The sequence below is a fragment of the Actinomycetospora endophytica genome, assembly GCF_021026375.1.
Classification (GTDB): domain Bacteria; phylum Actinomycetota; class Actinomycetes; order Mycobacteriales; family Pseudonocardiaceae; genus Actinomycetospora; species Actinomycetospora endophytica.
The window spans coordinates 170609-283791 of record NZ_JAJNDB010000005.1 but is presented as its reverse complement, the minus strand read 5'-3'; the positions used below and the strand labels follow the sequence as shown (position 1 = coordinate 283791).

Annotated in this window: 105 protein-coding genes and 1 pseudogene (1 of these 106 cut by a window edge); 61 read left to right on the top strand and 45 right to left on the bottom strand. The window is 72.9% G+C overall.

The window, feature by feature from the left end; all coding sequences use genetic code 11:
- The 3 genes from LQ327_RS22325 to LQ327_RS22315 all read right to left on the bottom strand — a co-directional run.
- On the bottom strand, positions 1-198 hold the 5' portion of the coding sequence (locus LQ327_RS22325) for a dipeptidase (protein WP_230737968.1). The gene continues 1158 nt to the left of window position 1, outside the view; the window shows 198 of its 1356 coding nt (coding positions 1-198); the start codon lies at positions 196-198; the stop codon falls past the left edge of the window.
- A 76-nt stretch (positions 199-274) separates the two neighbouring features.
- Positions 275-1990 carry a Na+/H+ antiporter gene (locus LQ327_RS22320; RefSeq protein WP_230738242.1) on the bottom strand — a complete coding sequence of 572 codons (1716 nt, stop codon included), beginning with the start codon at positions 1988-1990 and terminating at the stop codon, positions 275-277.
- 71 nt (positions 1991-2061) lie between these two features.
- The gene (locus LQ327_RS22315; RefSeq protein ID WP_230737967.1) at positions 2062-2523 is read right to left on the bottom strand and encodes a cupin domain-containing protein; all 462 of its coding nucleotides are present in this window, start codon (positions 2521-2523) and stop codon (positions 2062-2064) included.
- A gap of 416 nt (positions 2524-2939) precedes the next feature.
- On the opposite strand from LQ327_RS22315, the gene LQ327_RS22310 reads away from it, so the two are divergent.
- Entirely contained in the window at positions 2940-3599 is a 660-nt protein-coding gene (locus tag LQ327_RS22310; RefSeq protein ID WP_230737966.1) for a class I SAM-dependent methyltransferase, read from the top strand.
- Between the two features lie 69 nt (positions 3600-3668).
- Positions 3669-4235, top strand: coding sequence for a TIGR03086 family metal-binding protein (locus LQ327_RS22305; protein ID WP_230737965.1), 567 nt, complete (start codon positions 3669-3671; stop codon positions 4233-4235).
- A 3-nt stretch (positions 4236-4238) separates the two neighbouring features.
- Here LQ327_RS22305 and LQ327_RS22300 read toward each other — a convergent pair whose 3' ends face one another.
- The 3 genes from LQ327_RS22300 to LQ327_RS22290 all read right to left on the bottom strand — a co-directional run bounded on the left by LQ327_RS22300 (position 4239) and on the right by LQ327_RS22290 (position 6569).
- Positions 4239-5315 (bottom strand): glycosyltransferase family 4 protein, encoded by a 1077-nt coding sequence (locus tag LQ327_RS22300; RefSeq protein ID WP_230738241.1) that lies wholly within the window; start codon positions 5313-5315, stop codon positions 4239-4241.
- 157 nt (positions 5316-5472) lie between these two features.
- The gene (locus LQ327_RS22295; RefSeq protein WP_230737964.1) at positions 5473-5694 is read right to left on the bottom strand and encodes a hypothetical protein; all 222 of its coding nucleotides are present in this window, start codon (positions 5692-5694) and stop codon (positions 5473-5475) included.
- A 209-nt stretch (positions 5695-5903) separates the two neighbouring features.
- The gene (locus LQ327_RS22290) at positions 5904-6569 is read right to left on the bottom strand and encodes a helix-turn-helix transcriptional regulator (RefSeq protein ID WP_230737963.1); all 666 of its coding nucleotides are present in this window, start codon (positions 6567-6569) and stop codon (positions 5904-5906) included.
- Between the two features lie 259 nt (positions 6570-6828).
- Between LQ327_RS22290 and LQ327_RS22285 the strand changes: the two genes are divergently transcribed.
- The 13 genes from LQ327_RS22285 to LQ327_RS22225 all read left to right on the top strand — a co-directional run bounded on the left by LQ327_RS22285 (position 6829) and on the right by LQ327_RS22225 (position 22674).
- The gene (locus LQ327_RS22285) at positions 6829-7548 is read left to right on the top strand and encodes a response regulator transcription factor (RefSeq protein WP_230737962.1); all 720 of its coding nucleotides are present in this window, start codon (positions 6829-6831) and stop codon (positions 7546-7548) included.
- Positions 7549-7748: 200 nt separating this feature from the next.
- On the top strand, positions 7749-9158 hold the full coding sequence (locus LQ327_RS22280) for a sensor histidine kinase (RefSeq protein WP_230737961.1): 1410 nt from the start codon (positions 7749-7751) through the stop codon (positions 9156-9158).
- Positions 9158-9883 carry a response regulator transcription factor gene (locus LQ327_RS22275; RefSeq protein ID WP_230737960.1) on the top strand — a complete coding sequence of 242 codons (726 nt, stop codon included), beginning with the start codon at positions 9158-9160 and terminating at the stop codon, positions 9881-9883. Before LQ327_RS22280 ends, LQ327_RS22275 begins: the two co-directional genes overlap by 1 nt.
- A gap of 175 nt (positions 9884-10058) precedes the next feature.
- Entirely contained in the window at positions 10059-10868 is an 810-nt protein-coding gene (locus tag LQ327_RS22270) for a glycosyltransferase family 2 protein (protein WP_230737959.1), read from the top strand.
- 38 nt (positions 10869-10906) lie between these two features.
- Entirely contained in the window at positions 10907-13204 is a 2298-nt protein-coding gene (locus LQ327_RS22265) for a glycosyltransferase (protein ID WP_230737958.1), read from the top strand.
- 29 nt (positions 13205-13233) lie between these two features.
- A complete protein-coding gene (locus tag LQ327_RS22260; RefSeq protein ID WP_230737957.1) occupies positions 13234-14085 on the top strand; it encodes a polysaccharide deacetylase family protein in 852 nt (283 codons plus the stop codon).
- Complete coding sequence (locus LQ327_RS22255; protein WP_230737956.1) at positions 14082-15953, top strand: putative glycosyltransferase family protein; 1872 nt, start codon at positions 14082-14084, stop codon at positions 15951-15953. The genes LQ327_RS22260 and LQ327_RS22255 overlap by 4 nt, the downstream gene beginning before the upstream one ends.
- Positions 15940-16758, top strand: a complete 819-nt coding sequence (locus LQ327_RS22250) for a DUF8471 domain-containing protein (RefSeq protein ID WP_230737955.1) — start codon at positions 15940-15942, stop codon at positions 16756-16758. Before LQ327_RS22255 ends, LQ327_RS22250 begins: the two co-directional genes overlap by 14 nt.
- Positions 16755-18053, top strand: coding sequence for a lipopolysaccharide biosynthesis protein (locus tag LQ327_RS22245; protein ID WP_230737954.1), 1299 nt, complete (start codon positions 16755-16757; stop codon positions 18051-18053). Before LQ327_RS22250 ends, LQ327_RS22245 begins: the two co-directional genes overlap by 4 nt.
- Positions 18050-19159, top strand: coding sequence for a GNAT family N-acetyltransferase (locus LQ327_RS22240; RefSeq protein ID WP_230737953.1), 1110 nt, complete (start codon positions 18050-18052; stop codon positions 19157-19159). Before LQ327_RS22245 ends, LQ327_RS22240 begins: the two co-directional genes overlap by 4 nt.
- The gene (locus tag LQ327_RS22235) at positions 19156-20193 is read left to right on the top strand and encodes a glycoside hydrolase family 113 (RefSeq protein WP_230737952.1); all 1038 of its coding nucleotides are present in this window, start codon (positions 19156-19158) and stop codon (positions 20191-20193) included. The genes LQ327_RS22240 and LQ327_RS22235 overlap by 4 nt, the downstream gene beginning before the upstream one ends.
- Positions 20194-20228: 35 nt before the next feature.
- Complete coding sequence (locus LQ327_RS22230) at positions 20229-21623, top strand: FAD-dependent oxidoreductase (RefSeq protein WP_230737951.1); 1395 nt, start codon at positions 20229-20231, stop codon at positions 21621-21623.
- Between the two features lie 58 nt (positions 21624-21681).
- Positions 21682-22674 (top strand): endonuclease/exonuclease/phosphatase family protein, encoded by a 993-nt coding sequence (locus LQ327_RS22225; RefSeq protein ID WP_230737950.1) that lies wholly within the window; start codon positions 21682-21684, stop codon positions 22672-22674.
- Between the two features lie 11 nt (positions 22675-22685).
- Here the strand turns inward: LQ327_RS22225 and LQ327_RS22220 are convergent, their stop codons facing one another.
- Positions 22686-23147: a universal stress protein gene (locus tag LQ327_RS22220; protein ID WP_230737949.1), complete on the bottom strand. Its 462-nt coding sequence runs from the start codon at positions 23145-23147 to the stop codon at positions 22686-22688.
- 139 nt (positions 23148-23286) lie between these two features.
- Positions 23287-23598, bottom strand: a complete 312-nt coding sequence (locus LQ327_RS22215) for an SH3 domain-containing protein (RefSeq protein ID WP_230737948.1) — start codon at positions 23596-23598, stop codon at positions 23287-23289.
- 105 nt (positions 23599-23703) lie between these two features.
- Between LQ327_RS22215 and LQ327_RS22210 the strand changes: the two genes are divergently transcribed.
- Entirely contained in the window at positions 23704-23901 is a 198-nt protein-coding gene (locus tag LQ327_RS22210) for a hypothetical protein (RefSeq protein WP_230737947.1), read from the top strand.
- Between the two features lie 68 nt (positions 23902-23969).
- Here LQ327_RS22210 and LQ327_RS22205 read toward each other — a convergent pair whose 3' ends face one another.
- Positions 23970-24158, bottom strand: coding sequence for a hypothetical protein (locus LQ327_RS22205; protein ID WP_230737946.1), 189 nt, complete (start codon positions 24156-24158; stop codon positions 23970-23972).
- Between the two features lie 71 nt (positions 24159-24229).
- On the opposite strand from LQ327_RS22205, the gene LQ327_RS22200 reads away from it, so the two are divergent.
- Entirely contained in the window at positions 24230-25195 is a 966-nt protein-coding gene (locus LQ327_RS22200; protein WP_230737945.1) for a helix-turn-helix domain-containing protein, read from the top strand.
- A gap of 4 nt (positions 25196-25199) precedes the next feature.
- Here the strand turns inward: LQ327_RS22200 and LQ327_RS22195 are convergent, their stop codons facing one another.
- Positions 25200-25703, bottom strand: coding sequence for a nuclear transport factor 2 family protein (locus LQ327_RS22195; protein WP_230737944.1), 504 nt, complete (start codon positions 25701-25703; stop codon positions 25200-25202).
- Between the two features lie 173 nt (positions 25704-25876).
- Here LQ327_RS22195 and LQ327_RS22190 point away from each other — a divergent pair, with 173 nt between their 5' ends.
- Both LQ327_RS22190 and LQ327_RS22185 read left to right on the top strand, forming a co-directional pair.
- Positions 25877-27595: a DICT sensory domain-containing protein gene (locus tag LQ327_RS22190; RefSeq protein WP_230737943.1), complete on the top strand. Its 1719-nt coding sequence runs from the start codon at positions 25877-25879 to the stop codon at positions 27593-27595.
- Between the two features lie 25 nt (positions 27596-27620).
- Complete coding sequence (locus LQ327_RS22185; RefSeq protein ID WP_230737942.1) at positions 27621-28337, top strand: alpha/beta fold hydrolase; 717 nt, start codon at positions 27621-27623, stop codon at positions 28335-28337.
- Here the strand turns inward: LQ327_RS22185 and LQ327_RS22180 are convergent.
- Positions 28318-29058 (bottom strand): Clp protease N-terminal domain-containing protein, encoded by a 741-nt coding sequence (locus tag LQ327_RS22180; protein WP_230737941.1) that lies wholly within the window; start codon positions 29056-29058, stop codon positions 28318-28320. The genes LQ327_RS22185 and LQ327_RS22180 overlap by 20 nt on opposite strands.
- Positions 29059-29291: 233 nt before the next feature.
- On the opposite strand from LQ327_RS22180, the gene LQ327_RS22175 reads away from it, so the two are divergent.
- The gene (locus LQ327_RS22175; RefSeq protein ID WP_230737940.1) at positions 29292-29987 is read left to right on the top strand and encodes a TetR/AcrR family transcriptional regulator; all 696 of its coding nucleotides are present in this window, start codon (positions 29292-29294) and stop codon (positions 29985-29987) included.
- Complete coding sequence (locus LQ327_RS22170) at positions 29984-31132, top strand: FAD-dependent oxidoreductase (RefSeq protein ID WP_230737939.1); 1149 nt, start codon at positions 29984-29986, stop codon at positions 31130-31132. Before LQ327_RS22175 ends, LQ327_RS22170 begins: the two co-directional genes overlap by 4 nt.
- Here the strand turns inward: LQ327_RS22170 and LQ327_RS22165 are convergent, their stop codons facing one another.
- Positions 31133-31285, bottom strand: coding sequence for a hypothetical protein (locus tag LQ327_RS22165; protein ID WP_230737938.1), 153 nt, complete (start codon positions 31283-31285; stop codon positions 31133-31135). It lies immediately after the preceding gene.
- Positions 31286-31506: 221 nt separating this feature from the next.
- On the opposite strand from LQ327_RS22165, the gene LQ327_RS22160 reads away from it, so the two are divergent.
- Positions 31507-32349: a FadR/GntR family transcriptional regulator gene (locus tag LQ327_RS22160; protein ID WP_230737937.1), complete on the top strand. Its 843-nt coding sequence runs from the start codon at positions 31507-31509 to the stop codon at positions 32347-32349.
- An 89-nt stretch (positions 32350-32438) separates the two neighbouring features.
- Positions 32439-33587 (top strand): hypothetical protein, encoded by a 1149-nt coding sequence (locus LQ327_RS22155; RefSeq protein WP_230737936.1) that lies wholly within the window; start codon positions 32439-32441, stop codon positions 33585-33587.
- Positions 33588-33596: 9 nt separating this feature from the next.
- On the opposite strand, the gene LQ327_RS22150 is transcribed toward LQ327_RS22155, so the two are convergent.
- The gene (locus LQ327_RS22150; RefSeq protein ID WP_230737935.1) at positions 33597-33905 is read right to left on the bottom strand and encodes a hypothetical protein; all 309 of its coding nucleotides are present in this window, start codon (positions 33903-33905) and stop codon (positions 33597-33599) included.
- Between the two features lie 511 nt (positions 33906-34416).
- A complete protein-coding gene (locus tag LQ327_RS22145; RefSeq protein ID WP_230737934.1) occupies positions 34417-35196 on the bottom strand; it encodes an acyltransferase in 780 nt (259 codons plus the stop codon).
- A gap of 339 nt (positions 35197-35535) precedes the next feature.
- Here LQ327_RS22145 and LQ327_RS22140 point away from each other — a divergent pair, with 339 nt between their 5' ends.
- Entirely contained in the window at positions 35536-36876 is a 1341-nt protein-coding gene (locus tag LQ327_RS22140; RefSeq protein WP_230737933.1) for a glycosyltransferase, read from the top strand.
- Here LQ327_RS22140 and LQ327_RS22135 read toward each other — a convergent pair.
- The 4 genes from LQ327_RS22135 to LQ327_RS22120 form a co-directional block, all read right to left on the bottom strand.
- Entirely contained in the window at positions 36873-38081 is a 1209-nt protein-coding gene (locus tag LQ327_RS22135; protein ID WP_230737932.1) for a P-loop NTPase family protein, read from the bottom strand. The two genes, LQ327_RS22140 and LQ327_RS22135, sit on opposite strands and share 4 nt — an antisense overlap.
- Positions 38082-38096: 15 nt before the next feature.
- Positions 38097-39008 (bottom strand): sensor histidine kinase, encoded by a 912-nt coding sequence (locus LQ327_RS22130; protein WP_230737931.1) that lies wholly within the window; start codon positions 39006-39008, stop codon positions 38097-38099.
- A complete protein-coding gene (locus LQ327_RS22125; protein WP_230737930.1) occupies positions 39005-39883 on the bottom strand; it encodes an STAS domain-containing protein in 879 nt (292 codons plus the stop codon). Before LQ327_RS22125 ends, LQ327_RS22130 begins: the two co-directional genes overlap by 4 nt.
- A gap of 150 nt (positions 39884-40033) precedes the next feature.
- Positions 40034-40858 carry a FadR/GntR family transcriptional regulator gene (locus LQ327_RS22120; protein WP_230737929.1) on the bottom strand — a complete coding sequence of 275 codons (825 nt, stop codon included), beginning with the start codon at positions 40856-40858 and terminating at the stop codon, positions 40034-40036.
- A gap of 150 nt (positions 40859-41008) precedes the next feature.
- Between LQ327_RS22120 and LQ327_RS22115 the strand changes: the two genes are divergently transcribed.
- From LQ327_RS22115 to LQ327_RS22075, 9 genes are all read left to right on the top strand, one after another.
- Positions 41009-41836, top strand: coding sequence for an HpcH/HpaI aldolase/citrate lyase family protein (locus LQ327_RS22115; protein ID WP_230737928.1), 828 nt, complete (start codon positions 41009-41011; stop codon positions 41834-41836).
- A 369-nt stretch (positions 41837-42205) separates the two neighbouring features.
- A complete protein-coding gene (locus LQ327_RS22110) occupies positions 42206-43651 on the top strand; it encodes an MFS transporter (RefSeq protein ID WP_230737927.1) in 1446 nt (481 codons plus the stop codon).
- Between the two features lie 37 nt (positions 43652-43688).
- Entirely contained in the window at positions 43689-44225 is a 537-nt protein-coding gene (locus LQ327_RS22105) for a MaoC family dehydratase (protein WP_230737926.1), read from the top strand.
- Complete coding sequence (locus tag LQ327_RS22100) at positions 44222-45514, top strand: CaiB/BaiF CoA transferase family protein (protein WP_230737925.1); 1293 nt, start codon at positions 44222-44224, stop codon at positions 45512-45514. The genes LQ327_RS22105 and LQ327_RS22100 overlap by 4 nt, the downstream gene beginning before the upstream one ends.
- A 13-nt stretch (positions 45515-45527) precedes the next feature.
- Positions 45528-46691: an acyl-CoA dehydrogenase family protein gene (locus LQ327_RS22095; protein ID WP_230737924.1), complete on the top strand. Its 1164-nt coding sequence runs from the start codon at positions 45528-45530 to the stop codon at positions 46689-46691.
- A 118-nt stretch (positions 46692-46809) separates the two neighbouring features.
- Positions 46810-47862, top strand: a complete 1053-nt coding sequence (gene rutA / locus LQ327_RS22090; protein ID WP_230737923.1) for a pyrimidine utilization protein A — start codon at positions 46810-46812, stop codon at positions 47860-47862.
- A gap of 66 nt (positions 47863-47928) precedes the next feature.
- Complete coding sequence (locus LQ327_RS22085; protein WP_230737922.1) at positions 47929-49323, top strand: MmgE/PrpD family protein; 1395 nt, start codon at positions 47929-47931, stop codon at positions 49321-49323.
- Positions 49316-50347 carry an LLM class flavin-dependent oxidoreductase gene (locus LQ327_RS22080; protein ID WP_230737921.1) on the top strand — a complete coding sequence of 344 codons (1032 nt, stop codon included), beginning with the start codon at positions 49316-49318 and terminating at the stop codon, positions 50345-50347. The genes LQ327_RS22085 and LQ327_RS22080 overlap by 8 nt, the downstream gene beginning before the upstream one ends.
- A 65-nt stretch (positions 50348-50412) precedes the next feature.
- Positions 50413-51108, top strand: coding sequence for a maleylpyruvate isomerase N-terminal domain-containing protein (locus LQ327_RS22075; protein ID WP_230737920.1), 696 nt, complete (start codon positions 50413-50415; stop codon positions 51106-51108).
- A 13-nt stretch (positions 51109-51121) separates the two neighbouring features.
- Here LQ327_RS22075 and LQ327_RS22070 read toward each other — a convergent pair whose 3' ends face one another.
- The 3 genes from LQ327_RS22070 to LQ327_RS22060 form a co-directional block, all read right to left on the bottom strand.
- Positions 51122-52132 carry a patatin-like phospholipase family protein gene (locus tag LQ327_RS22070; RefSeq protein WP_230737919.1) on the bottom strand — a complete coding sequence of 337 codons (1011 nt, stop codon included), beginning with the start codon at positions 52130-52132 and terminating at the stop codon, positions 51122-51124.
- Positions 52133-52188: 56 nt separating this feature from the next.
- Entirely contained in the window at positions 52189-52443 is a 255-nt protein-coding gene (locus LQ327_RS22065) for a hypothetical protein (RefSeq protein ID WP_230737918.1), read from the bottom strand.
- A 106-nt stretch (positions 52444-52549) separates the two neighbouring features.
- Positions 52550-54163 (bottom strand): zinc ribbon domain-containing protein, encoded by a 1614-nt coding sequence (locus LQ327_RS22060; protein WP_230737917.1) that lies wholly within the window; start codon positions 54161-54163, stop codon positions 52550-52552.
- 396 nt (positions 54164-54559) lie between these two features.
- Here LQ327_RS22060 and LQ327_RS22055 point away from each other — a divergent pair, with 396 nt between their 5' ends.
- The 6 genes and pseudogenes from LQ327_RS22055 to LQ327_RS22030 all read left to right on the top strand — a co-directional run bounded on the left by LQ327_RS22055 (position 54560) and on the right by LQ327_RS22030 (position 62489).
- Positions 54560-55741: a cytochrome P450 gene (locus tag LQ327_RS22055; RefSeq protein WP_269070729.1), complete on the top strand. Its 1182-nt coding sequence runs from the start codon at positions 54560-54562 to the stop codon at positions 55739-55741.
- A 142-nt stretch (positions 55742-55883) separates the two neighbouring features.
- Positions 55884-58145, top strand: coding sequence for a penicillin-binding protein (locus LQ327_RS22050; protein WP_230737915.1), 2262 nt, complete (start codon positions 55884-55886; stop codon positions 58143-58145).
- Between the two features lie 323 nt (positions 58146-58468).
- Positions 58469-59974 carry a sugar transferase gene (locus LQ327_RS22045; RefSeq protein ID WP_230737914.1) on the top strand — a complete coding sequence of 502 codons (1506 nt, stop codon included), beginning with the start codon at positions 58469-58471 and terminating at the stop codon, positions 59972-59974.
- A 28-nt stretch (positions 59975-60002) separates the two neighbouring features.
- Positions 60003-61023: pseudogene (gene gmd / locus LQ327_RS22040) on the top strand (GDP-mannose 4,6-dehydratase).
- 129 nt (positions 61024-61152) lie between these two features.
- Entirely contained in the window at positions 61153-62178 is a 1026-nt protein-coding gene (locus LQ327_RS22035) for a GDP-mannose 4,6-dehydratase (protein ID WP_230737913.1), read from the top strand.
- 5 nt (positions 62179-62183) lie between these two features.
- Positions 62184-62489, top strand: coding sequence for a Dabb family protein (locus LQ327_RS22030; RefSeq protein ID WP_230737912.1), 306 nt, complete (start codon positions 62184-62186; stop codon positions 62487-62489).
- Positions 62490-62556: 67 nt separating this feature from the next.
- On the opposite strand, the gene LQ327_RS22025 is transcribed toward LQ327_RS22030, so the two are convergent.
- The gene (locus LQ327_RS22025) at positions 62557-62886 is read right to left on the bottom strand and encodes a PASTA domain-containing protein (protein WP_230737911.1); all 330 of its coding nucleotides are present in this window, start codon (positions 62884-62886) and stop codon (positions 62557-62559) included.
- 237 nt (positions 62887-63123) lie between these two features.
- Between LQ327_RS22025 and LQ327_RS22020 the strand changes: the two genes are divergently transcribed.
- On the top strand, positions 63124-63600 hold the full coding sequence (locus LQ327_RS22020; RefSeq protein WP_230737910.1) for a DUF6220 domain-containing protein: 477 nt from the start codon (positions 63124-63126) through the stop codon (positions 63598-63600).
- A 25-nt stretch (positions 63601-63625) separates the two neighbouring features.
- On the top strand, positions 63626-65167 hold the full coding sequence (locus tag LQ327_RS22015) for a multicopper oxidase family protein (protein ID WP_230737909.1): 1542 nt from the start codon (positions 63626-63628) through the stop codon (positions 65165-65167).
- 40 nt (positions 65168-65207) lie between these two features.
- Here LQ327_RS22015 and LQ327_RS22010 read toward each other — a convergent pair whose 3' ends face one another.
- A complete protein-coding gene (locus LQ327_RS22010; RefSeq protein ID WP_230737908.1) occupies positions 65208-67019 on the bottom strand; it encodes an MFS transporter in 1812 nt (603 codons plus the stop codon).
- A gap of 189 nt (positions 67020-67208) precedes the next feature.
- On the opposite strand from LQ327_RS22010, the gene LQ327_RS22005 reads away from it, so the two are divergent.
- The 3 genes from LQ327_RS22005 (at position 67209) to LQ327_RS21995 (ending at position 71527) form a co-directional block, all read left to right on the top strand.
- Complete coding sequence (locus LQ327_RS22005) at positions 67209-69032, top strand: NAD(P)/FAD-dependent oxidoreductase (protein ID WP_230737907.1); 1824 nt, start codon at positions 67209-67211, stop codon at positions 69030-69032.
- A gap of 215 nt (positions 69033-69247) precedes the next feature.
- Complete coding sequence (locus LQ327_RS22000; protein ID WP_230737906.1) at positions 69248-70216, top strand: aldo/keto reductase; 969 nt, start codon at positions 69248-69250, stop codon at positions 70214-70216.
- Positions 70217-70306: 90 nt separating this feature from the next.
- Positions 70307-71527 (top strand): NAD(P)/FAD-dependent oxidoreductase, encoded by a 1221-nt coding sequence (locus tag LQ327_RS21995; RefSeq protein WP_230737905.1) that lies wholly within the window; start codon positions 70307-70309, stop codon positions 71525-71527.
- Here the strand turns inward: LQ327_RS21995 and LQ327_RS21990 are convergent, their stop codons facing one another.
- From LQ327_RS21990 to LQ327_RS21945, 10 genes are all read right to left on the bottom strand, one after another.
- On the bottom strand, positions 71528-72550 hold the full coding sequence (locus tag LQ327_RS21990) for a beta-ketoacyl-ACP synthase 3 (RefSeq protein ID WP_230737904.1): 1023 nt from the start codon (positions 72548-72550) through the stop codon (positions 71528-71530). It lies immediately after the preceding gene.
- Positions 72551-72700: 150 nt separating this feature from the next.
- Positions 72701-73588, bottom strand: a complete 888-nt coding sequence (locus LQ327_RS21985) for an LLM class flavin-dependent oxidoreductase (protein WP_230737903.1) — start codon at positions 73586-73588, stop codon at positions 72701-72703.
- Positions 73585-74391, bottom strand: coding sequence for an HpcH/HpaI aldolase/citrate lyase family protein (locus LQ327_RS21980; RefSeq protein WP_230737902.1), 807 nt, complete (start codon positions 74389-74391; stop codon positions 73585-73587). The genes LQ327_RS21985 and LQ327_RS21980 overlap by 4 nt, the downstream gene beginning before the upstream one ends.
- Complete coding sequence (locus tag LQ327_RS21975) at positions 74388-74828, bottom strand: MaoC/PaaZ C-terminal domain-containing protein (RefSeq protein WP_230737901.1); 441 nt, start codon at positions 74826-74828, stop codon at positions 74388-74390. The genes LQ327_RS21980 and LQ327_RS21975 overlap by 4 nt, the downstream gene beginning before the upstream one ends.
- Positions 74825-75316 carry a MaoC family dehydratase gene (locus tag LQ327_RS21970; RefSeq protein WP_230737900.1) on the bottom strand — a complete coding sequence of 164 codons (492 nt, stop codon included), beginning with the start codon at positions 75314-75316 and terminating at the stop codon, positions 74825-74827. Before LQ327_RS21970 ends, LQ327_RS21975 begins: the two co-directional genes overlap by 4 nt.
- Positions 75313-76098: an enoyl-CoA hydratase/isomerase family protein gene (locus LQ327_RS21965; protein ID WP_230737899.1), complete on the bottom strand. Its 786-nt coding sequence runs from the start codon at positions 76096-76098 to the stop codon at positions 75313-75315. The genes LQ327_RS21970 and LQ327_RS21965 overlap by 4 nt, the downstream gene beginning before the upstream one ends.
- Complete coding sequence (locus tag LQ327_RS21960; protein ID WP_230737898.1) at positions 76095-77693, bottom strand: AMP-binding protein; 1599 nt, start codon at positions 77691-77693, stop codon at positions 76095-76097. The genes LQ327_RS21965 and LQ327_RS21960 overlap by 4 nt, the downstream gene beginning before the upstream one ends.
- Before the next feature lie 7 nt (positions 77694-77700).
- Entirely contained in the window at positions 77701-79629 is a 1929-nt protein-coding gene (locus LQ327_RS21955) for an AMP-binding protein (protein WP_230737897.1), read from the bottom strand.
- Positions 79630-79641: 12 nt separating this feature from the next.
- A complete protein-coding gene (locus LQ327_RS21950) occupies positions 79642-81174 on the bottom strand; it encodes an acyl-CoA carboxylase subunit beta (RefSeq protein ID WP_230737896.1) in 1533 nt (510 codons plus the stop codon).
- 35 nt (positions 81175-81209) lie between these two features.
- Complete coding sequence (locus LQ327_RS21945) at positions 81210-82361, bottom strand: acyl-CoA dehydrogenase family protein (protein WP_230737895.1); 1152 nt, start codon at positions 82359-82361, stop codon at positions 81210-81212.
- Between the two features lie 164 nt (positions 82362-82525).
- Here LQ327_RS21945 and LQ327_RS21940 point away from each other — a divergent pair, with 164 nt between their 5' ends.
- Together LQ327_RS21940 and LQ327_RS21935 are read left to right on the top strand one after the other, a co-directional pair.
- Entirely contained in the window at positions 82526-83131 is a 606-nt protein-coding gene (locus LQ327_RS21940) for a TetR/AcrR family transcriptional regulator (protein WP_230737894.1), read from the top strand.
- A 118-nt stretch (positions 83132-83249) separates the two neighbouring features.
- Positions 83250-83822: a DinB family protein gene (locus tag LQ327_RS21935; protein ID WP_230737893.1), complete on the top strand. Its 573-nt coding sequence runs from the start codon at positions 83250-83252 to the stop codon at positions 83820-83822.
- 176 nt (positions 83823-83998) lie between these two features.
- Here the strand turns inward: LQ327_RS21935 and LQ327_RS21930 are convergent, their stop codons facing one another.
- A complete protein-coding gene (locus tag LQ327_RS21930) occupies positions 83999-84460 on the bottom strand; it encodes a GNAT family N-acetyltransferase (RefSeq protein WP_230737892.1) in 462 nt (153 codons plus the stop codon).
- Positions 84461-84557: 97 nt separating this feature from the next.
- Between LQ327_RS21930 and boxC the strand changes: the two genes are divergently transcribed.
- From boxC to LQ327_RS21915, 3 genes are all read left to right on the top strand, one after another.
- Positions 84558-86288, top strand: coding sequence for a 2,3-epoxybenzoyl-CoA dihydrolase (boxC, locus tag LQ327_RS21925; RefSeq protein ID WP_230738240.1), 1731 nt, complete (start codon positions 84558-84560; stop codon positions 86286-86288).
- Positions 86289-86310: 22 nt separating this feature from the next.
- Entirely contained in the window at positions 86311-87738 is a 1428-nt protein-coding gene (boxB, locus tag LQ327_RS21920; protein WP_230737891.1) for a benzoyl-CoA 2,3-epoxidase subunit BoxB, read from the top strand.
- Positions 87739-87830: 92 nt separating this feature from the next.
- Positions 87831-89462, top strand: a complete 1632-nt coding sequence (locus LQ327_RS21915; RefSeq protein WP_230737890.1) for a benzoate-CoA ligase family protein — start codon at positions 87831-87833, stop codon at positions 89460-89462.
- 43 nt (positions 89463-89505) lie between these two features.
- Here LQ327_RS21915 and LQ327_RS21910 read toward each other — a convergent pair whose 3' ends face one another.
- On the bottom strand, positions 89506-89697 hold the full coding sequence (locus LQ327_RS21910) for a hypothetical protein (RefSeq protein WP_230737889.1): 192 nt from the start codon (positions 89695-89697) through the stop codon (positions 89506-89508).
- 282 nt (positions 89698-89979) lie between these two features.
- On the opposite strand from LQ327_RS21910, the gene LQ327_RS21905 reads away from it, so the two are divergent.
- Positions 89980-92124, top strand: coding sequence for a bifunctional lysylphosphatidylglycerol flippase/synthetase MprF (locus LQ327_RS21905; protein WP_230737888.1), 2145 nt, complete (start codon positions 89980-89982; stop codon positions 92122-92124).
- Between the two features lie 32 nt (positions 92125-92156).
- On the opposite strand, the gene LQ327_RS21900 is transcribed toward LQ327_RS21905, so the two are convergent.
- Positions 92157-93188, bottom strand: a complete 1032-nt coding sequence (locus tag LQ327_RS21900) for a phosphotransferase family protein (protein ID WP_230737887.1) — start codon at positions 93186-93188, stop codon at positions 92157-92159.
- A complete protein-coding gene (locus tag LQ327_RS21895; protein WP_230737886.1) occupies positions 93185-94171 on the bottom strand; it encodes a zinc-dependent alcohol dehydrogenase family protein in 987 nt (328 codons plus the stop codon). Before LQ327_RS21895 ends, LQ327_RS21900 begins: the two co-directional genes overlap by 4 nt.
- Before the next feature lie 149 nt (positions 94172-94320).
- On the opposite strand from LQ327_RS21895, the gene LQ327_RS21890 reads away from it, so the two are divergent.
- The 3 genes from LQ327_RS21890 to LQ327_RS34945 are packed head-to-tail and all read left to right on the top strand — an operon-like array spanning position 94321 to position 96971.
- Complete coding sequence (locus tag LQ327_RS21890) at positions 94321-95016, top strand: TetR/AcrR family transcriptional regulator (protein WP_230737885.1); 696 nt, start codon at positions 94321-94323, stop codon at positions 95014-95016.
- Positions 95013-96275: a cytochrome P450 gene (locus LQ327_RS21885; RefSeq protein ID WP_230737884.1), complete on the top strand. Its 1263-nt coding sequence runs from the start codon at positions 95013-95015 to the stop codon at positions 96273-96275. Before LQ327_RS21890 ends, LQ327_RS21885 begins: the two co-directional genes overlap by 4 nt.
- A 42-nt stretch (positions 96276-96317) precedes the next feature.
- A complete protein-coding gene (locus tag LQ327_RS34945) occupies positions 96318-96971 on the top strand; it encodes a thermonuclease family protein (protein WP_230737883.1) in 654 nt (217 codons plus the stop codon).
- Here the strand turns inward: LQ327_RS34945 and LQ327_RS21875 are convergent.
- The gene (locus LQ327_RS21875) at positions 96952-97773 is read right to left on the bottom strand and encodes a L,D-transpeptidase family protein (RefSeq protein WP_230737882.1); all 822 of its coding nucleotides are present in this window, start codon (positions 97771-97773) and stop codon (positions 96952-96954) included. The genes LQ327_RS34945 and LQ327_RS21875 overlap by 20 nt on opposite strands.
- Before the next feature lie 283 nt (positions 97774-98056).
- On the opposite strand from LQ327_RS21875, the gene LQ327_RS21870 reads away from it, so the two are divergent.
- Positions 98057-99511, top strand: coding sequence for an alpha/beta hydrolase (locus tag LQ327_RS21870; RefSeq protein ID WP_230738239.1), 1455 nt, complete (start codon positions 98057-98059; stop codon positions 99509-99511).
- 2 nt (positions 99512-99513) lie between these two features.
- Here LQ327_RS21870 and LQ327_RS21865 read toward each other — a convergent pair whose 3' ends face one another.
- Together LQ327_RS21865 and LQ327_RS21860 are read right to left on the bottom strand one after the other, a co-directional pair.
- Positions 99514-100521: an alpha/beta hydrolase gene (locus LQ327_RS21865; RefSeq protein WP_230737881.1), complete on the bottom strand. Its 1008-nt coding sequence runs from the start codon at positions 100519-100521 to the stop codon at positions 99514-99516.
- An 11-nt stretch (positions 100522-100532) separates the two neighbouring features.
- A complete protein-coding gene (locus LQ327_RS21860) occupies positions 100533-101918 on the bottom strand; it encodes an FAD-binding oxidoreductase (RefSeq protein ID WP_230737880.1) in 1386 nt (461 codons plus the stop codon).
- A gap of 87 nt (positions 101919-102005) precedes the next feature.
- Between LQ327_RS21860 and LQ327_RS21855 the strand changes: the two genes are divergently transcribed.
- Entirely contained in the window at positions 102006-102413 is a 408-nt protein-coding gene (locus tag LQ327_RS21855) for a hypothetical protein (RefSeq protein WP_230737879.1), read from the top strand.
- 25 nt (positions 102414-102438) lie between these two features.
- Entirely contained in the window at positions 102439-103461 is a 1023-nt protein-coding gene (locus LQ327_RS21850) for an NAD(P)-dependent alcohol dehydrogenase (protein ID WP_230737878.1), read from the top strand.
- 51 nt (positions 103462-103512) lie between these two features.
- On the opposite strand, the gene LQ327_RS21845 is transcribed toward LQ327_RS21850, so the two are convergent.
- From LQ327_RS21845 to LQ327_RS21835, 3 genes are all read right to left on the bottom strand, one after another.
- A complete protein-coding gene (locus tag LQ327_RS21845; RefSeq protein WP_230737877.1) occupies positions 103513-104715 on the bottom strand; it encodes an MFS transporter in 1203 nt (400 codons plus the stop codon).
- The gene (locus LQ327_RS21840; protein ID WP_230737876.1) at positions 104712-105362 is read right to left on the bottom strand and encodes a GntR family transcriptional regulator; all 651 of its coding nucleotides are present in this window, start codon (positions 105360-105362) and stop codon (positions 104712-104714) included. The genes LQ327_RS21845 and LQ327_RS21840 overlap by 4 nt, the downstream gene beginning before the upstream one ends.
- 81 nt (positions 105363-105443) lie before the next feature.
- On the bottom strand, positions 105444-105872 hold the full coding sequence (locus LQ327_RS21835) for a GlcG/HbpS family heme-binding protein (protein ID WP_230737875.1): 429 nt from the start codon (positions 105870-105872) through the stop codon (positions 105444-105446).
- Positions 105873-106039: 167 nt separating this feature from the next.
- Here LQ327_RS21835 and LQ327_RS21830 point away from each other — a divergent pair, with 167 nt between their 5' ends.
- The 4 genes from LQ327_RS21830 to LQ327_RS21815 are packed head-to-tail and all read left to right on the top strand — an operon-like array spanning position 106040 to position 109962.
- A complete protein-coding gene (locus LQ327_RS21830) occupies positions 106040-107671 on the top strand; it encodes a PP2C family protein-serine/threonine phosphatase (RefSeq protein ID WP_230737874.1) in 1632 nt (543 codons plus the stop codon).
- Positions 107668-108714 (top strand): cobalamin B12-binding domain-containing protein, encoded by a 1047-nt coding sequence (locus LQ327_RS21825; RefSeq protein WP_230737873.1) that lies wholly within the window; start codon positions 107668-107670, stop codon positions 108712-108714. Before LQ327_RS21830 ends, LQ327_RS21825 begins: the two co-directional genes overlap by 4 nt.
- Positions 108711-109055, top strand: coding sequence for an STAS domain-containing protein (locus tag LQ327_RS21820; protein WP_230737872.1), 345 nt, complete (start codon positions 108711-108713; stop codon positions 109053-109055). The genes LQ327_RS21825 and LQ327_RS21820 overlap by 4 nt, the downstream gene beginning before the upstream one ends.
- A 52-nt stretch (positions 109056-109107) precedes the next feature.
- Positions 109108-109962 (top strand): crotonase/enoyl-CoA hydratase family protein, encoded by an 855-nt coding sequence (locus tag LQ327_RS21815; protein ID WP_230737871.1) that lies wholly within the window; start codon positions 109108-109110, stop codon positions 109960-109962.
- 115 nt (positions 109963-110077) lie between these two features.
- On the opposite strand, the gene LQ327_RS21810 is transcribed toward LQ327_RS21815, so the two are convergent.
- On the bottom strand, positions 110078-111301 hold the full coding sequence (locus LQ327_RS21810; RefSeq protein ID WP_230737870.1) for an oxygenase MpaB family protein: 1224 nt from the start codon (positions 111299-111301) through the stop codon (positions 110078-110080).
- Positions 111302-111372: 71 nt separating this feature from the next.
- Here LQ327_RS21810 and LQ327_RS21805 point away from each other — a divergent pair, with 71 nt between their 5' ends.
- Positions 111373-111984, top strand: coding sequence for a TetR/AcrR family transcriptional regulator (locus LQ327_RS21805; protein WP_230737869.1), 612 nt, complete (start codon positions 111373-111375; stop codon positions 111982-111984).
- Positions 111985-112057: 73 nt separating this feature from the next.
- Here the strand turns inward: LQ327_RS21805 and LQ327_RS21800 are convergent, their stop codons facing one another.
- The gene (locus LQ327_RS21800) at positions 112058-113107 is read right to left on the bottom strand and encodes an alpha/beta fold hydrolase (protein ID WP_230737868.1); all 1050 of its coding nucleotides are present in this window, start codon (positions 113105-113107) and stop codon (positions 112058-112060) included.
- Positions 113108-113183 lie beyond the last annotated feature (76 nt).

Here is a 113183-nt window from a genome sequence, read left to right as displayed (position 1 = left end):
CACGTCGGCCGCGCCGGCCGCGCGGGCGAGGGTCGCGACGGCGTCGGCGCAGCGCCGGGTGTCCTCGGCGTGGGCCGGGTCGGCCCAGATGCTCGGGATGCGGACGAGGGCCTCGAGGTCGGTCCGCGCTCCGGGCAGGACGGCGTCGACGGCGCGGCGCAGGTCCTCGGGTGGTTCGGGCGTCGTCGACGGGGCCATAGTTTCCGAGCCTAGGCCGCCGCCCTTGGCACGACGGCGCGACCGAGTCACCGTGACTCGGTTGCGCGGGAAGAGTTCAGCGCACGGTGAGCGCGGCCTGTTCGAGGTCCAGCTCGCGCTGGATGCGCCCGAACGCGTCCTCGCTGAGCTTGCCCGCGTCGCGGAGGGCCAGGAGCCGCGAGCGCTCGGCGACGAGCATCGCCTGCCCGTACCGGCGGTACGTCTCGCGCGCGGGCTCGTCGGCGGCGGCGTTCGCGACGTCGGGTCGAGGGGGCTCGCAGTGGGCTCCGGCCCCCGACCGAGCTCCGACCCCGTCGGCGGAAGCGTCGTCGGAACCCCCACCGTCGGACTCGGCGGCGCCGAGGATGCCGGGGCTGACCGGGTCCTGCGCGGTGCCGCCGGCCGCGCGCAGGGCCTCGTCGGCGGCGAGCCTGCGGTTGTGGGCCCGTCGTCGGAGCTGGTCGACGACCTCGTGGCGGCCGGGCTCGTCGTGGTCGATGTGCTCGAGGCACTCCAGCGCGGCGTCGGCGGCGGCGCGGCGGGCGCGGGCCTCCTGGCGCGCGTCCTGTTCCTGCTCGCCGATCGCCCCGGGCAGGTGCCGCGCGAGCGTCGGCAGGCTGAGGCCCTGGCCGAGCAGGGTCACCAGGATGACCACGAAGGTCACGAAGACGATGAGGTCGCGCTGCGGGAAGGCGCGCCCGTCGGGGAGCGCGAGCGGCAGGGTGAGCACCGCGGCCAGCGACACCGCGCCGCGCATGCCGGCCCAGGCGGTGAGCGTCGACTCGCTCCAGGAGGCGTGGCGGCGGCGCAGGAGCGTGGCGAACGCCTGCTCGGTCAGCGCGACCCACGCGAACCGCACCACGAGCAGCGTTCCGACCACCGCCGCCGTCGCGCCGATCACCACCCCGGGAGGGTTCGCCCCGATCCCGGTCAGCACCTCGCGCAGTTGCAAGCCCACCAGCAGGAAGACCATGCCCTCGAGCAGGTAGGACACCGCGGTGCGCACCGATCCGGTGACGACCCGAGCGGCCGGTTCCATGATCGTCGTCGAGCGGTGTCCGAGGTAGAGCCCGGTGACGACGACCGCGACGAGGCCGGACGCGCCGACCGCGTCGGCGGGCAGATAGGCCAGGAACGGCGTCACGAGGAAGACGACGACGTCGGTGTAGGGGTGCAGGACCCGCGCGCGCACCCACCCCACGGCGAGCGCCACGACCGCGCCGATCGCCAGTCCACCCAGGCTGACCAGCAGGAAGCGCCCGGCGGCGGCCGGGAACGACAGGGTCCCGGTGTCGACGGCGATCACGGCGACGGAGAGCACGGTCAGGGCGGCGGCGTCGTTGAACAGGCTCTCGCCCTCGAGCAGCGCCACCACCCGGCGGGGCAGTCGGATGTTGCGGGCGATGGCCGTCGCGGCGACGGCGTCGGGGGGTGCGACGACCGCGCCGAGCGCCACCCCGGCGGCCAGCCCCAACCCGGGGACGACGGCGGCCGCGATCGCGCCGGCCGCGAGCGCCGAGACGATCGTCAGCCCGACCGAGAGCAGCAGGATCGGGCGCAGGTGTATCCGGAACGCCGGCAGCGAGGCCGCGAACGCCGCGCAGTAGAGCAGCACCGGCAGCATCACGACGAGGACGAGCTCGGGATCGATGCGGTAGTCCGGCAGGCCCGGGATCCACGACGCGCCGATCCCGACGACGAGCAGCGCGACGGGGTCCGGCACCCCGGTCTTCCGCGCACCCGCCCGCACCGCTGCCGTCACCACCACGAGGCCGACGACCGCGGCGACCATCTCGACCACGCGCCGGATTCTCCGCCAGTGCCGCGGTCCGCGCTGCCGGAGGGCCGGTCAGTGGGGGACGGTCAGTCCGCGTACTCGGTGGAAGGCTCGGTGGCGTAGCGGGCCATGATCGCGTCGATCTCGCCGGCGCGGGGAGGGCCGCCCGCGAAGGTGTCGCGCAGGTCGCGGAAGTACTGGACGTAGAGGTCCGGGGTGAAGGTGCAGAGCATCGTCGCGGGCTCGTCGCCGGGGTTCTCGAAGGAGTGCGGCGCCCCCGGCGGGACCATGACGAGCGTACCGGGGCCGGCGTCGTGGACGTCCTCGCCGACGGTGAACCGCACCGTCCCGGACACGACGTAGAAGCCCTCGTCGTGCTGGGCGTGGCGGTGCTGGGGCGGCCCGGGCGTGTGCGGGCCGAGGGTGCTCACCGCGAATCCGAGCCGGTGGCCGGTGGTGCTGCCGTCCTCGAGGATGCGCATCTGCACCGACGGCGCCAGCTGGAGCGACTCGCCGTCGTCGGGACCCACGATGTTGACCGGTGTCATGCGGTCGATCGTCGTCCCGGCGGTGCCGGGCCGTCCACGTCGTCAGCAAGCCGATCCACATCGCCGCAACCGAGTCACCGTGACGCGGTCGCGTCAGGAGTCTTGGCCCTGACGGTGGACCGTCCCGAGCCTGGGTCGGCCCGTGCACCTCGCTGTCGAGAGGCAGTCGATCTTGCCAAGCGCGGCGTCAAGGTGGGTTCGGCGGCTCGGGCCCCGGCGGCCCGGGCTCTGATCCACTTCCGTGCGGCGGAACACGTCAGATCTGATGCGTTCCGCCGCACTCGTCGTGATCATGGACGGGAGGGGCGCCGGGGAGGGCCGCGTCCGGCCGGATCGGCGGCGCGTCGGACGCATCGGTCGGTGACGGCGGCCCCTGGGAGACTGGGGAGAGGACGAGCGGGACGAGGAGGACACCGTTGAGCGCGATCCCGGACTTCGACGCCGCGTACCGCGGCGAGGCCATCACCGAGGGCCTCGAGATGGTGCCGTGGAACATCGGCGAACCGCAGCCGCCGATCGCGGCGCTGATCGCCGACGGCCAGGTGGCGTCACCGGTGCTCGACGCCGGGTGCGGGGTCGGTGCGACGACGCTCGACCTCACCGCGCGCGGGTACGAGGCGGTCGGTCTGGACTCGTCGTCCGCGGCGATCGCGGCGGCACGGCGGACCGCGGCGGAGCGGGGCCTGGACGCCGAGTTCGCGGTCGCCGACATCACCGCGTTCACCGGCTACGACGGCCGCTTCGCCACGGTGATCGACTCGACGTTGTTCCACTCCATGCCGGTGGAGGCCCGGTCGGACTATCTGCGCGCGGTGGCCCGGGCGTCACGACCCGGGGCCGTCCTGCACGTGCTGGTGTTCGACGTGACCGCCCTGTTCCCGGAAGGGGTCGGACCGAACTGCGTCACCGCCTCCGAACTGCGCGACGAGGTGGAACCGTTCTGGGACGTCGACCGGATCGGGCACTCTGCGATCCACGCGCGAATCCCGCCGGAATGGGCGCCGGATCTGCCGAGCGACGCGGCGGGACGGCGCCTGTACCCCGCTCATCTGCTGACCGCGCACCTCCCGGGATAGCGAGCCTGTCGAGAACGCGGCGGCGGGATCGACAGTCCGTCGGGACCGACGCTCGAGGAGGGCACCGTCATGATCGCGAACCAGTCCGCCGCCGACGAGTACCGGGAGATCGCCGGCCGGTTCACCGGCCTCGTCGAGGCGGTTCCCGACGACGGATGGGCGCGCCGGTCCCCGGTGCCGGACTGGAGCGCGCGCGACGTCGTGCGCCACCTCGTCGACTGGTTCCCCGACTTCCTCGCCGGCGGCACGGGCGTGACCCTGCCGCGGGGACCGGGCGTCGACGACGATCCGGTGGCCGCCTGGCGGACGATGAGCGACGGCGTGCAGGCCGTCCTCGACGACCCGGCGAGCGCGGACAAGCTGCTGGTGAACCCGCACATCGGTGAGGTCCCGCTGCCGGACGCGATCTCGCGATTCTTCACCGCCGACGTCTTCATGCACACCTGGGACCTCGCCCGCGCGACCGGCGGGGACGAGACGCTCGATCCGCAGCGCTGTGCCGTGATGCTCGAGGGGATGCTGCCGCTCGACGAACTGCTGCGCGCCAGTGGTCAGTTCGGGCCGGCCGTCGAGGTGCCGGACGACGCCGACGTCCAGACCCGGTTGATCGCGTTCATCGGCCGCGACCCGCGCTGACGCTCAGGCGGCTTGCTTCACCGCCGCACGCAGCACTTCCCGCAGGTCGGCGGCCATGACCGCGGTGGTGTGGTGCTCGACGACCCACTCCCGCGCGGCCTCGCCCATCGCACGCGCCCGGCCCGGGTCGGCGAGGAGCTCGCCGATCGCGTCGGCCATCGCGTCCGGGTCCCCGGGCTCGACGAGGAGCCCGCGGACGCCGTGCTCGATCAGCGCCTCCATGGGCGGTGTCCGCGTGGCCACGATCGGCCGGGCGCTCGCGGCCGCCTCCAGCACCACCGTGGAACCGCTGCCGCGCATCGTGGGGACCAGCGCGACGGCGACGACCGTGGCGCGGCCGTACATCGCGCGCACGTCGCCCTCCATCCGACGCCGGTGCAGCGTGCCGAGCGAGGCCGGGATCCGGACGTCCCGCTGCGTCGTCCCGAGCTCGAGGCGGACCGGGACGCCGCGCGCCTGCAGCCGGGCGACCGCGTCGACGAGCAGGGGATGGTCGCGGAACCGGTCGTCGCCGACGCTCGCGACCGTCGGGCCCGCGTCCTCCCACGGCTGCGCGGGGAAGAAGTCGGTGTCGATGCCGAGCCGGACGGAGTGGACGCGTTCGGGGTCGAGGTCCCACGCGTCGACGAGGTCCTCACCGATGGAGTCGGCCAGCACGACGACCCCGGACAGCCGGTGCAGGGCGCGCCCCACGGTCACCCGCTTGCTCGCCGAGTACGTCTCCGGCCGGCCCGCCCAGACGATGTTCGACACCACCGGCGGACCACCGGGCGCGAGCGCCGCGGGGAAGCCGGTCAGCTCGCTCATGCAGAGCACGGCGTCCGAGGTGCGCCGTTCCCGCGAGAGCATCTCCGCCGCGGTGGCCACGACCTCGAACCCGTTCAGCCGGTTCCGGACCTTGCGGGCCACCCACGCCGCGCTCGTCGAGTGCAGCGGGTGGCGGAACTCGACCTCGACGTCCGGGTCGTCGGCGAGATGGTGCAGGCCGTAGGGACTGCGGTCCGGGATCTCGTCGCGGGCGTGCGCGTCCTCGTGCTCGTCGACGTCCAGCTGCTCCGGGAGCTCGACCCGCACCTTCATCGCCGTCAACCCCCGCTCCGCCTCCGTGGAGCGGCGACGGTAGCGAGGGGATCATGTTGTCAAAGTGTGTTGCGGAGTTTGGCGACGAATGGACAGAACTGTCCGACAACGGATCACCGCCAGGGAAAATCGATCCCCGGTGGTGATCCGCCGGAGATCAGCCTTCCGTGAGCGAGCGGTGCGCCGCGTGGAGCTGGGTCGAGAAGAGGGCGACCTGCGGGTCGTCGGCCGACCACTTCGCCATGTCCTGTGCCGCGTGATCATCCCCGTGAGCGCTCAGGACGTGCAGATCCACCAGCGCGTCGAACCAGGACGGACGCTGGGGCTGCTCGCTCGCCCACGTCGTACCGGTCTCGATGTCCCAGGGGCTACCGATCATGGTCACCAGTCCTTCGTTCCGGGCTTCGGAGCCCGGAAGTATGACGACCGACCATCGTCCGGCCTGTGGCCCGCGCCACAGTCTCGGCCAGTAATCGGTTCAGTACCGAGCGCGACGTGCGGTGTGGTGACAGGTGGTGCGTCGGCCGGACCTCTTGCGTGGTCAAGGGACTGCACCGACCTCGAAGGCGAGCCTGCGCAACCGGCCTCTCACCCCGCCCGTGAGCCCCCGAACTCATCCGCGAGCAACTCGTGGCGTACTGCGAGCGAGGCGGCCTCGAGGCGGGAGTGTGCACCGAGCTTGCGGAGCACGGAGCGGACATGGCTACGCACGGTCATCACCGAGACGGAGAGGGTGCGCTGGATCTGCTCGGTCGTCTGCCCCTCGACGAGCAGGGCGAGACACTCACGTTCCCGAGGGGTGAGTTCAGCTGCACGGCGCCGGAACCATGCAACGTCCTCAGGTGTGGGCGGCTCGACCGGGATCGGTGCCACGGTGACGACTTCGCCGTCGAGAACCGAACGGAGACCGTCGATCAACGTCTGCAGGCTCGCGCGCTTGTCGAACACTCCGTCCACTCCGGGGCGGTCCGCGGTGCGCGCCGACTGCGTGAGTGCCGGACCGGTACTCATCACGACGATCTTGGTGGAGTCCGAGGCTGCGGCGATCAGGGTGTCGAGGAATCGGTCGTGCTCAGCGCCGGCGAGAGATCGGTGGTCGACGAGGCACATACTCGGTCGGCGCCGACGCACCTCGGTGAGGAGATCGTCCGGGCCCCCGATGGTCACGATGGGTCCGTAACCGTGTTCGGTCAGCAATGACGACAAGAGATCGGCGTACAGAAATCGTCCGTCTCCGATCAGAACGTCGATCATTCCTCCCCCTGCTCGCGATGCCCCGGTCGAATCACGTCACAGATGCTGCCAGTCCGGACCACCTCATGCCGCGAGCCGGGAGTGTAGCGAGATCCGCGGACGTCCGGCCGAGGGCTGATAACGATTTGCGGAATGTCGGCCACCGCGTTCCGTGCCTGATCAGGCGCTCTCAGCGACTTCGAGAGATCCGCGATCGCGCAGTGAATCTCCACGCGTTCGCGGCAGGACAGGACCACCTCGATTGCGTAGTGTCACCACAATGGCGCCCATCCGGGTCCAGCTCGTTTCCGACGATCAGATGCTGGCAGACGCCCTGACCTGGCGGCTCGCGCAGGAACCCGACGGGTTCCAGGTGACGCACAGCCCGGGTGTCGTCGCGCGGGCGCTCGAAGCCCTGAACACCCAGGGCGCCGACGTGCTGGTGATCGACGCCGGGTCGGTCGCCGGGCACTGGACGATGATCGCCGATGCGGTCATCGACACGCCGGACGACCTGCTTGTGGCGATCTTGTCCGACACCACCGAGGCGGAGGACGCGATCCTCGCGGCGATGCGGCATGTGTCGGCGTGGCTGCCACCGACGGCCACCGCCGATCACGTGATCGAGGTGCTCCGTGCCGTCGTCCGGGGGCACGTCTTCTACCCTCCCGACGTACTCGGGGCCGTTCTACGCCGGCTCGTGGACGGCGTCCCGGATCGGCGTCCCGGGAGCGGGCCGCTCACGTTGCTCACCGAGCGCGAACGAGATGTGCTCGTCTGTCTGGTCGAGGGTCGTCATGGGCAGGAGATCGCCGAACGTCTCGACATCGCCGCGAACACCGTCCGTTCACACACGAATCGCATCCTGCGCAAATTGGGTGTGCACAGTCGTCTCGAGGCCGTTCGGGTCGCGCGCGAGAACGGGTTCGAATCCCGCGCGGTGATGGCGGCCGGGGTCGCAACCGTCCGTCGAGTACCTCAATCCGACCAGACGCTCTGATGCACTCGGGCGATGCCTCGCGGCGTGATCGTTCGTACCGTGTGCTCACTCGTTCAGGCGTCATCCGTCCGTGAACGATGACACATTGTTCCCGTTGTGGGGGTGGCGGCGGGTCCACGCGTGTGTGCCGATGTTCTGACAGGGGGAGACATGGTCACAGTGCGCATTAGCTATCCGGTGGGCGACGATCGGTCTGCCACATGATCTTCGTCGTGGCGCTGTTCACCGCCGCGATCGGGAGTGCCTCCGCACTGATGGGGATGCTCGCCGCGCGGCTCACCGCGGACGCTCGACCGGCGTGGCTCGGGGTGGCCGTCGGGTTCGGCATTCTCATCGTGCTCCCGGAGGGCAGCCGGGCAGCCCGCTACTCGTCACCGACTCTGGATGCGATCGAGCTGTCAATTCCGTGCCTCGTCGTCGCGTTCCTGGTGGTCGCACTGACCGACCGCCGGCCCGTCGCGGGGCGTCGGGTCGTGGCCGTCGCCGTCGGCGCCGCCATCCTGACGACCACGCTCGTCGGACTCGGGACCGCGTATCCCGGTCCGCTCGGTGCCGCGTCGACGTTTCCACCGTCCCGCCTCGGGCTGTCCTCGGCGTGGGTCGGGCTTGCGCTCGCGGTCGCTGTCACGGCTCTGTGCCGGCGTGAGCGAGCCCTGGCGGCGGTCGCGACAGGGGTCGCCGCGCTCGGAGCGGCCCATCTCACCGATCTCCTCGGCGCCGGCCCGCTGCAGGAGGGGGCTCCTCCTACGGTTCCGGTTCTCCGGCTGGTGGCTGTGGGCCTCGTGCTCTCAGGTGGTCTGCGTCTGATCTGGCGGGCTCTGACGAGCCTCGACAGCGCCCGCGACAGTCGGGACGAGGAGCTGCGCCTGGTCGCGATGCGACTCGAGCGAGCCGTCGAACGTGATCACGAGCTGCGCACCGGACTGGCAGGGCTGGCGGGTGCGGCCCGTCTCCTCGGGAGCGGGGGCGGAGTAGAGGCCGGCATCGGTGACGCCGCCGGGGGTGGACGCTCCAGAACCGACGCGAAGCCGCTCGACGCCCTGATGACCTCCGAGATCCGGAGACTCGAGGGACTGCTCTGTGTTCCGGTGGGCGGAATCCAGCGGAGGCCCAGGACCGAGTACGACGTGGCGGGAGTCCTCCGGGGTCTCGTATCCCTCCGGCAGGCGTCGGGTGCGGACGTGCGGCTCGAGGTCGACGCCGGCCTGTACGCCATGGGCTCGCCCGCGACGCTCGCTCAGGTCATGGCCAACGTGTTCGCGAACGCCGAGAGGCACGCGCCCGGGAGCCCGGTCCGGGTCACGGCGATGCGGTGGAATGCGCGGGTCGTGGTCCGAGTGCGCGATTTCGGGCCCGGCGTCGATCCGACCATCGCCGGGACGGTGTTCGAGCCCGGCGTCCGGGATGCGCGACGGGGTGGCTCGGGACTCGGCCTGCACGTGTGCCGCCAGATGCTGGCGCGGGAGGACGCGTCCATCGCCGTGCGAACCGGTGACCCGACAAAGCCCGGATGCACCATCGTCATGGACCTCCCGTCACCTGAGCCGGAGCCCTCCCAGTTCGCGGCCTCGGCTGCGGGCCAGGAGGGCGACGCGTGCCTCATGTCGTGATGGGCGATCCGACGGATGGTGAAGGGCCTCCGGGCGCCGACGACCGTTGTCCGGTCCTGATCATCGACGACCACGAGCTGTTCAGCGCCACACTGGGTATCGCGCTGCGCGGTGAGGGCCTCGATGCGTCGATGCTGCTCGTCGCCGACGTGCCGGAGTTCCTGAGCCGACCGACCGTGTGTTCCGGTGGGCTCGTCGTGCTCGATCTCGACCTCGGTCGCGGCAGCGATGGTCGAGCCGTGCACGGTGTCGACCTCGTGGAGCCGCTGCGGAGCCGAGGGTGGGCGGTGCTCGTCGTCACCGGGAGTGCGGACGACGCCGGGATCGCGGCCGCGCTGGCCCACGGCGCCGTCGGCCACGTGCCCAAGTCGAGCACGTTCGCCACGCTGTTGAGCACCGTTGCCGCGGCGGCGCGGGGCTCGACGGTGATGTCGGAGACCGAGCGCCTCGGGTGGCTCGAGAGGCACCGCCGCGGAGAGGCGCAGCACCGTGAGCTCGCGCGTCGCCTCGCGCGGCTGACGCCGCGGGAGCGAGAGGTCCTGGAGCTGCTGGGCGCCGGGATGCGGGCGTCCGCCATCGCCGAGCGCTTCGTGGTGACGCTGCCCACGGTCCGGACACAGATCCGCTCGATCCTGAGCAAGCTCGAGGTGGGTTCCCAGCTGGAGGCGGTGGCCCAGTTCCGTCGATCGCGGATTCCGAGCGGCGTCACGGAGCGCGACTCCTGACTCACGGATCCGTGCATCGTCAATATTGGTGATGAGGGCCCGCTGCGCCGCTCGCGATAGTGGGTGCGCAGCGGGAGACGGTGGCGGAAACGCCGAGCAACGCCGATCCGGCCCGTGGATTCCACGAGGGCTTGTCCACCTGCTGCTGTCATGCGTCTTCAGCGGAGGTGGCGAGATGTCCCAGGAGCCGACGATGGTGCGGCTTTCGGACTCCCCTGCGAGAGTCACGGTCGGGAAACTCGACGCGAACCTCGCCGGTCAGGGGGGCGACGAGAAGGTCTCGGTCAGCCTGGTGATACCGGCGCGGAACGAGGCCGCGAACATCGCCGGAGTGCTGGAGCAGATTCCGTCGAGCGTGAACGAGGTAATTCTCGTCGACGGGCAGTCGACCGACGCGACGCTCATCACGGCACGATGGTGTCGCCCCGATCTGCGGATTGTCTCCCAGGAGCGCACCGGGAAAGGTGACGCGCTCCGCGCGGGATTCATGGCGACGACCGGCGACGTCATCGTGATGATCGACGCCGACGGGAGCATGTCGCCCCGCGAGATCAGTCATTTTCTCTACTTCCTGTCCAACGGTTTCGACCTGGTCAAGGGAAGCCGGTTCATGGGCGGCGGGACCTCCTTGGACATCACGCCCTTGCGCCGCATCGGCAACTGGGTCCTGATGTGCCTGGTCAACCGTCTGTACGACACGCACCTCACCGATCTCTGCTACGGCTTCTGCGCCTTCCACCGTCGCTATCTCGACCACCTCGGCCTCACCAGCACCGGGTTCGAGATCGAGGCGGAGATCACTGTCACGGCGGTGCGGGCCGGACTGCGCATCGCCGAGGTGCCCAGCGTCGAACTGCCCCGGCGATCCGGCCACTCCAATCTCCACGTGATCCGTGACGGCTTCCGGGTGCTCGGCTGCGTGCTGCGCCACCGGCGCGCCGGGTCCGGCCGGGCGGACGCAACGGCTACGGCGACGGCGCAGTGAGCTCCCGCCGCAGCGGGCACGCGGCGGTACCCGGCTCCGTGACCGTCGTGATCGCCTGCTTCGACCTGGACCGCTGGCCGATCACCCGGCGTGCCGTCGAGTCGGCCCTGAGCCAGGACCGGTCGGCTCCGCCCATCGTGGTCGTCGACCACAACGAGGAGCTGTACGCCCTTGCGACCCGGTGGTGCGGATCGGATGTCGTGGTGCTGCGCAACGAGATGGGACGCGGGGCCTCGGGCGCACGCAACACGGGGGTGCGCGCCGCGCGAACCGAGCTGGTCGCGTTCCTGGACGACGACGCCATCGCGTCCCCGACCTGGCTGTCCGAGCTCGTCGAGCCTGTGCGCGACCCCTCGGTCGTCGGGGTCGGCGGCGCCATCGAGCCGGCCTGGAGCGGGGAGACGGGGCAGGGCGGGGGAGTCGCTCCGCGCTGGTTCCCGACCGAGTTCGGCTGGACGGTCGGGGCCACGGCAACGCCGGCGGCAGGCCGCCACGAGGTGGTGCGCAATGTCTGGTCAGGAAACATGCTGGTCAGGAAGGACGTGTTCCTGCGCGCCGGTGGATTCCGCGACGATTTCGGCAAGGTGGCGGGAGCCCGCGAGCCGGAGGACACCGAGCTGTGTCTCCGGATGTCCGCGGTGTCCGACGGGGGCCGCTGGTGTCTGCTCGGAGGCGCTCGGGTCGACCACCACGTGCCGGCGTCCCGCCAGACCCGGACGTCGTTCCTCCGCCGGTGCTGGGCCGAGGGCGTCGGGAAGGCCGCCCTCAGCGCCGTCGCGCAGGGCGGGACTGCGGCGCTCACCGCCGAGCAGGACTACCTGACGCGGACCGTGCCGCGGGCGCTGGTCGCCCGGGGTCGTGAGACGCTCCGCGGGGACCTGGCCGCGCCCGATCAGGCCGGGATGATCGTGGCCGGGGTGGCTGCCGCCGGCGCAGGATTCCTGACGCGACGGTTGCGCGGCCTCCGGGCACCGGCGGATCGCAACGCCGACGCCGGGCGAGCCCCGACCCCGAGCGAGGGGTTGGCCGCCGAGCCGGCACCGGATGCCGCACGCATCGTCGAGGTCGAGGTCGGCGCGCCGCTGCCCCGGCTGGAGCGACGGGAACCGGAGAGCGGTCAGGATTACCCGGGAGCGCATGTCCTCGTGCGTCTGGCGACTGAGCCGATCGGGGTCGTCCAGGCAGCGATACCGCCGAGCGGACTGCCTCCGGAGCAGCTTGCCGACCTCATCTGGCGGCAACTCTCCTCTCAGCTCCTCGAGCGCTGCCCGAGCCTCACGAGCTCCCGGCTGACCTCGGAGGGCGTACTCGCGACAGAGTGCTCCGCCTACCTCGACGAGCGGGCCGCGACTCTCGCCGACGCGCCTCCGATCACCGTCGTGGTTTGCACCAAGGATCCTGACGAGCGGATTCTCGCCTGTCTGTCCGCGCTCGATGCGCAGGAATACCCCGAGTACGAGGTCGTCGTCGTCGACAACGCCCCGCGCTCCGACATGTTGATCGGAATGATGGCGCAGGCCATCCGCTCGGCCCCGGCTCGTCGTGTCGTCGAGCCCGTGCCCGGCGTCGCCCGCGCGCGGAACCTCGGGTGGCGGGCGGCTGACGGCGCGATCGTGGCGTACATCGACGACGACGAGGTCGCCGATCCCCACTGGCTCGCCGAGATCGCCCGTGCACTGCGCCGGCACCCCTCGGCGTCCGCGCTGACCGGCAAGATCCTGCCCGCGGTGCTCGACACCGAAGCGCAGTGTTGGTTCGAGAAGTTCGGCGGACACGGAAAGGGCCGTGGTTTCTCGCCGGTCGTGTTCGACCCCGCGTCGCATCGGATCCAGCACCCGCTCTATCCCCTTCCGTCGTTCGGGGCGTCGGGCAACATGGCGGTCCGTCGGCACGTACTCGCCGAGCTCGGCGGATTCGACAATGCGTTGGGCCCGGGTACGCCCGCACTCGGTTCCGAGGACACCGCCTTCCTCTCCGACCTCATGCTCGCCGGTCACACGCTGGTCTACTGGCCGGGCGCCGTGGTCCGGCACCGCCACTACGAGGACTGGTCCGGAATCTCCCGACAGTTCTACGGGTACGGTCTCGGCCTCGGCGCGTTCTACACCCGTGCCGTGCTGAACGACCCGCGCCGACTGATCGTGCTCAGTCGACTCGCACCGACCGCGCTCCGCGAAATGGCGGGACGACGGCGAGAAGGTGGCCCTCGCGGGGAGTACCCGATGGAACTGGACCGGCTCGAACGCCGCGGCTTGTATCGCGGTCCCGTGCAGTATCTGCGCAGCCGTCACGAGGCCCGGCGCATCACCGTCGAGCGCGTCCTGGTGGAAGCGTGAATCGGCCCGGAACAACGAAGGGGAAGGCGATGGTCGAGCCCGGGGGGGCGGTGCCGATCCTGATGTACCACAGCCTCTCGCGCAGTTCCACGTCGGCGTTCGGTCGATTCGCTCTCGACCCGGCACTGTTCGACGACCATCTCGCATTCCTTGCCGACCGGGGATACCGCACCGCGACGCTGAGCGATCTGGTCGAGTGGCGGCTCGGCGCGACGCCCATCCCGGACCGGACGGTGGTGATCACGTTCGACGACGGGTTCGCGGACTTCCACACCCATGCGCTCCCGGCCCTCGAACGTCACGGGATGACGGCCACGCTCTACGTCGTCACCGGGTATGTCGGGAGCACGAGCGAGTGGCTGCGCTCCGACGGGGAGGGCGACCGCCCGATCCTGAGCTGGGAGCAGCTCGAGGAGATCGCGGCCCAGGGCGTGGAGTGCGCATCGCACACCCATACGCATCCGCAGCTGGACGTGATGCCGCACGCACAGATGCGTGCCGAGCTCACGCGGTCGCGACAGGTCCTGGAGGACAGGCTGCAGCGGGCGGTGCGTTCGTTCGCCTACCCGTACGGCTACCACAGCTCGGGCGTCCGTACCGCGGCCGAGGCGGCGGGATACCGCTCGGCGTGTGCCGTTGCGGATCTGGTCAGCGGTGACGACGACGACCGATACGCCATCCCACGGCTGACGGTGCCCGCGGGCACTGACCCCGACGGTCTGGCCGCGCTCCTCGTCCAGGGCCCGCCGAGTGCCGGCGACCGGCGGGTGGGACGGGCCAAGCAGCTCGTCTGGCGGAATCTGCGCCGGCATGGACCGCGCGCCATCGTCGGGGCCTCGGCCAGCGGTGTCCCGCTCTGGGCGAGTGGCGGTCGCCGATGACGGCGGCCGTCGCCGACCCCGACGCGCAGCCTGCGACACCGTCCGAGGTCGAGCCCGTTCCGACGACCGCCCGGCCGGACGATCCACGACCGTGGGGGCACCTTCCCGAGACGAGCGTGCTCGTCGTCACCGGCCTGCTCGCCGTCTCGCTGGCCTACGCCGGGGGTCGAGCCGGCGCGGGGTGGTGGGTCGACCCGGTCTACTGGCTCGGCCAGCTGCTGCTCTTCGTTCCGCCGTTGCTGCGCATTCTCATCGGGCGCCGGGTCACCGAGCGGGAGTGCGCGGGCACCGCGATGGTGCTCGGATCGGCGTACTTCGTGGCCGCCTGGTGCTACAGCCCGCTCGAGTTCAAGTTCATCGACGAGCTGCAGAACTGGCGGACCACGACCGACATCGTGCAGAACGGGCACCTGTTCTCCTACAACGACAGCCTCCCGATCAGCCCGATGTACCCGGGCCTGGAGAGCGTCACCGCGGCCGTCGTCGTCACGACCGGGTTGTCCGTCTTCGTCGCCGGGGTCGTCGTCATGGGCCTGGTCCGAGTCGTGCTCACAGCAGGCCTCTACCTGTTCTTCCGGAAGGTCACGAGCTCGGCGCGGGCCGCCGCGCTGGCCTCGATCCTGTTCACCGCCGCGCCGTACTACAAGTCGGTCCTCGCCAAGTTCATCTACGGGTCGATGGCGCTGCCGTTCCTCGTCCTGGCGTGCTACGCCGCCATGAGCGCGATCACCGGACCGGCGAGCAGACGCCGGACCATGACAGGGCTCGCGGTCGTGGCCATCGCGGTCACGGTCATCTCGCACCACCTCACCAGCTGGTTCCTGACCGCGACCCTGCTGGTCGCCCTGCTGGTGTTCTCCTACCGGGGCGACCGGGTCGGCATTCGTGTGCTGTCGGGGCTCTCGGTGACGAGCGGGGTGCTCATCGGCACGTGGATCCTCGCGGTCGCCCCCACGACCCCGGCCTACCTCAGCCCCGCGCTGACGGACCTGACCAGGGGGATCGCCGCCGCCCTCGGCGGCCGCTCCCAGCAGTCCGACGGCGGGTTCGTGCGTGCCCCGTTGTCCGAGGCCCTCCCGAGCTACGCGTGCGTGCTGGTACTCGCGGTCGGCGTGGCACTCTCCGCCCTCTGGGTGTGGCGGCGCCACCGTTCGGATCCGTGGATCGTGGTGATGACCCTGGCTGCGCTGGGATACCTCGCAGTGCCCGTCATCCGTGTGCTCTCCGACAGCGGCAGCGAGGACGCCGTCCGCGCGCAGAGCTACCTCTTCATCGCGGTGGCCCCGGTGCTGTCCCTCTGCGGACTGGAGTACCTCCGCCGGGCCGGTCGGCCGCGGTGGCTCGTCAGCACCGGGGCCGTCGTCGCAACAGTCGTCATGATCGGAGGGATCACCAGCGGTTGGCCGCCGGCCTGGGGCCGTATCCCGGCCGATCACATGGTGGTCGACGGCTACGAGAACGCCGTCGACCCGCAGGGCGTCGCAGCCGCGTACTGGGTCCAGGCATCGCTCCCGACCGGTCAGCGCATGGCGGCCGATGACACGAACTACACCCTCATGGGGCCCTACGGCCAGCAGACGATGGTCAGTGGCACCTCGGGGCTGTACCGCACATCCACGCTGACCGAGGCCGACCGCGCGGAGATCGTCGCGGACCGCGTCCAGTACCTCGTCGCCGATCGGCGACTGACCCAGCAGCTGCCCGCCGGCGGCTCGTACTTCCCCGACGACCCGATGGCCTTCCGGTACACGTCGCCGCTGCCTCTCGCCGACCTCACCAAGTTCGATCGCGTGCCGGGCGTCGCGCGCCTCTTCGACAGCGGCGATCTGGTGATCTACGACCTGAGGAGTCTCGATGGGGCTCCGTAGCCGTCCGACCAGGCTCTCGCGTCGGACCACGGTGGCGGCACCCGTCGTCGTCGGGATGCTCGCCGGTGTCCTCCTGCTGTTGCCGCTCGGCCCCGACGGTGTCGGCGGGGTCGTCCGGATCGTCGTCGGTCTGCCGTTCGTCCTGGTCCTGCCCGGGTATGTGCTCAGCCGGGCGGTGCTGCCGGGCACCGGGGCGTCGTGTTCAGTCCTGCAACGGGTCTGCTGGACCCTCGCGCTGGACATGGCCCTGCTGGTCGTGAGCGCGCTGCTCCTCAACGTCCTGCCGAACGGGCTGACGGGGACGAGCTGGGTCGTGTTGCTGCTCCTCGTGCTGCCCGTCGCCGGGGTGGTGGCCCACGTGCGCGAGCGAGGACCGGGCAGGGCACGGACCGTCCTGCTGTCCCGGGCCTGGTGGCCCACCATCCAGTGGCCCGCGCCGCGGCGTCTGTTGATCGCCGGCGCGACCGTGGCGATCGCGGGCGCCGCGATCGGGTTAGCCCTGGTCAGCGCGACGACCCAGCCCAGCCCGGGCTTCAGCCAGTTGTGGCTGCAGCCTCAGGGGCCCACGACGACGGCCGCCCCGGAGACCGCGCAGTTGGGCGTCTACAGCGACGAGGACGCCACTCGCCAGTTCCGGGTCGAGGTCCGTCCCGACGGCGAGCCGACGCAGACGTGGTCGTTCTCGTTGGATCCCGGTGACTCCTGGCAGCAATCGGTGGACGTGCCCGGCGATGCGCGCACCGTGGCACTGCTGTTCCGGGGTAGCGATCCGACGCCCTACCGCCAGGTCTGGACCTCGCCGTGAACGCCCTCGTGGGGACCCGCCACGCGCTGCGTGCCCATCGGGTGATCTGGTCCAACGCCGGTTCGCTGTTCGGGGCGACTGTCGTCGGGGCCCCGTTGGGCTTCGTCTTCTGGTGGGCGGCGGCGCGGCTCTTCCCCCCCGCGGTCGTCGGTTACGGCTCGACCGCGACGTCCGCGATGGTGCTGATGGGGAACCTCGGTTCCCTGGGGTTCGGGACCGTCGTGATCGGCGAGCTCGCGCGGCGGGACCGCGCGTCCGCCCCCGTCGTCTCGGCGGCGCTGGCCGCGACCATCGGGCTGAGCCTCGTCCTCGGGGGTGGTGCTGCGGCGATCGGCACGCGTTTGATCGGCGACTCCGGCCCGGTCGAGGTGATCCTCTTCGTCGTCGGGGTGGTCCTGACCGGTGTCGCGTTCGTCCTGGACGCCGCCGTCGTGGGTCTGCTCGCGGGCTCGGTGCAGCTCAGTCGCAACGTCGTGTTCCACCTGGTGAAGCTGGCGCTGCTGGTGCTCGTCGGCGTGTGGTGGTGGCAGGCCGGGGTGACCGAGCTCCTCATCGCCTGGGTGGTGGGGGTCGGCGCCTCCGTCGCGTGGTCGGTCTCGGCGCTGGCGCGACGCGGGGTACCGCCGTGGTCTCGTCCGGACAGCACGTTCCTGCGGGCCCTTCCCCGCTCCGCGACGGCGCACAACGGCGTCAACCTGGGCCTGGAGACCTCGCAGTCGGCCATCCCGATCGTGGCCACGGCTCTCGTCTCGGCGACGGCGGGAGCAGGTTTCTACGCCGCCTGGATGTTCTTGTCGTTCGCCTACATCCTCCCGTTCCACCTCGGTACCGCGCTCTTCGCCGCCGGGAAGGAACGGTCCGGCACGTTGCAGCACCGGCTGCGCTTCTCCCTCGGGATCTCGGGCCTCGCGGGGGTCGTCGGAATCCCGTTGTTGATCCTGCTCGCGCCGGTGGGCCTCGCGTTCTTCGGCCCGAGCTATGCCGAGCTCGGGACGGCCCCCCTGCGCATCCTCGCCGTCGCCTACTTCCCCATGGTCGTGTGGGCGCACTTCGTCGCGGTCTGCCGCATCCGGGACCGGATCGGCTTCGCCGCCGTGGTGGTGCTGATCGGCACCGCGCTCGAGGTCGCCGGCGCGGTCGTCGGGGCCGTGACGTACGGACTCGTCGGGTTGGCCGTCGGGCTGGCGGCCGCGAAGGTGATCGAGGGGATCGCCGCGGTCCCGACCGTTCTCGTCGCGTTGCGCACCGCCGACGAACTCCCGGAACCGGTCGCCGACGGCGGAGGGGATCCATGAAGGTCACCACGATCCGGCCGGAGGAACTCGGGCCCGCGGAGATCGCCCGGTGGCACGGGTTCCAACGGGCCGTACCCGGGCTGGACAACCCGTTCCTGTCCCCGGAGTTCACGGTCGCGATGGGGGAGGAGTCGCCTGCTGCCCGCGTCGCCGTGCTGACCGAGGGCGACGACGTCGTCGGTTTCTTCCCGTTCGAGCGCCGCCGGTGGGGCGTTGGCGTGCCGATCGGCGCACACGTGAACGACTGCCAGGGGCTGGTGCACGCCCCCGGGATGGGCTGGGATGCCGCGGAGGTCCTACGGGCCTGTGGACTGGCGATCTGGGAGTTCGACCACCTCGTCGACCCGCAGCCCGGGTTCGACCCACACCTCGAGGGCCGGTGGCCCGCTCCGATCATCGACCTGAGCGGGGGGATCGAGGACTACGAGACGCTGCTCCGCAGCCGGTCGTCGCGCTTCACGCGCGACCTTCCGCGCCGCTCCCGCATGCTTGGGCGGGAGATCGGCGACGTGCGGTTCGAGCTGGCATCTCACGACGCCGGGTTGCTCGACACGGTTCTCGCGTGGAAGTCGGCGCAGTACGTGCGTACCGGGGCGCCCGACCTCTTCGCGCGGCCCTGGCTGCCGCGTCTGCTGCACCGTCTCCTCGCCACCGAGAGCGACGGGTTCACCGGGCTGCTCTCCGTCCTGCACGCCGGCGACAGGCTCGTCGCCGGCCACCTCCAGCTGCGTTTCGACGGGGTGCTGGCCGGCTGGTTCCCCGCCTACGACCCGGACCTCGGCAAGTACGCGCCCGGGCTGCAGCACCACCTGGGCACCGCGCGGGCAGCGGCTGCGGCCGGGGTTCGGCACATCGAGCTGGGCAAGGGCGGTGAGGACTACAAGGCCCTGCTCGCCAACGGCACCCTCATGGTCGGCACGGGCCAGGTGACCCGGTCGCGGGTCGTGGCGACGGCGCGTGCCGCGGGTCGGGCGCCGGTACGGCGACTGCGGGACGTCGTGACCTCCTCGCCCGCGCTCTACCGGTGGGCCGACCGGGTCCGCAAGGCACACAGCGCCGCGGATTCCACCCTGAGGCGACGGCTGGACCCGGCGAGCACCCGATGAGCAGGACCACCCGGATCGCGGTCGTCGAGATCGTGCTGCTCCTCGGCCTGTTCACGTGGGCCGGGAGTGCTGGGAGCGGGCTCAGCCGCGCGGTGCCCATCAGCCAACAGCGCGGCTTCGCGATGCCGACCTGGGAGCCGAGCGGCTACGAGCGCGGGGACGCTGCGGGCGCACTGACCCAGATGGTGGGGGTCGGCAGCAACTGGGTGCAGATCGTGCCGACCTGGTACGTGTCGACGCGCTCGGCCACCCGGATCGCGGCGACGTCCCAGGGCCCCACCGACCAGGACGTCCAGTTGGCCATCGGGCTCGCGCACGCCCGCGGCCTGAAGGTGCTGCTCAAGCCGCACGTCGACTCACTGGACGGCACCGACCGGTCGAAGCTCGCCCCTGCGGACGCCGCGGCCTGGTTCGCCTCGTACACCGCGTTCATCACCCACTACGCGCAGCTCGCCCAGGCGACGAGGAGCGAGGAGTTCGCCGTCGGCACCGAGCTCGACAGCATGAGCACCCACCGGCCGGAGTGGGCCGCCGTCATCGGCGGCGTGCGCAAGGTCTACGCCGGCCCGCTGGTCTACGCGGCCAACGACGACGCCTACACGCGGGTCGCGTTCTGGGACCTCGTCGACCTCGTCGGGATCGACGCGTACTGGACGCTCAGCCCGGTCCCCACGGCCGATGTCGCGACGCTCCGGAAGACCCTGGAACCACAGCGGGACCGCTTGGCCGCGTTCGCCGCCCAGGTGCACCGCCAGGTCCTGTTCACCGAAGCCGGCTTCACCAGCCAGCGAGGAGCCACGACGAACCCCAGCTCACAGACCGTGAGCACCGTACCCGCCCCCGACGAGCAGGCCGCCGGGTACGAGGCGCTGCTCGAGACGTTCGGTCAGGAGCCGTGGTGGGCGGGCGTCTTCTGGTGGGTCTGGGTGGACGTGCCGCAGGACGGCGTCCCCGCATCCCTCGACTTCTCGGTACGCGGCAAGCCCGCGGAAGCCGTGATCCGGCGCTGGTGGAGCCCACCAGCCGCGGAATGACCGTTGCCGATCCGTCTCGGACAAGGAGCACTGCCATGAACGACAGCACCGTCATCATCGGAGCCGGCCCGGCGGGCCTCTCCGCCGCCTACGCACTGGCCCGTGAGGACCGGGCGTTCGAGCTCGTCGAGAAGGCGACCGAACCCGGTGGGCTCTGCCGCACGTTCGACTTCCACGGGCGCTACTTCGACCTGGGGCCGCACGTCTTCATCAACCGCAGCCCCGAGATCGGTGAGCTCCTCCACGAGCTGGGGGGCGAGCGGCTCAAGGAGATCACCCACATCGAAGGCATCTACTTCGACGGCAAGCTCTACGACTCCTGGCTAGACGCGGTGGTCAACCTCCGGATGACCAGCCGGGCCCGCGCCCTGCTCGGGCTGATCGCACGACGCATCCGGCCCATCGAGCAGGTCGTGTCCTGCGAGGACGGCCTGGTCAACTCCTACGGTTCGGCCATCTACTCGCAGCTGGTCCGGATTCATCAGCGCAAGTTCTGGGGTGTCGACCCGTCCGAGATCGACGTCAGCTGGGCCCGGGTCTACGAGAAGCCGAACTCGATCTTCAAGTACGTGAAGCAGCGCCTGAGCCACAGCGGGGCTCGCAGCGCCTCCTACGAGCCGGCGCAGACCTATTACCCGACGGCGGGTTCGCAGGTCATCTACGGCGCGATGATGGATCGCATCGAGGCGAGCCCCGGGGCCACGATCCGGCTGGGGGCCGAGGTGGTCGCGGTGCACCACGACGCCGGCAACGTGACCCACATCGACCTGCGTGACCCGGCCACCGGCGAGGTCACCCAGGTCGCCGGGAGCTCGTTCATCTCGACCATCCCGGTGACCGAGCTCGTCAGCGTGCTCGACCCCGCCCCGCCCCAGGAGATCCTCGACATCGCCCGGTCGCTGCGCTACCGCAGCCTGGTCGTCGTCAACCTCCTGACGCGCCTGACGCGCGAGCTGCCCTACGGCTGGGTGGAGCTGCACTCCTCGGACGTCCAGGCCGGGCGGCTCACGAACTTCGCCCGTCTCTCCCCCGAGATGGCCGGCGAAGGCGAGCTCGTGCCGATCTGCCTGGAGTACTACTGCGACGAGGACGACGCCATCTGGCAGTCCACCGACGAGGACATGATCGCTCTCGCGCAGCGCGAACTCGTGACCATGGGGTTCGCCGCCGCCGGGGAGGAGAGCGTCGGGTTCGTCCAGCGGGAGCCGTTCGCCTACCCGATGTACCTCATCGGCTACGGCGATCTGCGTGCGCGCCTCAAGGAGTTCTGCGAGGGGATCACCAACCTGCAGACCATCGGCCGGGGAGGGATCTACCGGTACAACAACATGGGGCACTCCATCGAGTCGGGACTACGGGCCGCGGACAACGTGGTGTCCGGGCAGCGGCACGACATGTGGGACCGCTCGGTGGTCGACGGAAAGATCTGAGCCTCGTCGTCGCCGACGCGGCACGTCGACCCGACGCCGGCCCTGGTTGGCTGGCGTCATGGCGCAGACGGTCTCCGCGGTGGGCGGCCGCGCACCGCGGAGACCGATCGCCCGAGCGATCATCGGCGTGGTGGTCGTCCTGCTCGCCGTCGTCGTGCTGCTGCCCGACCTGCTCGGGCTCGACCGGTTCGTGCTACTCGCAGCGATGGTGGCGCTCCGGCCGCAGCTGACGGTGCTGCTGGCGCTCGCGGCGTTACTGGTGCTCCTGGTGCGGCGGCGTCGGTGGCCGGAGTCGTGCGCCGTCATCGCGGTGTGCCTGGTGGCCGCCACGCTGGTGGTGCCCCGGGCGTTCGCGCAGCCGTCACCGCCGCCCGGGGGCCGAGCGCTCACGGTGCTCTCGTTCAACGTGGACCAGGGGGGCGCGGACGTCGGGGCACTGGCGGCCGAGATCCGGCGGGCCCGCCCGGACGTGGTGGTGCTGCCCGAGGCGGCCGACCGGTTCGCGGTTCGCCTGGGCGGGGCGATCCCGGATCTGGGCTATCGGTCCGTTGTCGCAGCGGCGCCGGGTGCCCCGGACGTGCACGGGATCGCCGTGCTCACCGCCTCGGCGATGGGGCCACTGAGCAGCCGCGTGATCTGGCAGGGACACGCCGACCCGTGGCTCGAGCTCAGTGGCGGAGCGCTGGGTGGCCTCCGGCTCGTGGCGGTCCACGTCGCCGCCCCGGTACCCGGGAAGATCCGGAGCTGGCCGAGGGAGCTCGCCCAGCTCGCGACCTGGTGCGGCGCCGGGCCTGCCGTCCTCGTGGGCGATTTCAACGCGACGCTCGACCACGCCGAGTTCCGCGCCGGATCGGCAGGCTGCCAAGACGCGGCGGCGGTCACCGGCAACGGCCTGACCGCGACGTGGAACGCGGCGTGGCCTCGCTGGTTCGGTGCGCAGATCGACCACGTGCTGGTCGGCGGCGACCTCCGGCCCGAGGACCTGCTCGTCCTCGACCTCCCGGGGAGTGATCATCGGGCGCTGCTCGCGCGCGTCCGGATGCCAGGGTGAGGACGCTTCGCTCAGCGCACGACGATCACCGTGCAGGCCGCGTGCACCACGCAGTTGAGGCCGACCGACCCGATGAGGTGGCTCGCGACGCCGCCGCGTCCTCGATGCCCGACGACGAGCAGGTCGGCGTCCTTGGACAGCCGCTGCAGCACCGCCGACGGTGGGCCCGAGTACACCTCCACCTCGGTGGCGGGGACGGCTGCACCGCGTTCGCGGCGTGCGGCGACCGCATTCTCGACGATCCGGGTCGCCTCCTTCTTGGCCTCGTGCTGCAGGTCGCTGGTGGGAGGCACGATGCCTTCGGCGGTGATCCAGACGTACGGCGGCTCGAACGCCATCACCGCACGCACCGACCCGCCGCGCCGGACGGCCTCGTCGAGCGCGTAGTCGAGCGCGAGGGCGGCGCCCTCGGAGTCGTCGATCCCGACCAGCACCCGCTCGCCGGTCGCCGTGCCCTGCGCGGTCTCGGTCATGGCCTTCCCCTTCGCTCCGGCCGACCCCGGAGGTCCCGGAGCGGCGTGGCTCTTGACCCCGACTTTACGACTGACCGGGGGGAGGGACGATTGCTCGTTGCTCACATCGCGGCCGAGCGTCGGAGCCCTCCGGAAGGACTCAGCAGGTCGGCGTGGCCTGCATCGACCGGTCGGAGTTCGCGACGTAGTAGCTGGTGACGTAACCACCGGCCGGCTGGTTGATCCGGTACCAGACGGTGTGCCCGTGCACGGCCTCGCCGCGGGTCCAGCAGCGCACGTCCACCCCGGTGCCCTGCGGCCCGAGGGTCCCGGTCACCGTGCTCGAGGTCGACGGCGACGCGCGCACGTGCACCCCGGACACGGTGGTCTTCCCGCACCCCGCCAGCAGGAGGCCGAGGGCGCACCCGGACACGGCGAGGACCACGCGGCGTCGCCGCCGGTCGTCACGCATGAGCACCCTCCAGGCCCGGTCGAGTGACATCCGACCGTGTACCCCCGCTCACGCAATGTCATGCCCTCACCGCGCGCACAGAGTGGTCGTGGTGAGGTGGTGATCGTGGGCGTGACGGGACGACGGGTACTGGCGGCCGTGCTCGTGGTGGCGGCGATCGTGTGGCTCCCGCTGAACCAGCGGGTGGAGGGGCCGAAGCTCCTGGTGCTCTCGCGCAACCACGCCGTCACCGCCGCCGACCTGCTCTCGGTCGTGCTGGTGCTCGTCGCGCTCGGGCTGCTCTGGAGTACGCGGCGCCGGTAGGGCCTCGGCGTCACACCCGGGCGACGAGCCCGTAGATGCCGCTCGCCGATCCTCCGTCCGTCACCCCGTCATTCCGGCCGCTGTCCCACCGGGTCGGGCGGCAGCGTCGCGCCGTGCAGTTCCCAGCCGGAGCCGAGCCGGCGCTGCCAGCGCAGGGGTCCCTCCTGCTCCCACGGCGCCTGCATCCGCACGAAGATCTCCCAGGCGCGGCCCTGCTCGTCCCACCACGTCCGGAGCGCCTGCCACATCTGCGTCATGGGAACGATCGTCGGGCGCCGCGTCGCCGCCGACGAGTGGCAGGAACGTCACGGTCGGATACATTGCTGCCATGCATGTCATCGCCGCTCCCGTCACCGACCACGCGCCGATGTTCGAGCTCTCCACCGTCGTCGAGGTCTTCGGCAGCGGGCGCGCCGCGTCGATGGGCATGCCCTGGTACGACCTGCGGATCTGCGCCGGCGAACCGGGCCCGGTGCACCTGGGCGAGTGGGGCCTGCTCGACACGCCCCACGGGCTCGAGGCGCTCGAGGTCGCCGACACCGTCGTCGTGCCGCCGCCCCACGACGAGCGGCGCGAGTTCCCGCCGGAGCTCCTCGACGGCCTTCGTCGCGCCCACGAGCGCGGCGCGCGCATCGCCTCCATCTGCACCGGCGCCTTCATCCTGGCCGCCGCGGGCCTGCTCGACGGCCGCCCGGCGATCACGCACTGGAACTCGCTCGACGACCTCGCCCGCCGTCACCCCGCGGTCCGTGTGCAGCCCGCGGTGCTCTACGTCGACGACGGCGATGTGCTCACGTCAGCCGGGTCGGCCGCCGGGCTGGATCTGTGCCTGCACCTGGTGCGCCTCGACCACGGCAGCCGGGTGGCCGGGACGGCCGCCCGCTGGAGCGTCGTCCCGCCGCACCGCGACGGCGGGCAGGCCCAGTACGTACCCATGCCGGTCGCCGAGTCGTCGTCGTTCGGACCCTGGCTGGACTGGGCCCGGGACCGGCTGGACCGCCCCGTCGAGATCAAGGAGTGGGCGCACGCCGTGGGCGCGAGCCCGCGGACGTTCGCGCGACGATTCCGCGACGCCACCGGCGAGACCCCGCTGCAATGGCTCGCCATGGAGCGGGTGCGCCGGGCCCAGGATCTGCTCGAAGGCACCGACCTGCCGGTGGAGACGGTGGCCGCACGCTGCGGCTTCGTCACCGCCGCGGGGCTGCGCAAGCACTTCGGTCGCCGCGTGGGGACCACGCCGCAGCAGTACCGGCGGACGTTCCGGTCCGAGCACGACGACCGCCTCGCCGGCTGACTCGTCACAGACGCATGCGGTGGCGCTCCTCGACGGCCCAGCCCTCGGCCAGCGGGACCGTGTAGTAGATGTCGAACGTGACCGTCGCGAAGAGCCACACCCCGTCGCACCGGACGTAGGTGTCGGCGAAGCGACCCGAGGCCAGGAAGCTCTGCCCGTGGTAGATCGGCGTCGCGAGCAGCTGGCTCGAGCCGGACGCGGTGTCGCCGTCGACGACCACCTCGTGCCCGTGGATGAACTGCCGGATGAAGGGTCCACCGGAGCCGGCCGGCAGCAGGCGGGGGATCGCGGCGAAGAACTCGGTGATCGCCTGCCGCCCGGAGGCCGAGCCGAGGTAGGAGTAGTCCAGCTCGGCGTCCTCGGCGAACAGGCCGCCGATCTCGTCCCAGCGGTCCGTGTTCACGAAGTCGTGGAACCGGGCGCGGAGGCGGTGCAGGGCCGACTCGGACTCGAGGACGTCGAGGCGGTGGCGGAGGGCGGCGAGCTCGGTGGCGATGTCGTCCGACATGCCGAACATCGTCCCGCGCTGGTCCGTTCGCCGCGCCGCCGTGCCCGTTCGTCGCAGTGTTCCACTTCCCTCGGTCCGCATGCGCCCTATCGAGGGAACCCCTTGCAGGACCGTCCGAGTTAACCAGTTGCTCGCGGCGTGACTCAGTGTCGGCATCTGTACGGGGGTGCGGGATGGCTGGATCGACGACGATCACACCGGGGCCGGACGACGAGGCCCTCCGGTCACCCGATGTGCCGGGGCCGGCCTCGAAACGGTCGTTGGTCGCGATCTCGCACGCCATCGAGTCGGCGGTGCTGCAGGGCCCGCGTGACGAGCCGACCGTGGTCGTCGCGCTGTTCCAGCGGCTGGCCTACTTCAGCCGCGAGCGGGCGGTCTACGAACGGCTCGCCCGGTCCGGGGTCCGCGTCGTCGTGGGCTTCTCCGACGGTGAGGCCCACGAGGTCGGCGACGGCGTCGAGTGCGTCACGCTCGATCCCCAGGAGCCGCTGGCCGACGAGTGGACCGTCATCGCCGTCGGGCCCGACGCGGGAGCCTTCCTCGTCGCCACCGACACCGGCGAGATCGACCCGACCGAGTACACGCTCGAGGCCGGGCGCTGGTTCATGGGCCGGTGGGGCTATTCGCGGGTCCAGGCGGCGAACGAGCTGGCGCGCATGCGGATCGCGCTGGGGGAGCGGCTCCGCCCTGACACCGTGCGTGCGATCGACGACCTCCTCGCCCGGATCATGCCCGCCGGGGGCGCCGCGGCCGCGTCGCGCGGGACCGGAGGAGAGCAGTGGGCGACCGCCTCGCTGCAGCGCATGACGGCGCGCATGCACCACGCCCGGGCCGGGAGCCGGCTGCTGCGCGCGCAGCTCGCCGACGCGCAGGCGGCCGCCGAGGCCCGCGCCGAGGCCAAGGTCGAGCAGGAGTCCGGTCTGCCGACCCCGGAGTTCCTCGCCCGCTGGGCCGGCACGGACGGCCGCGCCAGCGCACTGCCGATCGGGCTGGCCGTGTTCGACATCGCCGGGCTCGACGACGCCGAGCACCGCCACAGCCGGCGGACCGTGTACCACGCGGCGCGCCAGACGGCGGCCGCACTGACCGAGCCGCTCGGTCCGGTCGACGCCGCGGTCCGGCTGTCCACCCGCGAGTTTGCGCTCGTCGTCCCCGGCGCCTCGTCCGCCCACCTGACCCGCCTCGCCGCCGCGGCCGCCGAGCAGCTCGAACTGTTCTCGGAGGGCTACCCGCACGTGGATCTCTCCGCCCGGGTCGCGACGACGGTGACGGTCGCGCGCCCGCTCCCGCTCGACGACCTGCACCTCGCGCTCGGGCACCCGGCGCACTCGGACCGGAAGCCGACGACCCTGTTCGGTGACGAGATCACCCTCGCGGACTCGAGCGCGCTGGCCCGGATCGCGGCCGGCTCCGGGGAGTCGTCGGGGGAGAGGTCGTCGTCGCAGGAATCGTCGTCCGGGCGGTGGTTCCGGTCGGAGGCCTCGACCCGGCTCGACACCGTGCGGCTCCCGCGACTGCGTGTCGACGGGGCACCGCGTTCCGACGGCGGGTCGGCGGCGGCGGCCGAGTCGGGCGTGGCCGAGCCCTGGGCTGCCGAGACCGGTGCTGCCGAGACCGGGGCCGCCGCTTCGGCGGCAACGCCGGGCGAGCGCGACTCCGCCGCCCCGAGCTGGGCCGCCACCCCGACGCCGCCCGAAGGGCTCCCGTCGTCGGACTCCGAGGACGGCTCGGCCGGCGCCACGAGCGCCCCCGATCTGAGCCGGCCGGTGTTCGACCTGCGCGGCCTGCCCGCCCCCGCCGAGTCGCTGCCGCAGCGGGCGCCGCGTCCGGACCCGGCCGACGGCGGACGGCGCAACGGCCACGCCCACTCCGACGGGACCGCCGCGTCCTGAGTCGCTCCGGGGCAGGATGAGTCGCATGGCGGTGCGGGTCCTCGTCGGTCTCCCCGGGACGATCTGTTCGCCTGCGGTGTTCGCGCCGACGGCCGAGGCGCTCCGCGGCACCGTCGAGGTCCACGCGGTCTCGTGGATGACCGAGCCCGGGCCGTGGAAGGTGCCCGACGTCGCGGACGCGGTCGCCCGACGGATCGAGACGCGGCACGGCGGCCCGGTCGTGCTCGTCGGGCACTCGACCGGCGGGGCGATCGCCGCCCATCTCGCGGGTCGACGTCCGGATCTCGTCGCGGCGCTCGTGCTCGTCGACACCGGTGCGCACACGCGCCGCCACGGCGACGTCGACTCGATCATCGCGCGGTTCCGGGACGAGTGGGGCGAGCCGATCCGGCGGGCGGTCGTCGACCGGTCGTTCGCCGGCGAACTGCCGCCCGAGGTGCACGCGGAGCTGCTGCGCTACGCGGCCGAGGTCCCGCAGCAGGCGGCGGTCGAGGTGCTCGAGAGCCAGCGCGACCTCGACCTCACGGCCGGCCTGCTGGCCTTCGACGGCCCGGCGGCGGTCGTCCACGGCATCCACGACCGCGCGCGATCGGTCGCCGAGGCGGAGGAACTCGCGGCGCTCCTGCCCACGGCGACGCTGCACTGGGCCGACTGCGGCCACACCCCGGTCCACGAGGCACCCGACGTCGTCGCGGGCGCCGTCCGGGACGTGCTGGCCCGGGTCAGTCCTCGGATCGGCTGAGCTTCGCCGTGATCTCGGCCAGGAGGTTGGCGAGCGTCTCCTCCGCCGTCTGCTGGTCGAGCCCGAGGCCGGTGAGCACGCCGTCGCCGTCCTCGTGGTCGAGCAGCGCGAGCAGGATGTGCTCGGTGCCGACGTAGTTGTGCCCGAGCCGCAGCGCCTGGCGGAACGTCAGCTCGAGAACCTTCCGGGTGGCGGCGTCGAAGGGGATGAGCTCGGGCGGCGGGGTCGCCGCGGCCGCGGGCAGCGTCGCGGTGACCCGCCGTCGCAGGGTCTCGGGCGAGACGTCCTGGGCGGTGATCATCCGGACGGCGAGCCCCTCCGGCTCGGCGAGGAGGCCGAGCGCGAGGTGGGCGGTGGCGACCTCGAGGTTCCCAGCGGTGCGCGCTTCGGCCTGCGAGGCCACGACGACCTTGCGCGCCCGCGGGGTGAAGCGGCTGAAGCCCTGCTCCGGGTCCAGGTCGCCGGTGGCGCCCTTCGGGACGAAGCGCTTCTGGGCGGCCTGCTTCGTGACGCCCATGCTCTTGCCGATCTCGGTCCAGGAGGCGCCGGAGCGGCGGGCCTGGTCGACGAAGTGGCCGATGAGGTGGTCGGCCACCTCGCCGAGGTGCTCGCCGGTGAGGACGGCGTCGGAGAGCTGGTCGAGGGCGTCCTCGTGGACGGAGGTGATCGCGCGGATGAGGTCGTCGAGCCGTACGGGGTTCGACGTCGCCGGGGTGCTCATGCGTCCACTATGGGTTGACGAGCGCGTGTTCGTCAACCTGTAGTGGACGATATCGGGCCGGCTCGACTCATGATCGCGAGCCGTGCGGCGGAACAGCTCAGATCTGCACTGTTCCGCCGCACAGTTCCTGATCAAGGTCGCGGGGCGGGTCGCCGAGCCCGTGAAGAGTGACCTGACGGACATGTTCGTGACGATGCTGTTCGTGACGAACATGTTCGTCGTATCGTTCCGACGTGCCCCGATCCAGTCCTGTCAGCCGCCGCGACCGGCCCGCGAAACCCGCGCTGAGTCGCGAGAGCGTCGTCGCGGCCGCCGTCGAGCTCGTGCGCGAGCTCGGCACCGAGCGCGTGACGATGCGTCGACTCGCGCAGGAGCTCGACACCGGCCCCGCCTCGCTCTACGTCTACGTGCGGGACACCGCCGAGCTGCACGCCGCGGTGCTCGACGTCTTCCTCGCCGAGGTCGACCTGACCCCGGTCGACGCGGACGGCGACTGGCGTGACCGGCTCTGGGGAGTGCTCGAGTCCTACACAGCGGTGCTCTTCCCGCGTCCCGGGCTCGCCCGCGCGGCGATGGTGACCCACCCGAGTGGACCGAACTACCTCGCGCTCGTCGACGGGGTGCTGGCGCTGCTCGCGGCGGGTGGGATTCCGGCGGATCGCGCGGCGTGGGCGGTGGACGTACTGCTGCTGGTGGCCACCGCGACGGCCGCGGAGCACGGGACCCGGGCCGCCGCGCCGTCCGCGGAGGCCGAGGACGACGAGCTCGTCGCCGCCCTGACCGACGCCGATCCGGCCGCGCACCCACACATCGCCGCACTCGGCCCCGAGCTGTTCTCCGGGACCGGCCCGGACCGCTCCCGCTGGTTCGTCGACGTCCTGCTCGCCGGTGCGACCGTCACCCCCCGTCCCGCGAAGGAGACCCCATGAGCACCACCGTCACCGTGATCGGCGCAGGCCTCGGCGGCCTGACCCTGGCCCGCGTGCTGCAGCGCCACGACGTCGACGTCGTGGTGTACGACCTCGACGCCGGCCCGGACGCCCGACCCCAGGGCGGGATGCTCGACATGCACGAGGAGTCCGGTCAGGCCGCGCTGCGCGCCGCCGGGCTGTACGACGAGTTCCGTGCCCACGTGCTCGTCGGCGGCGAGGCGCTGCGTGTCCTCGATCGCGAGGGCCGGGCGCACCTCGTCGAGGAGGACGACGGGAGCGGCGGGCGCCCGGAGGTGCCTCGGGAGGAGCTGCGTCGTCTGCTGCTGGAGTCGCTGACGCCGGGCACCGTGCGGTGGGGGCGCAAGCTGGTCTCGGTGCGCCCGGTGGGCGGTGGCCGGCACGAGCTGACCTTCGCCGACGGTGAGGTCGTCGTCGCGACGGTGCTGGTGGGTGCCGACGGTGCATGGTCGCGCGTCCGTCCGCTGGTCTCGGAGGCGATGCCGTCCTACAGCGGGACGGCGCTGGTCACGACGCGGCTGTACGACGTCGACCGTGCCCATCCCGCGGCCGCGGCCGCCGTCGGGAGCGGGAGTCTGATGGCGCTGGCCCCGGGGCAGGGGATCCTGGCCCACCGCGAGCCCGGCGCGACGGTCGAGGTGTACGCCGCGATGCACGCGGACGAGGCCGTCCTGGCGAGCGATGACCTGCGCGGCCTGCTGCTGGACGCGTTCTCCGACTGGGCGCCGGAGCTGCGGTCGCTGATCGCCGAGGCGGACGACGCGTTCGTGCCGCGCCCGGTGTCGATGCTGCCGGTCTGGCACTCGTGGCCCCGGACCCCCGGGGTGACCCTGCTCGGGGACGCCGCGCACCTCATGTCGCCCTTCGCGGGCGAGGGAGCGAATCTCGCGATGCAGGACGGCGCGGAACTTGCCGCCGCGCTGGTGGCTCATGGGACGGACGACCCGGTCGCGATCGAGGCGGCTTTCACGGAGTTCGAGGCGGCGATGGTGCCCCGCGCCGCCGAGGCGGCCGGCGAGTCGGCCGCGAATCTGGAGATCGCGTTGCGTGCCGACGCGCCGGCCGGGCTCATCGAGGTCGTGACGGGTCACGGCCTGAGCGTGAAGCAGTTGTCTGACAGCTGACTACCGGAGCAGGGGTAGGAAGATGATTGCCTGAGCTGTTGCCCCCGGCATGGCCGCCATCATTCCGATCACGGCTACCACCACCTTGGCCAGCACGAATGCCGCGAGCAGCGGGATGGCGATCCGCCAGAACACGATGATCAGGAAGATCACGATCGCCAGGATGAGAACCAGTTGACTTGCCGACACTCCCGCCATGACATCCCCCGGGACGACGCGTTGTCTGACAAGTGTGAGCGTCCACGGTGCCCGGTTGTCTGTCAACGGCGTTTCGTTGTCCGACAACTCTTGTCAGGCTGTGCTACCTTGCAGTGTCCGTTGTCCGACATCCGGTCGACGGGCGGTCGAACCAGCACCGTCACGAGGGTCGGATCATGGTCGCGGATGAGCAGGACGCCACGCCGTCCGAGGACGACGACCCGTGGACGCTGCCGGACACGTCCCGGAAGCCGGTCCCGGACATGGTCGCCGACCGCGTGCTCGAGCTCGTGCGGGCGGGAGTCATCCCGCCGGGAGACCGGCTACCGACCGAGCCGGAGTTGGCGCGTCGGTTCCGGGTGGCCCGCAGTTCGGTGCGTTCGGGGTTGCAGCGGCTCCAGGCGCAGGGCGTCGTCGAGGTCGAGCGGGGCAGGGGCTGGTTCGTCTCGGCCTCGTCGTCGCGTGACGCCGCTGAGCTGATGCAGGAACGGATGGCTTCCCGTGATTTCGACATCCGGGACGTCATGGAGGTCCGGATCGCTCTCGAGGGGGCGGCGGCGGGTCTGGCCGCCACCCGTGCGTCCGGTGGTCAGCGGGACGACATCCTCAAGCTCAGCAAGATCGACCAGGCCACCGACCCGAATGATTCCGCCGCTCTGCTCGCCGCGGACGAGGAATTCCACGGGGCGGTCATCGAGGCTGCCGGGAACGAGTACCTGAAGGCGTTGTACGAGATGGTGACCCCGCTCGTCGCCGACTGGCGTCAACGGAGCTTCACGAGCGCCCACGTCCACGACCGGTCGGCACTCGACCACATGCAGATCGCCGTGCAGATTCGCCGGCAGGACGAGAACGGTGCTCGGCTGGCGATGTCGGGGCATCTGCTCGGTCTGTACACCGGCGTCGCGCGCGCTCGCGGGGCCGAGCCCGGTTCCGACGACCGCCCGATCGCGGGGCTCTCGAGCTACGTCGACGTGGGGGACGACCCGATGTACGAGGACGACTCGACCGCCGGCTGAAATATTCATCCGTCTCCGGACTGTTGTCTCGCGCCACATCCGCCACACAAGATGTGGGTGTGGCCGGGGGGAGCGAACGACCCAGTTCGATGGTGCCGTGGCACCTGAGACGGTGGGCCGTCGCGGGCATCGTGGCGGCCGCGGTCGGCGTGTTCGTGCTCGCCATCGTTCCCGCGGGTCGGGCCGTGCAGGTCGTGTGCTCCGTGCTCGTCCTCTTCGGCTCGCTGGCGTTCGCCACGGCGACCATCGCAGGCATCGTTCGACGCGAATTACGCAAACACGTCGAGATCGTGAACGAGGCCGTCGAGCGCGGCGTCATCGAGGTACTCCCGCCCGGGCGCGTCGCCGACCGGCTACTGGAGCGCGTCTACGGCGAGTCACCCTTCAATCGCGAGGTGACGACAGCCCTGCTCGGGGGCGAGGGGCGCCTGCTCGACGGCGGTGACCTCACGATCAGCGAGCACACCGAGATCGACTTCAGGCTCGACAGCGTCGACGACCGCAGCTACCACCTCGTCATGGAACAGCGGTACTCGTTCCGCAATCGCATCCCGACGTCGACCTTCGTCATCTTCGCGACGTCGGCCCCACGCCTGCGGGACTCCATCATCTCTGGCTGCCGGCTCCCACTGTTCGAGCTGTGGTTCGTCCGCGATGACACCGACGAGCCGCGGTTCGAGGACTCGGTCGAGGGCATGCGCGAATCGGTCCGCATCGGCATGCAGTACGCGGATGGGCGTGGTCGTGTGCACGACGTCGAAGCGCGGGACCCGGCTCCTTATCTCCGCGAGGTCAAGTTGCGTGACTGGGGACGCTACCTGGACTTCTTCCGTACGGACGGCGGGGAGAGCGGAGCCGTGCTCGATCGGCTCGACTATATGGATAGCCTACGCATCTTCGAGGTGGACCTGCCTGCGTTGGCTGAGGGGGACGCGGCCGTCACGACGATCCTGCGCCTCACCGTGCGCTCGACCACCTTGCAGCTGGTCAGCGACGGTTTCTGCTATTGGCAGGCGCCATATCCCTGTTTTGTCGAGTCGATGCGATTCGACACGACGAAACTGCAGCTCGGCGACAGTCCCGAGCTCTACGTCAATGCCAAGGCTTTCACGATTTCCAGCCCGGGCTCGTTGGATACGTGGACGAGCGGTGCCAGCGCGACAGATCTGACCCTGCGTAGCTGGATGTTGCGAGGGCACGGAGTCGCGCTCATGTGGCGGCCATTCAAAGAGGCATAAGCCCGAGTTCTAACGGTGCGTGGCTCCGCCGCCTGGCGCGGTCACTTCTGCACCTCCGCCGGGCAGCACGACGGCGCCGCCGCCGGGGATCATGCGGGCGCCGCCGCCGGGGATCATGCGGGCGCCGCCGCCGGGGATCATGCGGGCACCGCCGCCGGGGATCATGCGGGCACCGCCGCCGGGGATCATGCGGGCACCGCCGCCGGGGATCATGCGGGCACCGCCGCCGACGAGTACTTCTGCGCTAGCCGACATGATCACTTCGACGTCCCCCAGTGGCTTCAGGTTTGGTGCACAGTCGGCCAGCACGCTGGACATCCATTCCACAGAAGTAATCCACTGTGGTCGCGAGACGTCCAGGCAGCTGGTGAGCTGTGTGTAGTTGTAGCGTGGCGATGGAGGCTCGACGCGGCGACGCGCCGAAATTCCCTCAACCGGGTTGTGATCTGCTGCCGGGAGGACGCGAAGTCCGGTTCGGCTCGATTCGCGGGCGTCCGCGGACCGAGTGTCAGGTCACGTGGGTGCGGAGCGTACCGCAGGTGCGCGGAGCGCCGGAAGCGGGGATCGAGGCCTCGTGACCAGGTATGACGCTCGGCGTCGACGGGGCGACGCCGACACCGTCGGTACATCCGGTGGGTCAGGACCCAGCGGATGCGAAAGGTTGTCATCAGGTAGAGCGATCGAAATGGGTGGCCCTCAATTTCGAGAGACGGTGCCCGTCGAATACGTGTTGAAGATCAAGTCACGGACGTACCCTCGTCAATTCCGCCGGCAGTCAGAGAATCAGGCGTGCGCCGCCGCACGGATGTGAAGCGTTGAGCGAGCCGACTCAGGTCGCTATCGCGCGCACGGCTCCTTCGGTCCGGACGAAGTACTCCCCACACACCGGACGGCGGGCGCTCGCCGGGGAGCCGGCATAGAGATGGCCGGGTGACTCCAGGCGACCCACGACGACCGAGCCCATCGCGACCAGGCACCGGTCCGGGATCGAACACCCCGGGACCAGCGACGTGTTGCTGCCGATCAGGCAGTGGTCGCCGACGGAGATCGGGTAGGGCGTCTGGACGTTGGTGGTGACGTCGATGCCGTGCGAGATCACCGTCGAACGGGCGCCGGCGAGCGTGGTGAACGCGCCCAGGGTGACGCCGCCGGAAGCGTCGACGTAGTGCCGGCTGGTGATCGCGGTGTGGTCGCCGATCACGAGGGCGCCACGCCGGGCGTCGTCGGGGGCCGCCAGCGGGAAGGCGGGGCAGGCGGTGAGCCAGTTCCACTGTCCGACGAGGGCATGCCTGCCGAGCTCCAGCCGTCGCACACCCCGCACGACGGTGCCGTAGCCCAGCGAGGCTCCGGGGCCCAGCACGACCCGGCCGACCCGAAAGAGCACGCACGGGCGCACGACGGCGGTCGGGTGGACGTCGTGCCCGAGCAGACGGAGCACGAGGTTCTTCGGACGACCGGCGGGGAGCAGCCCGGTGAGGACGGTCAGGGCGCACCGGAGCGGCCCCGGGTACCGCGTCAGCAATGGCGCGGCGACGACGCGCTTCGCGGGGTCCGGTGCCGTGCTCGCCACTGATGTGGCGGCCGCGGCGCGGGGCGCGACTGAGGTCATGGCTGCTCCAGAGGACTCGGAACGGCGGAGGGCCGGCGTGTCCGTCCCGAGGTGATCAGCGCATCGCGCCACACCGTTCGTTACTCCGTACGGCCCAACCACTCTCTCGTGTGGCACTCCGACGACCGCTCCGTAGCCGGTCTCGTACGGACGGTCATTCTTCGAAGATTTTCCGGCGACTGGCGTCATGGCGTGATCGGGGCGCGGTTACAGCGGCGCAAGCTAGCCCGAACGGACTATCTATTGCGGCTGAACGCCACAACACGTGACGGCGAGTAGTCCCTTGAAGTCCCGGTCGGGGTCCCGACCCGCCACGAGCGGGACACGACGATGGAGGTGATGATGACCGCGCGAGTGCCGCTCCGGGTGACCGTCCTGGGGCTGAACTACGCCCCGGAACCCACGGGCATCGCCCCGTACACCACGGGGATCGCCCGGTTCCTGGCCGACGCCGGACACGACGTCCACGTCGTGACGGGGCTGCCGCACTACCCGAGCTGGCGGGTCGAGCCCGGATACGGCGGACGGCCCATCGAGGAGCGCGACGGCGCCGTGCGGATCACCCGCGTGCACCACTCGGTGCCCTCGGACCCGAACGGTCTCGGCCGGATCCGGTTGGAGGCGGCGTTCGCCGCCCGGGCCGCGCGCGTCGTCACCCACGGCGGCCGGCCCGCCGACGTCGTCCTGGCCGTCAGCCCCGCCCTCCTCTCCGTCGGTGCCGCCGCCCTGCGCCGCCGCGGCGGACGCACCGCACTCGGCGTCATCCCCCAGGACCTCTACAGCCACGCGCTCGCCGAGACCGGCTCGCTCGGGCGGGCCGCCGAGGGCGCAGCGGCGTTGGAACGCAGCCTGTTGCGGCGCGCGGACGGCGTCGTCGCCATCCACGAGCGCTTCCGCCGCTCGCTGGTCGGGCTCGGCGTCGACGAGCACCGCATCACGACCATCCGGAACTGGACCCACGTCGACCCGGTCACCCGGCAGGGTGAGGACGTCTGGGCCCTGCGCCGTGAGCTCGGCTGGCGCGACGACGAGATCATCGCCCTGCACGCCGGGAACATGGGGGCGAAGCAGGGGCTGGAGACGGTGGTCGAGGCGGCGCGCGCCGCCGACCGCCGGGGGAGCCCGGTCCGGTTCGTGCTGGTCGGGCACGGCAACCAGCGGGCCTCGCTCGAGGGTCTCGGCCGCGACATCGACCGGCTGCAGTTCCTCGACCCGCTGCCCGCGTCACGGTTCACCGACGTGCTGGCCGCCGCCGACGCCCTCGTGCTCCACGAGCGGCCCGGGGTCGCGGAGATGTGCGTGCCCTCGAAGCTCACCTCCTACTTCGCGGCCGGCCGGCCCGTGGTGGCCGCCACCAACCCGCTGAGCGCGGCGAGCGCCGAGATCGCGAGCTCGGGCGCGGGGGTCACCGTCGTCCCGGGCGCTCCGGAGACGCTGCTCGAGGCGGTTCTCGAGATGCGCTCCGACGACGCCGAGGCGATGGGCCTGCGTGGGCAGCTTTTCGCCCACGACGTCCTGCACGCGGACGCCGCACGCTCCGCCTACCTCGGCTGGGTGGAGGAGCTCGCCGCATCCCGCGGTGGCCTCCGGGCGATCCGGGACTTCCGTGACGCGGGCCGGGCTCCGGTGCGGGTCCCGCACCGCAGCGACGTCCCGACGCCGCGGGCGGAGCCGGCCTAGATCCGCCGCGCCGCGGTGAGCACCGTCCCGCGCAGCTCGACGCCCGCCGCGTCGAGGGCGGCCAGCGTCGTGGCGACGTCGGCCTTCGGCGCGCCGCGGCGCACCACCAGCAGCGTCGCGTCGCCCGACCGGCACAGCTCCACCGCCGCCGGCGCCCCCGGCTCGCCCGGGGCGTCGACGACGATCCGGTCGTAGCGCGCCCGCAGCGGCGCGAGCACCGTCGCCACGTCCTCGCCGTCGAGGGGTGACGCGCCCCGGTGCGCCGCCGTGCCCGCGGGGAGGACGTCGATCCCGCCGCGCGACCACCGCCGGACGGTCCGCTCGAGGTCGGCCGACCCGGCGATGATCTCGCGGACGCCCGGCGTCGGGTCCGCGACCCGCAGCACCGGGGACGTGGGCGAGCCCGGACCGCTCTCCACCAGCAGCACCCGCTCGCCGTCGTCGGCGAGGGCGACGGCGAGCTCGGTGGCCGCCGAGAGCGTCGTCGCCTGCGGCTCGACCGCGAGCACGACGACGACGCGGGCCGCGGCCGCCTCGGTGCGCACCGCCTCGGCGAGGGCCCGGACCGCCCGGTCACGGCGGCGGACGGGGTCGCGACGGCGGGCCCGGTCCGGGGCCCGCGCGAGCACGGCCGGGTCGCGTGGCGGGACCCGCACCGACGGGAGCAGACCCAGCACCGGGCGCCCGGCGTGACGGGCGAGCGACTCCGCCGACGAGATCCCCCGCGGGAGCAGACCCCCGACGAGCAGACCGGCGACCAGCCCGACGACGAGCCCGCCGGCCAGCACCGCGGCGGGCTGCGGCCGCAGCCCGGTCTCCTGCGTCGCGCCCGGCACCAGGGCGACGGCGGGTCGGTTCACGGCCTGCCCACCGCCGACCTGCGCCGCCCGCCGGGCCAGCACCGTGCCCACCGCCTCGGCGACGACGCGGGCGTCCGCCGTCGTCGTCGCGCGGGCCCGGACCTCGAGCGTGCCGGCCTCGGCCGAGACCCTCACGGCGTCGGCGACCTCCGCCGGGTCGGGACGGCCGCCGAGCAGCGTGGACGCGTCGTCGTCGAGACCCGGGACGACGGCGAGCGCGGCGGCCGAGCTGCCCGGGTTCGCCAGGACCTGGAGCACCTCCTGGCGCGGCGGGTCGACGACCAGCACCACCGCCGCGGCCGCGAGCCCGAACAGGATCCCGGCCGCGACCACCCGGAGCTGCACCGCGGGCCCGGGACCTCAGCGGGTGGTGCCGGTGAGCACGCGGACCAGGCGCTCCTCGCGGTCGGCGTGCACGGTGGCGTGGTCGCAGAACCGGCGCAGGTGCAGGAACCGGGGGTCCTCGACGGGGACGAGCGGGGTCCCCGACGGCGGCGTCCCGCGGCACTCGGTGACGACGGCGGCAGGGGTCACCCGGACGTCCAGCATGTGCTCCCCGGGGAGCAGGTCGGAGCGCAGGTCCGCGCCCGAGGCGAACAGCATCGCCTCGTGCGCGGCGAGCACGATCGCCTCGGCCCGCTCCGGGTCGAGGCCCGCCTCCCGTGCCACGACGGCCACCTGGTGACGCAGGCCGGCGAGAGCGGCGCCGTCGGGCACGGACAGCGTCGCCACCGAGGACCCGAGCAGGCCCGCGGGCACCGGGGAGGTGGCGCTCGGCGCCCGGAAGTCGGGGTTGCGACGGAGGCCCTCGGCGGTGAGCAGCCAGGCGTGGTGCCGCAGCGCGCGGGCGCGCTCCACCGGGTCGTCGGGGTCGTAGACGCAGAGCACGGTGAGGCGGTGGTCGGCCAGCAGCAGGGTCAGGGTGTCCTCGGCGAGGCTGCCGTCCGGTCCCGGGTCGTCCGCGCACACCCGACCGACGACCACGCCGCCGTCGAGCGGGTCGAGATGGGGGAGTACCCCCGACGGCACCAGGGAGGCCGGGGCCGGGAACGCGACCCGCTCGGCGTCGTCCCCCAGCGCGTCGCGGAAGGCACGGACGCCGCGCCGGTCGAGCACGACCTCGACGGTCTCGTCGGCGGCCAGCGCCGTGCGGACGTGCTCCTCGGTCCGGCGGGCGACCTCGTCGGGATCCCCGCAGAGCACGGCGGCGTGCACCAGCCCGGCCGGTGCCTGCTCGACGGGACCCGCGTCGGCGGGGGAGGTGACGGTCACGGTCGGTCCCCGTCGACGACGACGATCGACGCCGGCCGACCCAGCACGTCGAGCAGCCGCTTGAGCAGCCGCGGCGGGTCGTGCAGGACGATGCGCCGGCACTCCGGCTCGGCCCGGGCGGCGAGGACCAGCAGCTGCGCGCACGCGACGTCCACGAAGCCGACGTCGGACAGGTCGAGCTGCAGGTCGGCGCCGGTGGACTTCTCGCGCAGGGCGCCGGCGAGCGCGCCCCCGAAGCGCTGCGCCACGTGGGCGTCGAGGTCGCCGTGCAGTGCCCAGCGCTCGTCGTCGAGCTCCGCTCTCCATCCCACGTCGGCAACGTGGCGGTGGTGTACCCCGAGCGACTCGAAGACGTGCCGTTCGTTCTCCACCGACGTGGTCAGCTGGCAGAGGATGCGCAGCGGCGCCCGGGCGGCGAGCGCGTCGTACCCGCCCTCCTGGCGCCCGAACTCGGCGATCTCGGCGTCGTCGGCGCACTCCCGGCGCGAGCTCTCCTGGGTCATGGCCACGGACGGCCAGCCCTCGCCGAGCGCCCGCTCGAGCTCCTCGACCTGCAGCCGGTGCAGGCCCGCGGTCAGCCCGTCGCCGCCCTGTTCGCAGCGTGCGATCAGCTCGGGGAAGTCGAGGAACTCCAGCTGCCCGGAGCGCAGTGCCTCCCGGGTGCGCCGCGAGGACTCCGGCCCCGCGATCCAGTGCTTCTCCACGCGGCCGGCGTCCCCCAGCCAGCCCTTGTAGAAGACCTTCGCGCCGAAGGCGAGCTCGCGGTCCAGCCATGCCGCCGTCCCGACGCGCTGCGCGTGGTCGGTGTCCGCGACCTGCAACAGGTGCGCGCGCGGCGAGCCCGTATCAGGTCGCGGGCCGGCGTCCACCGTCATCGAGTGGCTCCCGTCCGTCCGTCCCCCGACGTTCGTGACAGGCATTCTCCGTGCCACCGGCCGGGTCTTCGACCCGGAAGGGCGGTTCAGGTCTCGTGACCGGCCAGGTTCACTCGATACCGTGCGGTATGCGCGGAGAGTGACCGGAACTCAGCGCCCCACCGGTTCGTCGGTCCACAGACCGTCACGTTCGTAGAGCGGCCGGAGCGCGATGAGGTGGTCCCGCATGGCCTCCTCGGCCGCCTCGGCCTCGCCGGCGGCGATGTGTCCGGCGATCGTCCGGTGCCACTCGTCGACCCGGTCCCACTCCGCGGCCTCGACCCCGACCCGGCGCAGCCGCGTGCGGAGCACGTCGTTCACGGGCTGGCCCATCATCGTGATCATCAGGTTGCCGGTCGACATGAGCACCGTCGTGTGGAAGTCGAGGTGCCCGACGAAACCGCTCGGGTCGCGGGGGTCGCGGCGCGCGTCGGCGGCCGCGTGCAGCGCCTCGACGGTCTCCGGGTCGGCCCGCTGGGCGGCCAGGCGCGCGGCGGAGGGCTCGAGCAGCAGCCGCGCCTCGAGCATGTCGTGCAGCCGCAGCTGCGGCGTCATCACCAGCACGCCGAGCGCGCCGCCGACGTCCTCCACCACCTGCGACGGGTCGGGCGAGGCCACGAACGACCCGCCCTGCACCCCGCGCAGCGTCTCGACGAGGTGCTGGCTCGCGAGCACCCGCAGTGCCTCGCGCACGGTGCTGCGGCTGACGCCGAACGCCCGGCTCAGGTCGGCCTCGTTCGGCAGGCGCTCCCCGGCGGCCAGGGTGCCGCCGACGATCTGCGCGCGCAGCTCGTCGGCCACCTGCCGGTAGGCCGGGCGGACCCGCTGCACCCGCAGGTTCGCCGCGGGGACCGGGCGGGCCGTGGAGCGTTCGGTGCCTGCCGTGCCGCTCTCGGGGGTCGTGGCGCCGGAGGCGGGGGTTCGGGGGGATGGCATGGGTCCAACACGCTCCGCGGATCTGCCGCGCCATCGCGGGGTGGTCGGCTTCTCGGGCCCGGCGTGACCGGGCGTGATCAGCGTACGCGGTGTCCGAGGTCGTCGGACCAGGTCTTGACAGAAAAACATCAGACATCAAGCGTTCGGACCATGGCCTCCCTTGCTGACCAGCTGTCCGCCGCGTCGACGTTCCTGTTCGTGCCCGCCGCGCGGCCCGACCGGTTCGACAAGGCCGTGGCCTCCGGCGCGGACGTCGTCGTGCTCGACCTCGAGGACGCCGTGGCGCCGGAGGGCAAGGTCGGCGCGCGGGAGCAGGTGGCGTCCTGGCTCGGCTCCGGCGGGGCCGGCGGGCCGTGCGTCGTGGCGGTTCGGGTCAACGGCGTGGGGACCCCGTGGCACGACGACGACGTCGCGACCGCCCGGACGCACGGCGTTCCGGTGATGCTGCCGAAGGCGGAGTCGGCGGCCTGCCCGCCGGGGCTCGCGGCGGCCGGGGTTCCGGTCGTGGCGCTGATCGAGACGGCGGTGGGGGTGCAGGGCGCGGCGGAGGTCGCCCGCTGGCCCGAGGTGGTCCGGCTGGCCTTCGGCACCGTCGACTTCGCCGCCGAGCTCGGGCTCGACCACTCCGACCGCGACGCCCTCAGCTACGCCCGCTCGGTCCTGGCACTGGCGTCGGCCGCCGCCGGGCTGGTCGCGCCCGTCGACGGGGTGACGGTCGCGGTCCGGGACGCCGACCGGCTCACCGACGACTGCCGCCACGCGCTCGCCCGCGGCTTCACGGCCAAGCTCTGCATCCACCCGTCGCAGGTGCCGGCCGCGGCTGCCGCGCTCGCGCCGGACGCGGAGACGGTGCGCTGGGCCCGGGCCGTGGTGGAGGCGGCGGCCGGGGGAGCGGTGGCGGTGCTCGACGGGGCGCTGGTCGACAAGCCGGTGGTGGACCGCGCGCGGTCGCTGCTAGCCCGGGCGGGGCAGGGCTGACGCCGCCCACGCTGCCCCCGCCCAGCGCCGACGAGGGGCACATCAGACATGACAGCGATCCGTCTGAGCTGCGTGATGTGCCTCTGGTCGGGGTGGCCGGGTGAGTATCGGCGCCTGGCGCCGACCAGGGGCACATCAGACATGACAGCGAGCGCTCCGCGCTGCGTGGTGTGCCCCTCGACGGCGAGGCCAGCTCGGCTCAGGCGCTCGACGACGTCGCCGCAGTCGGCGTCCGAACTTCCACCTCCACTCTTGTGCTCAAAACATCAGATGTTTAACGTCCGCTGTGATCGCGGTGACATCTGACCGAGCCGTTGAGGTGTCGGTCACGGCGGGGCTGCCGGGAGCGGCCCGAGAGGACGGCGGCTCATGACGACGACGGGTGAGACGGGCCGAACGGGCCCGGGAGATCGCACACCCCGCACGGCGACGACGGACGGGACGGCCGGCCACGACGACCTCGCAGCCCGCCTCGACCGCCTCCCGGTGATCACCCGGACGCACCGCACCTGGGTCGTCCTGCTCGGCGCGCTGTTCGTCTTCGACCTCGTCGACCTCAACTCGTTCGCCTACGCGGCGCCGGCGCTGCGCACGCAGTGGGGCCTCTCGATCGGCACCGTGGGGCTGATCACCTCGGCGGGCTTCGTCGGGATGTTCCTCGGGGCGATCGTCGGCGGCCGGCTCTCCGACCGGCTGGGTCGCCGGCCGGTCCTCATCGGCGCGGTGTTCTTCTACTCGCTCTTCTCGCTGGCCTCGGCGGCGTCGTGGGACGCGACCAGCCTCGGCGTCATGCGCGTGCTCACCGGGTTCGGGCTGCAGGCCATGACCGGCGTGCTGCTCGTCTACGTCAGCGAGATGTTCCCGCGGGCGCTGCGCGGCCGGTACCAGTCGCTGCTGCTCGCCGTCGGGCTCGCGGGCGTGCCGGTCGCGGCGTGGCTGGCCCGGATCGTCGTCCCCCTCGGGCCGGGCACGTGGCGCTGGATCTTCGTCTTCGGCGCGCTCGGCGCGATCATCGGCCTCGTCGCGCTGAAGGTGATGCCCGAGTCCGCCCGGTGGCAGGCCGCGAAGGGACGCGACACCGAGAAGGCCGAGCGGCTCGTCGCCCAGCTCGAGGAGGAGGCGCGCGCCCGGACCGGCGAGCCGCTGCCGGAGCCGGTCCCCACGCCCGCGCTCCCGCCCGCGTCGGTCCGCGATCTGCTGCGCGGCGCGACGCTGCGCCGCACCGTCGTCGCCTCCGCCGCGTGCGTCTTCCTGATCCTCTCCTTCTACGGGTTCACCTCGTGGGTCCCGACGCTGCTCGTCGAGCGCGGCTACACCACCGCCCAGTCGCTGACCTACGCCTCGGTGCTCGCCATTGCCGCGGTGCCCGGTGCCCTGCTCGCGTTCCCGTTCATCGACCGCTGGGAGCGCAAGAACCTCGTCTTCGCGCTGCAGTGCGTGGTGGCGGTCCTGCTGCTGGTGTTCGGCCTCGTCGGCAACCCGGTCTCGATCCTGGTGTCCGGCTTCCTGGCGTCGATGCTGATGCAGACCAGCGTCGCGGTGCTCTACACCTACATCGCCGAGGTCTTCCCGCTCGCGCTGCGCGGGCTGGGCTCCGGGATCGCCAACGGCACGGGGCGCCTGGCCGGGGTGCTCGGCGGGGTGCTCGTCGCCGCGATCTTCACCGGGCTGGGCATGGGCGCCGTCTACGTCTACCTCGCGGTCGCGGCCCTGCTCATGGGCGTGGTGCTGCTGTTCTTCGGGGTGCGCACCAGCAACCGCGGCCTCGAGGAAATCTCCACCGGAGCTCTTGCCGATAAAACGTCAGACGTTTAGCGTAGGCAACGGGTCGAGCGATCACGGAGGGAGCACGATGACGGTGCAGGACGGCTGGCGCGGACGGTTCCTCGAGGACTTCGAGGTCGGTGACGTGTACCAGCACCCGCTGGGGCGCACGATCAGCGAGAGCGACAACACCTGGTTCACCCTGCTGACGATGAACACCAACCAGGCGCACTTCAACGCCCAGGTCGGGGAGTCCTCGGAGTTCGGGCGACGGCTGGTGGTCTCGCCGCTGACGATCGCGATCGCGGTGGGTCAGTCGGTCACCGACACCACGCAGAACGCCTTCGCGAACCTCGGGATGGACGACCTGCGCCTGACCGCGCCGGTGTTCGTCGGGGACACGATCTGGTCGGAGAGCATCGTGCTCGAGGTCCGCTCCTCGCAGAGCAGGCCGCACGCCGGCATCGTCACCATCCGGACCCGGACGCTGAACCAGGACGCCGTCGAGGTGCTGACCTTCAAGCGGACCTTCTACGTGCACCGTCGGGACTCGGCGGCCGCGGCGTCGCTGTTCCCGCAGGCGGCCACGCCGCTGACGCTCGAGAACGACGGAGCGCTCGCATGAGGCCGCTCGAGGACGTCCGCATCGTCTCGCTCGAGCAGTACGGCGCCGGGCCGTTCGGCTCGATGCACCTCGCCGACCTCGGCGCCGAGGTCATCAAGATCGAGGACCCCGGCTCGGGCGGGGACGTGGGCCGCTACGTGCCGCCGTATGCCGGCGGCGAGGACTCGCTGTTCTTCGAGTCGTTCAACAAGAACAAGTCGTCGATGGTGCTCGACATCCGCACCCCGGCGGGCCGCGAGGTCTTCCACGACCTGGTGCGCTCGGCCGACGCCGTCTACTCGAACCTGCGCGGCGACGTCCCGGCCAAGCTCGGCATCCGCTACGAGGATCTGAAGGAGATCAACCCGCGGATCGTGTGCTGCTCGCTGACCGGGTTCGGGATGACCGGCCCGCGGGCCGCCGAGCCGGGCTACGACTACGTGCTGCAGGCCCTCGCCGGCTGGATGTCGGTGACCGGTGAGCCCGGCGGCGCGCCCCAGAAGGCCGGCCTGTCGCTGGTCGACTACAGCGGCGGCTTCGTCGCGGCGATCGCCCTGCTCGCCGGGATCCACCAGGCACGGCGCGACGGCGTGGGGACCGACTGCGACCTCTCGCTCTACGACACCGCGGTCAGCCTGCTGACCTACCCGGCCACCTGGCATCTCACCGAGGGCTACCAGCCCACCCGGACGCACCACTCCGCGCACCCGTCGCTGGTGCCGTTCCAGGCGTTCGAGGCCGCCGACGGCTGGCTCGTCGTCGGGTGCGCCAAGGAGAAGTTCTGGCACCGCCTCACCCAGGTGATGGGGCGCGAGGACCTCGCCGCCGATCCGCGGTTCGCCACCTTCGCCGACCGCGACCGCAACCGCGACACCCTCGTCCCACTCCTCGAGGATCTGTTCCGCACCCGCACCGTCGACGAGTGGCTCGAGGGGCTCTACCCGGCCCGCATCCCGTGCGCCCCGATCCACGAGGTCGCCGGCGCGCTGGACGACCCGCACACCCTGGCGCGCGCCCTCGTCGTCGAGACCGAGCACCCGCGGTTCGGGACGGTGCGCTCGTTGCGCTCGCCGGTGCGCGTCGGTCCGCCCGGGGCGGACGTGGGGCCGGTGCGCCGCGGGCCGGACATGGGCAGCGACACCGACGCGGTGCTCACCGGGCTCGGGTACGACGGCGAGCGGGTCGCTTCGCTGCGCGCGTCGGGCGCCTTCGGCCCGCCCGACCCCGCCCTGGCCGACGTGCCGCTCTCGCGAGCCGGCTCCGGCGCCGACATCACCGTTCCCGAGGCGCCCTCGGCGCCCGCCCGCTGAGCAGGAGACTCCCATGGACTTCCAGCTGTCCGACGAGCAGCGGCTGTACCGCGACTCGCTGCGCGACTTCGTCGACCGCGAGATCATCCCCGTCGCCCGCGACTGGGAGCACTCCGGCCGCTACCCGACCGAGATCGTCGAGAGCATGAAGAAGCTGGGCCTGTTCGGCCTGGCCATCCCCGAGGAGTACGGCGGGCTCGCGGCCGACACGGTGTCCTTCGCGCTGACCTTCGAGGAGATCTCGCGCGGGTGGATGGGCATCGCCGGCATCCTCGGCAGTCACTCGGTCTCGTCCTGGATGATCGCCCACCACGGCACGCAGGAGCAGAAGGACCGCTACCTGCCCGAGCTCGCCACCGGCGAGCGCCGCACCGGGATCGCGCTCACCGAGCCCGGCGCCGGCACCGACCTGCAGGGCATCACGACGGTGGCCCGGCGCGACGGTGACGACTACGTCATCGACGGCACCAAGATGTGGATCACCAACGCGCGGTACGCGAACCCGCTGCCGGTGCTGGTGAAGACCGACCCGAAGGCCGAGCCGGCCCACCGCGGGATGAGCATCCTCATCGTCGACGCCGACACCCCCGGCCTGGAGGTCACCCAGGACATCGGCAAGCTCGGCTACAAGGGCACCGAGTCCTGCGAGGTCGTGCTCACCGGCGTCCGGGTGCCGTCGTCGGCACTGCTCGGCGGGGTCGAGGGCCGCGGGCTGCAGCAGGCGCTCTCGTCGCTGGAGACCGGTCGGATCAACATCGCCGCCCGTTCGGTCGGCATCGCGCAGCGCGCCTACGAGGAGGCACTCTCCTACGCGCGCGACCGGACGGCGTTCAAGCAGCCGATCGGCGATTTCCAGGCCGTCCAGCTCCGCCTGGCCGAGATCGCGGTCCAACTGCAGGCCGCGCGCCTGATGACCTACTGGGCGGCATCGCGGATGGACGACGGCGTGCGCATGGACACCGAGTCCGGCATGGCGAAGATCTTCGCGTCCGAGACGGCGCTGCAGTGCGCCACCGACGCGATGCGCATCCACGGCGGCTACGGCTACTCCACCGAGTTCGAGGTCGAGCGGCTCTATCGTGATGCGCCGCTGATGTCGATCGGCGAGGGCACCAACGACGTCCTGCGCACCGTCGTCGCCAAGTCCCTGCTGGCCGGGAAGGCGACCGTGGGGTAACCCCAGCGCCTTCCCCCCGAAATACATCCGACGTATCGTCTGTGGCTTCCGCCACAAACGACGTCGGCCGCCCCAGGGCCGCCGTCGGGCTCCCTCCACCCGGAAGGTGTGATCGACCGTGGACTTCGGTGTCTTCATCCCCATCGGCAACAACGGCTGGCTGATCTCGGAGAACTCGCCGCAGTACAAGCCCTCGTTCGACCTGAACCGTCGGGTGGTGCAGGAGGCCGAGCGCCAGGGCTTCGCGTTCGCGCTCTCCATGATCAAGCTGCGCGGGTTCGGCGGGAAGACCGAGTTCTGGGACCACAACCTGGAGTCGTTCACGCTGATGGCCGGGCTGGCCGCCGTGACCGAGCGGATCAAGCTGTACGCCTCGACGGCGGTGCTCACGCTGCCGCCGGCGCTCGTCGCCCGGATGGCCTCGACGATCGACTCGATCGCCCCCGGCCGGTTCGGCGTCAACATCGTCTCCGGGTGGGCCAAGAACGAGTACGACCAGATGGGTCTCTGGCCCGGGGACGAGTACTTCGGCTACCGGTACGACTACTCCACCGAGTACGTCCGGGTGCTCCGCGACCTGTGGGAGACCGGCCGCTGCGACCTCGACGGGCAGTACTTCCACATGGAGGACTGCGTGCTCTCGCCGCAGCCGTCCGGGAAGGTCGACATCGTCTGCGCCGGGCAGTCGGAGCGCGGGATGCAGTTCTGCGCCGAGTACGGCGACTTCAACTTCATCCTCTCGCCCGGCATCAACGACCCCGAGGTGTACCGGGAGCCGACCGAGCGGCTGGCCAAGGCCGCGTCCGCGAGCGGTCGCGACGTGAAGGCCCTGCCGCTGTTCATGGCGATCATGGCCGACACCGACGAGGAGGCCCGCGCGAAGTGGGACTCCTACCGCGCCGGCGCCGACCTCGCGGCGCTGGGCTACATGTCCGACGAGGGCAGCGCCGACACCACCGCCGACTCGTCCGGCACCGCGCGCACGATCAACCTCCCCGAGGGCGCGGTCAACTTCAACATGGCCACCCTCGTGGGCTCCTACGAGACGGTGGCCCGACAGATCGATCAGGTCGCGGGCATGCCCGGGGTCGAGGGGATGATGTTCACCTTCGACGACTTCGAGCAGGGCGTCCACGACTTCGGGACCAAGGTCAAGCCGCTACTGGGCTGACGCCCATGTGAGTGGATTTGGTCGCTGGGGCGACCAAATCCACTCACAACTCCGAAGGAGATTCTCATGTCGATCGACAGCCCGCCCCGGACCTCGCTCGCCGCCGCCGTCGGGGACTTCGTCGCCGCCGCACGCCCCGGTGACGTCCCCGAGGAGGTGCTCGAGCGCGCCCGGTACCTCGTGCTCGACGCCGTCGGGCTGGCGTTCGCCTCGACCGGCTACGAGTTCTCGACGACGGCGCGGGACGCGCTCGGGCGGCTGGGTTCCGGTGAGCACCCGGTGCTCGGCATGCCCGACCGCCTCTCGCCCCGCGACGCCGCCACCCTCAACGGCGTCCTGGTCCACGGCATGGACTTCGACGACACCCACATCCCGGCCGTCACGCACGTCTCCGCGGCGGCGCTGCCCGCGGCGATCTCGGCGGCGTGCACGACGGCGGGTGCGACGACCCGCGACCTGCTGCTCGCCTACGTCCTCGGCGTCGAGGTCTCCGCGCGGGTCGGGCTCGGCGGGGCGGGCGGCTTCCACGACGTCGGGTTCCACCCGACGGCGGTCGCGGGCGCGTTCGGCGCGACGGTCGCCGCGGCCAAGCTCTGGGGTCTGGACGCCGCGGGCATCACCGCCGCCCAGGGCATCGTCGGGTCGATGTCGGCCGGCCTGCTCGAGTTCCTCGAGGACGGGGCGTGGACGAAGCGGCTGCACCCCGGGTGGGCGGCGAGCTCGGGCATGACGGCGGCCGCCTTCGCGGAGCAGGGCTGGAGCGGCCCCGGGGCGGTCTACGAGGGCCGTTTCGGGCTCTACGCGACGCACCTGCAGCAGCGCGGGTCCGACCCGTCGGCGGTCGCGGACGGGCTGGGGGAGCGGTGGGAGCTGATGCGTACCGCGGTGAAGCCCTATCCGATCTGCCACTTCATCCACGCCTTCGCCGACGCGGCGCTGGCCCTGCGCGCCGAGCACGGCCTGACCGCCGCCGACGTCGCCTCGGTCCGCTGCGCGATCCACCCGGTGCCCGGCAAGGTCGTGTGCGAGCCGGCGGCGAACAAGTGGGCCCCGCGCGACGAGTACGACGCGAAGTTCAGCCTCCCTTACGTGGTGGCCACGGCGCTCCGTCGCGGGCGGTTCGGGCTGGCCGAGCTCGAGGACGACGCGCTGCGCGACCCGGCGACGCTGGAGCTGACCCGCCGCGTCGAGGTCGTCGAGGACCACGAGGGGGCCTTCCCGCGCGCCTACTCCGGGTACGTGGAGCTCGAGCTGACCGACGGCCGGCGGCTCACCCGCCGCGAGCAGGTCAACCGCGGGCACGACGAACGCCCGCTGACCAACGACGACATCGCCGCCAAGTTCGCCGAGACCATCGGCACCGTCGCGGACGCCGAGACCGCCGACCGGGTCAGCGCGACGGTGCTCGGGCTCGGCGACGACACCCCCGCGCGGGAGTTCGCCGAGGCCTGCCGTGGCTGACGGGCCAGTGCGGGTGGGCGTCTTCCTGACCCACCAGCGGCGTCCCGAGCAGGACCCGGTGACGGTGCTCGACGAGCAGCTCGACCTGGTCCGGCTCGCCCGCGACGAGGGCCTCGACTCGGTGTTCGCCGGCCAGCACCACCTGGCGGAGTCGCTCGCCCACATCCAGCCGCTGCCCTGGCTCGCCCGGCTCGCGGCCGAGGCGGGGGAGATGACGGTCGGCACCGGCATCCACCTGCTCGCCCTGCACCACCCGGTGGACACCGCGGAGGCCTACGCGAGCCTCGACGTCGTGTGCCGGGGGCGCTCGGTGTTCGGGGTCGGGCTCGGCTACCGCGCCGAGGAGTACGCCGCGTTCGGGATCCCGCCCGAGGAGAAGGTTCGACGGTTCACCGAGAACCTCGCCGTCGTCGACGCCCTCTGGCGAGGCGAGACGGTCACGCGGGACCTGTCGTGGACCCGGCTCGACGGGGCGCGGACGCTGCTGCGCCCGGTCGCCGATCCCCGGCCGCCGATCTGGATGGCCGCCAACTCCGACAACGCCGTGCGCCGGGCCGCACGGCTCGCCGACGCCTGGATGATCAACCCGCACGCGACGGCGACGACGGTCCGCCGCCAGCTCGAGCTCTTCGACGCCGAGCGCGCGGCGCACGGTCTGGGCCCGGCGACGTCACGGCCGCTGATGCGCGAGGTGTTCTGCGCGGACACCCGCGAGGAGGCGTTCGAGCGGGCGCGGCCGTACCTCGAGGGGAAGTACGCGGTCTACGCCGACTGGGGCCAGGACCGGGTGATGCCGGACCAGGAGTCGTTCCGGATGGGGTTCGAGGAGCTGGCCGACGACCGGTTCGTGATCGGCACGCCGGACGACTGCATCAAGGCGCTCTCCGGCTTGCTCGACCTCGGCGTCGACCACGTCGTCCTGCGGACGGACTGGGCGGGGATGCCGGCCGAGTACGCGCGCCGGTCGATCGAGCTGCTGGCGCGGGAGGTCGCCCCGGCCCTGAGGTGCGCTCCGCGCCCGTGAGCACACATTGACGTCAGGGCGTCAATGAGTGCTCACAGGGCCGGAGGCCACCTAGGGTGCGCGCCATGCCGGTCTCCTTGGGCGACGCGTACCGCGGCGCGTTCACCCGTCTCGACACCCGCCTGCGCGCCCTCGCCGCCACGGACGCCTCGTCGTTGGACACCCTCGTGCCGGCCTGCCCGGGCTGGACGGTCCACGGCGTCGTCTCGCATCTCTCGGGGATCGCCGTCGACATCGTCGCCGGGCGGCTGCGTGGGATTCCCGACGACGAGTGGACCGCCGGTCAGGTCGACCAGCGCCTCGGCGTCCCGGTCGAGGAGGTGCTCGACGAGTGGGCGCCGCACGTGGACACCATCGTCGCCGGACTCGACTCGCGCGCGGTCCCGCCGCCGGCCGCGGCCGACGTCCTGACCCACGAGGGCGACATCGCCGAGGCGCTCGCCGACCCGATGCCGCCGGAGGACGGCTGGCACGACGCGTCGCGGCTGCTGTGCCGGGGCATGGTGCGCGGCGTCGACCGCGCGGGGACGCTGACCGTCCGCTGCGGTGACGACGAGTGGAGCGGCGGCTCGGGCGGCGACGGGCCGGTCGCGGCGGTGGACGTCGACCGGTGGGAGCTCTTCCGCGGGGTGTTCAGCCGGCGCAGCGCCGACCAGATGCGGGCGTGGTCGTGGGACGGCGACCCGGACCCGTGGCTCGCGTCCCTCACCGTCTTCGGCCTGCGGACCGACGACCAGCCCAGGTGCGCTCCGCCCTCGTGAGCACCACGTGCACCTACGGGCGCGCAGGCACCTCACTGCGGAACCGCTCCCGGTACGCGTCCCAGTCGAACGACTCGAGGAACGCCGTCGCCGCGTCGTACCCCCGCTGATAGAGGGCCTCGCGGCGCGGCTCGGTGATCCCGAAGTCGAGCAGCCCGACCTCGGCCGCCTCGATGTGGATCGTGCGCGCCTCGACCCACGGGCGGTTGAGGTAGGCCTGGTCGCGGCCGAGGATCATCGTCGTCAGCAGCTGCTCGAGCAGGCGCAACGCGGTCGGTTGCGGCCAGTCGAACATCCGCGAGTGGAACAGTGCCACGCGATCGCCGATCCCTGGTTTCGGCGCCGTCGTGATCGTCACCCCGAACGTCGGCCAGCCCGGTGAGCCGCCGTCGGTGCGGTCGAGCGAATCTATCGGGAAGTTCGAGAGCAGCCCGCCGTCGACGAGCGTCGAGGTGACGTCCGGATCGGCGTGCGTCAGCGTCGTCGGCTCGAACAGGAACGGGATGGCCATCGAGGCGCGGACGGCCTCGGCCACCGGTTGCGAGTCCGGGTCGAGCCCGTAGACGTTGCGGTAGTCCCACGGGAAGCGGACCAGCTGGCCGAGCGTGAGGTCCGAGCAGGTGACGACGAGGCGGTAGCGCTGCTCGGGTGGGAGGGCCGGGTCGTCGAGGCGCAGGTCGCGCCAGGTGCGGACGCCGAGCGCCTCGAGCTCGGTGGTGATCCAGTCCAGCAGGTACTCGCCCCGGTAGAGCCCGGTGCCCGAGAGCAGCGCGAGCCCGGGGCCGACCAGCGGGAGCCGGCCGAGGCCGTGCCGGTCGGCGACCGCCCGGAAGTCCAGGCGGCGGGTGATCTCGCCGAGCTGCGCGCCGCGCGCCCCCGCGGCGGCGATGGCCCCGACGAGCGCCCCGGCCGAGGTCCCGGAGATCCGCTGCGGCCGGTACCCGGCGTCGGTGATCGCCGCGACGGCGCCGGCGAGGCCGATCCCCTTGACCCCGCCGCCTTCCAGAACCAGGTCAGCACGCATCGGGTCGAGCTTCGCACGTGCGCGGAGCGCGCCGCCGGGGTGTCCGGGGCCCGGGCTCACACGCCGATCAGGCTGCTGCGGCGCGGCAGGGCGTCGTGCTCGGCGCCGCGCTGGCTGGGGATGCTCGCCGTGGCCGCCGCGACCAGCGCCTCGCGGTGGCGCGCCCGGCGGATCGCCTCGGCCCGCAGGCCCTCCTCGCGCATCGCGGCGCGGGTGCGGTCGTCGATCGTGCCCCGACGGGCAATCGAGACGAACGGCGCGACGAGCCAGGCTCCGAGTGCGGCACTTCCGACGACGACGGTGCTGACCATGATCTCCCCCGAGATTCCCCGACGCTCCCCGACGAAGCGTGTCGACCGGATGGTCGTACTGGGGCATCCGGTCGTTACGAGAGTCACCCGCTCGGGCGAGCAACCCCTACCCCGCGCGTGCCGCCGCGGCGAGCCCGATGACGAGGGCGGCCCCGAGGAACCCCACGACGACGAGCACCCCGACCACCTGTCCCGTCGCGGAGTCACCCAGCCGCCCGCGGCGCAGCGCGGCCGGCAGCCCGGGCGCGACCACGGCACCGAGCAGGCCTCCCAGGGCGCCCCAGCCGAGTCCGAGCACGACGGCGGGCAGGACGTCCAGTCCGAGCCCCAGGGGCCCCGCGGACAGTGACGTCACGACGGTGACCAGGGCGAGCGCCACGGCCAGCGCCGGTCCGAGGGCCCACCCCCGCCGGAGCGCCTCCTCGGCCGAGGAGGCGTGCAGGGCGGCCACCATCCCGCCGAGGACGCAGACGACCGCACCCACCAGCGGCGCGAGCCACCACGACGGCCCCTGACCGAGCAGGTGCACCAGGCCGACGGTGTTCTCGCCGGTCGGTCCGCGTCCGGTCACCGGTATCCCGAGACAGAACGCGAACGCCCCGAGCACCGCCGTGGGCGCGAGCACCGCGACGGCGACCACCGCCAGAACGCCCGCGGTGGACGGCCCGGAGGCGGTCGCGGCGTCGGACACACCCGCCGGGACCCAGCGCGTCGGCTGGACGGGCGTCCCGCCGGCCGCCCGCGCGAGCACCCCGCTGACCAGCAGCGCCAGCCCGCCGAGCCAGCACGAGCCCAGCACGGCGCCCACCCCGGCCGCCGGACCGGCCAGCAGGTCGCGCACCCGACGGCATGCCGGTGACAGGACGTCCGGGCGGCGCCACGCGGCCACCAGGACGAGCGCCCCGGTGAACCACAGCGCGCCGCCGAGCAGGGTCGGCAGGACGGCGACCGTGATCGTCCCGCCCGTCGTGGCGGCTCTCCCGGCGAGCGCGATCGCCGTCAGGCCGGCGAGGAACAGCACGACGGTGCGTGCGGCCTGGGCCGGCATCTGCGGGGCGGGCCGCGTGTCGGCGATGACGAGCGACGCGCCGGTGGCGACGGCGACCGCCGTCACCAGCAACGGCGTCCCGGCGACGACGGAGTCGAGCCCGCCGAGCGTCCCGAGGTCGAGCTGGACCGACACCGACCCGCCGACCCCGAGCGCGATCGCGACCGGGAGGAGCACCAGCGGTGACACGGCCGGCGACTCGGTGCCCGCGACCACCGCGAGCAGCGCCCCGGGCACGGCGAGGACGGCGAGGGTCGCGGCGGCCGCGGTCAGGGCGGCGAGCCAGTCCCGGGCGGTCCCGGTCAACGTCCCGGCCAGCCGGGCCGGGCCGGCGGCCGGGATGCTCCGACGCGGCGGGTCCTCGCGAAGGTGGACGCGCACCCGGGTCGGGGGAGGTGGAGCGGGGCCGGTACCGGCGACGGGCGCGCGGCCGGACGTGCCGTGGGCGCCCGATCCCGGAGCGGCCCGCCGAACGCCCTTCGGACCTGCCGCGCCGGGCACGGACGCCGTCGTCGTCCCCCGACCCGCCGGCACCGCCTCGCCTGCCCGGTCGGCCGCCTCGTCGTCGCCGGCCGCCCGCGGAGCGGGGACGCCCACCGCGCCGCACGCCCGGCAGAACGCCCACCCGTCGGTCCGCGCCACTCCGCAGCGCGAGCACTGTCCAGCCGCCACCGCAGCCCACCCCCGTCGTGCCGCCGTCCCCGCGGGCGACGACCCGATCTCACGCAGTCGCCGGACCGGCGTCGAGGTGCACGAACGGGGGAGGTCGGCGGGCGGTACGGCCGTCCGGGCGACGACGGCGGGTGAGAGCCGCGGCCTCCGGCGAGATGTCCGACCGCTCCACGCGCTGATGCCGCCTCGCCGAGAGGACGCTCATGCACCTGGCTCCTGCCTGTCCGCGTGTATGGGCGTCTCCTCGGCGATGACATGAAGATCATCCGGTCCCGCCCCGCTGTCCGGTATATCGTTAGCCTCAGCAACGAACCGGCGACGACGGAGGTGGCGGCTGTGACGGCCACGCTGGACACCGAGGCAGCGCAGGACCCGGCGCAGGACCCGCAGTACCCGATGGCGCGGCAGTGCCCCTTCAGCCCGCCGCCGGAGCTGACCGAGATCCAGGCCGAGGACCCGGTACGGCGGGTCTCGCTCTGGGACGGCAGCCATCCCTGGCTCGTCACGCGGCACGCCGACGTCCGCACCGTGCTCGCCGACCAGCGGTTCTCCGCGGACACGACGAAGCCCGGCTACCCGCCGTCGTCACCCGGGCAGCTGGCTCGTCGCAAGGACTCGCCGTCGTTCATCTCGATGGACGACCCGGACCACGCGTTCTTCCGGCGCATGTTGATCACCGAGTTCAGCGTCCGGGCCGTGAAGAACCTGCGCCCGATGATCGAGGAGGCGGTCGACGAGCTCCTCGAGGCGATGGCCGCGGGTCCGCAGCCGGCCGATCTCGTCGAGGCCTTCGCGTTGCCGCTCCCGTCGCTGGTGATCTGCCGGATGCTCGGGGTTCCCTACGCCGACCACGGGTTCTTCCAGTCCCACTCGCACACGATCATCGACACGCGCTCGACGGTGGAGGAGACGCTCACCGCGTCCGACGAGCTCAAGGGCTACCTCGAGGGGCTCGTGGCGCACCGCGAGGAGCGGGCGCGGGCGGGCGAGGAGGTCGACGACCTGCTCGGTCGGCTGGCCGCGCGCCACGTCGTCACCGGCGAGATCACCCGCGAGCAGGCCGGGGCGATGGGCCTGCTGCTGCTCATCGCCGGCCACGAGACCACCGCCAACATGATCGCCCTCGGCACGCTGACCCTGCTGCGCGATCCGGAGCACGCCGCGCGGGTGCGCTCGGGCGAGTCGGTCTCCGGGGCCGTCGAGGAGCTGCTGCGGCTGCTGACGGTCGTGCACCTCGGCCGGCGGCGGGTCGCGACCGAGGACGTCGAGCTCGGCGGCGTGCTGATCCGCGCGGGGGAGGGGGTCATCGCCGCGGGCGAGATCGCCAACCGGGACCCGGAGGCGTTCCCGGCCCCGGACGAGCTCGACGTCGAGCGCACCCCGAACCACCACGTCGCGTTCGGCCACGGCGTGCACCAGTGCCTGGGTCAGCAGCTCGCCCGCGCCGAGCTGCAGGTCGCCTACCCGGCCCTGCTGCGCCGGTTCCCGGACCTGCGTGTCGCCGCGCCCGTCGAGGACATCCCGTTCCGCGACACGATGGTCGTCTACGGTGTCCACGAGCTGCCCGTGGCGTGGTGACGTGCGGCGCCCTTCCGGGTTGTCGTGAGGTATGCGGCACCGGCCCCTCACGAGTGTTTGCCGGGTCGACGGGGACACTGTGATGACGCGATCGGTTCGCGTTGTGGCGGGGAAATGTCCGAAATGATCGGGTCTGGGGTCGATGACGGCGAAGGTGCGGCTGCTGGCCGTGACGGTGCTCGCGGGGATTCTGGTCGCCGGGATCGCGTTCCCGCTGGTCGGGGGCATCGGGCTCCTCTCCAACCAGGCCGTCGAAGGGGCGCAGGACTCCACTCCGGGCGTCCTGGGTGGCGACATGCCGTCCATCACGACGGTGACCGACGATTCCGGTGCGCCGCTCGCGTACCTGTATGACCAGAATCGTCAGATCGTCCGTTCCGACCAGATCGCCGTGACGATGAAGGCGGCGATCGTCGCCATCGAGGATCGCCGTTTCTTCTCCGAATCCGGACTGGACCCGCGCAGTATCGTGCGCGCGGTCCTCAACAACGGGTCCGGCGGTTCGACCCAGGGTGCATCGACGCTCACCGAGCAGTACGTCAAGAACTACGACGAGTACGTCGCCGCGAAGACCCCGGCCGAGCAGCTCAAGGCCACCGAGGCCACGCTCGGCCGCAAGCTGCGCGAGGCGCGGGTGGCCGAGCAGCTGGACCACTCGCTGTCCAAGGACGAGATCCTCACCCGATACCTGAACGTCGTCTACCTGGGGAATCAGTCGTTCGGCGTCGCCGCGGCCGCCCGGACGTACTTCAACACCACGCCGGACCGGCTCACCGTCCCGCAGGCCGCCATGCTCGCCGGGATGGTTCAGAGCCCGTCGGCGTACGACCCGGTGAACCACCCGCAGGCCGCGACGGGGCGGCGCAACGTCGTCATCGACCAGATGCGCCAGCAGGGCGAGATCAGCCCCCAGCAGGCGGCGGAGGCGCAGGCCGCGCCGCTCGGGGTGCAGGCGCCGCTGCACGGGCTCTCCAACGGCTGCGTCGGCGCCGGCGACGCCGGGTTCTTCTGCAGCTACGTGCTCGACTACCTCGACCAGGCCGGGATCACCCCCGAGCAGCTGCGCTCCGGTGGCTACACCGTGAAGACGACGATGAACCGGGCGGCGATGACGTCGGCCAAGCAGGCGGTGGACGCCCAGGTGCCGCCCACCCAGCCCCACGTCGCCGACACCCTCGCCGTCGTCACCCCGGGTGCGACGTCGCACCCGGTCACGGCACTCGTCGCCAACCGCGGCTACGGGCTCGACGCCTCGCAGGGCCAGACCACCTACGACCTGCCCGTCCAGCCGGAGAATCTCGGCGCCGGGTCGACGTACAAGATCTTCACGTCGGCCACGTACCTCATGGGCGGCGGCGGGATCTCCAACATCATCCCGGTGCCGCCGAGCGGTTACGCGTCGCCGCTGACCCCCGGCTTCGTCGTCGCCAACGACGGCAACTACCCGGGGCAGCTCAGCCTGCAGGACGCGCTCGCGCAGTCACCGAACACCGCGTTCGTCAAGCTCGAGGAGACCACCGGCATCGCCCCGGTCGTCGACATGGCCGTGAAGATGGGCATGACGTCGCTGACGAAGCCGACGTCACCGGGTGGCCCGTCGATCGCCGACACGGTGAAGGCGCAGAACCAGGCGTCGTTCACGCTCGGCGTCGCGCCCACCAGCCCGTTGGAGCTCGCGAACGTCGGCGCCACGCTGGCCTCCCACGGCACCTGGTGCCCGCCGAACCCGATCACCTCCGTCACCGACGCGACCGGTTCCCCGGTGACGATCCCGTCCACGGCGTGCCACCAGGCGGTGCCCGGCCCGCTCGCCGACACCCTGATGACCGGGATGTCCAAGGACGACCAGCCCGGCGGCACGTCCGCGGCGGCGGCGACGGCCGCGGGCTGGAACCGCCCGACGGCGGCGAAGACCGGTACCACCCAGACGTCGGAGTCCGGCGCCTTCGTGGCGGCGACACCACAGCAGTCCGGCGCGTCCATCGTCTTCGACGACTCGTCGAACCCGCGCCCGATCTGCAACGGCTCGCCGCCCACCAGTTGCTCCACCGGCAACCTGTTCGGTGGGAACACCCCGGCGCAGACCTACTACCAGGCGATGACCCAGATCCTCGGCGGCCAACCGGTGCTCCCGCTGCCGGCGACCGACCCCCGGTACGTCACGGGCGGCAACCGTCTCTCGGTCCCGCAGGAGATCGGCCAGCCGATCGACCAGGCCACCTCGGCCCTGCGCGACGCCGGGTTCGTGGTGACGACGTCGTCGGTCGACAGTCGTGCGCCCGCGGGCACGGTGGTCGGGCAGACCCCGGCCGGTGGGAGCGGACAGGCGATCCAGGGGCAGACGATCTCGCTGGTGACGTCCACCGGGAAGGTCGCGGCGCCACCCGCCGCTCCCTCCGGCTGAGGCCGGAAACGATCACTCGGACGAGTGTGATCTCGGCCGCGCCGCTCCTCCGCGCCGACAGCGGACATCGCCGTCGGGGACTCACCCGGACGAGTGAGAATTTCCTGCTCGGCGACACGGGAGGGGCCCCCGACAGTCGGGAAGGCCGCCGTCGTCCCGGGCGGGTCCGACGTGATCGAGCGACGACGCATCGTGAGCGTTCATCGCCTGTTGGAGCCTCGAAACTGGTCCGAACGGAGTAGCAATCACGCGGCGTTGATCGATGCCTGACCGTGAGCGCGCCGACCGGCGCGCCCCGATCAGGAGAGTCGAGGTGACGACCGGTGACGAGCATCCGGCCCACCCCGCCCCGGAGCGCCTCGGCGGCACGGGCCCTGGAGCGCGTCGACGACCACGCGGTCCTGGTGGCGCCACGCCCCGGAGCGGCACCCGATCAGCCCGACCTGTCGACCCGCCGGACCTGGTCACGCGTCGCGATGGCCACCGACCTCGCGATCGTCACCGCGGTCGGCGTCGTCGGCGCCGCGACCCTCCCGTGGTTCGGCGCCGCCCACCCGCTCGACGCCGCGGGCCTCGTCGTCGCGCTGGTCCTGCTGCTCGGCGCCGCGCTCGCGCTCGGACGCTGCTGGGCTCCGGCGGTCGTCTCCTCGGGCGGGCTGGAGTACGCCCGCGTGGTCCACGCCGGGACCGGGGCGCTGCTCGTCCTCGCGCTGACCGAGGTCGCGCTGCGCGACTACCGGCTCCAGCTGGTCACGCTGGTGGTGCTCCCGGTGGCCGTGGTCGCGGTGCTGGCCGGCCGCGGGGCCGCGCGCGTCGTGCGCCACCGCCGGCGCCGCCGCGGGATCGGCCTGGCCACCGTCCTCGCCGTCGGCTCGCCCGAGTCGGTCGCCGACCTCGTCCGGCGCACCCGCCGGGCGCCCGAGCACGGCTGGGTCGTCGTCGCGGCGTGCACCCCGGCCGGGCGCGGTGAGTGCGCGGGCGTGCCGGTCGTCGGGGACCTCGACGCGGCCGCGGACCGGGCCCGGTGGGCCGGGGTCGAGGTGGTCGCCGTCGGCGGGGCCCCCGGATGGACCGGACGGCGCCTGCACGAGCTGGCCTGGGCCCTCGAGGGCAGCGACCTCGACCTCGTCGTCGACCCCGGCCTCATGGAGATCGCCGGACCGCGGCTGCACATGGCGCCGGTCGACGGCCTCCCGATGATCCGGCTGACCCAGCCCACGTTCCGCGGCGCGGGCTGGGTCTGGAAGTCGGTCGTCGACCGCGTGGCGGCGGCCGCGGCCCTCGTCGTGCTCGCCCCCGCCCTGCTCGTGCTCGCCGCCGCGATCGTCCTCGACGACCGCGGACCCGTCTTCTTCCGCCAGGAGCGCGTCGGACGGGACGGGTCCACGTTCGCGATGGTCAAGTTCCGTTCGATGGTGGTCGACGCCGAGGATCGCCGCGCCCACCTGGTCGCGGTCGACGAGGGCAGCGGACCGCTGTTCAAGATGCGCCGCGACCCCCGGGTCACCCGGGTCGGCGCGCTGCTGCGGCGCACCTCGCTGGACGAGCTGCCGCAGCTGTTCAACGTCGTCGCCGGGTCGATGTCGCTGGTCGGGCCCCGGCCGCCGCTGCCGGCGGAGGTCGCGCAGTACGCCGACGACGCCCGCCGTTGGCTCCTCGTCCGCCCCGGGATGACCGGGCTCTGGCAGGTGTCCGGGCGCTCCGACCTCTCGTGGGAGGAGACCGTGCGGCTCGACCTGCGCTACGTCGAGAACTGGTCGCCGGGTCTCGATCTCCACATCCTCGCCCGCACCGTCGCCGCCGTCGTCACCGGCCGCGGCGCGTACTGACCCGCATCCCCGAACAGGAGACCCCGCCATGAAGCGCGCCCTCGTCACCGGCATCACCGGTCAGGACGGCTCCTACCTCGCCGAGCTGCTGCTGGGGAAGGGGTACGAGGTGCACGGCATCGTGCGGCGCTCGTCGACCTTCACCACCGGCCGGATCGAGCACCTCTACCAGGACCCGCACGAGCCCGACCAGCGCCTGGTGCTGCACTACGGCGACCTGACGGACTCGTCGCGGCTGGTGACGTTGATCGAGAAGGTGCGCCCGGACGAGGTGTATCACCTGGCGGCGCAGTCGCACGTGCGCGTGAGCTTCGACGAGCCGGAGTTCACCGGGAACACGACGGGGCTGGGGACCGCGCGGCTGCTCGAGGCGATCCGGATGGTGGGGATCGACACCCGCTACTACCAGGCCTCGAGCTCGGAGATGTTCGGCGCGACCCCGCCGCCGCAGTCCGAGGTGACCCCGTTCTACCCGCGTTCGCCGTACGGGGCGGCGAAGGTCTACGGGTACTGGATGGCGCGGAACTACCGCGAGGCGCACGGCCTGTTCGCGGTGAACGGGATCCTGTTCAACCATGAGTCGCCCCGGCGCGGCGAGACCTTCGTGACCCGCAAGATCGCCCGCGCCGCCGCCCGGATCGCGCTCGGCCTCGAGCAGTACGTCCACCTCGGCAACCTCGACGCGGTCCGTGACTGGGGGTACGCGCCGGAGTACGTCGAAGGGATGTGGCGGATGCTGCAGGCCGACCGTGCCGACGACTACGTGCTCGCGACGGGGACCGCGACCAGCGTCGCGCAGTGGGTCGAGTACTGCTTCGGCCACGTGAATCTCGACTGGCGGCGGGCATGTCCGGTTCGACGAGTCCTACCTGCGCCCCACCGAGGTCGACGCGCTGATCGGCGACGCCTCCAAGGCGCGCGCGGCGCTGGGGTGGGAGGCCCGCACGATGCCCGAGCAGCTTGCGACGATCATGGTCGACGCCGACCTCGCCGAGCACACCGCCCGGACGGTGCGTCCGTCGCGCCCCGTGCCCGCCGCCGGCGTCTGAGGACCCCGTATCGGGTGAATCCCGGGGTCGCGGCGACACGAGGCCCGGCGGCCGCCGTCCCGCGAGAGGTGCCAGGAGTCCCGCACCCACCCCTGGCACGCCCGGCCCGACCGCCAGAGAGGAACCGCCGTGAGCTCACCCCTGCACCCCAGGACCGCCGTCATCACCGGGATCACCGGCCAGGACGGGTCCTACCTCGCGGAACTGCTGGTCGCGAAGGGCTACGAGGTGCACGGCCTGACCCGCCGCGTGTCCTCGGGTGCCACTGCGCGGATCGACCACCTGCTGGCCGACCCGGACGAGGGCCGGCCGGGCCTGGTGCTGCACGAGGGCGACCTGACGGACTCGTCGCGGCTGGTCTCGCTGCTCTCGACGCTGGCGCCCGACGAGATCTACCACCTGGGCGGCCAGTCGGACGTCGCCGCGTCGTTCACCCAGCCCGAGGCGACGGCCGACGCCACCGGCCTCGGCACGATCCGGCTGCTCGAGGCGGTCCGGATGATCGACCTGGACGTCCGGGTGTTCCACGCCGCGTCGGCGCAGATGTTCGGCCCCACCGCGCCGCCGCAGCACGAGGACAGCCCGTTCCACCCGCGCTCGCCCCACGCCCTCGCGAAGGTCACCGGGTACTGGGCGACCCGGGCGGCCCGCGAGGTGTACGGGACGCACGCGGTCAACGGCATCCTGTTCAACCACGAGTCGCCGCGGCGCGCAGGGACCTTCGTGACCCGGCGGATCGCGCGGGCGGCCGCGGGCGTCGCGCTGGGGCAGCGTCGCACCGTGACGCTGGGCAACCTCGACGCGGTCCGCGACTGGGGCTTCGCGCCCGAGTACGTCGAGGGCATGTGGGCGATGCTGCAGGCCGACGAGCCCGCCGACCTCGTCCTCGCCACCGGCACCGCCTACACCGTCGAGGACTTCGCCCGGCTGTGCTTCGCCCACGTCGGGCTCGACTGGACCCGCCACGTCCGGTTCGACGAGCGCCTGGTGCGCCCGGCCGAGGTGGACCGGCTGGTGGGTGACCCGTCGAAGGCCGCGCGCGAGCTCGGCTGGCGGCCCCGGACGTTCGTCCCGGAGCTGGCGCGGATCATGGTCGACGCCGAGCTGTCCGCGCTCGAGGGGCCGGTGTCGGGGCTGACGTCGCTGGCAGGATGACGACCATGGCCGTCACGCACGTCGTCATGTTCACCTGGGTCGACGGGACCACGCCGGAGACCGTCGAGAACCTCCGCTCCCGACTGCAGGACTGGATCGACCGCGGCGAGGGGCTCGACGGGCTCACCGCGTGGTACGCGGGCACCGACCTGGGCCTGGCGGCGGGCAACGCGGAGTTCGCCGTCTCGGGGACCTTCGTCGACCAGCCGGCCTACGAGCGCTACCGGGACCACCCGGAGCACCGGGCGATCATCAGCGAGCACATCGCGCCGCACATCGCGGTGCGCTCGGCGGTGCAGTTCGCGCATTAGCGCGTAGCGCATGTGAGCACTTGTGGTCGCTATGGCGACCACAAGTGCTCACATGGCCGGAGGCTACCTAGGCGGCGCCGGCCGTCGGGGTCGGCTTCGGCCCGTCGGGGAGCCGCGAGCCGCCGCCCCCGCCGCCGGGGCCCTCGTCGTCGGGGCCCTCGTCGGACGATGGTCCGGCGGCCGGGTCGTCCACCCAGATCGAGATGGTGTCGCCCGGGCTCGCGGACGCCCCGGCGCGTGGGCGCTGGTTGGTCACGGTGCTGCGCCCCGCCCCGGTGTGCGCCGCGTTCTGCGGGACGGCCAGGAGACGCGCATCGAGCGCCGCATCGTGGGCGTCGGCCGCGGCGAGCCCGACGAGTTCCGGGACGGAGGTCGTGTCGGTGAGGCTGTCGGCCATGGCCCCGACCGTACCGATACGTGCCCCGGCTCGTGGCCAGTGGCTCCGTCACGCGGCGTATCTCACTGATCGCGAGTAGTTCCCGATTCTGGACGTATCACCCGAATGTCTTAGGACTTGGGCCACATTGTGGACTTAGAGTAACCCCACGCGCGGACGGCCCCCGACGGTACTGGGCCAGCGGATCCCTGGCGGCCGCGTGACCACCACAGCACGTGAGATCCTGGGGGAGTCCCGATGCGCGCCACCTATCGTGTTCTGGCCTATCTGCTCGCTCTCGAGGTCGTGGTGCAGGCCGCGGCGATCGCCTGGGCCGTCTTCGGCCTCTCGACGTGGATCGAGAACGGCGGGGTGCTCGACAAGGCGGGCCTGGAGAGCGACGCGATCGTCTTCGACGGCGTCACCGGCTTCATGGTCCACGGCCTCAACGGCCAGATCATCGTCCCGGCGATCGCGCTCGTGCTGTTCATCGTGTCGTTCTTCGCCCGCTTCCCGCGTGCCGTCGCGTGGGCGGGCGCCGCGCTCGTGACGGTGATCGTCCAGGTCGCGCTGGGGATCTTCTCGCACACGCTCCCCGCGCTCGGCATGCTCCACGGCGCCGTCGCGCTGGTGCTGCTCGTCGTCGCCCTGATCGCGGCGCGCAAGGCCTCCGGTCCGGTGTCGGTCGAGACGAGCACCGACGCCTCGACCGGCGCCCACGCCGCCCAGGTCTGAGCAGAGGCGGGGCGGGAGGACGGTCGTGCTGGGAACGGACGGCGCCCGGCCCTCGGGCGGGCTGCCGCCGCTCGCACCCCCTCCCGCCCCGGTGCGGACCCGGCGTCGGCGGTGGCGGACCCTCGCCGCCGTCGTCGCCGCGGTCGTCGTGCTCGCCCCGATCGCCTGGTTCTGGGCCGCGAGCCTGCCCGCGGGCACCTGGTCCGTCACGGACATGGGCTATCCCGACGACGGCGGCGGGACGCCGGTCATGGCCGACCACGGGTCGATGTCCGGGATGGGCGGGCGGTCGGTCGACTCGCTGCGCCTGCCCGACGGCCCGGCGGACGTCGACGTGACCCTCGTGGCCCGCGCGCAGACGGTGCGGCTCGCGGGCGGACAGGTCGTCACCGGGTACACCCTCAACGGCGTCACCCCGGGACCGGAGATCCGCGCGGTCCAGGGGCAGACGATCCGGGTCCGGCTGGTCAACGCCGACGTCCCGCGCGGGGTGACCCTGCACTGGCACGGGCTCGATGTACCCAACGGCGACGACGGCGTCGCGGGCGTCACCCAGGACGCGGTGCTGCCCGGCGGCCAGTTCGTCTACCGCTTCCGCGTCGATCAGGTGGGCAGCTTCTGGTACCACTCGCACCAGGTCGCCGACGAGCAGGTGCGCGGCGGGCTCTTCGGTCCGCTCGTGGTCGTGCCGCGCGGCACGTCGGCCGCGCCGTCCCCGACCGACGTCACCGCGCTGGTGCACCTCTACGACGGCCGGCGCACGGTCGACGGCGTCGGCGGCGACCTCGCCGTCCCGGCCGCACCGGGCAGCGTCGTGCGGGTGCGGGTGACCAACACCGACAGCGGCCCGATGCGTGCCTGGTCGTCGGCGCCGTACCGGGTGCTCGCCGTCGACGGCACCGACGTCCGCGGGCCGACCCCGGTGATCGGGGCCGCGACGCAGGTGACGGCCGGTGGGCGCGCCGACCTCGAGGTGACCGCGCCGGCGCGGATCGAGCTCGGTGGGTCGGCGGTCGTCGTCGGGAGCCCGACGGCGCCGGCCGCTCCCGCTCCGTCCACGGTGGTCGACCTGCTCGGCTACGGGACACCGACCCCGCTCGACCGCGCCACCCTCGGCTTCGACCCGGCCACCCCGGCGCGCGTCTTCGACTACGCCATCGGTCGGCGGCCGGGCTTCGTCAACGGGGTTCCGGGGCTCTACTGGACGATCAACGGCGGCATGTACCCGGACGTCCCGATGTTCATGGTCCGCGAGGGCGACGTGGTGCGGATGCGCATCAGCAACACCTCCGGCGAGGTCCACCCGATGCACCTGCACGGCCACCACGCGGTGGTCCTCGCGCGCAACGGCGTGCCCGCGACCGGCAGCCCGTGGTGGATGGACTCGCTCGACGTCCCGGACGGCACGACGTTCGACATCGCGTTCGTCGCCGACAACCCGGGCATCTGGATGGACCACTGCCACAACCTCGCCCACCCGGCCCAGGGGCTCGTCGCGCACCTCATGTACGAGGGCGTGACGACGCCGTACCGGGCGGGGGCGGACACGCCGAACGATCCGGAGTAGGCCTTTTCAGCGGCGGCCGGTGAGTGGCCGGCGAGCGAGGTCAGCCGGCCGGCGTCCAGAGGTCACGGGAGATCGCGAGGTCCACCGCCGCGACGCGCACCCGCTCGGCGACCGGCCGACGCCCCGGCGCGGAGCACACGAGCAGGTAGTCGCCGGGCCGCGGCACCGCGAGCGCGTACGAGCCGTCCTCGGCGGTCCGGGCCCGCCCGACCTGGGCACCGTCGGTGGCGTCGATCAACGTCACCGTCGCGGCGGCGGTCGCGGACCCGGCGTCGTTCCCGTCGAGGACCCGCCCGACCAGGCCGCCCTCCACCGGGCGGGCCACCGGGGTCACGGTGCCCGGCTCGCCCCAGGAGTCCTCGGCGGCGCGGGACAGCTCCTGGGTCGCCGGCCCGGACGTGCTCTCGGTGACCGGGACGGCGTGCGGACGACCCGCGGGGACGATCGAGGCACAGACGACCGCGCCGACCACGAAGATGATCGCGGCGACGGTGAACGCCTGGTCGTAGCCGGCGATGGCGGCGGTGCGCGGCGAGGTCCCCGCGACGGCGAGCGCGGCCGCGGTGGCCGTGCCCGCGATCGAGGACAGCAGCGCGGTCCCGACCGACCCGCCGACCTGCTGCATCGTGTTCACCGTCGCCGACGCCACGCCCGCGTCGGCGCGGTCGACGCCGAGCGTGGCGGTGTTGATCGAGGTCGACATCGCGGTGCCCATGCCGAGCCCCATGAGGATCAGCGGGCCGAGGACGCTGCCCGCGTAGGTCGACTCCGGGGTCAGGAACGAGAACCAGAACAGCGCACCCGCCCCGAGGAGCAGGCCCACGAAGATCAGCGGCTTGGGGCCGATCCGCGGGAGCAGCAGCGCGGGCATCGTCGTCGAGACCGACATGATCGAGGCGACCATCGGCAGCATCGCGACCCCGGTCAGCACCGGCGAGAGCCCGAGGTACTCCTGCAGCACGTAGGCGAGGAAGAGCGTCACGCCGAACATGCCGGTGGTGAGCACGAGGATCGTCAGGTAGGAGCCGCCGCGGTGGCGGTCGAGCAGCACCCGCAGCGGCAAGAGCGGCGCCGAGACCAGGCGTTGGATCACGACGAATGCCGTGAGCAGGACGACGCCGCCGGCGAGGAAGGCGTAGACGACGCCGGACGTCCAGCCGTCGGTCTCCGCCGTCGCGAACCCGAAGACGATGCAGAACAGGCCGCCGGACGCGGTGAGGGTGCCCCAGATGTCGAGGCGCGGGCGGTTCTCGGACGGGTGCGCCGGCAGCAGGATCAGCGCGCCCACGAGCGCGACGACCGCGAAGACGACGTTGACGTACATGCACCAGCGCCAGTCGAAGTACTCGGTGAGCGTGCCGCCGAGCAGCAGCCCGATCGCCGCGCCCGACCCGGCGAGCGCGGAGAACACGCCGAACGCGCGGGCGCGATCGCGTCCGGCGGGGAACGTCGTCGTCAGCAGCGACAGCGCGGCGGGCGCGAGCACGGCGCCGAACGCCCCCTGCAGCGCGCGGGCTCCGACGAGCAGCCCGAACCCGGGCGCGAGCCCGCCCAGCACGGAGGCCGCGGCGAACCCGACGAGCCCGACGACGAAGGCGGCCTTGCGTCCGAACAGGTCGGAGAGCCGCCCGCCGAGCAGCAGCAGGCTGCCGAACGCCAGGGCGTAGGCCGTGACCACCCACTGCCGCTGCGCGTCGGAGAACCCGAGGTCCGCCTGCGCGGAGGGCAGCGCGATGTTCACGATGGAGTTGTCGAGGATGACCATCAGCTGGGCCACACCGATGACGGCGAGGATCCACCAACGCGCGCGGGCGAGCGAAGCGACGGGGGACTCGGCCTGGGATTGGCTCACGGCACCGAACGCTACGACCTGAAGTGCACTCCACGTCCAGTGTGATCCATCCCGCCCGGGCTCCGGGAATAGCCGGGCCCGCCGCAACACCGCTGCAACCCTTGCCGCACACGCCCGCGCGCGTGACGGTGGTCACCGGTTCACACGGGGCCCGTTCCCGGGCCCCGCACGAGGAGAAAGAGGTGCGCCGTGACCCAGACCCTGGACCGTCCCGGGAGCGACGTGGGTGATCGCGTCGCGTCGTGGGTGTCGGCGTTCCAGGACGCCCTGACCGCGCGGGACGTCGATCGCGCGGTCTCGCTCTTCGCGAGCGAGTGCTACTGGCGCGACCTGGTCGCGTTCACCTGGAACCTCAAGACCGTCGAGGGCACCGACCAGGTCGCCGACCTGCTGACCACGGTGCTCGACAACGTCGACCCGACGAACTTCGCCGTCAGCGGCGAGGCCACCAGCGCCGACGGCGTGGACGACGCCTGGCTGACCTTCGAGACCGCGGTGGGCCGGGGGACCGGCCACGTCCGGCTCGTCGACGGCAAGGCGTGGACGCTGCTCACCACCCTCGACGAGCTCAAGGGCCACGAGGAGAACCAGCGCGAGAACCGGCCGTTCGGCACCGAGCACGGCGCGAACCCCGACCGCGAGACGTGGAAGGAAGGACGGGAGCGCGAGGCCGAGGAGCTCGGGTACTCCCGCCAGCCCGAGGTCGTCATCATCGGCGGCGGGCAGGGCGGCATCGCGCTCTCGGCGCGGCTGCGACAGCTGGGCGTCGAGGCCATCGTCGTCGAGAAGAACGAGCGCCCCGGCGACTCCTGGCGCAAGCGCTACAAGAGCCTCGCCCTGCACGACCCGGTCTGGTACGACCACCTGCCCTACATCCCGTTCCCGGACAACTGGCCGGTGTTCGCCCCCAAGGACAAGATCGCCGACTGGCTCGAGATGTACGCGCGCGTCATGGAGATCAACTACTGGGGTTCGACGACGGCGGAGTCGGCGGAGTTCGACGAGGCCGAGGGCCGCTGGACCGTGACGGTGCAGCGCGACCGCGGGAACGGCCCCGAGGAGGTCGTGCTCCGCCCGCGTCAGGTGGTCTTCGCGATGGGGGTCTCCGGCAAGCCGAACAAGGTCGAGTTCCCCGGGATGGACCGCTTCCGCGGCGTCGTCCAGCACTCGTCCGAGCACGCCGGGCCCCAGGGCTACGAGGGCAAGAAGATCGTCGTCGTCGGGTCCAACAACTCCGCGTTCGACATCTGCGGGGCGGCCTGGGAGGCGGGCGCCGACGTCACGATGGTGCAGCGCTCCTCGACGCACATCATCAAGTCGGACTCGCTGATGGAGCTCGCGCTCGGCGGGCTGTACTCGGAGGAGGCGGTGAAGGCCGGCGTCACCACGCGCACCGCCGACCTGACGTTCGCCTCGCTGCCCTACCGGATCATGGCCGGGTTCCAGAAGCCCGCCTACGACGAGGCCCAGGTCCGCGACGCCGACTTCTACCAGCGGCTGCGCGACGCCGGGTTCGACCTCGACTTCGGCGACGACGAGTCCGGCCTGTTCATGAAGTACCTGCGCCGCGGCTCGGGCTACTACATCGACGTGGGCGCCGCTGACCTCGTGGCGGACGGCCGGGTGAAGCTCGCGAAGGGGCAGGTCGCCGAGTTCACCGAGAACGGGGTGCGCCTCGACGACGGCACCGAGCTCGAGGCCGACCTCGTGGTCCTCGCGACCGGGTACCGCTCGATGATCACTTCGGTCGCCGACATCATCGGGTCGGACATGGCGGAGCGGGTCGGGAAGGTGTGGGGCCTCGGGTCGGACACCACGAAGGACCCCGGCCCGTGGGAGGGCGAGCAGCGCAACATGTGGAAGCCCACCCAGCAGCAGAACCTCTGGTTCCACGGCGGCAACCTGCACCAGAGCCGCCACTACTCGCTCTACCTGGCGCTGCAGCTCAAGGCCCGCCAGGAGGGCATCGACACCCCGGTGTACGCGCTGCAGGCGTCGCACCACGCGGAGTAGGCGCGGCCTCGTTCTGAGCGAAGGGCACCTTCGGTCGGCTGGACCGGCGAAGGGCACCCTCCGCCAGAACCGGGCGGCCCGGCACGAACTGACCGAAGGGCACCTTCGCTCGATCTGTTCGAGCGAAGGTGCCCTTCGCTCGGAAACGGCCGGGTTCCGTCCACCGGGTCCCGACGGCGGGTGCGGGGCGCCCGTCGTCGGGGTAGGCAGGACCCATGGAGTACACGAAGCTCGGCTCGACCGGCCTGGACGTCTCGCGGATCTGCCTCGGCGCCATGAGCTACGGCGAGCCGAACGACCGCTGGCCGTGGGCGCTGCCCGCCGACGACGCCAAGCCCTTCTTCTCCGCCGCCCTCGACGCGGGGATCAACTTCTTCGACACCGCCGATGTCTACTCCCAGGGGACCTCCGAGGAGATCACCGGACGCTGGCTGAACGAGATGGCGGACCGCGACGAGGTCGTCGTCGCCACCAAGGTCTTCAACCGGATGCGTCCCGGACCCAACGGCGCCGGGCTCTCGCGCAAGGCGATCATGACCGGGATCGACCACTCGCTGTCGCGCCTCGGCATGGACTACGTCGACCTGTACCAGATCCACCGCTTCGACTACGAGACGCCGCTGGAGGAGACGCTCGAGGCGCTCCACGACGTCGTGAAGTCCGGCAAGGCGCGCTACATCGGGGCGTCGTCGATGTTCGCCTGGCAGTTCGCGAAGGCGCTGCACCTGCAGGACGCGAACGGCTGGGCGCGGTTCGTGACGATGCAGGACCACTACAACCTGCTCTACCGCGAGGAGGAGCGGGAGATGCTCCCGCTCTGCGCCGACGAGGGCATCGGGTCGATCCCGTGGAGCCCGCTGGCCCGCGGCAAGCTCACCCGCGACTGGGACGAGACGACGAACCGCGGCGAGACCGACGAGTTCGGCAAGACGCTCTACCAGGACTCCGACCGGCACATCGTCGAGAAGGTCGCCGAGATCGCCGACAAGCGCGGGGCCAGCCGGGCGCAGGTCGCGCTCGCGTGGGTCCTGGCCAACCCCGTCGTCGACTCGCCGATCATCGGCGCCACGAAGCTCGAGCACCTCACCGACGCCGTCGCCGCGGTCGACCTCGAGCTCGACGAGCGCGAGCTGACCGAGCTCGGCGAGACCTATGCGCCGCGGGGGATCGCCGGGCATCGTTAGGAGGTGCCTGCGGCTCGTGAGTACTTGTGGTCGCCATAGCCACCACAAGTACTCACGGGCGCGGAGCGCACCTGGGAGAGGGGGCACGTCATGGGCCACGTGATCGTCGGGGGCGGGCTGGCCGGAGCCAGGGCCGCCGAGGCGCTGCGCGAGGGCGGCTACCGGGACCCGGTGGTGCTGCTCGCCGGCGAGGGCCACCGGCCCTACGACCGGCCGCCGCTGTCGAAGGAGTACCTCCAGGGCTCCGCCGACGAGGGCTCGGTCTGGGTCCACCCGGCCGACTGGTACCGCGAGCACGACGTCGAGCTCCGGCTCGGCACCGCGGTCAGCGGGATCGACCGCGCGGCCGCCGAGGTGATCCTCGCCGACGGCCGCCGCGTCGCCTACGACCGCCTCCTGCTCGCCACCGGATCGTCGCCACGGCGGCTGCCCGTGCCCGGCGCCCAGCTCGACCGGGTGCATCACCTGCGGACCCTCGACGACAGCGCGAGTCTCCGGGCGGCGATCAGTGCTGCCGCGCGGGTCGCCGTCGTTGGGGCCGGGTGGATCGGGATGGAGGTGACCGCGGCCGCCCGGATCGCCGGCGCCGAGGTGACGGTGCTCGAGGCGGCGGAGGCCCCGCTGCTGGCCGCGCTCGGGCCGAAGATCGCCGAGGTGTTCGCCGGCCTGCACCGCGAGCACGGCGTGGACCTGCGGTTCGGCGTCCAGGTCACCGAGATCGTCGGCGACGACGGGGCCGCCACCGGGGTCCGCCTCGCGGACGGCGGTGTCGTCGAGGCCGACCTCGTGCTGGTCGCGATCGGCGCGGCACCGAACATCGGGCTGGCCGTGAGCGCCGGGCTCGACGTGGACGACGGCGTCGTCGTCGACGAGCGGCTGCGCACCAGCGACCCGCGCATCCACGCCGCGGGCGACGTCGCGAACATCCCGTACCGGGCGCTCGGACGGCGGCTGCGCGTCGAGCACTGGGCGACGGCGTACTACAGCGGCCCCGCGGCCGGCGCGGCGATGCTCGACGCCGAGGGCCCGGGCTACGACCAGCTGCCGTACTTCTACACCGACCAGTACGACCTCGGCATGGAGTACACCGGCTACGTCGACCAGTCCGAGCCGGTCGACCTCGTGATCCGCGGTGACCTGGTCGGGCGCGAGTTCATCGCCTTCTGGCTCCGCGAGGGACGGCTCGTGGCGGGGATGAACGTCAACGTCTGGGACGTCACCGAGGACATCGAACGGCTCATCCGGTCCGGCGCCGTGATCGACGCCGAGCGCCTCGCCGATCCCGAGATCCCCCTGAGCGAGATCAAGTAGTCAGGAACTCGGCGGCAGGCTGACCACCTGCGAGGCGAACGTCAGTCCCGCGCCGAAGCCGAGCAGCAGCGCGTGGTCGCCGGGTCGGGCGCCACCGGACTCGAGCAGCGCGTGCATCGCGAGCGGCACCGACGCGGCCGAGGTGTTCCCGGTGGTCTCGACGTCGCGCGCCACCGCGACGTGCTCCGGCAGCCCCAGGGCGCGGACCAGTCCGTCGGTGATCCGCGCGTTGGCCTGGTGCGGCACGAACGCGTCGAGCTGCTCGGCCTTCATCCCGGCCTGGTCGAGGGCCTGCTGGGCGAGCGGCGGCATCACCGTCGTGGCCCACCGGAACACCGCCGGGCCCTGCATGCGCAGCGCGGGCATGCGGTCGTCGACGCCGCGGGCGTGCTCGATGAACGACGGCGACTGCACGATCAGCTCGGCCTGCCCGCCGTCCGCGCCCCACGCCACCGGGCCGATCCCCGGCGTCGCGGCGGACCCGACGACGGCCGCGCCGGCCCCGTCGCCGAACAGGAACGCGGTCGAGCGGTCGGTGCGGTCGACGATGTCGGTCATCCGCTCCACGCCGACCACCAGCACGACGCCGTGCCCCGCGCCGACCATCGCGCCCGCCAGCTCGAGCGCATAGCAGAACCCCGCACAGGCCGCCCCGAGATCCATCGCCGGGCCGTGGACCGCGCCGATCTCGTGCGCGACCCGCGTCGCGACCTGCGGGCACGCGGTGTCCGAGGACATCGTCGCGACGAGCGTGGCGGCGACGTCCCCGGCGCCGACCCCGGCCGCGGCGAGCGCGTCCCGCGCGGCGGCGGAGGCCATGGCGACGACGGTCTCGTCGGGCTCGGCGAAGCGCCGGGCCCGGATGCCGGACCGGGCGTGCACCCAGTCGGCGTCGACCTCGAGGTACTCGCACACCTCGTCGTTGGTGACGGTCCGCCGCGGGCGGTAGGCGCCGAGGCCGAGCATCGTCGCGGGGTGGCCGGCGGCCAGAGCCGTGGGATGCGGTGCGGTGGGATGACCCAAGGGGTGCCTCGCGAGCGCTGGGAACGGGCGGAACCCCTACCGTCGCGCGACTTCGCGGTTACTCGGAAGTCCTACTATTCGGTACGACGGTGCGACGAGTCACAGGTGCGCTCCCGCGCCTGTCAGCAGTAATCCGTGCCAGGGCACGGATTACTGCTCACGAGCACGCAGTGCACCCCCGACCGCCTCGACCGCCGCGGCGTGCCCACCCTCGGCGCACAGCGGCGCGAACAGGATCTGTTCCGCTCCCGCCTCGGCGTACTCGCCGAACCGGGCGAGGACCTCGTCGGGGGTCCCGTACGGGACGCAGGCGTCGACGATGCGGTCCATGTCCTGGCCGTAGATCCGCTTCAGGGTCCCGACGGCGAGGGCGCGGGCCTCCGCCCGCGTGTCGGCGATCGCCGACCACGCGAGCAGGCCCCCGGTCACGGGCGGGCGCCCCTGCTCCGCCGCGACGTCGTTCGCGACCCGCAGCCCTCGTCGCACGCGGTCGGGGCTGCACAGGTACGGCATCCAGACGTCGCCGGCGCGCCCGGCCCGGCGCATCGACGCCTCGGCGCGCCCGCCGACCCAGATCGGCACCGGGCGGGTCGGCAGCGGGTCGAGGTGCGTCGGCTCGCCCTCGACGGCGACCGCCTCCCCGGCCAGGTAGGCCCGCACCGTCGCCAGCGCCGCATCCGTCCGCCGGCCCCGGGCGCTGACCGGCACCCCGCAGGCCGCGAACTCCGCCGGGTTCTCGCCGCCGACCCCGACCCCGAGCTCGAACCGCCCGCCGGAGAGCCGTTCCACCGTCGCGGTCATCTTCGCCGCGAGCGCCGCCGGGTAGAGCGGCAGCAGCGTGACCGCGGAGAGCAGCCGGATGCGCGAGGTGGCCGCGGCGGCGGCCGCGAGGGTGACGAAGGCGTTCGAGGTCGGGCTCCCGAAGAGCACGTGCTCGCCGCTGCCCACGAAGTCGAACCCCAGCTCCTCGGCCCGGGCCGCCAGCGTCGGGATCTCGGCCGCGTCCGCCGTCCCCGGCAGCATCAGTCCGATCTTCATGCCTCCAACCCTGCCCTGGACAGCACCGCCCCCGCCATCCGCAGGTGCACGTCGTCGACCATCTCCCCGTCGACGACCCCGACCCCGGACCGACCGGCCTGGACGACCTTCCGCGCGTGCGCGACCTCCTCGTCGGACGGCGTGAAGATCTCGTGGGCGAGCCCGACCTGCGTCGGGTGGATGCAGATCTTGCCGTCGTAGCCGAGGTCGCGGCCGTCGGCGGCGTCGGCGCGGAAGAGCTCGGTGTCGCGGACGTTGACGACCGTCTGGTCGAGCGCCCCGACCCCGGCCAGCCGCGTCGCGAGCAGCACCTCCGAGCGGGCGTAGAGCACCTCCCGGCTCGAGGAGGACCGCCGCCCGCCGACCGAGGCGATGTAGTCCTCGGCGCCGAAGTAGGCGGCCAGCACGCCAGGAACCAGCTCCCGCGCCCGCGCCACCCCCCGCCCGGTCTCCAGCCCGGCGATCACCACGCGGTCGCCGATCCGTCCGGCCAGGTCGGTGAGCTGCGCGGGGTCCTCGAGCTTCGGCAGGACCACACCCTGGGCCGCCGACGACGCGACGGCAGCGACGTCGTCGTCGTACCAGGGCGTGCCCGGCGCATTGATCCGGATCAGGACCAGCGTGTCGGAGGCGGGCAGGGCCGCGACGGCCTCGACGGAGGTGCCGCGCGCGGCGTCCTTGTCGGCCGCCGCGACCGCGTCCTCGAGGTCGACCGCCACCGCGTCCGGGGCCGACCGCGGGACCTTCGCGACCATGTCCGGGCGGCCGCCGGGCACGAACAGCAGCGATCGGGGGACCCTCACGACGCCGGCTCCCGGGCGACGAGGGTCTTGAGCGTCGCCGCGACGACGTCCTCGTCGCGCTGGTTGCGGACCACGAACCGCGACGTGACGACGCCGTCGTCGGGATGCGCGTCGATCTCGAGCACCTCGGTCTCGACGTGCAGCGTGTCCCCGATCCGGGTCGGCGCCACGAAGCGGAGCCGGTCGATCCCGTAGAAGGCCTTCATCGCCGGCGGCCAGAACGTGACCAGCCCGAGCGCCACCGAGATCACGAGGGCGCCGTGCGCGATCCGGGCCCCGAAGCGGGTGTCGGCGGCGGCGTACTCGGTGTCGGTGTGGATCGGGTGCCAGTCGCCGGAGAACATCGCGAAGGACACGATGTCGGTCTCGGTGATCGTGCGGCCCCGCGTGGTGTGCCGGTCTCCGACGGCGATCCGGTCGAGGTAGTCGGTGATCACGCGGTCGGCCGCCGGTGCATGAGCCCCGTGCGGCGCACCGTACAGACGAGCTCGCCGCGCTGGTTGTAGGCCCGGTGGGCGAACACGACGATGCCCGCGCCGGGCCGGGAGCCGGAGGCGCGGGCCTCGACGACCTCGGTCTCGACGCGGACGGTGTCGCCCTGGAAGACCGGCGCCGGGAAGGCGGCCGCATCAAGCCCGAGCTGCGCGACGATCGTGCCGAGGGTCAGCTCCGGCACCGAGATCCCGACGACGAGCGCCAGGGTGAACATGCTGTTCACCAGCGGCTTCCCGAACTCGGTGCGCGAGGCGTAGTCGTGGTCGAGGTGCAGCGGCGCCGGGTTCATCGTCATCGTCGTGAAGAGCACGTTGTCGGTCTCGGTCACGGTCCGGCGCACCGCGTGGTGCACGACGGTGCCGACCTCGAGCTCCTCGAACCACCGGCCGGAGACGGCGGCGTCCGGCGGCACGGTGTCGGGCGGGGTCACGGGGCCTCCTGGGCAGTGGTGGGTCGGGTCTCGGATCGGCGGGCGAACGCGCCGAGCCCGTCGGCGACGGTCGACGACGTCGTCAGGTGCTCGACGAGGGCGGCGCGCTCGGCGGCGAACAGTTCGGGGGCGGGTGCGGGTGCCGCGGCGCGGTACATCCGCTTCATCCCGCGCAGCGCGTCGGGTCCGTGCCGGGCCAGCCGGGCGACGAGCGCCTCGACGGTCCCCTCGAGCTCGTCGGGCGCCGCGGTGTGGCTGACCAGGCCCCAGGCGCCCGCGGTCGCGCCGTCGATCATCTCGCCGGTGTAGAGCAGCCGGCGGGCGAGCGGGGGCGGGAGCGCGCGGGGGAGTCGGACCGAGCCGCCGGCGCCGGGCAGCAGCCCGAACTCGAGGTGGCGGTCGCCGATGCGCGCGTCGTCGGCGGCGACGGCGAGGTCGCAGGCCAGCAGCAACTCGCAGCCGCCGGCCAGCGCGTACCCGTCGACGACCGCGACCGAGACGAACGGCCCGGACTCCAGCCGGTCGCACACCGCGCCGATCGCGACGAGGTAGGCCTCGAGCCCGTCGCCGTCGGCCAGCAGACGGCGGACGTGGTGGAGATCGGCGCCGGCCGAGAGGGTGCCGCCGCGGCCGCGCAGCACGACGACCCGCGCATCCTCGGCGTCGTCGAGCGCCGCCTCGAGTCCCTCGACGACGGACGGCGAGAGCGCGTTCTTCGCGGCCGGGCGGTCGATGGTCAGGTGGACGACGTCGCCCTCGCGGTGCACCACGACATCGCTCACGGGCGACCCACCCGGATGCCCGCCGCCTCGCGGTCCCACAGCTCGGCCAGCTGCTCGCGGGCGGCGACGGCCAGCTTGTACTTCTCGATCTTCTCGCTGGGCGTCTTCGGCAGGGCGTCGAGTCGGCCGAGGTAGCGGGGGACCATGTAGTAGGCCATGTGCTCGCGGCAGAACGCGATGACCTCCGCGTAGTCGATCTCGGTGCCCGGCGCCGGGACCAGCCAGGCCATGACGTCGTCCTCGCCGAGCTCGGACGGTACCGGGACGGCCGCGGCCTCGTGGATCGCCGGGTGCCGGCAGAGCACCGACTCGACCTCGTGGGCCGAGATGTTCTCCCCGCGGCGCCGGATGGCCTCCTTCTTCCGGTCGGAGAACCAGAGGAAGCCGTCGGCGTCGAGGCGGCCGCGGTCGCCGGTGTGGAACCACAGGTCGCGGGTCACCGCGACGGTCGCCTCGGCCATCTCGTGGTAGCCGAGCATCATCGCGCCGCGCTCCTGCGGGCGGAGGCAGATCTCGCCGACCTCGCCGACCGGCACCGGGTACCCGTCGTCGTCGGCGATCTGGACGTCGACGTCGCGGAGGCGACCCGCGGAGCCCGCCTTGTCCGGAGGGTCGTCGGGCCCGAGGACGGTGACCGCACAGTTCTCGGTCATGGCGAACACCGAGGTCACGGTGATGCCGTAGCGCTCGCCGAAGCCGTCGCGGAGCTCGCGGGAGTTGGGGACGACCATCGCGATCCGCACGCGGTGGTCGCGGTCGTGCTCCGAGGCCGGCTGCTGCCAGATGATGTTGGCCATCGCGCCGAGGGCGTTGAACACGGTCGCGCCGCTCGCTCGGATCTCCTCCCAGAACCGGCGGGCGGAGAAGCCGGGGGAGAGGGCGACCGAGGCCTCGGCCCACAGCGCGGCGTAGATCGTGAACCAGAGGGCGTTCGCGTGGAAGACCGGGAGACACGTGTAGAGCACGTCGTCGGGCCGGTAGCCCGAGTACACCGCCATCGACCGGCCGACGGCGTGCCCCTGGGAGTGGGGGCACACGACGCCCTTCGACGGTCCGGTGGTGCCCGACGTGTACATGATCAGGTGCGGGTCGGACGCCGCGACCTGGGCCATCTCGGGCGGGTCGTCGGCCGGGAGCTCCGCGAAGGCTGTCAACTCACCGGGCCCGAGCACGGAACGGATCGCCGGCACCGCGGCCACCGCAGGATCGACCCGCTCACGGGCGTCGTCCTCGGCGACCAGCAGGATCGAGTCGGACTGGTCGAGCAGGTAGACGAGCAGGTCACCCCGGGCCGCGGTGTTCAGCGGCACCGCGACGGCCCCGAGCTTGCCGAGGCCCCAGATCGCCCAGAGCAGCTCCGGGCGGTTGCCGAGCAGCAGCGCGACATGGTCCCCGCGCGCGACCCCGGCCCGCCGGAACCCCTCCGCGTAGGCGTTGGTGACCCGGTGGACGTCGCCGTAGGACCAGCGCTCGCCGCCCGCCGTCAGGAAGGTCCGGTCCCCGATCCGCGCCGCCTTGTCGGCGAGGATCGTCCCGACGGTGCGGTCGGCGGGTGCGTAGTCGTGGATCGGCTCGTGAACCGGAGCGGCGGGCACGGCGGCCTCACGCCGGCTCGCGCACGGCCGCGGCCACGACCTCCAGTGACGACGGGTCCTCCAGCGCACTGGTGTCGCTGCGCGCCTCGCCGTGCAGCAGGACCTCGCGCATCAGCCGCCGCATGATCTTCCCGGTGCGGGTCTTGGGCATGGCGCCGGTGACGATCACCCGGTCCGGCCGGGCGATGCCGCCGATGGTGTCGCCCACCAGCTTCTTCACCTCGTCGGGCACCCCGTCGGCCGAGCCCGCCGACACCGTCACGAACGCGACCGGCACGGTCCCCTTGGTCTCGTCCGGGATGCCGACGACGGCGGCCTCGACCACCCGCGGGTGCGACCCGACGACGGCCTCGATCTCCATCGTCGAGAGGCGGTGGGCGGCGACGTTGATGACGTCGTCGGCGCGTCCCAGCACCCAGAGGTGCCCGTCGGCGTCGACGACAGCCTCGTCGTTCGTGGCGTAGTTGCCCGGGAAGCGCGAGAAGTAGGTCGAGAGGTAGCGGTCGTGGTCGTCCCAGACGGTCCGCGCGAGCGTCGGGAACGGGCGGGTCATGACGAGGTTGCCCTTGACCCCGGCCGGGACCGGCCGGCCCTCGTCGTCGAGCACGGCGTAGGCGTGGCCGGGCAGCGTGGTGCCCGCGGAGCCGGCCTTGAGGTCGTCGACCCCGGCGACCGGGTAGGTCCACGTCGAGCCGGTCTCGGTCTGGCCGTAGGCGTTGACCACGGGAACGCCGAGCGTCTGGGTGGCCCAGGTGAACGTCTCTCCGTCGAGCGGCTCGCCCTGCACGGTGATCAGCTCGAGCGCCGGCAGCGGGTGCTCGGCGGCGAGGTCGTCACCGAACTTGCGCAGCATCCGCAGCACCGTCGGCGCGCACAGCACCTTGGTGATCCCGTGGCGCTCACAGACGTCGTAGAACCGCGACGGGCCCGGGGTGTCCAGGGCGCCCTCGTAGCAGGCGATGGTCGCGCCGTTCGCCAGTCCGCCGATCACGGCCTGGATCGGGAACGTCAGCCACCCGACGTCGGCGGCGACCCAGTAGACGTCGTCGTCGGTCAGGGCGGCCTGCCAGTGCGCGTTCGCCCAGGTGCCGAGCAGGAAGCCGCCGACCGAGTGCACGACGCCCTTCGGTCGGGACTCGGTGCCGCTGGTGAAGATCAGGAAGGCCGGCTCGTTCGGGTCGAGCGGGACGACCTCGCTGCCCTCGGGGTGCGCGTCGACCAGCTCGGCGTACGAGGTCTCGTCCCCGGTGAGCTCGACGCCGGTCCCGGTGCGGTCGACGACGACGGTGTGGCGCAGGGTCGGCGCGTCGGACCGCGCGGCGCGCAGGGTCTCCAGCAGCGGTACCGGCTTGCCGCGGCGGTAGATCGCGTCGGCGACCACGACGACGCTCGCCCGCGCCGACGCCAGCCGGGAGGCCACCGCGTCGCGGCCGAACCCGGAGAACAGCACGGTGTAGATCGCGCCGATCCGGTTGCAGGCGTGGATCGCGGTGAACGCCTCGACGAGGTTGGGCATGTAGATCGCGACGACGTCGCCCTTGCCCACGCCGAGCGCGGTGAGGCCGGCCCCGAGACGCGAGACCTCGTCGGCGAGCTCGGCGTAGGTCAGGGTGCGGGTGTCGCCGGGCTCGCCCTCCCACACCACCGCGCGGCGGTCCGGGGTCGACTCGGCCCAGCGGTCGACGCAGTTGTCGGCGACGTTGATCAGCCCGCCGTCGAAGTAGCGGAAGTCGCCCAGCTCGCCGGTGCGCACCGTGTCGTAGGGCCGCAGCCAGCGGTGCTGCTCGGCGACCCAGGCCCAGTAGTCGTCCGGGTCGGCGTCGTGCAGCGCGCGGGCGTGCGCGATCTCGGCGGTGTAGCGCTCCGAGCGCTGCTCGGGCCGCAGCGGGAGCAGGGGTGCCGAGATCAGGGCGCCGAGGGTGTCGCGATCATCCATGATCGTCCTCTCCTAGACCGGGCTGACGGGGTGGTGACGACGGGGCGCGGAGCGGGTCCAGCCGTCGGCGTGGCGGAGGCGGACGGCGAGCTCGGCGCGCAGCTCCTCGCCGGGCACGACGGTGTCGACGACGAGCTCGGAGGCCATCCGCAGCAGGTTGATCTCGGAGCGGTGCTCCTCGACGCGGGCGGCGACGAAGGCGGCACGCTCGTCGTCGTCGGCGATGTCGGCGATCTTGCGGGCGTACACCGCGTTGACCGACGCCTCCGGGCCCATCGCGCCGATGAACGCACTCGGCAGCGCGATCGTGGCGCGGGGTTCGAAGCCGGGTGCGCACATCGCGTAGAAGCCCGCGGCGTAGGCCTTGCGCAGGATCACCGAGAACTTCGGGACCTCCGCCGAGGCCATCGCGGTGATCAGCTTCGCGCCGTGGCGGATGATCCCCTGGCGCTCCACGGCGACGCCGACCATGAAGCCGGGCACGTCCTGGAGGAAGACCAGCGGGATGTTGAAGGCGTCGCACCAGGAGATGAACCGGGTGGCCTTGTCCGCGGAGTCGACGTGGATGGCGCCGGACCTCGTGTTCGGCTGGTTCGCGATGAGCCCGACGACCCGGCCCTCGAGCCGGGCCAGCCCGACGACGATCTCCTGCGCCCAGTCCGGCTTGATCTCGAAGAACGTCCCGGCGTCGACGAGCCGGTCGATGACCTCGACGACGTCGTAGCCGGTCACCGGGTCGGTGGGGATGACCCCGGTCCAGTCCTGCTCCTCGGGCTCCACGGACTCGACGACGGCGGGCCGCTGCGCCCAGTCGTCGGGGAGGTAGCCCAGGAGCAGCCGAGCGGCCGCCACGGCCTCCCAGTCCTCGTCGAACACGGAGTCGCCGCAGCCGGAGACCTCGGCGTGCATGCGCGCGCCGCCCATCTCCAGCTCGGTGGTGCGCTCGCCGGTGACCTTCTCGGCGACGCGCGGGCTGGCGAGGAACATCGAGGCGCGGCCCTCGACCATCCCGACCCAGTCGGTGAACGCCGGCATGTACGCCCCGCCCGCGGCCGAGGGGCCGTGCAGGCAGCAGATCTGGGGGACACGGCCGCTCAGGGCGACCTGCAGCTGGAAGATCTTCGACGCGCCCCGACGGCCGGGGAAGAAGCCCATCTGTTCGGTGAGCCGCCCGCCCGCGGAGTCGACGAGGTAGAAGACCGGCAGCAGGTCCCGGTCGGCCCGCTCGAGGATGCGGATCTGCTTCTCGCAGGTCAGCTCGCCCCAGGACCCGGCCTTCACGCCGAAGTCGTGCGCGATCACCGCGACCGGCCGGCCCTCGACCATCCCGACGCCGGTGATCACGCCGTCGGCGGGCAGCGCGCCGGCCAGCAGCCCGTCCTCGACGAAGCTGCCCTCGTCGAGCAGCACGTCCAGGCGCTGGCGCGCGGTGAGCGTGCCGGGGTAGCGGCTGGTGTCCCCGCCGGCTCGTGCCCGCTCGGCGGCCTGGATGACGTCGTCCGCCGAGGGAGGTGCCGGCGCCCCAGGGGGGGTGGGCGCCGGCACCTCCCTCGCCGGACGGACCCCGTTCGTCGTGCCCGTCACGGGATCAGCCGCTTCGAGAGGATCTCGAGCTGGATCTCGTCGGTGCCGCCGCCGATGCGCAGGATCCGCACGTCGCGCTGGTGGCGCACGATCGGCGTCTCCTCGAGGTAGCCGGCGCCGCCGAAGAGCTGGAGCGCCTCGTCGACGATGTGGGCGGCCGCTTTCGCCGCGAAGTACTTGGCCGCGGCGACGGAGCGGGCGGCCTCCGGGTGGTCGCGGTCGAGCCGGTCGGCCGCCTGGTAGGTGAGCGCGCGGGCGGCGTCGAGGTCGACCTCCATCGCGGCGATCCGGTGCCGGATCGTCTGCAGGGCCGTCAGCGGGGCGCCGGCGACCTCGCGCTCCCGGACGTAGGCGGTGACCTGGGCGATGGCCTCGGCCGCGTGCCCGAGCCCCATCCCGGCGAGCACGACGCGCTCGAGCTGGAAGGCCGCCATGATCTGGTAGAAGCCGCGGTCGAGGCCGCCGAGGACGGCGTCGTCGGGCACCGTGACGCCGTCGAGGATCACCTCGCGGGTGTCCGAGGAGTGCCACCCCATCTTCTGCAGCGGGGCGCCGAGCGAGAGCCCCGGGGTGTCGGCCGGGACCACGAACGTGGTGATCCCGCGGTGCCCGGCGTCGGGGGAGGTCTTGGCGCCGACGACGATCACGTCGGCCAGCCCCGCGTTGGTGATGAACATCTTGCGGCCGTCGAGCACCCAGCCCTCGTCGGTGTGCCGGGCCTTCGCGCTGATGCCGGCGACGTCGGAGCCCGCGCCCGGCTCGGTGACCGCGATGGCGGCGACGGCGGTGCCCGCGGCGATCGCCGGGACCCAGTGCTGCTGCTGGTCCGGGGTGCCGTAGCGCACCAGGTGCGGGCCGGCCATGTAGGCGCTGACCAGGGCGCTCACCGCGATCCCACCGGCCGCGCGGGAGAGCTCCTCCGCGACGAGCGTGATCGCGACGGACTCGCCGCCCACACCGGCCGACCCACCGAGCTCCGGCGGCGTGAGCAGGCCGAGCAGCCCGGCGTCGCCCATCTCCTTCCAGAGCCGTTCCGGCGGATGCCCGGACCGCTCGGCCTCGTCGACGACGGGACGGACGCGCTGGTCGGTGAACGCCCGGACGCTCGCCCGGAAGTCCTCGTGCGTCTCGTCGAGGTCGAAGGCCATGCACGGCTCCTGTCGTGAGCGGGGCTGGGTCCGGTCGGTCGACCGGTTCTGGCGTTCGACCGACCGGTCGGACGAACGTATGCTGGATCACAGTCCATGGTCAAGCTCTAGGGTGGTGCGGCCGCGTCGTCGGGTGCTGGGTCGGGTTCCGGGAGGGAGGGCGGATGGTCGCGCGTGGTGCGGGTGCCGCCGTCGGGAGCCGTGCCGACGAGCAGCGGCAGCGGATCCTGTCCGCCGCGGTCGGCGTGTTCAGCCGCCGCGGCTACCGGGCGACCTCGATGAACGACGTCGCCGCCGAGGTCGGCCTCTCGAAGCCCGCGATCTACCACTACTGGCGCACCAAGCAGGACCTGCTCGTCCAGATCTACGAGTCGGTGCTGGACGAGAGCCTGGACCGTGCGCGGGTGATCGTCGCGGCCGCGCCCTCACCGCTCGAGGGCTTCCGCGGGCTGATCGTCGACCGGGTGGCGTACACGTGCGAGCACCAGGACCTCCTGAAGATCTGCTTCGAGGAGGAGTCGGAGCTCCCGCCCGAGCTCGCGGAGCCGATCCTGGAACGGCGCCGGGCCTACGAGGCGGTGGTGCACGACGCGGTGCAGGCGCACCTCGCGGGGACGGGACTCACGTTGCCGATGGCGCCCAAGGCCTTCGTCAACACGTGTCTGGGCGCCGCGAACTGGGTCTACAAGTGGTACGACCCGGCGGGGGCGCTGACCCCGCGGGAGCTGGGGGAGCAGGTGGCGGCGGTGCTGCTGCCGGCGTTGGGCTGACCGCTCGGCTCCGTTCGGGCTCGAGTAGTTCCGCGAGTCCGACGAGGAGGACCGTCGTTGTCCGCCTCCGGTTCTAGCGTGGTTCTCACCAGCAGGAACCCAGGAGGACACTGTGGCCGTGACCGACATCCCCGCCGTCGACCTCGACACCCTCACCGGCGAGCGCCGCGACCTCGTCGAGACCCTGCGCGTGCACCGGGGCTTCCTCCGGCAGACGCTGCAGGGGCTGGACCAGGAGCAGGCGACGCGGCGCACCACCGTCTCGGTCCTGAACCTCGCCGGGCTCGTCAAGCACGTCGCCGACACCGAGGCGGGGTGGATCCGGTTCGCGAAGCTCGGCACGGAGGCCATGGCGGCGCCGGAATGGGGCGACATCGACTGGAACGACCCGGTGATCCAGGAACGCATGGCTGCCGGCGACATGCGCCACGACGAGTTCAACCTGGTCGGCGACGAGACGCTGGAGTCGGTGCTCGCGCACTACGAGAGGGTCGGGGCGGAGACCGACGCGTTCGTCGTCGACGCGGACCTCGACGTCTCCTACCCGCTGCCCGAGGCACCGTGGTTCGAGCCGGGGGCGTCGCGGTCGGTGCGTCGGGTGCTGCTGCACATCGTGGCCGAGACCGCCCAGCACGCCGGGCACGCCGACATCCTGCGCGAGGCCCTCGACGGTGCGAAGACGATGGGCTGACGCCTGCCCGGCCGGGCGGCGGTCCGGCCCGTCCGGCCCCGAAAACCACGAACGGCGCGTTCGTCACCTTCGAAGGTGACGAACGCGCCGTTCGTGCGGTTTCGGGGGCGCAACGGCGTAACGGTGCGGGCGCAACGGCGCAAACGGGGCCGGCGCGGGCGCGGGCGCCCGAGGACCTACTGCGACGGGGCCGTCGTGGCCGCGCGGGTGGTCACGCGGCGCCGGAGCTCGCCGGTCTCGCGGGCGTCGAAGCCCTGGCCGGCCAGCCATGACGACACCGCCTCGCGGTCGGGATGACCGACCGGGACCACGTTGTAGACGTAGTTCAGCGAGCGGGCGGCGGCCTCCTCGCCGAGCCGGTCCATCGCCCACGCACCGACCCCCGAGCCGCGGAAGGCGGGCACGACGGCGACGAGAACCTCCGCGTCGCCCCAGGTGTCGTCGAGCCGTCCGAAGCCCGCGACCTCGCCCGCGGGCGTCTCGACGCGCCACCACGCGTCGCCGAGCGCGTCGCCCTCCCCGGGGGTGCCGAGCCCGTGCACCGCCGGACCGGCGGGGGAGAAGGCCGCCGCCTTGTCCGTGTCCCAGCGCGGGGTGGGCTCCGCGGTCCAGGTCAGCTCCCGCGCTCCGTCGGTCACCGGTCGACCTCCTCGATTGTCTACGGCTCTTCCCCTCGCCGTCATAGTCTCGTAGAATGTGGCGCAGACGACAAGGGGAGGTCTCACGGTGACGGTCCTGGAGGAACCGGTCAACGCCGTCGCGGAGCACGCCGACGAGGCTGGTGCTCCGCCGCGCGTCGACTTCGACACCGGCCCGGAGCGCTACCGGCACTGGCGCTACACCGTCGACGGCGAGACCGCGTGGGTGTACCTCGACGTGGCCGAGGACGGCGGGATCGTCCCGGGGTACGAGCTGAAGCTGAACTCGTACGACCTCGGGGTCGACATCGAGCTCTACGACCTCACGCAGCGGCTGCGCTTCTCCCACCCGCAGGTCCGCAGCGTGGTGCTCACCAGCGGCAAGGACTCGAACTTCTGCGCGGGCGCGAACATCCGCATGCTCGCCGGGTCGAGCCATCCGTGGAAGGTGAACTTCTGCAAGTTCACCAACGAGACCCGCAACGGCATCGAGGACATGACCGACGCGGGCCAGACCTGGATCGCGGCGCTGAACGGCACCGCGGCCGGCGGCGGCTACGAGATGGCGCTGGCGTGCGATCAGATCCTGCTGGTGGACGACCGGTCCAGCGCGGTGAGCCTGCCCGAGGTCCCGCTGCTCGGGGTGCTGCCCGGCACCGGCGGCCTGACCCGCGTGATCGACAAGCGGAAGGTCCGCAAGGACCGCGCCGACGTGTTCGCGACGAAGTCCGAGGGCTTCGGCGGGCGCAAGGCCGTCGAGTGGAAGCTCGTCGACGAGGCCGTGCCGCGCCGGGAGTGGGAGCGCGTCGTGGCCGAGCGCGCGGCGGCCGCGGCGGCGGCGAGCACGCGGCAGGCCGACGCCCAGGGCATCGAGCTGCCCCCGCTGCGCCGCGACGAGACCGCGGACACGCTCACCTACGACCACGTCCGCGTGACCATCGACCGCGACGCGCGCACGGCCACCGTCGTGGTCGCCGTGCCGGACAGCCTCACCGACGACCCGGCAGCCCTGCACGACCAGGGCGCGGCCCACCCGCTGCTCGCGATCACCCGCGAGCTCGACGACGCGATCCTGCGGCTGCGCACCAACGAGCTCGAGATCGGCACGTGGCTGCTGCTCACCGAGGGCCCGGTCGACGCCGCCCTCGCCGCGGACCGGCTCATCGCGAACCACCAGGACGACTGGCTCGTCGCCGAGACCACCCGCTACCTCAAGCGCGTGTTCAAGCGCCTCGACGTCACCAGTCGCAGCCTCATCGCGCTGGTCGAGCCGGGCAGCTGCTTCGCCGGCCCGTTCCTGGAGCTGGCGCTGGCGTGCGACCGGCAGTACATGCTCGAGGGCACCTTCGAGGAGGACGAGGACGCAACTCTGCCGTCGGGCGCGGCCGCCGAGGACCCGGCCACCCTCGTCGTCACCGACGCGCAGTTCGGCACCTTCCCGATGGGCAACGGCCTGACGCGGCTGGGCAGCCGGTTCTACGGCGACGACGACGCCCTGGAGGCGGTCCGCGAGAAGCAGGGCGAGCAGCTGGAAGGTGGCGACGCCGACGACCTCGGCCTGGTCACCGACGCCCCCGACGACATCGACTGGACCGACGAGATCCGCATCCTGCTCGAGGAGCGCGCCTCGCTGAGCCCGGACGCGCTGACCGGGATGGAGGCCAACCACCGGTTCGTCGGCCCGGAGACCATGGAGACCAGGATCTTCGGCCGCCTCACGGCGTGGCAGAACTGGATCTTCATCCGGCCGAACGCCAGCGGCCCCGAGGGCGCGCTGCGCAAGTACGGCACCGGCCGCAAGGCCGACTTCGACCAGAAGCGCGTGTAGAGCGCAGGGGGAAACGAACCACATGACGTCAGCACGCCCGAAGATCGACTTCGACTCGAAGATCCCGAACAACGTCGACCTGGCCGGCGACCGCAAGCTCCAGCGCGCCCTCGAGCGCTGGCAGCCGAACTTCCTCGACTGGTGGGCCGACATGGGTCCCGCCGTCGACACCAAGGACGTCTACCTGCGCACCGCGGTCGACGTCGGGCGCGACGGCTGGGCCCACTTCGACCACGTCCCGATGAACGAGTATCGCTGGGGCGTCTTCCTCTCCGAGCACGACCCGGACCGACGGATCGCCTTCGGCGAGCACAAGGGGGAGCCGGTCTGGCAGGAGGTGCCCGGGGAGTACCGCGCCGACCTGCAGCGGTTGATCGTCATCCAGGGCGACACCGAGCCGGCGTCGGTCGAGCAGCAGCGCTTCCTCGGCGCCACCGCGCCGTCGCTCTACGACATGCGCAACCTGTTCCAGGTCAACGTCGAGGAGGGCCGCCACCTCTGGGCGATGGTCTACCTGCTGCACGCCTACTTCGGGCGTGCGGGCCGTGAGGAGGCCGACCAGCTGCTGGCGCGGAACTCCGGCTCGGACGACTCGCCGCGCATCCTCGGGGCCTTCAACGAGGAGACCCCGGACTGGCTGTCGTTCTACATGTTCACCTACTTCACCGACCGGGACGGCAAGTACCAGCTCGGGACGCTGAAGGAGTCGGGCTTCGACCCGCTGAGCCGCACCTGCGAGTTCATGCTCAAGGAGGAGGCCCACCACATGTTCGTGGGCACCACCGGCATCGACCGCGTGGTGCGCCGGACCGCGGAGCTGATGCAGGACCACGACACCGAGGAGGTCGCCGGCGCCGGCGGCATCCCGCTGACGATGATCCAGAAGTACATCAACTTCCACTACACGGTCTCGCTGGACCTGTTCGGCAACGAGTCCTCGACCAACGCCGCCAACTACTTCACCGCGGGCCTCAAGGGCCGCTGGCAGGAGGAGCGGCGCGAGGACGACCACCTGCTCGCCGACGACGCCGGCGCGGTCGACGCGTTCAAGAACGGCCAGGTCACGCACAACGAGGTCCCGGCGCTGCTCGCGCTCAACCAGGACCTCCGGCACGAGTACATCAACGACTGCAGGACAGGCCTCAAGCGCTGGAACCGCATCCTGGCCAAGGCGGGGATCGACGCCGAGCTGTACCTGCCCCACGTCGGTTTCAACCGGCAGGTGGGAGCGTTCGCGGGAGCGAGCATCACTCCCGCCGGCAAGGTGGTGTCCGAGTCCGACTGGAACGCGCGGAAGGACCAGTGGCTGCCCACCGAGGTCGACAAGACCCACGTCCGCAGCCTCATGCACCCGGTCCTCGAGCCCGGGAAGATCGCAAGCTGGATCGCGCCGCCGTCGACCGGTATCAACGACAAGCCCGTCGACTTCGAGTACGTGCACTTCCACTAGGTGCGCGAAGCGCTCGTGAGCACTAATGGTCGCTATAGCAACCATTAGTGCTCACATGCGCGGAGCGCACCTCTGATCCGGAGGCGGTTGTCGTGCTGTCCCACCACCAGCAGTTCAACGCGTCGCACTACCTCGTCGACCGGCACCTGGGCGCGCCCGCCACCGCCGGACGCCCGGCGGTCCGCGCGATCGTCCCCGACGCCGTGCGCGAGCTCGACTACGAGACGCTCGCCCGCGAGGTCGGCAGCGTCGCCGCCGGGCTCCGGGCGATCGGCGTGCGCCCCGAGCAGCGGGTGCTCATGTGCTGCTCGGACGGCATCGAGCTGTTCACGGCGATCCTCGCGGCGATGCGCATCGGCGCCGTCGCGGTCCCGGTCTCGACGATGCTCCGGGGCCCCGAGCTCGCCAAGCTCGTCATCGACTCCCGCGCCCCGGTGCTGCTGTGCTCGCCGGAGTTCGGCGAGGTCACCCGCACCGCGGTGGCCCTCGCTACCGAGGACCGTCCGGACCTGTTCGACGTCGTCGTGACCCCGGCCAACGTCCCGGTCACCGACCCCGACCCGCTCGCCGGGTTCGCGGTGCGCACCCGCAGCTGGGCGGACCTGCTCGCGGCGGGGGAGGGCGGCGACAGCTCGCTCTACCCGACCTGGGACGAGTCACCCGCGCTGTGGCTCTACACCAGCGGCACGACGGGGACGCCGAAGGCCGCGATGCACCGGCACGCCGACATCCGCACCGTCTGTGAGACCTACGGCGCGCAGGTGCTCGGGATCCGTCCCGACGACGTGTGCTTCTCGGTCGCCAAGCTGTTCTTCGCCTACGGCATCGGGAACTCGATGTTCTTCCCGCTGTCGGTCGGGGCCTCGTCGGTGCTGGCGCCGGGCCGTCCGTCCCCCGCCGCGATCGCGGAGATCGTCACGACCCACCCGGTCACGCTGTTCTACGGCAGTCCGAGCGTGTACGGCCCGCTGCTCGCCTCCGATCTGCCGGACGAGACCTTCCGGAACGTCCGCCAGGGCGTGAGCGCGGGGGAGGCGCTGCCGGCGCGGATGGTCATCGGGATGCGGGACCGTTTCGGGGTCGAGGTGCTCGACGGCATCGGGTCCACCGAGGCGCTGCACATCTACCTGTCGAACAAGCCCGGCGAGGTGGCGCCGGGGACGTCCGGCGTGCCGGTCCCGGGCTACGAGGTCGAGATCCGTGACGACGACGGGTCGATCGTCCCGGAGGGCACGAAGGGCACCCTCTACCTGCGGGCCGACTCGCTGTGCACCGGCTACTGGTGCCGCACCGACGTCAACCGCCTGGTCTTCGAGGGCGAGTGGATGCGCACCGGCGACACCTACATCCGCAACCCCGACGGCACCTACCAGTGCCTGGGCCGCACCGACGACGTGCTCAAGGTCGGCGGCATCTGGGTGACGCCGATGGAGGTCGAGGAACGGCTCGTCGCGCACCCGTCGGTGGCCGAGGTGGTCGTGGTCGGGGTCCCCGACGACGACGGGCTCGACCGGACGGTCGCGTGCGTCATCCCCGCCGAGGGCGCGGTCGTGGACGAGGACGCGCTCATCGCGTGGTGCCGTGAGGGGCTCGCGTCGTTCAAGAAGCCCAGCCACGTGCTGACGATCGACGCCGTGCCGCGGACCGCCACCGGCAAGGTGCAGCGCTTCCTGGTGCGGGAGCTCGCGGCGGCGCGGCTGGCGAAGGTGCCTGCCGGCATGTGAGCACAAATTGACGCCCAGGCGTCACTTAGTGCTCACGAGCGCGTCAGCGCACCTCTGGCCACCAGGCGGCCGTCGCCAGGTCGAGCTCGACGAGGTCGGGGTGCCGGAAGAACAGGCGGTCGTCCCGGTCGAGGTAGGTGGCGGGGCGCGCGCCGGTCGGGCAGGTGTCGGTGTGCGCGACCGGGGTGAGGCGCCCCGGGCGCACCGCATGGCAGTAGGCGCAGATACCGAGCATCTCCAGTACCTCCGGTGGATGCTGGCCGCCGTGGCGACGGGTCGGGGAACGTCGTCGGGTTCGGCGCCGAACCCGGCTGACCGGTGATGGTTTCCCGATACCGGTGCCGTGCAGGCCGCATCGTGACCGCGCGCACCGCGTGAGCTGCATCGCCGCCCGCGGAGCCGCCGCACTGTCGATGACCGAGCGTTGTCTTCGCTCCGGAGATCTCGGACACTGAGACCGCACCGACCCTCGTTCGGGTCAGTGTGATCGCTGCGGGTGATCCTCGAGGGAGCAGACATGTCGGTGACGACCGCACCGGAGGAGGCCGCCGGACCCCCGCGGCGCGAGGTGTGGGCGCGGCGCGGACGGCGGGTCGTCGGCGTCGTGCGGCGGGTGCCGTTCACGGCCACCGTCGTCGCGGCGATGGTGGTCGCCGGGCTCGTCACCGGGGCGTTCTGGTCGCCGGTGTCCGGCCGGCCCGGCGCGATCGACCTGGCCTACGGCCCACCCGCGCTGCTCGCCGGGCACGTCTGGACGCTCGTGACCGGCGCCCTGCTCGCCGGCACCCCCGCCCTGTACGTGCTCACGCTCGGCCTGTTCGCGGTCGCGGTCGGCTGGGTGGAGCTGCGCTGCGGGACGCGGCGCACGGCCCTGGTCACCGTCGCGTTCCAGCTCGCCGCCGTACTCCTGACGACGGCGTTGGTCCTGGCCCTCGCGGCGACCCCCTGGGTCTGGGCCGGCCGGCTCGCGGGGGACCTCGACACCGGCTTCTCCGCGGGCATGTTCGCCGCGCTCGCGATGGGCGCGGCCACCCTGCACGCGCCGTGGCGGCTGCGCCTGCGGCTGGTCCTCGTCGGGGTCGCGCTCGTGGGGCTGCTCTTCCTCGGCGGGCTCGCCGACGTCGAGCACACGCTCGCGCTGGTCCTCGCGCTGCCGCTCGCGCGCCGGCTCGCCGGCCCGACCGCGGCGCCCGCCCCCGCCCACACGCATGCGGGCCGGCGGGAGTGGCGCCTCGTCGCCGCCGTCGGGCTCGTCGTCATCGCGGCCATCCGGGTCATCACGTTCGTCGTGCCGATCATCGGGCCGCTCGGCGACACCTTTCCCGACTCGAGTGTGGTGGAGACCGTCATCTCGGTCGTGATCTCGCTGCTGCTCGCCGAGGGGTTGCGACGGGGGCGGCGGCCGGCCTGGGTGGTCAGCCTGGTGCTCGGCGGGTTCTACGCCCTGGTGGGGATCGTCGTGATCGTCGCGGTGATCTACGCCCACGCCACGGACCAGGTGGACCAGCTCGAGCTCATCGGCCTCGCCGTGTTCGTGCCCAACGCGGTCCTCTGGACCGCGCTGCTCGTGTGGCTCGTCGTCGGGCGCTCGGCGTTCGCGGTGCCGTCCCGGCGCGCGCTGCGGCGCCGGGGCGGGCCGACGATCGGCCCGCGGGCCGCCCGGCTGGCCCTGCACACCCACGGCGGCTCGACGATCTCGTGGATGACGACCTGGCCGGAGAACCGCTACCTCGCCACCGGCGACGGGATCGTCGCCTACCGGGTGCACGCGGGTGTCGCGGTCGCGCTCGGGGACCCGGTGGTCGCGCCCGCGGACCTCGGCGGCGCCCTGACCGACTTCGGGACGCTGGCCGAACGCTCCGGCTGGGTCCCGTGCCTGTTCTCGACGACGCCGGCGCTGGCCGACGCGGCCCGGGCGCAGGGGTGGCGCGCGCTGCAGGTCGCCGAGGACACGCTGATCGACCTCGAGGGCCTGGAGTTCTCCGGCAAGCGCTGGCAGGCGGTGCGCAGTGCGTTCAACCGGGCCGACAAGTCCGGCATCGAGCACCACATGGTGCACCTGTCCGAGGAGCCGCGAGCCCTCGTGGCGCAGGTTCGGGCGATCTCCGAGGAGTGGGTCGGGGACAAGGGGCTGCCGGAGATGGGCTTCACCCTCGGCGGGGTCGAGGAGGCGCTCGACTCCGAGGTGCGCACCGGGCTCGCGATCGACGCCGACGGCACCGTCCACGGCGTCACGTCGTGGCTGCCGGTCTACGGGCCGGACCGGGAGATCGTGGGCTGGACGCTCGACGTCATGCGCCGCCGCAACGAGGGGTTCCGGGCGGTCGTGGAGTACCTCATCGCCTCGGCGTGCCTGACCTTCCAGGCCGAGGGCGCCCGGTTCGTCTCACTGTCCGGGGCGCCGCTCGCCCGCTCGCAGCGCGACCCCGAGGCGACGGAGCCGGTGCTCGACCGGCTGCTCGACCAGCTCGGCGCGCTGCTCGAGCCGTACTACGGCTTCCGCTCGCTGCACCAGTTCAAGGCCAAGTTCCGCCCGCGCCACGAGCCGATGTACCTGGTGTACCGCGACGAGGGCGACCTGCCGCGGGTCGGTCTCGGGATCGGGCGTGCCTATCTGCCCGACGCCGGCGTCAAGGAGCTGCTGGCGCTCACGCGCACGTGAGTGGAATTGGACGTCAGGACGTCCAATTCCACTCACATGCCCAGCTGCGCCAGTGCCGCCTCGGCCTGCAGGGTGATCGCCTCCGGGCCGGTCACCTCGTCGGCGTCGGCGTCCTCGCCCATGTCGCCCGCCTGGTAGCGGGTCCAGACCCCGGCGTGGATGCACGCCGCCCGCCACCGCGCGAACGCGATGTAGAAGTCGATGTCCGGCAGCTTCGTGCCGGTCGCCGACTCGTAGCGGGCGAGCAGGTCCTCCCGGGTCGGGAACCCGCCGGCCTCGGTGGGGTTGGGCAGCGCCGCGGGCACCGCGTCGCCGGGCTGCGACCAGGAGACGAGCACGTGCCCGAGGTCGCAGTACGGGTCGCCGATCGTCGCGAGCTCCCAGTCGAACACCGCGGCCGCCTGACCGTCCTCGGTGTAGGAGATGTTGCCGCTGCGGTAGTCGCCGTGCGCGATGCGGTTCGCGGGCGCCTCCGGGATCCGCTCGGACAGCGCGGCGTGGGCGGCGTCGATCGCGGTGAGGTCCTCGATCGCCGAGGCGTGGGCCTGCCGGTGCCAGCGCCGCAGCTGGCGCTCGACGAAGTTCCCGGGGCGCGCGAGGTCGTCCAGCCCGACCTCGGCCGGGTCGACGGCGTGCAGGGCGGCGAGCACGTCCATCGTCGACTCGCCGATCCGGGTCTTCTGCTCCGTCGTCGTCACCCAGTCCGCGTCCGCCGGGCTGTTCAGCACCCGGCCCGGCGCGAAGTCCATGACGTAGAAGTCGACCCCGGCCACGTCGTGGTCGTCGCAGAACGCCACCGGCTGCGGGACCGGGACGTCGGTCGGCGCCAGCGCGGAGAGGAAGCGCCACTCCCGGCCCATGTCGTGGGCGGTCTCGAGCACCCCGCCGAGAGGCTGCCGGCGCAGCGCCCACGTGGTGCCCGCCTCGTCGGTGACCCGGTAGGTGAGGTTCGAGCGCCCGCCCGTGATGCGCTTGAACGCCACCTCACCCGCGATGCTGGGCACCGAGCGGTAGAACCACTCGACGGCGGGGTCGGGGACGCCGGGGTCGCCACTGATGCTCACGGGGTCACCACGATCTTCCCGACCTGGGCGTTCGACTCCAGGTACGTGTGCGCCTCGACGATCGTCCCGAGCCCGGAGAACACCCGGTCCACCTGAGGGCGGAAGTCGCCGGACCGCAGTCCCGCGCCCACGAACGCCCCTGCCCGTCGCAACCGTTCCTCGTCGTAGGTCATCGCGAAGAGGGTATAGCTCCGCATCCAGAGATCCGGCAGCGTCTCGGCGGGAAAGATCGTGGGCTGCCCGGAGAGCAGCCCGTGGATGGTGAGGATCCCGCCCGTCGCGGTCACCTTCGCCAGGTCGGCGACCCCGGGACCGGCGATCGCGTCGAACACGTGCTCCACGCCCCGCCCGCCGGTGATCTCCAGCACCCGCGCCACCAGGTCCTCCTCCTCGGTCGCGACGACGTGGGCCGCGCCGGCGTCGAGGAGCGGCTGCGCCTTCGACGACGACCGCGAGGTCGCGATCGGGGTCGCGCCCACCCGGTTCGCCACCGCGATCGCCGCCAGCCCGACGCTCGAGGTCGCCGCGGTGATGAGCACGTGGTCGCCGGCGCGCAGCCCGCCGGTCTCGACGAGCCCGCCGTAGCCGACGAGGAACGGCATCCACACCGCGGCGCCGTCGACCCAGCTGGTGGTCTCCGGCAGCGGCACGACGGCGCGGGCGGGGACGAGGGCGCGGTCGGCGTAGACCGTGTAGTCGTTCATCGAGAAGCCCGGCACGACGCTGACCCGGTCGCCGACCGCGAACCGGGTCACGCCGTCGCCGAGCGCCGAGACCGTGCCGCTGCACTCGTACCCCAGGCCCGCCGGGAGCGTCGTCTCCTCGATGTAGCGGCCCCGCCGGAACATCGACTCCGCCCGGTTGAGCCCGATCGCCGCGACGTCGACGACGAGCTCGCCCGGCCCGGGTGCCGGGTCGGGCACCTCCTCGATCCGGAGCACCTCGGGCTCGCCCAGCTCGGAGAACCGCACCGTCCTCGTCATGCTCTGTTGATCTCCCGTCGCGTCGCTCGCCCCCGGTGATCGTGCCGCCACGGACGCCGGTCCGCATCTCTTCCCGGGTGGGCCGACCAGGTCTACCGTGACCCTGTGACCAGAATCGAAAACTGGTCACAACAGGGAGGAGGCTCGCCATGAGCGACGAGCGCGCGAACCGCGTCCTCGACGCGGCCGGCGAACTCCTGGTGACCTTCGGCTACCGGAAGGTGACCATCGCCGACGTCGCGGCCCGGGCCGGCGTCGGGAAGGGCACGGTCTACCTGCACTGGCCGAGCAAGCTGGAGCTCTTCGGGGCAGTGCTGGTGCGCGAGGGGATCGCCGTCGGACGGGCCCACGTGGCGGCGCTGCGGGCCGACCCCGGGCACGTCGTGCTCCACCGCACCCTGGCCGAGTCGTTCCTGACGATCATGCGCCGGCCGCTCGCGCGGGCGCTCTACACCGGCGACGTGGCGCTGCTCGGCGCCCTCGCGTCGGACACCAAGATCGGCCGGGCGGTGGCCGTCGGCGCGGCGGCGCACCAGCCGCAGCACCTCGGGCTGCTGTACCGCCACGGGCTGCTCGCCGACGACCCGGCCGGCGATCCGTCGCTGTACTACCGCCTCGCCGCCACCACACTCGGGTTCTTCGTCGGCGACGACCTCGCCGGCGGTGCCGAGCTCACCGACCGCGCCGCCGCCCTCGGCCTCGTCATCCGGCGCGCCTTCGAACCCGCCGAGCTCCCCGGCCCCGACGCCCTCGCGATCGTGGCCGCGGAGATCGACGCCCAGTACTCCGACCTGCTCGACCAGATGAGCCGGTCGCTCCCGGACGCCCCCGAGGAGGGGTCATGACCGAATCCACGACGGAGCTCGCCCCCGCCGACCACACGCTCCCGCCGACCACCGACGAGCCCGCCCTGCTGGCCTGGCTCGCCCGGATGCGCGAGGAGTCCCCGGTCTGGCGCGACCGCTACGGCATGTACCACGTGTTCCGGCATGCCGACGTCCACACCGTGCTCCGCGACCCCGCGACGTTCTCGTCGGACTCCGGCCGCCTGTCACCCGTCGCCAAGCAGGCCAACAAGGGGATGCTCACCCAGATCGACCCGCCCGAGCACCGCCGACTGCGGGCGGTGGTCTCGTCGGCGTTCACCCCGAAGCGCGTCGCCGCGCTCGAGCCCCGGATCCGGGCGATCACCCGCAGCCTGCTCGATGACATCACGTCGGACGAGTTCGACCTCGTCGACGCCCTCGCATTCCCGCTCCCGGTCACGGTGATCGCCGAGATGCTCGGGCTGCCCGCGTCCGACCACGAGACGTTCCGCGGCTGGGCCGACCGGCTGTTCTCGATGCAGGTCGACGACCCGACCGATCCCGAACTCGGGCCGCGGGTCCAGGCGGCGATGGCCGACATCCGGGAGTACCTGGTCGCCCGGGTCCAGGAGCACCGCGCCGCCGTCGCCGACGGGACCGCGGGCGACGACCTGATCACCGCACTGGTCACCGCCGAGGTCGTCACCGACGGGTCGCCGGTGCTGCTCGACGACGAGGAGGCGGCCAACTTCTCCCTCCTGCTGCTGCTCGCCGGGCACATCACGACGACGGTGCTGCTCGGCAATGCGCTCCGGACCTTCGACGACCACCGGCTGCCGGACGGCCGGGACGTCTGGACCGTGCTCGGGGAGGACCCGACGCTCGTCCCCGCCGCGATCGAGGAGGTGCTGCGGCTGCGGAGCCCGTTCACCCAGACCGGCCGCGTGACGATGCACGAGGTCGAGATCGGCGGCACGACGATCCCCGCCGACCGGTTCGTGCTGCCGTCCCTGCTCTCGGCCAACCACGACGACCGGGCCTTCGCCGACCCGGACGCGTTCGTCCTGGACCGGGGGATCGGTGGTGGCGCGCAGACCGCGTTCGGTCACGGGGTGCACTTCTGCCTCGGGGCGCCGTTGGCCCGCCTGGAGGGCCGCGTCGCGCTGGAGGAGCTGACCGCCCGCTACGCGGCGCTCACCCCTGTCGCGGACTCTCCGGAGGCACTCCACCCCTATCCGAGGGGGGTGCTCGGCGTCCGAAACCTGCCCGTGTGCGGGACCCGGCGCTACCAGGGGTGACCTGATGCAAGGATCTTCTCACCGTGCGTCACACTGACGTGCGTGAACACCGGAACGCCGGCCCGAATCCTCCTCGGTGCGGCGTGCCTGGTCGGTCTGATCGCCGCGGTCGCCGTGCTGACCGGCGCGGTGCGGGTCGGTGACGACGGCCCGGTGGTGGACCCGCCGGCGGCGGCCGCGGCCACGCCGCCCGCCCCGGTCGCGCCCGACGGCGTCCTCCCGCCCGATCCGCGCGGCGGGGTCCCGGCGACGGTGCTCGCCGTCGCCGACCCGGTGACGATCGACGTGCGGCTCGAGGACGGCCGTGTCCTGCGGGTGCGCGCGCTCGGCGTCCAGCCGCCCGACCGGTGCTACGCGGACCAGGCCCTGCAGTTCGCCCGCGGGACCCTCGCCGGCCAGGCCGTCACCCTGGCCGGCGACGGGCGGGCCGACCGGTTCTCCCGCGCGCTGGCGTGGGTCTCGCTGTCCACCGGTGACTACGCGGTGCTGGCCGCCGAGGCCGGCGTCGTCAGCACCTACGCCGCCGACGCCCCGCCGGAGCGGATGCCCGCGGTCCGCGCGGCCGCCGACCGGGCCCGTGTCGCGGGCCGGGGGCTCTGGGGCCCGCCGTGTGTCGGGGCGGGGGCGGCCACCACCGCGCCGTCGAAGTCCTCCTCGCGCCCGGCCGCCTCGGCGCTCAGCCGGACGCCAGGCTGATCATCGGGTGCGCGGAGGGCGTCAGCCACCGCAGCATCGTGATGACGTCGCCCTCGTCGGTCGCCACGCAGCCCGCCGTCGGGCGATCCCCGCCGATGTGCAGGAAGTACGCCGAGCCGGCGCCCGGCCGGACCGGGTCGCTGTTCGCGTCGATGACGATCGCGTGGTCGTACGCGTGGCCCGCGGCCTCCAGGTTCTCGGAGGCCCGCTCGTCGAACGGGCAGCGGCCGGGCGCGCAGGTCTGGTGGGTGTTGTAGAGCGGGCTGCGGGTGTCACCGACCCACCAGTCGTCCGGGCCGACGTGCGAGTAGGGCAGCGCGGTGCCCGGGTTCGCCTCGCGGCCGAACGCCTGCGAGATCCCGAACGTGCCGGCGGGGCTCCGCGCGACCTGCTCGCTCGACGGCCCCATCCCGTCCCGCCCGAGCGAGGCCGGCGTCGGCGGGACGAACGCCGTCCAGCCGCTGCCGGTGCGGGTCCACGCCGAGACCGTCGCGGTCGTCGAGGCGGGGGAGGGCGAGTCGACGAGGATCGCCTGGGTCGTCTGCGCGGGGAGCGTCGCGAGCCGGGGCGGGACGGCGGGAGCGCCGCCCTTCTCCGGCGCCGGGACCGGCGCCGCAGCGGGCGCCTCCGCCGGGACGGCCTCGGCCGGCGCCTCCGCCGCGGGCCGGGCCGCGGCGAGCAGCGCGGGCACCGCCTGCTCCGCGGACCCGTCGAGCAGCATCGCCGCCGCGAGGCCGGACACCCCGGCCGTCACCACGAGCACCGCCAGCAGGCGGGCCATCCATCCCCGACCCCCGTCCATGGGCGCCATCGTCCCGCGACCGGGTGAGCGGCCGATCAGCCCCCCTCCGGCGGCCGTTCGTCTCTGCAGTGCGCGCACACCCGGTTCAACGAGCCCGCCGTTCGCCGGGAATCGGCATCCGATGACCTGTTCACGGGCCGTGGTCACCACCTCACAGCACATCCACAGCCCGCCACCGCCCCGAACACACGGCGCGATCACGCCGGCCGGGCACGCTCGGCGTCGTGCAGATCCAGCGCCGGAGACGCAGCAGCGGGAGCCGTGGGACGGGGTCCGGACGGTGATGGGCTACCAGCGCGGCCTCTCCCTGCTCGAGGGCTGGCTGCCGTGGACGGTCCAGGCGGTGGTCCTGCTGCTGTTCCTGGTCGTGATCGTCCCGCTGGTGCCGCTGCCCGCGGCCTGGTCCCGACGACGGCGGCCGGTCCGGCGCCCGCTCGTGCGCCTCGGCGTCGTCGCGGTGCTCGGGCTGGCCGGGGCGCTCGCGGCGTACTGGGCGTTCCAGGGGAGCGGGCTCGCGTCGGACCCGGCCCCGTTCCTGCTGTGGGTGTGGGTCGGGCTGCTGGTGGCCTCGGTGGTCGCCGCCGTCGTCGTGTTCGGCCCGTCCCGCTGGTGGCGGCGGGTGCTCTCCGTGGTCGTCGTCCCGCTCACGGTCGTCTGCCTCGCGCTCGTGCTCAACCAGTGGGTGGGCTACGTGACGACGGTGCAGGAGGGCTGGGGCGAGGTGACCGCGGGCGCGCTGCCCGACCAGGTCGACCCGACCGCGCTGCCCTCGATGGTGGGCACCCCGCGCGCGACCGGCGCCGTCGTCACCGTCTCGATCCCGGACACCGCCAGCGGCTTCGCGCACCGCACCGAGGACGTCTGGCTGCCGCCCGCGTACTTCGCCGCGGGACCGCGCCCGACGCTGCCCGCGATCATGATGATCGGCGGCGAGTTCAACACCCCGGCCGACTGGATCCGCATCGGCAACGCCGTCCAGATCGCCGACCAGTACGCCGCCGCGCACCACGGGATGGCTCCGGTCCTGGTGTTCGCCGACGCCGGCGGCACCTTCAACAACGACACCGAGTGCGTGAACGGCCCGCGCGGCAACGCCGCGTCGCACCTCACCGGAGACGTCATCCCGTACGTCGAGCAGAACTACGGCGTCTCGAAGGACCCGCGGGCGTGGGGCGTCGTCGGGTGGTCGATGGGCGGTACCTGCGCGGTCGACCTCGCCGTCATGCACCCGGAGCTGATCGACTCGTTCGACGACATCGCGGGCGACGCCGGACCCGAGGTCGGGACGAAGCAGCAGACCATCGACCGGCTCTACGGCGGGAACGCGGCCGCGTGGGCGCAGTACGACCCCGCGACGGTGCTGACCACGCACGCCCCGTACGCGAACACCGCGGGCTGGTTCGACGACAGCTCCGACGCCGGCGGCGGGATGTTCGGCGGCCACCGTCCTCCGGGCGCCCCCGGTCGACCTCCGGGGCAGCGTCCGCCGGGCGGCTTCGGCGGCGGCGCGAACGGCGCCAACGCGGGCATCGGCGGCCGCGGCGGCGGGGGCGGGACCGGCCAGGAGCTGCCCGAGGCGCGGGCGCTGTGCTCGCAGGCCCAGACCCGTGCGATCGCCTGCGCGGTGAACACGCAGCCGGGCCGGCACTCGTGGCAGTTCGCGTCGACCGCGTTCTCCGACGTGCTGCCGTGGATGTCGGCGCGGGTGGAGGCGCCGGGGACACCCGCGAAGGCCTGACGTCAGTGCCGGGCGACCGCATCCCGCAGCGCGTCGACCATGCGGCCGCGGAAGGCGGTCATCGAGGGCGCGTCCGGGGCGACCGAGTCGGCGCCGTGGTACATCCCGGGCTCGACGTGCAGCGCGCAGGCCACGCCCGCGGTGCGCAGCCGCCGGGCGTAGGCGAGGTCCTCGTCGTGGAAGAGGTCCTGGTCGCCGACCCCGATCCACGCGGGCGGCAGGCCGGTGAGATCGGTGCGGCGGGCCGGCGCCGCGGCGGGCAGCACACCCTCGCTGCCGGCCGGGCCTCCGAGGTAGGCCGACCAGGCCCGGCGGTTCATCCTCGCCGTCCAGACGAACCGGCCGCGGCCGGCCTGGTCGGTGACCAGCGCCGTCCGGTCGTCGAGCATCGGGTACTCGAGCAGCTGGAAGCACACCGGGTGCCCGGCGTCGTGCGCCCGCTGCACCGTCGCCGCGGCGAGGCCGCCGCCCGCGCTCGCACCGCCGACCGCCACGCGGGACGGGTCGACGCCCAGCTCGTCGGTGTGGGTCTGCAGCCAGCGCAGGGCGGCGTAGCAGTCGTCGAGGTCGGCGGGGTACGGGTCCTCGGGCGCGAGGCGGTAGTCGACGCTCACCACCGGGACCCCGGCCTCCAGCACGAACCGGCTGCACAGGGCGTGGTCGATGCCCGGGTCGCCGACGAGGTGACCGCCGCCGTGGATCCACAGCAGCGCGCCGGAGGGAGACGGGCGCGACCCGGCGTCGTAGACGACCACGTCCACCGTCGTGCCCTCGGGGGAGGTGACCGTCCGGTGCCGGACCGCCACGCCGGGGCCGAGCGGGGTGTCGGCGCGCAGGAACCGCCGCATCAGCGGCAGCACGCCCAGCGGCACCCACGAGAAGGAGATCAGCAGCCGCGGGCCGCGCAGTTCGGGCGCGACGCGCGCGGCCGCCCGGCGGACGCTCAGGGCCTGGGCGCCGAGCGCGGTGACCAGGAGGCCGGTGAGCAGGAGCAGGAGTCGTTTGATCATCGAGCCCATCGTCAGACGATCTTGCCGGGGTTGAGGATGCCGTGCGGGTCGAGGGCGGCCTTGACGGCGCGCTGCATGGCGAGGACCTCCGGCGCCTGCTCGGCCTCGAGACCGTGGCGCTTGAGCAGCCCGACACCGTGCTCGCCGGTGACGGTGCCGCCGAGGTCGAGGGCGTCGGCGAGGATCTGCTCGAAGGCGGCCTGGGCGCGCTCGCGGGCGGGTTCGTCGCCGACCGGGGTGATCAGCAGCGGGTGCAGGTTGCCGTCGCCGGCGTGGGCGATGTTCGCGATCGTCGTCGAGAAGCGCTCCCCGGTGGCCTGGATGCGGGCCAGCATCTCCGGGACCGCGGCGCGGGGGACGCAGACGTCCTCGGTGAGCACCGGGCCGAGCCGCTCGAGCGCGGGGTAGGCCAGCCGGCGGGCCGCGAACAGCGCGTCGGCCTCCTCGGCGTCGGCGGCCTGCGCGGAGAACGCGGCGCCGGCCGCGTCGAAGTGGGCGAGCATCTGCTCGGCCTCGGCGATCCCGGCCGCGCCCGGGGCGTCGGAGCGCCCGAGCAGGATGACGTCCGCCTCGGCGGAGAGCCCCATGTTCTTCCAGGCGTCGACGGCCTCGAGGCAGGTGCGGTCGACCAGCTCCAGCGCGCTGGGCGTCATGCCGTCGGCGGTGATCGCGGCGACCGCGCGGCCGGCGTCGACGATGCTCGAGAAGTAGCCGGCCACGGTGTGCTCCGGCGCGCGGGCCGGCCGCAGCTTGACCGTGACCTCGGTGATCAGCCCGAGGGTGCCCTCGGAGCCGACCATGAGCCCGGCGAGGTCGAGCCCGGCGACGCCCTTGGCCGTCCGGCGCCCGAGGCGGACCAGCTCGCCGAGGCCGTTGACCACCTGCATCCCGAGCACGTAGTCGCGGGTGACGCCGTACTTCACGCAGCAGACGCCGCCGGCGTTGGTGGCGACGTTGCCGCCGATGGTCGACCAGGGGGAGCTCGCCGGATCGGGCGGATACCAGAGGCCCCGGGCGGCGCAGGCGGCGCGCAGGTCGTCGTTGACGACACCGGGCTCGACGACGGCGAGGCGCTCGGCCCCGTCGATCTCGTGGATGCGGGTCATCCGCTCGACCGACACGACGACGCTGCCGGTGATCGCGTTGGCGCCGCCGGACAGTCCGGTGCCCGCGCCGCGGGGGATCACCGGGACACCGTGGCGCAGGCACGCCTGGACGACGGCCTGGCACTGCGCGGTGTCGCTCGGCCGGACCACCGCCGCGGGCAGCTCCCAGGGCGCCCACTCGGCGTCGTCGTGGGCGTACGACGCCAGCACGTCCGGGTCGTCGATCACGCGGTCCGCGGGCAGGGCGGCGCGGAGGTCGGCGACGACGGGGGCCGGGGCGACGGCGGTCATGGGCTGGGGTCCCCCTGGGGTCGGTGAGCGTGCCGGTGATCTCACGGTAACGCCGCCGGAGGCCCTCGGGCCCTACCGTGGCGGCCGATGACGAAGGCGGCGAAGCGGTCCGGTCCCGGTTCCGGTCCTGGTTCCGGTCCGACGGTGACCCTCTGCCGTGGGTGCTGCTGCGGGACCGAGCGCAAGCACCCGGGGATCGACCACGCCGGACAGGTGGAGCGGCTGCGGGCCGGGACGGCGGACGCCGGGCGGGTGCGGCTGTCCGACTGCCTCGACGCGTGCGCGCAGTCGACGGTCGCGGTGGTGTCGCCGTCGGCGGCCGGACGGGCCGCGGGTGGGCGCCCGGTGTGGCTGCTCGGCGTGCTCGACCGCGACACCGAGGACGAGATCTCGGAGTGGGTCCGGGCCGGCGGCCCCGGGGTGGCCGATCCGCCCGGGATGCTCGATCTCCGGGTGTTCACCCCGGCGCGGCGGATCCGGGCGCAGCTGGACTGAGGTGTTCGGGGGCACACTCGGCGGCATGCAGCGTGTGGCGGTCCTGACCGAGCCGGACAACGTCGTCCTCGAACAGCGCGAGATTCCGGAGCCGGGCCCCGGTCAGGTGCAGGTCGCGGTCCGGGCGGTGAGCGTGTGCGGCTCCGACGTGCACTACTACGACCACGGGCGCATCGGCGGGTTCGTCATGCACGCCCCGCTGGTCCTGGGGCACGAGACCTCCGGGGTGGTGTCGGCCGTCGGGTCCGAGGTGACCACACCGGCCGTCGGGACCCGGGTCGCCGTCGAGCCGCAGACCGAGTGCGGGCGCTGCGCGCAGTGCCGGCAGGGGCGCTACCACCTCTGCCCGGACATCGCGTTCTTCGCGACCCCGCCGGTGGACGGGTCGTTCGCCGAGTACGTCGTCGTGCCCGCCCACCGCGCGCACCCGATCCCGGACTCGCTCTCCGACGAGGCCGCCGCGCTGGTCGAGCCGCTGTCCGTGGCGCTGCACGCCGCGACGAAGGCCGAGATCGGCCCGGGGACACGGGTGCTGGTCAGCGGGGCGGGGCCGGTCGGGCTGCTGTGCCTGCAGGTGGCGCTGGCCCGCGGGGCCGCATCGGTCGTCGTCACCGACGTGATGGCGCTGCGCCGGGAGGCCGCGGCCGAGTTCGGCGCGACGGCGACGGTGGACGGGAACGACCACGACACCGCGCTCGCGTCGGTCGGCGAGGTGCTCGGCCAGGCCGACGTGGTGCTCGAGTGCACCGGGGTCCAGCCGGCGATCGACCTGGCGGTGGCGGCGACGGCGCCCGCGGCGACGGTCGTCCTGGTGGGGACGGGCGCGTCGGTGACGCTGCCGCTCGACCTCGTGCAGGCGCGCGAGCTGGTCGTGAAGGGCACGTTCCGCTACGCCCACGTCTACCCGGCGGCGATCGCGCTGGCCGCTTCCGGGCGTATCCGGCTCGACGCGATGATCACGTCGCACCACCCGCTGGAGGACGCGGTCGGGGCGCTGCTCGCGGCGCGGCGTGACCCGCTGGCGCTCAAGGCCGTGGTGCACCCATAGGTGGCCTGCGGCCTTGTGAGCACAAATTGACGCCAGAGCGTCAATTTGTGCTCACAAGCGCGCAGCGCACCTCACGACGACCAGCGCACCGAGCGCGATCACGCCCAGCGCCACGAACAGCACGCTGTACGAGACCAGGCCCGCGAGCACCGCCAGCACAGCCGGGACGAGGAACCCGAGGTACGCCAGCGCGTAGAACACCGCGTTCAGCCCGGCGAGATGACGCGCCGGCGCGATGCGTGACACCTCGGCGAGCCCGCTGACCAGCGCGAAGCCGTAGCCGATCCCGAGCACCGTGGCCGAGACCACCGCGAGCACCACGCCCGGGACGGCGGCGGTGACCGCGGCCAGCAGCATCCCGGCCGCGGCGAACGCCTGCCCGAGCATCCCGCCGCGCGCGTCGGCCAGCCCGAGCCGCTTGGCCAGCGACTGCGCGCCCACCCCGGCGGCCAGCGTCACCGCCGTCATCACCGCCCCGAACGCGATCGCGTGCCCGGGGACGGCGCTCGACACCAGCGACGGCAGGACCGCGTAGGCCACCCCGGCACAGGTGAACACCCACGGCGCCACCGGCACGACGATCGTCATGAACTCGCGGTGCTCGCCGACCGGGATGCGCAGGTCGTCGACCAGGCGCCGCGTCGGGACCTGGTCGCGGTCGAGCGTCTCGACGGTGCGCAGCGCGGCGAGGCCGAGGGGGATCCCGACGACGACGTGGACGGCGTACGAGAGCACCTCCGGCCACGGCGCCCACTGGGCGAGCAGCCCGGCCGCGACCGGGCCGAGCAGGAACCCGAGGGTCAGCGACATGGCCGCGCGGGAGGCCCCGCCGGCGGACGCGCCGCGCAGCGAGGACAGCTCGCTGATCCACGTCGACCCGACCGCCATCGCGATGCCGAGCGCCAGCCCGGCCAGCACCCGGCCGACGAACAGCACCGGCACCACGTCGCCGCCGGCCGCCAGGACGACGCTGCCGGCGATCGCGATCGGGGGCGCGGCCAGCATCAGCGGCTTGCGCCCGAGGCGGTCGGAGAGCGGCCCGCCGACGAGCATGCCGGGCACGATCCCCAGCACGTAGGCGCCGAGCAGCACGTCCACGGTCGCCGTCGAGAACCCGCCGAGCTCGCGGTACATGACCATGAGCGGCGTGAACTGGTTGCCGCCCCAGGCGACGGTGAACAGGGCGAGCCCGACCGGCAGCCAGGCGGTCGAGCCCCGACGGGTCGCGGTGGACTGGTCCAGGGTCGCGGTCATCGGGTCCTTCCGTGGCGGTGGGTGTTGTCGAGATGGTCGGTCAGGGCGCGGGCGAAACCCTCGACGTCGCGGGCGGCGAGCAGGTCGCGCAGCGCCCGGTGCTCGTCGAGCACGGTGGTGGCGGCGGCACTGCGCCCGCGGACCGAGTCGGCGGTCATCCGCTGCTGGCGCTCGCGCAACGTGGCGTAGAAGCCGCCGAGCAGCGAGTTGCGCCCGGCGTCGGCGACGAGCTGGTGGAACTCCGCGTCCGCCCGGGCGAATCCGGGGAGGTCGGCCGCGTCGTGGGCGGCGGCCTGCCGGTCGATCGCCGCGCCGAGGGCGGACAGCAGCGCGGCGAGGTCGTCGGGACGGGTCACGACGTCGGCCGCGGCGTGCGCCTCGAGCAGCGCGCGGGCGTCCAGGACCTCGTCGATCTCGTGCGGCGCGACCGGGACCACGAGGGCGCCCCGCTTCGGGAACAGCCGCAGCCACCCCTCGACCTCGAGACGCAGGAACGCCTCGCGGACCGGGGTGCGGCTGACGCCCAGCGCGGCCGAGACCTCGCCCTCGCTGACCATCCGGCCGCCCTCGAGCTCGCCGGTCAGCACGCGGTCCTTCACGTGGCGGTACACGGCGTCCGCCGCTGAGACGCCACTGGTGTCGGACATAGATACAACACTAGGTGCCACTGCTTGTGAGCACAAATTGACGTCGGGGCGTCAATTTGTGCTCACAAGGCCGTAGGCCACCTATGTACGCGCCACCAGACCCGCCGCCTCGATGCCGGCGACGACCGCCTCCTCGTCGGCCAGCGACGCGTCCCCGGAGGCGCCCGCCGCGCCGATGACCTCGCCGTCGGCGTCGCACACGAACACCCCGCCGGGCACCGAGAACACCTTCCCGCCCGCCAGCGAGGCGACCGAGGTGAAGAACTCCGGCGAGTCGGAAGCGCGTGCGGCGATGGCCCGGCTGTCCATCATCAGCCCGATGACGCCGTGCGCCTTGGCGACCGCCACGTCCGGGCGCAGGAACCCCGAACCGTCCGCCCGGCCGAGCGCGACGAGGTGTCCGCCGGTGTCCAGGACGGCCACGGTGAGCGGCTTGTAGCCGGCCTCCCGGCCGTGGGAGAGGGCGGCGGCGACGATGGTGCTGGCGTGGTCGTAGGTCAGGGCGCTCATGGGCGGCTGCCTACCACGACCGCGCGCCGGGCGCGGGTCGTGGTCACACCGGGTGTCCGGGGCGATCCGGCGGAAGCGCTAACGTGGGCCCGCGGACCACGATCCCTGGGGGCGCCATGGACTCGACGATGCCGGCGGGGGGACCTCTGCCGACGCCGCCTTCGGGCATGCGCAGCTTGTCGGCCCGTGTCCTGGAGGGGCTCAGCGAGGCCGTTGTCGTCACCGGCGCGGAGCGCCCCGGTGGAACCCGGCAGATCGTGCACGCGATCAACCCGGCCGGGGAGCGGCTACTCCCGGGGCTGGCGGCGGGGGCGCCGGTCGAGCACGGCGGGCACGACGCGTTCACCGCGGTGGTCCGGGGCGGCGCCGAGGAGTTCGAGGCCGAGGTCGGTGGGCGCAGCCTGGTGGGCCGCGGGCAGCCGCTGGCCGACGACTCGCGCTCCGGCGACCTCCTGACCTGCTGGTACCTGCGCGACGTCACCGACGAGCGCCGCGGCTCGCGGTCGTTGCACCGTGCCCAGGCCCGCGCCCAGTTCCTCGCGGAGGCCGGGCGTGCGCTGCACGGCGTGCTCAACGTCGAGCGCACGCTGCGCACCGCGGCCACCCTCGCGGCCGGGACGCTCGCGCCGACGGTGCTCGTCCTGCTCGCGGACGCCTCGGAGACGGTGCGCTGGGTGCGCGGCGAGGAGGGCGCCCGGCCGGTCCCCGGAGAGATCGCCCGCGCCGACCTGCGCAGTGCGCCGCGGCTGTTCGAGGCGATGACCGGCGACTCCCCGGTGGACCCCTGGGCCGCCGTCGAGCTCGCCGACCTGCCCGTCTGGTCCGCGGGACCGCCGACCGGGCACGTCACCGTCGTCCCGGTCCCCGGCACCGTCGTGCGCGGCGCGCTGGTGCTGGTCACGGAGACGCCGCTGCCCCCCGACGTCGAGGACGGGCTGCCGCTGGCGCAGGAGTACGCGGTCCGGGTCGGCACCGCGCTCTCGGCCGCCGCGCTCTACCGCGAGCAGGCCCACCTCGGCGAGGTGCTGCAGGGGAGCCTCGAGCCGCCGCGGCTGCCGGAGGCGGTGGACGGGCTCGTCCTCGGCAGTGCCTACCGGCCGGCGCGCGAGAGCCTGCGCGTCGGCGGCGACTTCTACGAGGTGCTGCCGGTCACCCCGTCCGGCGAGACCCCGTTCCTGCTCGGCGACGTGTGCGGCAAGGGCATCGAGGCGGCGGTGCTGTCCGGACGGGTGCGGCAGTCGCTGCACGCCCTGCGCCTGGTGGAGCGCGACCCCGCCGCGCTGCTCGACCTGCTCAACGCCGCCCTGCTCGACGCGGCCGACCTCGACGCGGCCGGCGCCGCCCCGACGATGCCCCGGTTCGCGACGATGGTCCTCGGCGACGCCCGTCCGACGCCGGACGGATCGGTGCGGCTGCGCCTGGCGACCGGCGGCCACCCGCCGCCGTACGTGCTGCGCGCCGACGGCTCCGTCGTCGAGGTGCGGCTGAGCGGGACGCTCGTCGGGGCCCTGCGCGACGGCGAGTTCGGGGCCACCGAGGTGCTCCTGCGCCCCGGCGACACCTGCCTGCTCTACAGCGACGGCGTGACCGAGGCCCGCGGCGGGCCGGACGGCCGGGACTTCTACGGCGAGGAACGCCTCGAGGGTGCCCTCGCGAGCTGCGTCGGAGCCCCCGCCCAGGTGGTCTGCGAGCGGGTCCTGCAGCTGCTCTCGGCCTGGCTGGGCGGCCGGGACCACGACGACGTGGCCCTGCTCGCGCTCCAGGCCCCGCCCGCCGTGCCGAGGGGAGACCACGCGTGACCGCACCGGCCGATCCCGCCACCGCCGCCGACCTCGACGCCGTCCGCGACGACTACCTGGCCCGGTTGGAGGCCTCGGACGAGACCGGGGCGGTCGTCGTCGCCCTCGCCGCGATCGACGGCGGGCACGACCCCGAGGACGTGCTTCTCGACGTCGTGGCCGAGGCGCAGCGCGAGGTGGGCGAGCGCTGGGCGGCCGGCACGTGGACCGTTGTGCAGGAGCACGTCGCGACCCACATCTCCGAGCGGGTGGTGGCCGCGGTGAGCCGTCACCGGCCCGCGCCCGCCCCGACCGGCGTCGGGCGCATCGCGGTGGCGTGTCTCGACGGCGAGTGGCACGGCCTGCCCGCCCGCCTGCTCGCCGAGGTGCTGGCGCACCACGGCTGGGAGGTGACCTTCCTCGGGTCCAGCGTCCCGGCCACCCAGGTCGCGGTGCACCTGAACACGGCGGGGCCCGACGTCGTCGCCGTGTCGAGCTCGCTGCCCTCCCGGCTGCCCGCGGCGCGGCGCCTGGTCGAGGCATGCCGCGCGAGCGGGACCCCGATCCTCGCGGGCGGTCCGGCGTTCGGCCCGGACGGTCGCTGGGCCCGGGCGGTGGGGGCCGACGGGTGGGCGCCCGACGCGCGGGCGGCCGCGGACCTGCTCGCCGGCCAGGCACTGGTCGGCGACGACGCGGCGGTCACCGTCGACGACGCCTCGCGCGAGGAGCAGGCCTACCTGCACGCCCGGCGCGGCGAGCTCATCGGGGATCTCGCCGAACGACTGCGGGGGGCGGACCCCTCCGAGGAGCTCACCGACGACCTCGGGCACCTCGTGGACTTCCTCGCGGCCGCGGTCTACGTCGCGGACCCGGCCCTGCTCGCCCGGTTCGTGCGCTGGATCTCCTCACTCACCGTGCCGCACGGGCTCACCCCCGCCGAGGCCGGGCGCGCCCTCGACGAGCTCGCGTCCCGGCTGGGCGACTCACCGCGCACCGTCGCCCTGCTGCGCTCGGAGGCCGTGCGGGCGGCGTGTGCCGAGGTCGGTGCGGAGGGGTCCGCGTGAGCGCCGGGGTCGAGCACGACGCGCTGGACTTCACCGTCCGCGTCGACGAGCAGCCGGGGGCGGCGGTCGTCGTCGTGGTCACCGGCGATCTCGACTACAGCCACTTCCGCGAGCTCGAGGCCGTGATCGACCACCGGCTGAGCTCGGCGGACGGGCCGGTGGACCTCGTCGTCGACATGGCGTCGGTGCCCTACTGCGACTCCTGCGGGATGCGGGTCCTGCTCGGCGCCTCGCAACGGGTGACCGCGGCGGGTGGGGCGTTCCACCTGCGCGGCGTGCACGGCCAGCCGAGCCGGGCACTGCGGCTGACCGGACTGGACCGGGTGCTGCGCGAGGCGTGACGGGGCCCGGGGTCGCTGGACTCCCGCTCGCCCGGGGTGATCTAGTCGGGTCATGACGACGTCCGTGGCCGGTTCCTCCGCAGCGGCCCTGCCCGAGCACCTCGAGTCCCTGGCCGTCTCCCGCGAGACCCCGACCGCCCACGTGGCCGAGGTGTCGATGACGGCCCGCGCGATGGCGCCCGCGTTCTTCGCCGAGCTGCCCGCCGTCATGCGGGCCCTCGACGCCGACCCCGAGGTCCGCGCGATCGTCGTCACCGGCGCCGAGGGCCGCTTCTCCTACGGGCTGGACCTGCGGGCGGCGACCGAGTCGCTGGGCAGCGTGCTCACCGACCCCACGGCCGGCGCGCGCGAGGAGTTCCTGCGCCACGTCCGCGACCTGCAGGCCGCGATCACCGCGGTCGCCGACTGCCGCACGCCGATCGTGGCGGCGATCCAGGGCTGGTGCATCGGCGGCGGGGTCGACCTCGCGACGGCCTGTGACGTCCGGCTCGCCGGCGCGGACGCGGTGTTCTCGGTGCGCGAGGTGCGGATGGCGATGGTCGCCGACCTCGGGTCGCTGCAGCGGCTCGTCGGGATCATCGGCGACGGGGCGCTGCGCGAGCTGGCGCTCACCGGCGCCGACGTCGACGCCGCGCACGCCGAGCGGATCGGCCTCGTCAACCGGGTGCTCGACGACGAGGAGGCGCTGCGGGCCGCGGCGTTCGAGCTCGCGGGCGCGATGGCGAAGAACTCCCCGCTCGTCACCCGCGGCATCAAGGACGTCCTCGACGCCGAGCGGGGTCCCCGGGTCGAGGCGGGCCTGCGCTACGTGGCCGCGTGGAACGCCGCGTTCCTGCCCAGCGCCGACCTCGCCGAGGCGTTCACCGCGTTCGGCGAGCGCCGGGAGCCGCACTTCACCGGGCGCTGAGGGTCGCCCTTCCCGGACGAGCGCCGGCCCCCCATACCGGACGAACGGCACGTTGGTCACCTATGAAGGTGACCAGAGTGCCGTTCGTGCGTTCCCGGGGCCGGCAGCTGGGCGCTCAGACCGGCAGCTCGGCGGGGCGGCGCGGTCGCTCGCCGAGGAGCCGCTCGAGGTCGTCCTCGACGCCGGCGTCGCTGCGGCGTTCCAACCACCGCCTGCCCGTCGCGGTCGCCGCGATCATCCAGGATTCGACGACGTTGCGCGCGATCTCCGGCAGGACCGTCCACGGGACGAGGACCGGCTGGCCCAGGTCGCGGCAGCCCTGCGCGCCGAGGAACACGCGCAGGTGCGAGAGCAGCCGTCGTCGGGCCCACCACCCGCGCAGCGGCCCGCCGCGTTCGGCATGGCTGCGCCGGGTTCCTTCGACGAGGGCCGTGGTCAGCGCGGCACCGGCCGGCGTGGGGCCGCTCTGCGCGAGGAGCAGGTGGTGGTCGAAGGCGTGCTGGGAGCGCTCGTCGGCGAACAGCCAGTCCTCGTCGACCCCCATCAGCCACCCGACGTAGCGCCACAGGTGCATCACCGCGCGGGAGTCCGCGGCCGGGATGTGGCGGCCCAGGACCCGCACGCCGAGCATCGCGGTGGCGCTGAACAGCGCGAGCGTGCCGGCGAGATCACTGCGGTTGACCGGGAGGCCCAGCGCGGCGCTGTCCCAGTCGTCGCGGCGGGAGAAGCGGTCGTCGACCAGCGCGTGCATCGCCCGGACGTGCGCGGTGACCCGGAACCCCTCGCCGTCGCGGGCCATCCCCCCGGGACGGGAGACCGCGTGGCCCCACGAGGTGGTCTCGCCGAGGCGGCGCATCGCGGTGGAGCCCGTCAGCCCGCCGGTGGCGACGAGCAGGTCGGCCGGGCCGGCGTAGCGGTAGCCGCCGATGAGCGAGAGCGCGAGCAGGACATCGTCGCGGCTGCGACCCATCCGGCGGTACGCGCGGGCGCCGCGCTCGAGCAGGTCGTGGTCGAGCCAGTCCGGCTCCCGCTCCAGGGCCTCGACGAAGCGGCGCAACGCCGGGGGATCGTCGTCGTCGGCGCCCTCGGCGATCGCGCGGTGCAGCGCCGTCGTCGTGACCCGCGGGGTGGCGTCGCGGCGCATCGCGGCCGCGAGGTCGGCCCCGATCTCGTCGCGGGCGAGCATCCGCCGGCCGATCTCGTCGACGAGGGCCTCGTCGGTGCGCCGGACCCGGCCGAGGTAGGCGAGTGGCCGGGCGATCGCCGCGTTGCGCTCGGGCGCGCCGCGGAAGCGCGTCGGGAACTCGGGGAGCGTCGGTGTCACCGTCTCTGCCACCATGAAGAGAACGCTGACACGAGTTCTGACTCGGGTTCAACTCGCGTTTCGACCCCACTCCCGGGAGGTGTCCGGTGGCTGTCGACGAGCCCCGTGCGATGCGGCGCCGCCCGAGCCAGGAGCGATCCCGCGCCACCGTCGAACGCATCCTCGACGCGGGCCGATCCGTCCTGCTCGAGCGGGGTTTCGAGGGGGCGAGCACGAATCGGATCGCGGCTGCCGCCGGAGTGGGTCCGGGGACGCTCTACCAGTACTTTCCGGACAAGGAGGCGATCCTCGAGCGGGTCGTCGAGAGTGCCGTCGACGACCTCGAAGCTCGCATCACACGCGCATTCCTGGGCAGCCTGCGCGCCGGCGACGACGCCGTCCGGCACCACCTCGAGGCCCTCCTCGACGCGCTCTCCGCCGAGGCCGACCTGGTGCGGGTGCTGGCGCAGGAACAACCCCGGACGATCGGGCGGCGTCGGGTGGGGTTCGCGCGGCGCATCGACGCGCTCGTCGCGGGGGCGCTGATCGCCGAGCACCAGGACGCGTCCGGGGTGGACGCGGTGGCCTGGATGCTGGTGCGGACCGTCGAGCACGTGACGATCTCCTGGGTGCTCGAGCAGCCCGACGTGCCCCGGGAGGCGATCGTCGACGAGCTCACCGCGATGGTCGGCGGGTACCTGCGCTCACGGTTCGGCTGACGCCTCGTGCGTGCCCTATCGGCGTGCTGTGTTGCTGTCGTGCTCAGACACGGAAACGCACGCACGTGGCCGTCTAGGCCGAAGCCGCCCAGAACTCCGTCGCGATCTCCAGCCAGCGCTCGGCGGCGTCCACGTGCGGGCCGTGGCCGGAGCCGGCGAACACCTCGGTCCGCACCCGTCCGCCGGCCTGCTCGTAGCGGCCCAGCACGGTGCGGATCTGGGTGATCATCGGCTGCGGCGGGAAGACGTCGACCCCGGGCCAGCCCGGCACCATGCCCGCCTGGCCGAGCATGCCCAGCTCCAGGTAGGACCCGTCCGCGACGACGAGGTCCTGTTCTCCGTGCGTCCAGAGCACCGGTGGCTTCGGGTCGATCTCGGGCAGCCAGGCCCAGGAGCAGTACTTCGGCGAGAGGGCGTTGAGCAGGCCGTGGGTGCCGGGGGCGGCGCCGGGCCAGTTCTTCGAGGTCGTCGAGTCGCCCGGGTAGCCGTCCTCGGCGATGTGGGTCAGCAGGATCTCGTCGAGCAGCAGCTCCTCCCGCTCGGGCGGCAGCCGGAAGCTCGGTGACCAGTAGGTGCCGTTCATGACGTTGCGCGGCGAGACCGGCTCGTCGGTGGAGCGGTCGCCGACGCGCAGCAGTTCGACGAAGTGGGGGTTGGCCACGCCCGCGCCGGTGCCCGCGTGGTCGTCGAAGCAGGGTGTGCCGTCCGCGAAGGTGCCGCCGAAGCCGTACGGCGACACCGGGTCGAGGAAGGTCAGGCTCGCGACGGGGACCTGCCGCGCGACCAGCGCGATCGCCGCACCCGCCGTCGACCACCCGACGAGGTGCGGACGCTCGACGCCGAGGGTCTGCAGGTAGGAGACGAGGTCGTCCGCCCAGTCGCCGAGGCCGCGGGTGGCGTCGATGGGGACGCGCTCGGACCGGCCGAAGCCGCGCATGTCCGGGGCGAGGTAGCAGAACCGCTCGCTCGCGGGGCTCATCAGGTGCTCGAAGAACCGGCCGGTGGAGAGGTTCCCGTGCAGGAGCACGACCGGCTCGCCGTCGGCGGGGCCGGACTCGAGGTGGTGGATGCGGATCCGCGCGTCGACGGTGGCGGCGGTGACGCCCGGCAGCAGCTCGGTCATGCCCGAAACGCTAGTTCGCGCGGCCGCGCTCGTGCGTGTGTTTCCGTGCCAGGGCACGGAAACACACGCACATGGC

Bases quoted from the DNA above. Each gene is read 5' to 3' on its own strand.
- LQ327_RS22290 (WP_230737963.1), bottom strand. From the start codon at position 6,569: ATGATCGACGTTCTGATCGGAGACGGACGATTTCTGTACGCCGATCTC.
- LQ327_RS21815 (WP_230737871.1), top strand. From the start codon at position 109,108: ATGACGACGTCCGTGGCCGGTTCCTCCGCAGCGGCCCTGCCCGAGCAC.
- LQ327_RS22195 (WP_230737944.1), bottom strand. From the start codon at position 25,703: ATGTCGGACGACATCGCCACCGAGCTCGCCGCCCTCCGCCACCGCCTC.
- LQ327_RS21845 (WP_230737877.1), bottom strand. From the start codon at position 104,715: ATGACCGCGACCCTGGACCAGTCCACCGCGACCCGTCGGGGCTCGACC.
- LQ327_RS21840 (WP_230737876.1), bottom strand. From the start codon at position 105,362: ATGTCCGACACCAGTGGCGTCTCAGCGGCGGACGCCGTGTACCGCCAC.
- LQ327_RS22225 (WP_230737950.1), top strand. From the start codon at position 21,682: ATGGCGCAGACGGTCTCCGCGGTGGGCGGCCGCGCACCGCGGAGACCG.
- LQ327_RS22285 (WP_230737962.1), top strand. From the start codon at position 6,829: ATGGCGCCCATCCGGGTCCAGCTCGTTTCCGACGATCAGATGCTGGCA.
- LQ327_RS22230 (WP_230737951.1), top strand. From the start codon at position 20,229: ATGAACGACAGCACCGTCATCATCGGAGCCGGCCCGGCGGGCCTCTCC.
- LQ327_RS21835 (WP_230737875.1), bottom strand. From the start codon at position 105,872: ATGAGCGCCCTGACCTACGACCACGCCAGCACCATCGTCGCCGCCGCC.
- LQ327_RS21940 (WP_230737894.1), top strand. From the start codon at position 82,526: ATGGTCGCGCGTGGTGCGGGTGCCGCCGTCGGGAGCCGTGCCGACGAG.
- LQ327_RS21955 (WP_230737897.1), bottom strand. From the start codon at position 79,629: ATGGATGATCGCGACACCCTCGGCGCCCTGATCTCGGCACCCCTGCTC.
- LQ327_RS22235 (WP_230737952.1), top strand. From the start codon at position 19,156: ATGAGCAGGACCACCCGGATCGCGGTCGTCGAGATCGTGCTGCTCCTC.
- LQ327_RS22065 (WP_230737918.1), bottom strand. From the start codon at position 52,443: ATGGTCAGCACCGTCGTCGTCGGAAGTGCCGCACTCGGAGCCTGGCTC.
- LQ327_RS22115 (WP_230737928.1), top strand. From the start codon at position 41,009: ATGGCCTCCCTTGCTGACCAGCTGTCCGCCGCGTCGACGTTCCTGTTC.
- LQ327_RS22315 (WP_230737967.1), bottom strand. From the start codon at position 2,523: ATGACACCGGTCAACATCGTGGGTCCCGACGACGGCGAGTCGCTCCAG.
- LQ327_RS22305 (WP_230737965.1), top strand. From the start codon at position 3,669: ATGATCGCGAACCAGTCCGCCGCCGACGAGTACCGGGAGATCGCCGGC.
- LQ327_RS21855 (WP_230737879.1), top strand. From the start codon at position 102,006: ATGACGAAGGCGGCGAAGCGGTCCGGTCCCGGTTCCGGTCCTGGTTCC.
- LQ327_RS22255 (WP_230737956.1), top strand. From the start codon at position 14,082: ATGACGGCGGCCGTCGCCGACCCCGACGCGCAGCCTGCGACACCGTCC.
- LQ327_RS22250 (WP_230737955.1), top strand. From the start codon at position 15,940: ATGGGGCTCCGTAGCCGTCCGACCAGGCTCTCGCGTCGGACCACGGTG.
- LQ327_RS22145 (WP_230737934.1), bottom strand. From the start codon at position 35,196: ATGACCTCAGTCGCGCCCCGCGCCGCGGCCGCCACATCAGTGGCGAGC.
- LQ327_RS21885 (WP_230737884.1), top strand. From the start codon at position 95,013: ATGACCGAATCCACGACGGAGCTCGCCCCCGCCGACCACACGCTCCCG.
- LQ327_RS21800 (WP_230737868.1), bottom strand. From the start codon at position 113,107: ATGACCGAGCTGCTGCCGGGCGTCACCGCCGCCACCGTCGACGCGCGG.
- LQ327_RS22170 (WP_230737939.1), top strand. From the start codon at position 29,984: ATGAGCACCACCGTCACCGTGATCGGCGCAGGCCTCGGCGGCCTGACC.
- LQ327_RS22275 (WP_230737960.1), top strand. From the start codon at position 9,158: ATGGGCGATCCGACGGATGGTGAAGGGCCTCCGGGCGCCGACGACCGT.
- LQ327_RS21870 (WP_230738239.1), top strand. From the start codon at position 98,057: ATGGGCTACCAGCGCGGCCTCTCCCTGCTCGAGGGCTGGCTGCCGTGG.
- LQ327_RS22150 (WP_230737935.1), bottom strand. From the start codon at position 33,905: ATGTCCAGCGTGCTGGCCGACTGTGCACCAAACCTGAAGCCACTGGGG.
- LQ327_RS22070 (WP_230737919.1), bottom strand. From the start codon at position 52,132: ATGCGTGCTGACCTGGTTCTGGAAGGCGGCGGGGTCAAGGGGATCGGC.
- LQ327_RS21895 (WP_230737886.1), bottom strand. From the start codon at position 94,171: ATGACGAGGACGGTGCGGTTCTCCGAGCTGGGCGAGCCCGAGGTGCTC.
- LQ327_RS22050 (WP_230737915.1), top strand. From the start codon at position 55,884: ATGACGGCGAAGGTGCGGCTGCTGGCCGTGACGGTGCTCGCGGGGATT.
- LQ327_RS22155 (WP_230737936.1), top strand. From the start codon at position 32,439: ATGGTGCCGTGGCACCTGAGACGGTGGGCCGTCGCGGGCATCGTGGCG.
- LQ327_RS22205 (WP_230737946.1), bottom strand. From the start codon at position 24,158: ATGACGCAGATGTGGCAGGCGCTCCGGACGTGGTGGGACGAGCAGGGC.
- LQ327_RS21830 (WP_230737874.1), top strand. From the start codon at position 106,040: ATGCGCAGCTTGTCGGCCCGTGTCCTGGAGGGGCTCAGCGAGGCCGTT.
- LQ327_RS22055 (WP_269070729.1), top strand. From the start codon at position 54,560: ATGGCGCGGCAGTGCCCCTTCAGCCCGCCGCCGGAGCTGACCGAGATC.
- LQ327_RS22260 (WP_230737957.1), top strand. From the start codon at position 13,234: ATGGTCGAGCCCGGGGGGGCGGTGCCGATCCTGATGTACCACAGCCTC.
- LQ327_RS22300 (WP_230738241.1), bottom strand. From the start codon at position 5,315: ATGAAGGTGCGGGTCGAGCTCCCGGAGCAGCTGGACGTCGACGAGCAC.
- boxB (WP_230737891.1), top strand. From the start codon at position 86,311: ATGACGTCAGCACGCCCGAAGATCGACTTCGACTCGAAGATCCCGAAC.
- LQ327_RS22220 (WP_230737949.1), bottom strand. From the start codon at position 23,147: ATGACCGAGACCGCGCAGGGCACGGCGACCGGCGAGCGGGTGCTGGTC.
- LQ327_RS22020 (WP_230737910.1), top strand. From the start codon at position 63,124: ATGCGCGCCACCTATCGTGTTCTGGCCTATCTGCTCGCTCTCGAGGTC.
- LQ327_RS22180 (WP_230737941.1), bottom strand. From the start codon at position 29,058: ATGAGCACCCCGGCGACGTCGAACCCCGTACGGCTCGACGACCTCATC.
- LQ327_RS22140 (WP_230737933.1), top strand. From the start codon at position 35,536: ATGATGACCGCGCGAGTGCCGCTCCGGGTGACCGTCCTGGGGCTGAAC.
- LQ327_RS21810 (WP_230737870.1), bottom strand. From the start codon at position 111,301: ATGGTGGCAGAGACGGTGACACCGACGCTCCCCGAGTTCCCGACGCGC.
- LQ327_RS22075 (WP_230737920.1), top strand. From the start codon at position 50,413: ATGCCGGTCTCCTTGGGCGACGCGTACCGCGGCGCGTTCACCCGTCTC.
- LQ327_RS22200 (WP_230737945.1), top strand. From the start codon at position 24,230: ATGCATGTCATCGCCGCTCCCGTCACCGACCACGCGCCGATGTTCGAG.
- LQ327_RS22095 (WP_230737924.1), top strand. From the start codon at position 45,528: ATGGACTTCCAGCTGTCCGACGAGCAGCGGCTGTACCGCGACTCGCTG.
- LQ327_RS21860 (WP_230737880.1), bottom strand. From the start codon at position 101,918: ATGACCGCCGTCGCCCCGGCCCCCGTCGTCGCCGACCTCCGCGCCGCC.
- LQ327_RS21945 (WP_230737895.1), bottom strand. From the start codon at position 82,361: ATGGCCTTCGACCTCGACGAGACGCACGAGGACTTCCGGGCGAGCGTC.
- LQ327_RS21910 (WP_230737889.1), bottom strand. From the start codon at position 89,697: ATGCTCGGTATCTGCGCCTACTGCCATGCGGTGCGCCCGGGGCGCCTC.
- LQ327_RS22085 (WP_230737922.1), top strand. From the start codon at position 47,929: ATGTCGATCGACAGCCCGCCCCGGACCTCGCTCGCCGCCGCCGTCGGG.
- LQ327_RS22120 (WP_230737929.1), bottom strand. From the start codon at position 40,858: ATGCCATCCCCCCGAACCCCCGCCTCCGGCGCCACGACCCCCGAGAGC.
- LQ327_RS22280 (WP_230737961.1), top strand. From the start codon at position 7,749: ATGATCTTCGTCGTGGCGCTGTTCACCGCCGCGATCGGGAGTGCCTCC.
- LQ327_RS21865 (WP_230737881.1), bottom strand. From the start codon at position 100,521: ATGATCAAACGACTCCTGCTCCTGCTCACCGGCCTCCTGGTCACCGCG.
- LQ327_RS22320 (WP_230738242.1), bottom strand. From the start codon at position 1,990: ATGGTCGCCGCGGTCGTCGGCCTCGTGGTGGTGACGGCAGCGGTGCGG.
- LQ327_RS22215 (WP_230737948.1), bottom strand. From the start codon at position 23,598: ATGCGTGACGACCGGCGGCGACGCCGCGTGGTCCTCGCCGTGTCCGGG.
- LQ327_RS21985 (WP_230737903.1), bottom strand. From the start codon at position 73,588: ATGAAGATCGGACTGATGCTGCCGGGGACGGCGGACGCGGCCGAGATC.
- LQ327_RS22000 (WP_230737906.1), top strand. From the start codon at position 69,248: ATGGAGTACACGAAGCTCGGCTCGACCGGCCTGGACGTCTCGCGGATC.
- LQ327_RS22295 (WP_230737964.1), bottom strand. From the start codon at position 5,694: ATGATCGGTAGCCCCTGGGACATCGAGACCGGTACGACGTGGGCGAGC.
- LQ327_RS22185 (WP_230737942.1), top strand. From the start codon at position 27,621: ATGGCGGTGCGGGTCCTCGTCGGTCTCCCCGGGACGATCTGTTCGCCT.
- LQ327_RS22025 (WP_230737911.1), bottom strand. From the start codon at position 62,886: ATGGCCGACAGCCTCACCGACACGACCTCCGTCCCGGAACTCGTCGGG.
- LQ327_RS21905 (WP_230737888.1), top strand. From the start codon at position 89,980: ATGTCGGTGACGACCGCACCGGAGGAGGCCGCCGGACCCCCGCGGCGC.
- LQ327_RS21875 (WP_230737882.1), bottom strand. From the start codon at position 97,773: ATGGACGGGGGTCGGGGATGGATGGCCCGCCTGCTGGCGGTGCTCGTG.
- LQ327_RS21995 (WP_230737905.1), top strand. From the start codon at position 70,307: ATGGGCCACGTGATCGTCGGGGGCGGGCTGGCCGGAGCCAGGGCCGCC.
- LQ327_RS22105 (WP_230737926.1), top strand. From the start codon at position 43,689: ATGACGGTGCAGGACGGCTGGCGCGGACGGTTCCTCGAGGACTTCGAG.
- LQ327_RS22100 (WP_230737925.1), top strand. From the start codon at position 44,222: ATGAGGCCGCTCGAGGACGTCCGCATCGTCTCGCTCGAGCAGTACGGC.
- LQ327_RS22190 (WP_230737943.1), top strand. From the start codon at position 25,877: ATGGCTGGATCGACGACGATCACACCGGGGCCGGACGACGAGGCCCTC.
- LQ327_RS22240 (WP_230737953.1), top strand. From the start codon at position 18,050: ATGAAGGTCACCACGATCCGGCCGGAGGAACTCGGGCCCGCGGAGATC.
- LQ327_RS22270 (WP_230737959.1), top strand. From the start codon at position 10,059: ATGTCCCAGGAGCCGACGATGGTGCGGCTTTCGGACTCCCCTGCGAGA.
- LQ327_RS22125 (WP_230737930.1), bottom strand. From the start codon at position 39,883: ATGACGGTGGACGCCGGCCCGCGACCTGATACGGGCTCGCCGCGCGCG.
- LQ327_RS22160 (WP_230737937.1), top strand. From the start codon at position 31,507: ATGGTCGCGGATGAGCAGGACGCCACGCCGTCCGAGGACGACGACCCG.
- LQ327_RS21890 (WP_230737885.1), top strand. From the start codon at position 94,321: ATGAGCGACGAGCGCGCGAACCGCGTCCTCGACGCGGCCGGCGAACTC.
- LQ327_RS21850 (WP_230737878.1), top strand. From the start codon at position 102,439: ATGCAGCGTGTGGCGGTCCTGACCGAGCCGGACAACGTCGTCCTCGAA.
- LQ327_RS22030 (WP_230737912.1), top strand. From the start codon at position 62,184: ATGGCCGTCACGCACGTCGTCATGTTCACCTGGGTCGACGGGACCACG.
- LQ327_RS22110 (WP_230737927.1), top strand. From the start codon at position 42,206: ATGACGACGACGGGTGAGACGGGCCGAACGGGCCCGGGAGATCGCACA.